The sequence below is a fragment of the Pseudomonas sp. CDFA 610 genome (assembly GCF_021147865.1).
GTDB lineage: Bacteria > Pseudomonadota > Gammaproteobacteria > Pseudomonadales > Pseudomonadaceae > Aquipseudomonas > Aquipseudomonas alliivorans.
Map to the genome: position 1 here is coordinate 113,967 of NZ_JAGTPM010000011.1, position 113,573 is coordinate 227,539.

A 113,573-nucleotide genomic window follows, 5' to 3' on the forward strand; every position below is an offset into this window, starting at 1 on the left:
TGCAGAAAAGGTCATCGAAGTGTTCTGGCTTTTGTCTGAGGGCGGTCGCAAAACTGTTACCGGCCGATACCTCTTGTTTCAGGGAGTCTACAAGAGAGCGCATGTTCGGATTCTCCGAGCCTTCGCTGATGATGTCGAACGACTGCAGCAGCGGAACGCCAGCCTTCATCATCGTCGCCATTTGCCGAGAGAAAAAAGCGATGTCCAGCGGTTTGATTTTTTTACCCTTGCCGAAGATCGAGACGGTCTTCTTCCGCACTTTGGTCGGGTTGATGCCCTGCTTGCGAAGTTGAGCCTTGATCAGCGCCGGATTGTGGCCACTTAATTCACCGCTGATCTTGGTGCCTTTCTTGTCGACGCCTTCCCAAGTGAAAATGCTGACTTTGACTGCTTTACTGGCCATGCTTAATCCTTGGTCACGCGATTGACTTCTTCCAGGCTGGTAATGCCCTGCATGGCTTTCGACAAGCCGGATGTTCGCAGGTCATTGAAACCATCCTTGCGCATCTGCCTGGAAATCTCCAGCGAGTTGCCTTCTTCCATGATGATGCGTTCCAGTTCCGGCGTTTTTTTCACGACCTCGTAAATGCCGACTCGGCCTCGATAACCACCGTTGCAGTGTTCGCATCCGACCGGCCCGTAGAGCTTGAAGGTGCCGACTTTCGACTCCGGGAAGCCTTCCTTGATCAGCGTTTCATGGGGCACATCGACCTCTTTCTTGCAATGGCTGCACAGCTTGCGCGCCAGTCGTTGGGCAATAATCAGATTGATCGCTGTGGCGATGTTGAACGCCGCAACGCCCATGTGGTGCAAGCGGGTCAGGGTCTCCGCCGCGCTGTTGGTGTGCAGCGTCGACAACACCATGTGACCGGTTTGAGACGCCTTGATCGCGATCTCGGCTGTTTCCAGGTCGCGAATCTCACCAACCATGATCACATCCGGATCCTGACGCAGAAACGCGCGCAACGCCTGGGAGAAGTCCATGCCTTGGCGTGGGTTGACGTTAACCTGATTAACGCCTTCGAGATTGATCTCCACCGGGTCTTCGGCGGTTGAAATATTGATATCCACCGTGTTGAGAATATTAAGGCCCGTGTACAGCGAAACGGTTTTGCCCGAGCCCGTCGGACCGGTCACCAGGATCATGCCCTGCGGCTGCTTCAGCGCTTCCAGATACAGCTCTTTCTGATCCGGCTCGTAGCCCAGAGCATCAATGCCCATCTGGGCGCTGGTCGGGTCGAGGATCCGCATCACGATCTTCTCGCCCCACAGGGTTGGGAGCGTGTTCATACGGAAGTCGATGGACTTGGTCTTGGACACGCGCAACTTGACCCGGCCGTCCTGAGGCTTGCGACGCTCCGAAATATCCAGGCTGGCCATGACCTTCAGGCGTGCTGCAATACGGTTGGCCAGATTGATCGGCGGCCGGGCAGCTTCGTGCAAAATTCCGTCAGTACGGAAACGTACGCGGAACACCTTTTCGTAAGGTTCGAAGTGCAGGTCGGATGAACCCAGTCGGATTGCGTCCAGCAGCATTTTATTGACGAATCGTACGACTGGAGCATCATCAGCGTCGTCGCGGCTGGTAATGGACGTTTCTTTGGCGTTTTCACCCGGATCTATATCCAGTTCCAGGTCGATGTCTGCCAGTGAGCCCAAGCCACTGTCGCTGTCGAAGAATCTGTCGATGGCAACACTGAGTTTGTCGTCTTCGACCAGAATAGCTTCAGTGTTCAGGCCAGTGCTGAACTGAATATCGGTCACAGCCTGATGGTTGGTCGGGTCCGAGATGCCAATAAAGAGTCGATTGCCGCGACGCCATAACGGCAACGCGTGATGCTGGCGAGCGAGCTTTTCGCTTACCAAACCCTTAGGCTGGCTTTCTTTATCAAGGCTGGAGAGGTCCATGAAGGGCACACCGAACTGCTCGGAGGCCATTTCTGCGAGAGTCAGACTCTTGACCAGTTTGTTCTGTACCAGGTAGCTGACCAGCGAAATCTTGTCGCGTCGCGCCTGTTGGAATGCCTGTTGGGCGGCTTTTTCGGAAAGAAGCTCGGCGACGACCAATTGCTTGGCCAGGCCGGTTAGGACAACGACATCACTCATAAAACCACCAGACGCAGACAGTGTGAGGTTTATAGCGCAGTCAGAGAGTGCTGCCAAATGGGATGATGGCATGTGACAAAAATTGTCAGTTTCTGCTGATTTCTGGGGTGCACATGTCGCTTATAGAAGCGTTTCGAGTCGGAAAAACAATACGGCGATGTTGGCACGACCTGTGCTGTCATGGTCTTAAGGCACCACATAATTGACGCCTCGGAGAAGTAGTAATGAAAGCACAAAAAGGTTTTACGCTGATCGAATTGATGATCGTCGTTGCGATTATTGGCATTTTGGCCGCTGTGGCACTGCCCGCCTATCAGGACTATGCCATCAGAAGTAAGGTGACTGAAGGTTTGGCACAAGCTGGATCTGCAAAGCTTGCAGTTGCTGAAACGGCAGCCAGCGTTGGTGGCGTGGCTAACGTGACCGCCGTTAACACTGGTTATGTCTTCAACGCAGTCGCTGGAACCAACGCTTATGTCGCAGCAGTAGCAATTGGCGCAGGTGGTGTCATCACTGTCACGACCAAAGAAACCGGTGCCGCAGTACAACCTGCATTTACTCTGACGCCAGCGCAGGCATCAGTAAACGATCAAATCACTTGGACTTGCGCAAGAACTGCAGGTCTCGCCAAGCATCTACCGTCCAGCTGCCGATAAACGTTAATAGTGTGAAGTCCCGATTACGGCTCGAGTCTGTTTCTGCTGAAAAGTTAGGGCTGCTTGAAAGTAATCACCGTTTTGCCCTGGTTGACATGAAATAACAAAACTCGGTCAGAAATGATCGGGTTTTTTGTTTCAGACAAGCGCGGAGCTGCTGCCGCACTGGTCAAGCGTCTTAGTCGGTTGCTGCCCGATGCTAGTCTACTAACCTTCCCCTAAGCCGAAATAGCTCAGCCCGGTAGAGCAGCGCACTCGTAACGCGAAGGTCGCAGGTTCGATTCCTGTTTTCGGCACCAGAAACTAAAAATCCCGATCATCACTGATCGGGATTTTTTTGTTTCAGGGCAAGCCTCTGCTTTACCTCACCACTTGATCCACCCGCGGCTGCGGCGGTCTGCGGAAGCGGCGGCGGATTACGACGACGATCATCACCAGCAGCACAATCAGCACGCCAAAGAAGATCGCGTTGAACACCGGGAACGGTTCGTCACGGGTGCTGACCGCTTCGACCTGGGTCACGTTGGGAAACATCGAGAGGATCTGGATGCGCCAGCCGTAATAGCGGATGAGCGCCAGTTGCTGGGCGTCACGCGAATAGCCCTGGGCCTTGGCCTGGATGTCGGCGGAGTCGAACTTGAAGTACCACGGGAAGCTCCAGCCGGTGTCTTCGTTGCGGTAGACCACAACGTTTTTGTTATCCGGGTGCTCGGTGTTGATGAAGTACACGTCGCGGGTCGGGCCGTCGGCCGGGTTTTCGGCGTTGATGACGCCGTCGGCGTCCATTCTTTTGACTTCTACGCCGGTGATCATCACGACATCATGGCGCGGCAGGACATAATAGAGGCTTAATGCACCGATCCCGAATGCTACGAATACCACAAGCCAAATCGACCTTTTAAGCCACTTCATACCAGCGTCCTCTGTTTAAAATTGCGTGACTTTGCCTTAATCCGAACATTTCGAAGCAAAACAGTTATTACAAAATTCGACAAGGCCGTTTGAGGCGGACCTGTCTTCCGGAGATTTACATGATTTGGTTCCTTGAAGGGCAGTCCAGCCAGCGTGAAGTGATCATGGGCGCTCGCGATGCCTTGCCCGCCTCGGTGCAGATTGTCGCATCCCATCGCCAGTTGCGGTCGGAGATTACCGGGCAGGCCGATGTGGCTCTGCAGGAACCGGCCGATAACGATGAGCGCATCGATTGGGTCATCGAGACGGCCCGGACGCTCGGCGTCAAGGTGATCGTGGCCGGACGCGTCGGCAGCCGTTACGAAGAGCAGCGTGGGCGCTTTGTCGCTGAAGGCTTGGACCTCGTCACCGGCGGAACGTCACTGAAGACCTTTCAGGATGTGGACGACAAGAACCGTTTCACGGCTGCGGCCGAATCGGCCGGTCTGGCCTGCATTCCAGGCATCCTGGCAAGCAATGCTCGGGAATTACAGGATGCCTATGACGCGTTGTCCGGTTCGGGCGAGGTCTGTATCAAGCCTACGGTCGGGATTTATGGTCAGGGCTTCTGGCGTTTCAAGGAGGGTGTCGACGACTTTCGCTGCTTCGCCAATCCCGATTCGCGCGAGACGACCTTCAGCGCGTACCTGAACGCTTATCGCCAGTCCGAAGACCGTCCACCAATGTTGCTGATGCCGTACATGCCCGGCAGCGAGTGTTCGGTGGACATGGTCTGCGAGCAGGGCAAGGCAGTGGCGTTTGTCGGGCGGCGCAAGCTGGGCCTGAACCAGACCTTCGAGCGCGACAGCGAGGCGGTCCGTCTGGCGGTCCGCGCCGCAGAGTATTTTGCCTGTGATGGACTGATCAACGTCCAGACCCGCGACGATGCGGACGGCAAGCCGCGTTTGCTGGAGATCAATCCGCGCTACTCGGGCGGTATTGGCTATACACGCGAAACCGGCATCAATCTGCCGGGCATTTTCGCCACACGGCGTCTGGGCTTGAAAGAACCGGAAACACATTGGCTCGACGATATTCGGGTCAAGGCCATCACCGTTGCTGTGCGGGCCACTGTATGATCCGCACAATAGATTTTTGCTATTACTAATCGCTCTTATCAGGGAGGATCGGGCATGAAGGTTCTGGCACCCGGTGCAAATACCGCTTTGGCAAACCCCCTTTGCACCTGGAATCTGGAGAGTGGCCGATCTTCGATTTTTGGCGAATACGCAGCAGTCGCTCTGCTCGCTGTCGATGAAAAGCGTCAGCCCATGGGTGATCCGGCGCTGCTGCATCAGGAACAGAGCTGGATGGAATGGAGCGGCGGCCCGCAGAATGTGGGCTGTACGCTGAAGCTGGATCGCCTCCCGGCTGGCAGTGACCGGGTGCTGCTGATGGTGTATGTGTTCTCGGCCACGGGGCCGATTCGCGAGATCGGCAGCCTGCATCTGCAGGTGGATAACGATATCGAGCATCGGGTTGACCTGCGGGACAACGGCGAAGCGGCGATCATCATCGGCGAGTTTTACAAGCGCAACGAACAATGGAAATTCCGGGCGTTGATCGAAGGCTCGGCGTACGGCCTGTCTGCTTTCGGGCGCAAGATAGGTCTGGAAGTCGATGATCGTCATCCACGGCGTCCGGCGGGCGCTCCGAACGGCGGCGGCTCGCACCATCAGTCGGCGACCGGAACGGCGTTCGTTGTAGGGCCTGCGCACGTGATGACCTGTGCACACGTTATCGAAGACATGAACGTCTTCCATATCAACTCGCTGGAAGGCCGTTACAAGGCCGAGCCTGTGGTGATTGATCGTCGTAATGACATCGCGCTGCTGCGCGTGCAGGGAGCCTCACCGTTATCTGCGGTTACGTTTCGCGACGGCCCTGGCTGCGAGCCAGGTGATAACGTCGTGGTGCTGGGTTATCCACTGGCCTCTATTTCCGGCGGCGGTTTGCAGGTGACGCAGGGCGGTATATCCGGGCTTTTTGGCCTGCACAGCGACGCCAGCCTGTTCCAGTTCACGGCGCCCATTCAACCGGGCTCCAGCGGCAGTCCTTTGTTTGACAGCGGCGGGGCGGTCATCGGGATGGTGACGTCCACGGTGCCGGACGGGCAAAACATGAACTTCGCGGTGAAGTCCGCTCTGCTTCTGTCCTTTTTGCAGGCGTGCCGCATCGATGCGCCGCATGCCAGATCGGAAAGGACTTACACCACTACAGAAATCACGCGTGCTGCCCAGTCGTCGCTGTGGCTCGTCGAAGCCTCACGCGACTGACGTTGGAATGTCTCTTGAGGAGACGTTTCGATCTGCAGGCGCCAGGGGTTGCGACCCCGTTAATCAGGAATTATCGATGGACAGCAGCGCAGCTTCTTCCACACCCGTCAGGCTTCGTGCTGATCTGCTTCGGGGCTCCCTTAATGTGAGCGTCAATGCGTCCACGATTGCCCCGGATTCACTGTTCGGCTTCGCTGAACGGCGTAACCCCAAGCGTGCGTTTCTGTTCGTTTCGCGCGTGCTGGGGCGGCACATACCAGTTCGTCCGAGTCTGATGCTCAAAAGCTTTCAGGATCTCGCGCACAAGATTCCTGCCGATCTTCCCGGCCCGGTGCTGGTCATCGGCATGGCGGAGACTGCTGTCGGTCTGGGGGCCGGCGTGCATCGTGCTTACAGCGCCACGCGTCCGGATGCGTTGTATCTGGTCAGTACGCGTCACCCGACAGGCACTGACCTGTTTGCGCGCTTCGAAGAAGAACACAGCCACGCCAGTGCTCACCTGATCCATCTGCCGACCGACCCTGCGCTGCGCGACATGATGCTCAATGCCCGTTCGCTGGTGCTGGTCGATGACGAGGCATCCACCGGCAAGACGTTTATCAACCTTCACCGCGCGCTGGTCGATGCCGGGCTCGACAAGCTCGAACGCGTCGTGACCTGCGTGCTGACCGATTGGTCGGCAGGTGCGGTCAGCACGTCGATGGGCGCATTGGCCGAGCAGGTCTCGCTGTTGCAGGGGTCCTACTCGTTCGATGAAGACCTGAGCGCCCCCATGCCTGACATGCCTGAAGTCGGCACCGTCGCCATGGGTGACTGGCCGCTGGTGACGGCCAATGACTGGGGGCGATTGGGCGTGCTGTCGGTGAACGACACGCTGGCCCCGGACATTCAGGTTGCCAAAGGCGAGCGGGTTCTGGTGGTGGGCACCAGCGAGTTCGTCTGGCGTCCGTTCCTGTTGGCCGAGCGCCTGGAAAAAGCCGGTGCCGATGTGCATTTCAGTTCGACCAGCCGTTCGCCGATTGCGCTGGGGCATGCCATCGATCACGCGCTGTCGTTCTCCGACAACTACGGGCTGGGCATTCCCAACTTTCTTTACAACGTGCGCCCCGGGCAGTTCGACCGGGTGCTGATCTGTACCGAAACGCCGAGCCAGGCCGTGCCTGCCGAACTGATTCAAGCGTTGAATGCCGAGGTGATCTGCGATGAATGATGTCCGCCCGTTGATCTTCGTCGATCTGGACGACACCTTGTTTCAGACCGCTCGCAAAACCCCCGCCGATATTGAAAAACATGTCGCCACGCTCGACATCAGCGGTCATGCCAACGGCTATATGACCAACGTGCAGAAGTCGTTCTCTCACTGGTTGCTGGCGCACTCCGATGTCGTGCCGGTCACCGCCCGCAGTGTCGAGGCCTTCAGTCGGGTCAAGCTGCCGTTCACTGCGGGCGCCATCTGCTCGCACGGCGGCGTCATGCTCGACGTGGTGGGGCGCGTCGATAAGGACTGGAACGAGCAGATGAAGCAGACGCTCGCGGCTTATCAATCGCGTCTCCATGAATTGTCGGCCGCTACGCTGGCCATTGGTCAGGACATGGGTGTGTCACTGCGCGGCTGGGTCGTCGAGGAAGCCCGACTGTTTCATTACGTGGTCACCAAGCACAATGAAAACGACGACAGCATCCTTACCCGAGTGCTGGCTGAGGTGCAGGCGCGCGGCTTGCTTGACGACATGCATGTCCATGGCAATGGCAACAATCTTGCGTTTCTGCCCAACGGTCTGGCCAAGCGCTATGCCGTTCAGGAATGGCTGCGTCGCGACAAGGCAATAAATGGCGAACGTCCGGTGCTCGGTTTTGGCGACAGCATTACCGACCTGGGTTTCATGGACGAGTGCCACTGGTGGGCGACGCCCGCGCGCAGTCAGTTGGCCAGAATGTTTGTCGGGGCTGCGCATGAGTAATCCGGTTCACGGGCTGGATACCGTGGGGAGCGGCAGTTATCTGGAAGGCGATGTGCATTTCCTGCTGCGTTGTGTCGAGATGCAGACCACGGATGTGCAGGAAAAGGAGCGTCTGATCCAGACGCAGCAAAAGCATTACTCGGAAATGATCAGCGAGGAAGCGGCCCCGAGCGCAGCGCATCAGGCCTTGTTCCAGCGCACGCTTTCGCAGAATGGCGCCCGTATGGCCGCAGACGTTCAATCTCTGGCGCAGGCGCTGGACCTCGAATGCCCGGAACCGGAGATCGTTCTGGTGTCGTTCGTGCGAGCAGGCCTGCCGCTCGGCGTGCTGCTGCGTCGTGCCTTGATTGATCTGGGGCGTGAAGCGCATCACTACGGCATCAGTATCATTCGCGACCGTGGAATCGACGAAGTGGCACTCGAGGCCATCATCAAGGCTCATGGTGCTCAGAACATCGTCTTCGTCGATGGCTGGACCGGCAAGGGCGCGATCTCGGGCGAAATCAAGCGCAGTCTGGCGGGGGATGCCCGGTTTCCCGACCAGCCGCGGCTTGTCGTGCTGGCCGATCCTTGCGGCAGCGCCTGGCTGGCGGCGTCCTGTGAAGACTGGGTGATCCCGTCCGGCATTCTGGGCGCTACCGTTTCCGGACTGGTGTCGCGCTCGATCTGGCCTGCCGAGGGTGGGCTGCATGGCTGCGTGGTCTACGATCACTTGCAGGCTCATGACGTCACCCGGTCGTTCATCGAAGAGATCGAGAACCATCGGCGGAACCTGAGTGCTACTGTCTCGGTGACACCATGGACGCCCGAGCAGCAGTTCGAACTCAAGGCGGCAGCGTCCGAGGTGGTCCAGCGTCTGGCCGAACGTTTTGAAGTCAGCAATCTGAATCGCGTGAAACCGGGCATTGCCGAAGCGACGCGTGCGGTCATGCGCCGTGTGCCGGACCACGTGCTGGTTCGCAACACCTCCGACAGCGACGTGCAATTGCTCATGCACCTGACCGAGAAAGCGGGCATTCCTGTCGAGCAGGTCGGCAGTGCCCTTGGGCCCTACAGGGCGGTAACCATCATCCGGAGTCTGAGCTAATGGCCTTATTCTCGCCTTATGCACTGGGGGCAACGTTGTACATGCCCGCTACCCGCGACGACATTCTGGATGTGGTGTTCGCTGAAAAGCTGCCCGAGCTTCGCTCGCTGGTCGTTTGTCTGGAGGACGCCGTTGCGCTGATTGACATCGAGACTGCGCTGGTCAACCTCCGGCAGGTACTGACCCGCATTCAGGATCGCGGCGGCCGTCCGGCCAATGGTCCCTTGCTGTTCGTTCGTCCCCGCGATGCAGCGATGGCGCGCATTCTCAATGACTGGCCATTAATGGTTCATGTCGACGGCTTTGTCGTACCCAAGCTCTCGTTGAAAACCTTGAGTAGCTGGGAGCAGGCTGTGACCAACCCGGCGCTGGCCCTGATGCCGACCCTGGAGACGCCGGAGGTGTTCAACCCGACGGCGATGGTCGAACTGGGTCAGGCGCTGAAAGCCAATCTGGACGAGCGGATCATTGCCTTGCGCATTGGCGGCAACGACCTGATGGGCTGCCTGGGGCTGCGCCGCAACCCGGCAATGACGTTGTACGGAACACCGATGGGGTATGTCATTCCGATGCTGGCCGGTGTGATGGGCTCGCAAGGGTTTGCGCTCACGGCTCCCGTGTTTGAGCAACTGGCCACGCCGGATATCCTGCAGCAGGAATTGACCCTGGATATTGCCAATGGTCTGGTCGGCAAGACCGCAATCCACCCATCGCAGGTCAATATCATTCAGAATGCACTTCGCGTCAGCCTGGAAGACATGAATTCGGCCCGGATGATTTTGAACTCTGTTGCGCCGGCCGTGTTCAAGTACAACGACGCGATGTGTGAACCGGCGACCCATTACAAATGGGCAACCCACATCATGGAGCGCGCCAAATGGCATGGAGTGTTACCCGCACCCGCTTCGATCATGGATGCCAGCATTCGACTCGCTGAGGCAGTTAGCTAGATGATAGAACCTGACCTTGAAGTCGAAGTGGAACAGCGCCTGCTGGCGGTGTTCGACTTCGACGGGACCATTACCCGACACGACAGCTTCGTTCCTTTTCTCAAATTCGCTTTTGGGCAGCGCGCCTTTTCCGTGCGCATGGCCAGACTGGTATTGCCCAGCATCGGTTACCTGACCAAACGCGTGACGCGCGACGAGCTCAAGGGCCGTCTGATCAAGGCTTTTCTGACCGGCGTCGACGCGCAATGGCTTCAGCAGAAAGCCGAGGCCTTCTGCGAACTCTACTGGAAACGCCTGATGCGTCCTGCGGCTCTGGAGTCGATTGCGGCCGAACTGGAGAAGGGTGCCATTGTCACGCTTTGTTCAGCTTCGCCTGCTATGGTCCTGCAACCGTTCGCCGATCGGCTGAAAGTAGAGCTGATCGGAACCAATCTTGAAGTGATCGACGGCAAACTCACCGGCTTGATCGAAGGCAGCAATTGCCGCTGCGACTCCAAGGTTGCGCGACTGGAAAGTGTTTACGGACCGCTCAACAAATTCCGCCTGCGCGCCTGGGGCGATACGCGAGGTGATCACGAATTGCTCGCTGCAGCGCAGGATGCACACTGGCGTCACTTCCATCCGACGTGGCGAAAAGGGCGTTACAAAGGTCCCATTAACGCCAAGTTACACAATCCAGATGGCAAAGATGGGCCAACACGGTAAGGCTGTAACACTTTTATCCGATTTCCGTAGTCCACATGGAGCGAAAAATGGCACTCACTTTGGCGAAAAACCAGACGATCTCGCTTGAGAAAACCGCTGGTACAGGCCTCAAGAAAGTCAGCATGGGCCTGGGATGGGACCCGGAAAAGGCAAGTGGATTCTTCGGCAAACTGTTGGGCGGCGGCGGTGGCGACATCGATCTGGACGCTTCCTGCATCATGCTCGACGCTGACAGGAAGCCACTGGACCTGGTGTGGTTCCGTCAACTGCAATCGCGTGATGGTGCCATTCAGCACTCTGGCGACAACCGTACCGGCGAAGGCGCGGGCGATGACGAAACCATCAGTGTCGACCTTGAGAAACTGCCTGCCACCGTGAAATATCTGGTCTTCACGGTCAACTCCTTCACTGGACAGAACTTCGAGAAAGTTGCGAACGCTTATTGCCGCATCGTCGATCTGGGCTCGCGTAATGAACTGGGCCGCTTCGACCTGTCCGAAAAAGGTCAGCACACCGGTGTCGTGATGTCCTATCTGTCGCGTACACCGAGCGGCTGGGACTTTACTGCCGTGGGGCAGGTGACCAATGGCCGTACCGCCGATGACCTGGTCGATCTGGCCATCGGAGCCGTACGCGCATGACCCAACTTGTCCCAGGCGCCAATGCGCCAGTAGCTGCCGGGCCTTTGACGGTTGACGTCAGCTACTCCCCTCTGGCGGGCGCGGACATCGACGTGTCCGCCTTTCTGCTGACCGGCTCAGGCAAGGTCCGTGGTGATCAGGACATGTGCTTTTACGGCCAGAAAAGCGTGAACGGTGGTGCGGTCCAATTGACGGAAACGTCGGCTGGCCGTGCCGTGTTCACCCTTGACCCCAGCCGTCTGGACGCGGTCATCGAGAAAGTCGCCCTGACCGCGACCATTTATGAGAACAAGGCCCGCTTCGACAGCGTCTCGCGTCTGGCATTGACCATCACTGGCGGTATCGAAGCCGACATTCCCACCAGCGGCATGAAAGAAACTGCGCTGATTCTTGGCGAGTTCTACCTGCGGCAGGGTGCCTGGAAATTTCGTTGCGTGGCGCAGGGTTTTGCAGGCGGTCTTGAGCCGCTGGCAAAGAACTTTGGCGTTGACGTCGCAGCCCCTCAGGATCAGCCTGCACCTGCACCTGCACCTGCACCTGCACCTGCACCTGCACCTGCACCTGCACCTGCACCGCCGCCTCCAGTCAAATCCACTGTGAGCCTGAGCAAGATCACGCTGGACAAGACGCGCGCCTCGGTGAGTCTGGAAAAGACCAGTGCAGGGTTTGGCGAGATCCGCGTCAACCTGAACTGGAACCGTCGTAGCGAAGCCAAGAGCAGCGGCTTCTTCTCGATGAAGAAGAGCAATGCCATCGACCTTGATGTAGGCTGCCTGTTCGAATTGCAGGACGGGCTCAAAGGTGCCGTTCAGGCGCTGGGCAATTCGTTCGGCTCGCTCAACACCGAGCCGTTCATCAAATTGATGGGCGACGACCGCACCGGCTCTGTCAGCGATGGCGAGTGGTTGCACATCAACGGTGCCCACTGGAGCAGGATTCGGCGGATTCTGGTTTACGCATTCATCTATGAAGGCGCGCCAAACTGGAAAGAGACCGACGGAGTTGTCACTATCCATGCCCCGGGCCAGCCGCCCATCGAGGTTCGCCTCAATGAAGAAGGTGGTCGTCAGGGCATGTGTGCAATTGCCTTGCTGGAAAATGACAACGGTGCCGTCAAGGTGACGCGTCGTGTGGATTTCCACAACGGGCACAGCAACATGGACAAAGCCTACGGCTGGGGCATGCGCTGGGCTGCCGGTTCCAAGTAAACAACATTTTGATATTTCTGAAGCTGGCCGTGCCGCTTCACAGGAGATGGACATGCTGGACTGGTTGAAAACTAACGCAACAGCGGCTCGTGAAAAACTGGCTACCGAAGTCTCGAAATTCAAGAACCGTGAATTCATGGATGCCGTGGTTTCCGGTTGCGCTCTGGTATCTGCCGCCGATGGCGATATCAGTTCCAGCGAAAAGCAGAAGATGGCGGGCTTCATCCAGAACTCTCAGGAACTGAAAGTTTTCGACATGAAGGACGTCATCCAGGGCTTCCAGGAAGCGTGCTCCAAGTTCGAATTCGACTTTGAGATTGGTCGCGCCGAAGCGTTGAAAACCATCGGCAAGATCAAAAAGAAAGAAGATGCCTCCCGTTTGCTGGTGCGTGTCTGCTGTGCCATTGGTGGTGCAGATGGCAGCTTCGACGAGAAAGAGCGGGAAGTCTGCCGCACGATCTGTCGTGAGCTTGGCCTGACCCCGTCCGATTTCGACCTGTAATTTTTTACCCTAAGGAACGCAGTTAAATGGAAAGCACCTCTCTAGGCTTCCCTCCACTCACGATGGCCGTATTCATTGGCCTGGCCATTACGGCCATGGCCATCGACATGTTTTCCCACCGCGGGAACAAGCCGATCACGCTCGCTCAGGCCTCCGCCTGGTCGATCTTCTGGGTCGCCATTTCGCTGGCGTTTGCCGGTTTTCTGTATGTTCAGCACGGCTCTGAAGTTGCCACGCTGTTCGTTACCGGCTATGCGCTGGAAAAAGTACTGAGCGTCGACAACCTGTTCGTGTTCATGGCCTTGTTCACCTGGTTCAAGATCCCGGACGGCCTGCGCCACCGCGTTCTGTACTGGGGCATCATCGGTGCCATCGTCTTCCGCGGCATTTTCGTCGCCATTGGTACCGGCCTGCTGGCTCTGGGCCCGTGGGTCGAAGTGGTGTTCGCAATCATCGTTGCCTGGACGGCCATCATGATGCTGCGTGCCGGTGATGACGACGACGAAGAAATCGACTACTCCCAGCACATGGCTTATCGCTTCGCCAAGAAGCTGTTCCCGGTATGGCCAAAGCTGCACGGCAGCAATTTCTTCGTCCGCCGCTCGGTGTTGGAAGAGGAGGTCAAGAAGCCTGAGAACGCCGGTATTACCCTGGCTGCCAAGGGTGCTCTGTTCGCAACGCCGTTGTTCCTGTGTCTGGTCGTGGCTGAAATCTCCGACGTACTGTTCGCGTTCGACTCCGTGCCGGCCATCATCGCCGTCAGCCGTGAGCCTCTGATCGTGTTCTCGGCGATGCTGTTCGCGATTCTTGGTCTGCGTACCCTGTACTTCGTACTGGAAGCCCTCAAGCGTTACCTGGTGCATCTGGAAAAGGCAGTCATCGCACTGCTGTTCTTTATCGCCATCAAGTTGGGCCTGAACGCGACAAACCACATTTTCCATCACGGTTACGAGATCAGCGCCAATACCAGTCTGCTGGTGGTAGTGGTTGTTCTGGTAATCGGTATCGTCGCCAGCCTGCTTTTCCCGGGTAAAGAAGAGCCGGCTGAAGAAAAAGCGTAAAAACACTGGATATAGGAGATAACCAAATCATGGCTTTGACTCTGCAAAAAGGTGGCAACCTTTCGCTGTCGAAAACCGACCCTACCCTGACCAACGTTCTCATTGGTCTGGGCTGGGATCCGCGTGCCACTGATGGCCAGGACTTTGACCTGGACGCCAGCGCATTCCTGTTGGGCGCCAATGGCAAGGTCCGCAGTGAAGCTGACTTCATTTTCTACAACCAGCTCAAAAGCGCCGACGGTTCAGTCGAGCACACCGGTGACAACCGCACTGGCGCCGGCGACGGCGATGACGAAGTGGTCAAGGTCGATCTGGCACGTGTACCTGCCGATGTCGATAAAATCGTGTTTGTCGTGACCATTCATGAAGCCGATGCCCGCAAGCAGAACTTCGGTCAGGTAGGCGGTTCGTTCATCCGCGTGGTGAATGAAAAGAGCTCTGCCGAAGTCGTTCGCTACGACCTGGCAGAAGATGCTTCGACCGAGACGGCAATGGTCTTCGCCGAGCTCTACCGCAACGCTGGCGAGTGGAAATTCCGTGCGATTGGCCAAGGCTACGCAGGTGGCCTCAAGGCCGTCGCCAATTCGTATGGCATGAACTTCTGATTCGTCCCCCATTCTTTTAGAAAAGGATCAAGCACATGGCTGTAAGTCTGAGTAAAGGCGGTAACGTTTCCCTGTCCAAGGAAGCGCCTGGTCTGACGGAAGTGACCGTGGGTCTGGGCTGGGATCCGCGCGTTACCGACGGTACCGAGTTCGACCTGGACGCTTCCATTTTCATCGTCGGTGAAAACGGTAAGGTTCTGGACGAAACCGGCTTCATTTTCTACAACAACAAGAAGTCTGCCGACGGTTCTGTCGAGCACTTGGGCGATAACCGCTCCGGCGCTGGCGAAGGCGACGACGAGTCTGCTGTGGTCAAGCTGGGTGGCCTGGCGGCCACCGTCAAGAAGCTGGTGTTCGCAGTGACGATTCACTCGGCCGACGAGCGCAAGCAGAACTTCGGTCAGGTCCAGAACGCTTACATCCGCGTTCTGAACAAGGCTGATGGCAAGGAAATCGCTCGCTACGACCTGTCGGAAGACGCGTCGACCGAAACGGCGATGATCTTCGGCGAACTGTATCGCAACGGTGAAGAGTTCAAGTTCAAGGCCATCGGCCAAGGCTTCGCAGGCGGTCTCAAGTCGCTGGCAGAAGCACACGGCGTGTCGATCGGCTAATCCCGAACATCGCCCAATAAAAAAAACCCGCCAGCGATGGCGGGGGTTTTTTATTGGCGTTCTATCAGGTGTTACAGAATCCCCGCGCCCTTGGCTGCCTTGAGCCAGTCCGGGAATTCTTCCATCAGCAAGTCATACAGCTTTTCTTCCGGCACTTCGTCCAGTCGGTCCAAGGCGAAGAAGTTGCAGTTGTCGACCACTCGACCGTCCATGTCGTCCAGCTTTTCCAGAATCCCGTAACCGCGTCCACCAAGGCCCACGAACTGCCAGAAGATCGGCAGTCTGGCGGCTTCGACCATCAGTTTGCTGATCTCGCGATCCTGATGCACGCCACCGTCACTGATGAATAGAATATAAATCGGTGTCCTGTCACCTGACTGCTTGTAGTAGTCGATGACCTTGCGCATCGCCTTGGGCTCGTCGTTGACGCGAGCGCCCAACTCCCAGTTCTTCCAACCGCCGTGATCGTTCTTGATGAAGTCCTTGAAGTTGGCCAGCGTGACGGCCGACAGTTGCTGGGGTTTGGCACCGAACGCCCAGCAGTCCAGCGCGCCGTCGTCATCGAAGTGCACGGCAAGAGGAATCAGCCGATCCACCACTTCCTGTACGTGTCCACGGGTGTATTGAGGGTTCATGGAGCCCGATGCATCCAGCACCAGGCCGACCCGCGCCCTGGTGTCGGTCAGGTTGGCTTTTTCCAGGCTGACCTGCGCTTTCTTGGCAAGGCTCACCAGTTGAGGTGCTGCAGCGGCGATCTTCTTTTCCAGGGAGATTTTCGCGGGTGCAACGGGTGCAGGCGCGGGAGCCTCAGCGACCTCACCACCGAAATGCACCACCAGCGCGTCGAGCCCGGCGTTGTAGCCCTGCAGGTTCGAAGCGATGCGCCACTCCCCGTTCTTGCGATAGATGTCCGCGACCATGATCGCCTTCTCGGCGGCGAAGGTCGCGCCGGAGAATTCGCAACGTGCGACCTCAATGCCGTTTTTCCTGATGCTGAACTGACTGGCCTGAATGTCGCTCATGGCGCCAGCGCCATCAATCGATGCGGTAAACACCAGGCGGTCGATGGAGGCGGGCAGGTCGGACAGTGCGAGCTGGAAGTCGCCGCCATTTACTTGCTTGACGCTGTTGCAGGGGCTGGCCGGCTGATTGAAGAAGATCATGTAGCGGTCATCCGACAGCTTGCCGTTGGCATCGACGCCGAAACAGACATAGTCGATGACATGTGCCGACTTGATGTCGATGGACAGCGTAAGGTCAGTGTCTTGAATCAGTGTCGAAAGAGGGATGCGTTGACCTTGAGAGATAAGCATGTTTCTTCCTTGGCGATGAGGGCGCCCATGCGCCCTGGGTGACATGTTCGAGGTTAGCGTTCGCTTCTGCCCACGCCCGCAGGTCCGGCTGCCAGCATGCGCCCGGCCAGGCGCGAGAAAGGCAGGCTTTGCAGCCACACGGTGCCGGGGCCGGTGAGTCTGGCGAAGAACATGCCTTCGCCGCCGAACAGCATCGATTTGATGCCGCCGCCCACCATGCGGATGTCGTAATCGACCGTTTGAGTCATGGCCGCCAGACAGCCAGTGTCTACATCCAGTCCTTCGCCGGCAGCCAGTTCGATCTTGCGCACGGTGCCGCCCATGTGCACGAATACCCAGCCGTCGCCTTCAAGCTTTTGCAGCACGAAGCCTTCGCCGCCAAACAGGCCGGTGAGGATTTTCTTCTGGAACTGGATGCCAATGGAGACGCCTTTGGCACCGGCCAGAAAGCTGTCTTTCTGGCAGATCAGCTTGCCGCCGAAGTCGCTCAGATTCAGCGGCAGAATGGTGCCGGGGTAGGGGGCCGCGAATGCGACGCGACCTTTGCCGGAGCCCTGTTGCGAGAAGACGGTAGTGAACAGACTTTCGCCGGTCAGCATGCGTTTGCCTGCGCCGAACAGCGAGCCCAGCAGCCCCGATGACTGATTGCTGCCGTCGCCGAAGATGGTTTCCATCTGCACATCACAGGTTTTGTACATCAATGCCCCGGCCTCGGCGACTGCGCTTTCACCGCGATCTAGTTCCAGTTCGACGAACTGGGTTTCCGTGCCGAACAGCTTGAAGTCTACGCCATCGGTCGTGCTGCCCGAGCCGTAACCACCCGAGGCATTCGGATCGGGTGTGAAGGACGGACGCTTCAGCGGCGCTCCGCTCTGTGGTGGTGCCGAAACGGTGGAGGGCGTTGCCTGTGCAGGCAGCGCCGAAGGCTTTGGCTGAATCATGTCCGGCGTCGGGTCGGGGAACGGCGTGACGCCATCCTTCTTCAGGGCGCGCACTTCTGCGACTTGATAAATGGGCTTCCAGTCCGCCATGCCTGGTTTCCAGCACCAGGCGCCTGGCGATTCGCGAGCGATGAGCCGCGCGGCCGCTGAATCCAGCGGGCCGAGTTGCCTGCCCGCGTTCATGACATACCAGTCTTCCAAGGCGTTTGCTCCTTCCAGCCTGATGAGTGATGAAAAATCGTAGTCGCGGGCGGGCTGTCAGATGCTCAAGCGCATCGACAGATCCACGGCTTTGACGTCTTTGGTCATCGCGCCGATGGAAATGTAATCCACGCCGGTCTCGGCGATGACCTGCAGGGTGTCTTCGTTGATCCCCCCGCTGGCTTCGAGCTTGGCGCGGCCTGCGTTCAGTCGGACCGCTTCACGCATGTCATCCAGGCTCAGTTCGTCGAGCATGATGATGTCCGCTCCGGCATCCAGCGCCTGCTTGAGTTCGGCCAGGCTTTCCACCTCGACCTCCACCGGCTTGCCGGGCGCAATCCTGTGAGCGGCTTCGACGGACTGTGCAATACCACCGCAGGCTGCGATGTGGTTTTCCTTGATCAGGAACGCATCGTACAGGCCGATGCGGTGGTTATGGCAGCCGCCACAGGTGACCGCATATTTCTGCGCCAGACGCAGACCGGGCAGGGTCTTGCGCGTATCGAGCAGTTTGACCTGAGTGCCTGAAACCCTGTCTGCAAAGTACTGCGCCCGCGTGGCCACGCCTGACAACAGTTGCAGAAAGTTGAGCGCACTGCGCTCGCCGGTCAGCAGCGAGCGGGCCGGGCCTTCCAGGTGAAACAGTGCCTGATCGGGGCTGACACGATCGCCGTCGCTGACCTGCCAATGCACGGCGACGCGAGGGTCCAATTGACGGAAGACGGCATCAACCCAGGCGGTCCCTGCAATCACGGCAGCATCGCGCGAGATGATCGTGGCCTTGGCCAGTCGCTCTGCCGGGATCAGTTGGGCAGTAATGTCGCCGCTGCCGACGTCCTCAAGCAATGCGCGACGCACATTGGCTTCGATTTCGGCGGTCAGGGCGGCAAGGCGTAAATTCGGCATAGCGGGCTCCACTCACAAAGTCGAACGAGTATAAGGCACGGCTCTCGTGTAACCCACCCGTGCCAGGTGCGATGTCTGCCTGTCGAGACATGCTGTTGGTCGGTTTTGTAAAAAGCTTTGCGATGTAACGCAAAACACGCGGTCTACCCACGCATAGCGGTTCAGGTGCTCCGCCCTTTCGGGTGCGAAAGAGACTGCTGGCGTTGAATACATGTTTTGAAAGATAATCCGACCAGTATTTGACGTCAGAGCTTTGACGTGGCGCCTGATCATTGGAATCTTTTTCCAGATCAAGGTCTGTGCGAGGTTCAGGTAGTTTCCTGTAGAGGGTGTAATGCCGAACGACGAAAAAGTAGTGCCGTTGAGCAAGGTGTCATCTGCGCTGGGGGCCAATGCACCTCTTGCCCGGCTGCCTGTTGTGTTGCTGCAAGTGCGTGACAAGGCCGCACAGCAACTCAAGGAAGCGCTGCAGGCGCTGTTCGACAATGCTGACGACACACTTTTCGAGATGGCCGACCGTGCCAGGAGCAACACCGAACAGGGCATCTTTTTCGAAGCGATGCGCGACCTTCGTCTCAAGCGTAAAAGCATAGAACGCGGCTTTCTCGACAAATTCTACGAGTCCTTCCTCTCTCTTGGTCAGTACCGGATCACCGAGCCTGTCCTTCCTGCTGCGGTTTCGTTCGACAAGCTGGCACTGGTTCAGAACGACGATCTGGAAAAGACCGTTGCGGTCGATGCCATGGTCGCCAAGGTCATGAGCCGCGACAGTCTCGCGCTCGGTCAGCTTACGGCACGTCTCAATGCATTGTTGACTCAGCCGGTCACCGACGAAACCAATCCGGTCGGCCCGGCGGTCCTGTGTCGGCTTTTTCTTGAGGCCGCGCGCAATCTGGGTGTCGAGATCAAGGTCAAGCTGATCATTCTCAAGCTGTTCGAGCGTTACGTGCTCAGCAACACTGATCACCTCTACGCCGAGGCCAACCAGCTGCTGATTGCCACGGGTATCCTGCCCGACATGAAAGCGCTGCCGGCACGCCGCTCCTCTGATCGCCCGGCATCAAGGCCGATGGCCTCGGAACTTTCCGATCCTGCTCTGGCGCAGGCCGCTGACAAGCTCGACAAGGGCGTGCAGGAAGTATTTTCGGCGCTCCAGGAGCTGCTGCTGCAGGTGCGGGGCAGCCTCGCGCCACGCCACAAGCTCGATGATGACGTAAGACCGATCTCCAGCAAGGACCTGTTGCGCCTGCTTTCCCATTTGCAGCAGTACGTGCCTTCACAGGAAACCACCGATGAGTTCGATCTGCGTAACCAGTTGGAGCAGTTGCTGACGCGGGTCAGTGTCAGGAGCGGAAAATCCCGCAGCGTGGGCTCGGGCGACGAGGATGTCATCAACCTGATTGCGATGCTGTTCGAGTTCATCCTCGATGATCGCAACCTGCCGCCCTCACTGCGTGCCTTGATTGGGCGCCTGCAGATTCCAATGCTCAAGGTCGCGGTGCTCGACAAGAGCTTCTTCAGCCGTGGCAGCCATCCTGCCCGTCGTCTGCTCAACGAGATTGCCACCGCGGCGCTTGGCTGGGGTGGACGTGATGATTACCAGCGCGATTCGCTCTACCTGCGCGTCGAACATATCGTCCAGCGCCTGCTCAACGATTTTGTCGACGATCCGGCGATCTTCTCCGAGTTGCTGGCGGATTTTCTCGCGTTTACCAGCGACGAGCGTCGTCGTAGCGAACTGCTTGAGCAGCGTACCCGCGATGCCGAGGAGGGGCGGGCGCGAGCTGAACTGGCGCGTCAGCGTGTCCAGCAGGAGCTGAATCAGCGTCTGCTGGGCAAGACCCTGCCGGAGGCGGTAGTGCGCCTGCTTCAGGAAGCCTGGAGCAAGGTGCTGTTGCTGACCTGCCTCAAGCACGGTGACGGCTCGGCTGAATGGCAGGCCGGACTGGCGACCATGGATGAGTTGGTCTGGAGCGTCGAGCTGCACAACGATCCTGAGGCGCGTCAGCAATTGCTGGATCTGGTGCCCGGCTTGCTCAAGGCACTGCGCGACGGTCTGAGCAGTGCTGCATTCGATCCGTTCGCCACCAGCGAATTCTTCAGCCAGCTGGAATCGCTGCACGTGCAGGCATTCCAGCATTTTTCCCGCTTGCAGGACGCCGACGTCCAGACCGACCCGCCTTCCATGTTGGTCGCCGAACGGCCGACCATGATGGAAGTCATGGAAGAAATCGTTCTGATCGCGCCAGAGGAGGCAGGCCTGGCCGAGCCCGCCGTCCAGTTGCCCGCCGATGATGACGGTCTGCGCATGGTGGAGACGTTGCGCGTGGGGTGCTGGGTCGAGATCCAGGAAGACGAAGAGCACAAGCTGCGCTGCAAGCTGACCGCAATCGTCGAGCCGAGCGGGCGTTATGTCTTCGTCAACCGTACTGGCATGAAGGTACTGGAAAAGACTCGCATGGGCCTTGCTGTCGAGTTTCGTCGCGGCGCTGTGCGCGTTCTGGACGATGCGCTGCTGTTCGACCGGGCGCTGGAGTCCGTGATCAGCAACCTGCGCAAGCTCAAGGGCGCCTGATTCCTGCGACCCAGCCCGTTGCGGGCGGGCTTACCGTCGTCCTGTAGGGTTCGAGCTTCACGCCAAACAGCCATTTCTTATGGCATACAGGGCTGTTCAATTCCCACATCCTTTTTTATCGCGGGCATACTGAGCGCCATTCATGTGTCTGCTCAAGGAGCTTCCATGCAGCTCGATTTCGCCAGTGGCTGGTGCCAGGGTGTTGAGCACTGCCCTTCGCCCAACTTCAATTCGCGTCCCGAAGGCGAAATCTCGTTGCTGGTGATCCACAATATCAGCCTGCCGCCTGCTCAATTCAAGACCGGTAAGGTCCAGGCGTTTTTCCAGAATCAGCTGGACACCACCGAGCATCCTTACTTCGAAGGCATTGCCCATCTGACGGTTTCGGCTCATTTTCTGATTGAACGTGATGGCGACGTCATTCAGTTCGTCTCTTGCCTTGATCGGGCGTGGCACGCAGGTGTTTCCAGTTTTCAGGGCCGTGAAGGCTGCAATGATTTCTCCATCGGCATCGAACTTGAAGGGACGGATGACCAGCCTTTCACCGATGCGCAGTACGCCGCGTTGATCGAATTGACACGCCAGTTGCAGCGGGCCTTTACCGCCATCACCCTTGAGCGTATTTGTGGCCACAGTGACATAGCGCCGGGACGCAAGACCGATCCGGGGCCCTGTTTTGACTGGGGCAGATTTCAAGCGGCTTTGCAGGATTGAAGTGAGGGACGAGCAATGAGTTTTCTGGTGTTACTGCTGGCTGTTCTGGTGGAGAAGTTTTCTGCGCTGCGTCAGCGTGTGCAGCGTGATGGTCCTTTTCTGAAGCAGATGGCGCGACTTGAAGCCGGGCCGCGAACCGCGTCGCGACCCTGGCTGATCCTGGCCCTGTTGGTGCTGTTGCCGGTTGTCGTGCTGCAACTGGTGCTGACTGTCGTGGGTTCGGTGGCCTACGGCTGGCTGGCCCTGCCGATTCATCTGCTGGTGCTGATCTACAGCCTGGGGCGTGGCGATCTTATTGCTGCCCTGGGTCCGTTTCGTGATGCCTGCCGGCGCGGCGATGCTCAGGCGGCCGTGCATGTTGCCGAGCGGGACATGGGCGTGCAGGCCGATGACAGTCAGCAACTGCTGCAGGGCGTGCAGAGCTACATGCTCTGGCAGGCTCATCAGAGTTTCTTCGCGGTCATCTTCTGGTATTTCCTGTTGGGCCCGGTGGCGGCGCTGGCTTATCGCCTGCTGGCACTTGCCGCCGAACACGGTACCACTCCGGCACTGGTCGAGCGGGCCGCGCAATTGCGTCACGCTTTCGACTGGGTGCCGGTCAGGTTGCTGGCGGCCAGCTTCGCTCTGGTGGGTAATTTCGTGGCGGTCAGCCGCCTGATGCTTCACGAACTGCTCAACTGGAATATCAGCGCGGCGCAACTGATCACGCGTATCGGATGCGCGGCCAGTGAGGTTCCGTCGCCGGTATTGGGTGCCGAAGGTGTCAGCAGTCTCGATATGCTCTGGGAGTTGCTGATCCGTGCCGCCATCGTGTGGTATGCAGGTTTTGCACTGTGGACGCTGCTGGTCTGATGAGGCCTTAACGTGGCCAGCCGAACAGGTCGTGCGCGTTTCGCGTACTGGCCTGAGCCAGGTGCTCCGGGCTGACGTTCATCAACGCGGCCAGCGCGGTGCAGATGTTGGGCAAATGCTCGGGGCTGTTGCGCTGATTGGGAAACATGGCGGGCGCCATGTCCGGCGAGTCCGTTTCAAGCACTACGCTGTCCAGCGGCAGTTCGGCAATGACCCGGTGCATGCGTAATGCCTGAGGCCAGGTCGCTGCGCCGCCCAGACCCAGCTTGAAACCCAGTTTGATGTATTCCCGTGCCTCTTCCCGGCTGCCTGCGAAGGCATGAATGACGCCGCTGCGCTTGAGCTTGTGACGCTTGAGTGTTGCGATCACATCGGCGTGGCTGCGCCTCACATGCAGCAGGACGGGCAGGTCGAATTCAGCCGCCAGTTGTAACTGCGCCTCGAAGACCTGCTGCTGACGCGCCTTGTCCAGACCTTCAATGTAATAATCCAGCCCGATCTCGCCTACTGCGCAAAGCTGAGGATGGCCCTTGTAGCGCGTCAGCCAGTCACCCAGTTCCGTCAGGTGCTCGGGTCGGTGTTCGTCGATGTAGACCGGGTGCAGCCCGAATGCCGCGTGCAGTGCGGGATTTTCGAGGGTCAGGTCCCACAGTCGCTGCCAGTTACGTTGATAGACACCGAGCACCACCATGCGCTGCACACCCAGCGACCGACAGCGATCCAGAACCTGCGCACGATCTGCGTCGAAGTCCGGAAAGTCCAGGTGGGTATGGGTGTCGATCAGCGCCATGCTCATTCCTTGTGAATGCGTTGCTTGAAGGTGCGCACGATGGCATGTACGCCGGGCTGATATTCATTTTTCTGAATGGCTGTCAGTGCCAGTTGCAGAGCAGTTTCGGCAATTTTCTGATGCTGCTGTGCCATGGCGTTGACCGGAAGCGGCAGGAAATCCAGCAACTGGGTGTCACCGAAAGTCCCCAGGTGAAGCGAGGTGGAGTTCAGCGTCTGGCTTTGCAGAACGTCGAACACACCTTGCAGCAACACATACGAGGTGGTGATGAGTGCATCAGGGAAATGTCCGAGACGCTGCAGCATTTCCGTCATCAGGCGCTGGCCGCACTGTCTGCTGAACGCTTCGCCATGCTCCACGATGGTGGTTCCGGCAAAACCGTTGAGAGCATGTTCGAAGCCGGCCGCACGGGCACGACTGATGCTCAGCTCCGGCCGGGCGCCGAGCAGGGCGATGTGCCGAGGGTTGGTTTCCAGCAGACTGTGGGTCAGTTGCAGGCTGGCATCGTGGTCGTCGCTGACCACCGAGCAGAAAAATTCCGGGTTCATTTCCCGGTCGATGGCGATGATCGGGAGGCCCTTGAGCTGCAGTTCGCGATAGCTGTCATCACTGGGCGGCAGGCAGCTGGCGACCAGTAACGCATCGCAGCGGCGTGCGCGAAATACCTGCAGCAATTGCAACTCGCTGACGGGGTCGTCATCGGAACTGGCGATCAGCAACTGATAACCCAGTGCCCGCGCGCCTTGTTCCAGCAACTTGGCAATGCGTGCATAACTGGGGTTTTCCAGATCCGGCAGGATAAAGCCCAGCGTCTTGCTGTGCCGACTGCGCAAGCCTGCTGCCTGTGGGTTGGGTCGAAAGTCATGTTCCTCCACCACGGCCCGCACTCGCTCGACCGTGGCGGGGCTGATGCGCTGTTGCTCAGCCTTGCCGTTGATCACGTAACTGGCCGTGGTGACGGAAACACCTGCCAGACGCGCAATATCGCTCAGTTTCACCGCAAATTTCCTTTTGTTATTGGCATGGCTTACGACAGTCGAAAACGTTTTGTATGACGGTCATCTTTACACGAGACCGTGGCACAACCCCAACTACTGCAAGTATTTTGGGACTTCTCCTACAGGATCGGACCGACTGGGCTTCAATGAATCCACAGAATCGAGTAACGTGCCGACCAATTGTAGATTAAACGTTTCAGCAGTCGCATTGTCTGCTGCAATCGAGATGAAAGCGATGTCCGATGGATAGCACTTCATCCCCCAAGCTGTCGATCAAGTCGATCGTCATTAAAACAAGAATCAGGTGGCGCCTTGGCGCTGCACAGGAGTCAAGGCAATGCTCGAACTCACTCTGGAGCAAATATCCATGGCCCAGTCGGCTGTGGATAAAAATGCCGCACTTGAATTGATTGCCGACCACCTGGTCGCTGATGGTCTGGTTGCAGAAGGCTATCTCACCGGGTTGATGAATCGCGAACAACAGGGTTCCACGTTTCTCGGTCAGGGCATCGCCATCCCTCACGGGACCCCTGAAACCCGCGACCTTGTATCCACCACTGGCGTACGCCTGATGCAGTTCCCCGAAGGGGTGGACTGGGGCGACGGTCAGATGGTCTATCTGGCTATCGGCATTGCAGCCAAGTCCGACGAGCACCTGCGCCTGCTGCAACTGCTTACCCGCGCGCTGGGCGAAGAAGACCTCGGTCAGGCCCTGCGTGAGGCGCAGACGCCTGAAGACCTGCTCAAGCTCCTGCAAGGTGCACCTCAGGAGCTGGCGCTCGATGCACAAATGATCAGCCTGGGCGTGTCGGCGGACGATTTCGAAGAGCTGGTCTGGCGCGGCGCCCGCCTGCTGCGCAAGGCTGATTGTGTGAGTAACGGTTTTGCCGCCGTGCTGCAGCAAGTCGAAGCCCTGTCGCTGGGCGATGGCCTGTGGTGGCTGCACAGCGAGCAGACCGTCAAGCGTCCTGGTCTTGCATTCGTTACACCCGACAAACCTATTCGCTATCTGGGCCAGCCGCTGACAGGCCTGTTCTGCCTGGCCAGTCTCGGTGAGGCTCATCAGGCCTTGCTTGAGCGCTTGTGCCTTTTGTTGATCGAAGGCCGTGGCCACGAACTGGGTCATGCCACCAACAGCCGGGTGGTGTTGCAGGCCCTGGGCGGCGAATTGCCCGCCGAGTGGCCGACCCGGCAAATCAAGCTGGCCAACGCCCATGGCCTGCACGCCCGTCCGGCGAAGATCCTTGCGCAACTGGCCAAGGAGTTCGACGGCGAGATTCGTGTGCGTATCGTGGAAACCGGCGATACCGCTGTCTCGGCCAAGAGCCTGAGCAAACTGCTCAGCCTGGGTGCTCGTCGTGGTCAGACGCTGGAATTCGTCGCTGAACCGAGCATTGCTTCCGACGCGCTGCCTGCGCTGCTTGCAGCTGTGGAGCAGGGGTTGGGCGAAGAAGTCGAGCCGCTTCCGGTCGTGTCCGAAACCCAAGTTGCACCAGCTCCCGCCGCCGTTACCAAGCCCGCCAATGCACCGGCCGCAGGCAGCGTGCTGCAGGCTGTTCCTGCCTCGCCCGGCATCGCCATGGGCCCCGCGCACGTTCAAGTTTTGCAGGCGTTTGAATACCCACAGCAAGGCGAGTCTGTCGCCGCTGAGCGCGAGCGCCTGCAACAGGCGCTGGCCGAAGTACGTCGCGACATCGAAAACCTGATCCAGCGCAGCAAATCCAAGGCCATCCGCGAAATCTTCATTACCCACCAGGAGATGCTTGATGACCCGGAGCTTACCAGCGAAGTGGAGCTGCGCCTGAACAAGGACGAAAGCGCTGCCGCTGCCTGGGCAAGCGTGATCGAAGCGGCTGCCGTTCAGCAGGAACAATTGCAGGATGCCTTGCTGGCCGAACGTGCAGCGGACCTGCGCGACGTTGGTCGCCGCGTGCTGGCGCAGATCTGTGGCGTCGAAACCATCGCCGCCCCGGACGAACCCTACATTCTGGTGATGGACGAAGTCGGTCCGTCCGACGTGGCGCGTCTGGACCCGGCGCAAGTCGCGGGCATTCTGACCGCACGCGGTGGCGCGACCGCGCACAGCGCCATTGTTGCCCGAGCGCTGGGTATTCCCGCGCTGGTCGGTGCCGGTGAAGAAGTGCTGCTGCTCAAGCCGGGTACCGTATTGCTGCTGGACAGCCAGCGCGGCCGTCTGACGGTTGCGCCGGACGAAATCACCTTGCAGCGCGCGGTTCAAGACCGGGATGCCCGCGAGCAGCGCCTCAAGGAAGCCGCTGCGTTGCGCATGGAGCCAGCAGTGACTCGCGACGGTCACGCGGTTGAAGTGTTCGCCAACATCGGCGACAGCACCGGCACGCCGGCAGCAGTGGAGCAGGGCGCGGAAGGCGTCGGCCTGCTGCGCACCGAATTGCTGTTCATGGCGCACTCGCAGGCACCGGACGAAGCTACGCAGGAAGCCGAATACCGCCGCGTACTCGAAGACCTGGGCGGACGTCCGCTGGTGGTACGTACGCTGGATGTCGGTGGTGACAAGCCGCTGCCGTACTGGCCCATCGATAAGGAAGAGAACCCTTTCCTCGGCGTGCGTGGCATCCGTCTGACCTTGCAGCGTCCCGATGTAATGGAAAGCCAGCTTCGTGCATTGCTGCGAGCGGCCAACAGCGGGCCGCTGCGGATCATGTTCCCGATGGTCGGGACCGTTGAGGAGTGGCGTCAGGCGCGAGACATGACACAGCGTCTGCGCGAAGAAATTCCGGTCAGCGACCTGCAACTGGGGATCATGATCGAAGTGCCGTCCGCCGCGCTGATCGCGCCCGTGCTGGCCAGAGAGGTCGACTTCTTCAGCATCGGCACCAACGATCTCACTCAGTACACCATGGCCATTGACCGCGGTCACCCAACCCTGTCGGCTCAGGCCGATGGTTTGCACCCCTCGGTGCTGCAATTGATCGACATGACCGTGCGCGCCGCGCATGCCAATGGCAAGTGGGTGGGCGTTTGCGGCGAGCTGGCGGCAGATCCGCTGGCAGTGCCGGTTCTGGTCGGCCTTGGTGTTGACGAGTTGAGCGTTTCAGCACGCAGTATTGGCGAGGTCAAAGCCTGTGTTCGTGAACTGACGCTGAGCACCGCTCGGCAACTGGCGCAAAATGCGCTCACAGTGGGCAGCGCCGCTGAAGTACGTGCGCTCGTGGAGGCCTTGTAATGGCAAAGATTCTTACTCTGACCATGAACCCGGCGCTCGATTTGACAGTGCAGTTGGGGCAGATCGAACTGGGCCAGGTCAATCGCAGCAATGCGATGTTGACTCATGCGGCAGGCAAGGGCCTGAACGTGGCGCAGGTACTGGCTGACCTTGGGCATGACCTGACCGTCGCCGGTTTTCTGGGCATCGACAATCAGCAGGCGTTCGAAGCGTTGTTCGAGCGTCGCGGTTTTGTCGACGAGTTCGTGCGCGTGCCCGGCGAAACCCGCAGTAATATCAAACTGGCCGAAGGTAACGGTCGTATCACCGACCTGAACGGCCCGGGCCCGCAGGTCAGCGACGAAGCGCAGCAGGCACTGTTCGTCCGCGTGCAGCAGATTGCATCGGACTTTGATGTAGTGGTCGTTGCGGGCAGTCTGCCACGTGGCGTGACGCCTGAATGGCTGCAAAAACTGTTGGTGATGCTCAAGGACCTGGGCCTGAAAGTCGCGCTGGACAGCAGCGGTCTTGCCCTGCGTGCCGGTCTGGCAGCAGGCCCGTGGCTGATCAAACCCAATACTGAAGAGCTGGCTGATGCGCTGGACGCGCCAATCATCTCCATCGCCGCTCAGGCCGAAGTGGCGGCGCGTCTGCACACTCAAGGCATAGAGCATGTAGTGATTTCACAGGGTTCGGAAGGTGTGCACTGGTTCAGCCCGAATCTGGCGCTGCACTCGCTGCCACCCAAGGTCACTGTGGCCAGCACCGTGGGTGCGGGCGACTCACTGCTGGCGGGCATGGTTCACGGCCTGATCAGCGGCGATGGACCGCACACGACACTGCGCACCGCCACGGCGATCGCTGCCATGGCCGTTACCCAGATCGGTTTCGGCATCACCGATACCGCGCAACTCAAACGGCTCGAAGGCGGCGTCTCCGTGCGCAACCTGACAGAACAATAAGAGAGGATCGTCATGAAGTTAGCCATAGTAACGGCCTGCCCGAACGGCAAGGTCAGTAGCGTACTCAGTGCACGATTGCTCGAAGCGGCGGCGATGCGTCAGGGCTGGGAAACCAGCGTCGAGATCATCGACCCCAACAAGCCGGATCGACAACTGTCGGCCCAGGATATCGAGGCCGCCGATCTGGTGCTGGTCGTCAACACCGGGCCTGTGGACCTGAGCCGTTTTGTCGGCAAGCGCCTGTTTCAGGATTCTCCCTCTCACGCCTTGCAGGATGTCGATGGCTTCCTGCAACGCGCCGATAAGGACGCGCAGGTTTACGTTGCACAAGAGGCTGCCGCGCCCGAAGCGGTAGGCAGTGCCGGTGGTCAGCCGCGTATCGTCGCGATCACCGCGTGTCCGACGGGTGTGGCGCATACGTTCATGGCCGCCGAAGCCATCCAGCAGGCCGCAAAGCGTCTGAACTATGACCTGCAGGTCGAGACTCAGGGCTCGGTCGGCGCTCGCAATCCGCTGAGTCCGCAGGCCATTGCGGACGCTGACGTGGTGTTGCTGGCAGCGGATATCGAGGTCAACACCGATCGTTTTGTAGGCAAGAAAATCTATCGTTGCGGCACAGGCATCGCGCTCAAGCAGTCCGACGCCACGCTGAAGAAAGCGCTGGCAGAAGGTCAGGTCGAATCCGACGCAGCGGCGGCCAAGTCGCCTGCAAGGCAGGAGAAGACTGGTGTTTACAAGCACCTGCTGACCGGCGTGTCGTTCATGCTGCCGATGGTCGTAGCCGGCGGTCTGCTGATTGCGCTGTCGTTCGTGTTCGGCATCACGGCGTTCAAGGAGCAGGGCACGCTGGCGGCTGCGTTGATGCAGATCGGGGGTGAAGCAGCGTTCAAACTGATGGTGCCGTTGCTGGCCGGTTACATTGCATACTCCATCGCTGACCGTCCGGGCCTTGCGCCGGGCATGATCGGCGGCTTGCTGGCGAGCACGCTGGGTGCCGGTTTCATCGGCGGCATCGTGGCAGGCTTTCTGGCGGGCTACAGCGCCGCAGCGATCAATCGCTACGCACGCCTGCCCGCCAGTGTCGAAGCGCTCAAGCCGATCCTGATCATCCCGTTGCTGTCTAGCCTGTTCACCGGTCTGGTGATGATCTATGTGGTCGGCAAGCCGGTTGCAGGTATGCTCGAAGCCCTGACCCAGTTCCTCGACAGCATGGGGACCACCAACGCCATTCTGTTGGGTGTGGTGCTGGGCGCGATGATGTGTGTCGACCTGGGTGGGCCGATCAACAAGGCGTCTTATGCATTCTCGGTTGGCCTGCTGGCCTCGCAGAGCTACGCGCCAATGGCCACTGCGATGGCCGCGGGCATGGTTCCACCCATCGGCATGGGCATTGCCACGATTCTGGCGCGTCGCAAGTTCGCCCAGAGCGAGCGAGAGGCAGGCAAGGCCGCGTTTGTACTGGGGTTGTGCTTCATCTCCGAGGGTGCGATTCCGTTCGCGGCCAAGGACCCGTTGCGCGTGATCCCGGCGAGCGTCCTTGGCGGTGCGCTGACCGGTGCGCTGTCGATGTACTTCGGCTGCAAACTCATGGCCCCGCACGGCGGCCTGTTTGTCATGCTGATCCCCAACGCCATCAACCATGCGCTGCTGTATCTGTTGGCAATCGCAGTAGGCAGCGTGGTGACGGGCGTGGTGTATGCGGTGCTCAAGCGGCCGGAAGCCGTCGAACTGGACGTCGCCCCGGCCAGCGCTTGAAGCCCTGAAGATGATGGCTGCCACGCTCCGGCGTGGTAGCCCCGCTCTTGCCGCTCTGCGTCCGCTGATCGGCATCACTGTCACACTCCCCCAACATTCCCCTGCTAGGTTGCTCTTTTGCCTGTCTGCGAGGGGGTTACCGTGAGCCAGTTCGATCTCAAGCGTCGTCGTGTCATTCAGGCCGTCGGGGCCGGGTTGTTGTTGCCGGGGCTTGCGCCGGCGGTCATTGCATCGGTGCAGGATCGTCCGAAGATGACTGAAGGTGTGCAGTCGGGCGATGTGCTGGGCGACCGCGCAATGGTCTGGAGTCGAAGCGACCGCCCTTCGCGCATGATTGTCGAGTGGGACACGCGCAGCATGTTCACTCAGCCCCGGCGTGTGGTGTCGGCGCTGGCCGATCAACGTACCGATTTCACCGCCCGCGTCGAGCTCACCGGTTTGCCGGTGGATCAAACGATTTTCTATCGCGTGTCGTTCGAAGATGCGCAGAGCGGTGTTGCCAGCGAACCCTGGTTCGGCCATTTGCGCAGCATGCCGCAACAGCGTCGCAATATTCGCTTTGTGTGGAGCGGTGACACGGTCGGGCAGGGTTTTGGTATCAACCCGGACGTGGGTGGCATGCGCATCTACGAGGCCATGCGCCTGCGCCTGCCGGACTTTTTTATCCACAGCGGCGACACCATTTACGCCGACGGCCCGGTCCCGGCACAGATGACGGTCGAGGATGGGCGCATTTGGCGCAACCTCACCACCGAGGCGAAAAGCAAAGTCGCCGAAACGCTGGACGAATACCGCGGCAATTATCGCTACAACCTGATGGATGAAAACCTGCGCCGGTTCAACGCCGAGGTGCCGCAGATCTGGCAATGGGACGACCACGAAGTGACCAATAACTGGTCGCCAAGCAAACAACTGGATGACCGTTACAAGGTCAAGGACATTCAACTGCTGTCCTCTCGCGCCCGTCAGGCCTATCTGGAATACGCGCCGCTGCGTCTGCAGGAGGCCGACAACGGCGGGCGGATCTATCGCAAGATTCCCTACGGTCCGATGCTGGATGTGTTCGTTCTGGACATGCGCAGCTATCGCGATGGCAACGATGCCAATCTGGCCGACAAGCCGGGTCCAACCACGGCCTTCCTCGGGCGCGAACAGCTGGATTGGCTCAAGCGCGAACTCAAGGGGTCGAGGGCGCAATGGAAAATCATCGCCGCCGACATGCCGGTCGGCCTCGGCGTGCCGGACGGCGAGGTGAGCCCCGGCGTTGCGCGCTGGGAAGCGATTGCCAATGGCAACGACGGCCCTGCGCTGGGACGTGAGCTGGAGGTCGCTGAGTTGTTGGCGTATCTGCACGCGCATAAGATTCGCGACTGCGTGTGGCTGACGGCCGACGTGCATTACTGCGCCGCGCATCACTACCAGCCGGATCGTGCGGTGTTTCAGGACTTCGACCCGTTCTGGGAGTTTGTTGCAGGGCCATTGAACGCAGGCAGTTTCGGGCCAAACGTACTGGACAAGACCTTCGGTCCCGAGCTGGTGTTTCAGAAAGCCCCGCCCGCGCAGAACACCTCACCGTTCGCCGGTTTCCAGTTTTTCGGCGAGGTGAATATCGATGGCCAAAGCGGCGAAATGACCGTAAACCTGCGCGACCTGGATGGGGTGTCGGTGTTCGAGCGTAAATTGCAGCCGGTGGTGGAGGTCAGTCGTCTCGTCTGACGCCTCGCACCGGTGGTTTTCCGAAAATCCTTGCAACACACCCGTTGTGGGTGGCTTATCATTAGCCACCTATCGACGGGACCGGGTGCGTTGCATGCTGGCTATTTTTCTTGAAACACTGAACATCACCGCCCCGGTGTTCGCCATGCTGTTTCTTGGCGTGTTCCTCAAGCGTATTCGTGCAATCAATGATGCGTTCATCGTTGCCGCATCGGGGCTGGTGTTTAACGTCACGATGCCTGCGCTGCTGTTTCTGGGCATCATTCATGCCGATCTGCGCGCAGCGCTGCAACCCAGACTGCTGATCTTTTTTGGTGTCGCCACGCTTCTGAGTTTCGCGGTCACTTGGGGCTGGGCCATCTGGCGCTGCCCGCATGAAGATCGCGGGGTCTATGTCCAGGGCGCATTTCGTGGCAACAATGGGGTAATCGGTCTGGCGCTGGCCGCCAGCATGTATGGCTCTTACGGCATTTCCCTGGGCGCGATTCTCGCGGCGCTGGTCATCGTCTTTTACAACACGCTGTCCACTGTGGTGCTCGCGGTCTACAGCCCGGTGATCAAATCCGACCCGTGGAGTGTGTTCAAGAGCGTGCTGGCCAACCCGCTGATCATCAGCGTGCTCGTCGCCTCGCCGTTCGCCTACTTCAGCATCGGCCTGCCCAAGTGGCTGGAGACTTCCGGCTCTCTTCTGGCGCAGATGACTTTGCCGCTGGCGCTGATCTGTATCGGTGGCACGCTGTCGCTGGCCTCGCTGCGCAAGAGCGGAAAACTGGCGGTCAGCGCCAGTCTGGTGAAGATGGTCTGGCTGCCGGTGCTGTGCACCTTCGCGGCGTGGCTGGTGGGCTTTCGCGGTGCGGAACTGGGGATTCTGTTTTTATACTTCGGCAGCCCGACGGCCGCTGCCAGCTACATCATGGCGCGCACCGCCAATGGCAACTATGAGCTGGCTGCGGCAATCATTGTGCTCACGACGCTGGCCGCCGCCGTGACGACCAATATCGGGATTTTTATTCTGCAGTGGGGCGGCTGGATCTAGCCGCTTTACGGCGTCATTCAGGCTTCACGTAGCTGTCGATCACTTCCTGCGCGGCGCGGAATGCGTCGATGGCAGCCGGTACGCCTGCGTACACGGCGCAATGCAGCAGCGCTTCGCGAATCTCTTCCACCGTGCAGCCATTATTCAGCGCGCCCCGTACATGGCCCTTCAGTTCCTGCGAGCATTTGAGTGCTGTCAGGGTCGCCAGGGTGATCAGGCTGCGGGTTTTCAGTGGCAGGCCTTCACGGCTCCAGACGCTGCCCCACGCGTGCTCGTTGACGAAGTCCTGCAACGGCTGGCTGAAATCGGTGGCGTTGCCCAGTGCGCGGTCGACGTAGGCATCGCCCATCACCTGGCGACGAATCTGCTCGCCATCGCTGATCGTTTTGTCTGTCATGGCATTTCTCCTGTGGCGTTTGTGGACGGACGTCTGTGAGTCAGTGCTGCCGTCGCCATGCGCGGACCACGCCAAAGGCAACGATAACCCCGAGCAGCGGCACAACGAACCTGAGCATCATGCCTTCAAGCCGTTCGGCCAGCAGCATGCCGGTGCTGATCGATACGATATGCAGGCCGTAGGTCAGATACAGCGACAGCAGAAAAACGCCTTCGATGCGGTCTATCCGGTAGCCGGAATAGAACAGCGGCACGCACAGCACTGCGACGCCCAGCATGATCGGCAGGTCGAAAACCAGTGCGTTGGGCGAAATGGTCAGCGGCACTGGCGCGATCAGCGCGGTCAGCCCCAGCACACCGAGCAGATTGAACAGGTTGCTGCCGATCACGTTACCCACGGCAATGTCACGCTCGCCACGTATCGCTGCGATCAGCGAGGTCATGAGGGCGGGTAGCGAGGTGCCGATGGCGATCACCGTCAGGCCGATGATGCGCTCGGACAGCCCCAGGTTGATGGCGATCACGACTGATGCGTCAACCAGCAGGTGCCCGCCTGACGTCAACAGCAGCAAGCCGCCCGCAAGCATGGCGATATGCGTCAGGGTGCGTGGCTTTTCTATCGTTTCTGCGTGGCCGTGGCGAGGTACATGGCCGCCCTGACGGACCACGACGAACAGGCAGACCAGCAGACCCGCGATCAGCAGGACGCCGTCGAGCTTACTGAACTCACCGGTCAATGACAGGGCGATCACCAGCAGGCAGGCGCCGATCATGAGTGGAATGTCGACACGCAGTACCTGGCGCGCCACCCGCAGCGGGGTCACCAGCGCACACAGGCCCAGAATGACCAGCACGTTGAAGATGTTGCCGCCGATCACACTGCCCACGGCGATATCGGTGTTGTCCGAAAACGCGGCCTGCAGGCTGACCGCCATTTGCGGTGCGCTGGTGCCCATCGCCACGACGGTCAGGCCGATGATCAGAGGTCTGATCTTGAACAGGGCTGCAAGGTGGGCGGCTGATCGAACCGACAGCTCAGCGCCAATCAGCAGCAAAAGAAGGCCGAAGACCAACTGGATCAGGGCAGGGGCGGGCAGTGTCGATAGCTGGAGAATTGCGGGCGTCCTTAGTCGAGGGCCTGAATGCGTACGGGGGCGGTGCCGCTGCGCAGCATACCCAGTTGTTCGGCTGCCTTGCGAGACACATCGATCAATCGGCCTCGGGTATGCGGGCCGCGATCGTTGATGCGCACAACGACGGATTCATCATTGTCGAGATTGGTCACTTTGACACGCGTGCCGAAGGGCAGTCGACGGTGAGCGGCGGTCAAGGCGTTCTGGTTGAAAGGTTCGCCGCTGGCAGTACGGTTGCCGTGATGCTGCGAGCCGTAATACGAGGCGCGTCCGGTTTCGTCGTAACCGTGGGGGTCGATGAGGCTGTTGCTGGAGCAACCGGCCAGTAAGGTCAGCAGACTGCAGGCGGAGAGAAGTCGGCGCATGGGTCGGGTCCTGAGTGCCTGTGGGTGAGCGCGGTTTTAACGCAATTCCATGTGGCCCGGCTATTTGTCGGAGGCGGCTTGTCGGCGAAGGCGTCAGGCCAGTCACCAGGTTGTCGCCTGAAAGATGCATCGCCAGCAAGCCGCCTCCCACAGTCTGTGCGAGGCGGCTGCGCATCTCTCGCGGGTATCAACCTTCCAGCTTGGCCTTGAGCAGTTCGTTCACCTGCTGCGGGTTGGCTTTGCCTTTGGAGGCTTTCATCGCCTGGCCGACGAAGAAGCCGAACATCTTGCCGCGTTTCGCTTCGTCTGCGGCGCGGTACTGTTCGACCTGTTCGGCGTTGGCAGCGAGCATCTCGTCCAGCATCGACTCGATGGCGCCGCTATCAGTCACCTGCTTCAGGCCGCGTTTCTCGATGACTTCATCGGCACTGCCTTCGCCATTGGCCATCGCTTCGAACACCATCTTGGCAATCTTGCCCGAGATGGTGTTGTCAGTGATGCGCTTGAGCATGCCGCCCAGTTGTTCGGCGCTGACCGGCGACTGCTCGATCTCGACACCTTGCTTGTTCAGCAGGCTGCCCAGTTCGACCATGACCCAGTTGGCGGCCAGCTTGGCGTCGCCGCTGATGCTGACCACCTGTTCGAAATAGTCCGCCTGCTCGCGACTGGAAGCCAGCACGCTGGCGTCGTAGGTCGATAGGCCGAACTGGCTTTGGAAACGTTCGCGTTTCTGCGGCGGCAATTCCGGCAGAGTGGCGCGGGTTTCTTCCAGAAACGAGTCTTCGATGATCACCGGCAGCAGGTCAGGGTCGGGGAAGTAACGGTAGTCGTTGGCTTCTTCCTTGCTGCGCATGGCGCGGGTTTCGTTGGTGTTCGGGTCATACAGACGGGTTTGCTGGATAACCTTGCCACCGTCTTCTATCAGGTCGATCTGGCGCTGGATCTCGCTGTTGATCGCCTTCTCGATGAAGCGGAACGAGTTGACGTTCTTGATCTCGCAGCGGGTACCGAACTCGACCTGACCTTTCGGGCGGATCGACACGTTGCAGTCGCAGCGCAGCGAGCCTTCGGCCATGTTGCCGTCACAGATGCCCAGGTAACGAACCATCGCATGGATCGCCTTGACGTAAGCCACGGCTTCCTTGGCGCTGCGCATGTCCGGCTCGGAAACGATTTCCAGCAGCGGCGTACCGGCGCGGTTAAGGTCGATCCCGGTCATGCCCTGAAAATCTTCGTGCAGGCTTTTGCCCGCGTCTTCTTCAAGATGCGCGCGCGTGATGCCGATGCGCTTGACCGTGCCGTCTTCCAGGGTGATGTCCAAGTGGCCCTTGCCGACGATAGGCAATTCCATCTGGCTGATCTGATAGCCCTTGGGCAGGTCAGGGTAGAAGTAATTTTTGCGGGCGAACACGTTGTGCTGGCCGATTTCAGCATCCACCGCCAGGCCGAACTTGACGGCCATGCGCACGGCTTCCTTGTTCAGGACCGGCAATACGCCCGGCATGCCCAGATCGACGAGGCTGGCCTGGGTATTAGGCTCGGAACCGAACGTCGTGGAGCTGCCGGAAAAAATCTTCGATTGGGTCGAAAGCTGGGTATGAATCTCCAGCCCGATGACGACTTCCCATTGCATGTGTTTCTCCTCAGAAGCCTTCAGGTGCGCGAGTGTGCCAGTCGGTGACCTGCTGATACTGGTGCGCGACGTTGAGCAGACGGCCTTCCTGGAAATACGGTGCGAGCAGTTGCACGCCCACCGGCAGACCTTCGACGAAGCCCGCTGGCATCGACAGGCCCGGCAGGCCCGCGAGGTTGGCGGTGATGGTGTAGAAGTCTTCCAGGTATTCGGCAATCGGATCGTTGGTCTTGGCGCCGATTTTCCAGGCCGGGTTGGGCGTGGTCGGGCCGAGGATTACGTCCACTTCGGCGAAAGCGTTCATGAAATCGTTCTTGATCAGGCGACGGATCTTCTGCGCCTGCAGGTAGTAGGCGTCGTAATAGCCTGCCGACAGGGCGTAGGCACCGACCATGATGCGACGTTGCACTTCCGGACCGAAGCCTTCGGCGCGCGAACGCTTGTACAGGTCGGTCAGGTCTTTCGGGTTTTCGCAGCGATAGCCGAAACGCACGCCGTCGAAGCGCGACAGGTTGGACGATGCCTCTGCCGGTGCAATGACGTAATAGGCCGGGATGCCGTGCTGCAGGTTGGGCAGGCTGATTTCCTTGACGATGGCACCGAGCTTTTCAAGCTCCTTGACGCTTTCGTGGACCAGCTGCGCAATCCGCGGGTCCAGACCTGCACTGAAATACTCCTTGGGCAAACCGATACGCAGGCCTTTTAGCGACGCGTTGAGGGTTGCCGAGTAATCCGGAACAGGCTCGTCGATGCTGGTGGAATCCTGTGCGTCGAAACCGGCCATGCCTTGCAGCAGCAGGGCGCAGTCTTCAGCGGTACGGGCCATCGGGCCGGCCTGATCAAGGCTGGACGCGTAGGCGATCATGCCCCAGCGCGACACGCGGCCGTAGGTCGGCTTCAGACCCGTCAGGTTCGTCAGTGCGGCAGGCTGGCGAATCGAGCCGCCGGTGTCAGTGCCGGTCGCGGCAGGCAACAGGCGCGCAGCTACGGCCGCAGCGGAACCGCCGGACGAGCCGCCAGGCACGCATTCAAGGTTCCAGGGGTTCTTCACGGCGCCATAGTGGCTCGACTCGTTGGCAGAACCCATGGCGAATTCGTCCATGTTGGTCTTGCCCAGCGTCACCGTACCGGCCGAAGCCAGTCGGGAAACCACGGTGGCGTCGTACGGTGCCTTGAAATTGTCGAGCATCAGCGAGCCGCAGCTGGTGCGGATGCCCTGCGTGCAGAACAGGTCCTTGTGGGCCAGCGGGGCACCGAGCAGGGCGCCATGCTCACCGGCGGCACGGCGCGCGTCCGCGGCCTGGGCCTGAGTAATGGCCAGGTCTTCGGTGAGGCTGATGAAACTGTTGAGCTGAGGGTCGAGTTGCGCGATGCGCGACAGCAGGACACGGGTCAGTTCTTCAGAGGAAAACTTCTTTTCGGCGAGTCCGCGGGCGATCTCGGCCAGAGTCATTTGATGCATGCAGGCTCTTTCCCTTACTCGATGACTTTCGGAACCAGATAAAGCCCGTCCTGGACGGCTGGTGCGATGGCTTGGTAAGTGTCGCGACGATTTCGTTCGGTAACGGCGTCATCACGCAGGCGCTGAGAGGCTTCCAGCGGGTGGGCCAGAGGTTCGATGCCGGTGGTATCGACCGCCTGCATCTGATCGACCAGCCCGAGAATACTGTTGAGGGCTTCGGTGGTACGTGGGATATCGGCGTCATTGAGGCCCAGTCGGGCCAGATGAGCGATCTTTTCCACGTCGGAGCGTTCAAGCGCCATGGGGGGATCTCCAGTGGAATACGAGCGAATTTGCTTTGTGACCAGATGCGGAACACTATCGTGTTTCTGCGGTCTCAAGCCGCTAACGTCGAGGGTCGTGTTTATAAAAGCGCCAATTTAACATATTGGCTCCTTGCCCAAAATCCCTGTCGTTGTTAGAGTTTGCCGCACTTTTTTACCCACGCGTTCCCTAGGGTCCCTTTCCCATGTTCAAGAAACTGCGTGGCATGTTTTCCAGTGATCTATCCATCGACCTGGGCACTGCCAACACCCTTATTTACGTGCGTGAGCGCGGTATCGTTCTGAATGAGCCCTCTGTCGTTGCCATTCGTACTCACGGCAACCAGAAGAGTGTCGTGGCCGTCGGTACAGAAGCCAAGCGCATGCTGGGCCGTACTCCAGGCAACATCGCGGCCATCCGCCCCATGAAGGACGGCGTCATCGCCGACTTCAGCGTCTGCGAGAAGATGCTTCAGTACTTCATCAACAAGGTCCACGAAAACAGCTTTCTGCAGCCCAGCCCTCGTGTGCTGATCTGCGTTCCGTGCAAATCCACTCAGGTTGAGCGCCGCGCCATTCGCGAGTCGGCCCTGGGTGCAGGTGCCCGTGAAGTATTCCTGATCGAAGAGCCCATGGCTGCTGCCATCGGTGCCGGTCTGCCAGTGGAAGAGGCGCGCGGTTCGATGGTTGTCGACATCGGTGGCGGTACCACTGAAATCGCGCTGATCTCCCTGAACGGTGTGGTTTATGCCGAATCGGTACGTGTAGGCGGTGACCGTTTCGATGAAGCGATCATCACTTATGTGCGTCGCAACTACGGCAGCCTGATCGGCGAATCCACTGCCGAGCGCATCAAGCAGGAAATCGGTACGGCCTATCCAGGTGGTGAAGTGCGTGAAGTCGACGTGCGCGGCCGTAACCTCGCTGAAGGCGTTCCGCGTGCCTTCACGCTGAACTCCAATGAAGTACTTGAAGCCTTGCAGGAATCGCTGGCGACCATCGTTCAGGCCGTGAAAAGCGCCCTGGAACAGTCGCCGCCGGAACTGGCTTCGGACATCGCCGAGCGCGGTCTGGTGCTGACCGGTGGTGGTGCGTTGCTGCGCGATCTGGACAAGCTGCTGGCTCAGGAAACCGGTCTGCCGGTCATTGTTGCCGAAGACCCGCTGACCTGTGTGGCACGTGGCGGTGGCCGTGCGCTGGAAATGATGGATAAGCACACCATGGATCTGCTCTCCAGCGAGTAATTCGCCGGGGTGCCGCTCATTGGCTTTTTTGTATACAGGTAGCACTTGTGCTACCTGTATGCGTGAGGCTGACTAACATGGTGCCTATTTCTTTCATCTGTCCAGGCCGGTTCCATACCGCATGAATAACAGCCAATTGAAGCTTGATCCGTCGATTGCATGCCCGGGAGGAGCGGCCTATTAAACCGCTTTTCGCAAAAGGCCCATCGCTGGGCGTACGTCTGTTGGTGCTGGCTGTGTTGTCTGTGGCGTTGATGGTGGTTGACGCTCGCTTCACGGTCCTCAAGCCCGTGCGCAGTCAGATGTCGCTGGTGTTGATGCAGTCCTACTGGATCGTCGATCTGCCACAGCGTCTCTATCAGGGTGTTGCCAGCCAGTTCGGCAGCCGCACCGAACTGATCGCCGAAAACGAAAAACTCAAGACCGAAGCCCTGCTCCTGCAAGGTCGCCTGCAAAAGCTGGCGGCGTTGACCGAGCAGAACGTGCGTCTGCGCGAGTTGCTGAATTCTTCTGCGCTGGTCAACGAGAAAGTCGAGGTCGCCGAGCTGATCGGCATGGACCCGAATCCGTTCACCCACCGCATCATCATCAACAAGGGGGAGCGTGACGGTGTCGTGCTGGGTCAACCGGTGCTCGATGCGCGTGGCCTGATGGGGCAGGTGGTCGAGCTGATGCCTTACACCTCGCGTGTCCTGCTGCTCACCGACACCACCCACAGCATTCCCGTTCAGGTCAATCGCAACGGTTTGCGCGCCATTGCCAGCGGCACCGGCAACCCGGAGCGTCTGGAGTTGCGACACGTTGCCGACACCGCAGACATCAAAGAAGGCGACCTGCTGGTCAGTTCGGGTCTGGGGCAGCGTTTCCCGGCCGGTTATCCGGTGGCGACGGTCAAGGAGGTCATTCATGACTCTGGTCAGCCGTTCGCGATCGTGCGTGCTGTGCCGACCGCTGCCTTGAATCGCAGTCGCAACCTGCTGCTGGTGTTCTCCGACAGCCGTACGCCGGAAGAGCGTGCCGCCGATGCCGCACAGGCTCAGGAGTCGTTCGACAAGGGCCTCGAGCCTGCTGCGATCCCGACCCTGCCGCCACCGACGCCGGCGTTTCCAATGTGGCCGCAACCCGTTGCTCCGGTATTCCCGGTCGGCACGACAGCGCACAAACCGGCAGCTCAAAGCACCGCACCGGCACCTGCCGCCACACCGGCAACGCCTGCTGCACGGCCTGCCTCGCGTCCTGCTGCTTCGCAGCCCCCGGCTTCTTCACCTTCCAGCACTCGGGAGCGTATCGATGGTTAGTCATGTTTCCGGACGCAATGGCTGGGTCGTCTGGCTGACCTTCGCCATCGGTCTGCTGTTGAGCATTTCACCGTTGCCGCAGTTCATGGAAATCTTTCGTCCGCTCTGGCTGGCCTTGCTGCTAACGTTCTGGGTGCTGGCGCTGCCTCATAAATACGGCATGGCCACCGCCTGGATTCTGGGTCTCATGGAAGACGTGCTGTATGGCACGCTGCTGGGCCAGAACGCGCTGATCCTGACCCTCATTACGTTCCTGGTCATGTCGTTGCAGCAGCGTTTGCGAATGTTCCCCATGTGGCAGCAATGCCTGGTGTTGCTGGTGGTCTTCGGTCTGGCGCAGCTTGCACAGCTGTGGCTCAGCGCCTTGACCGGCAACCGTCAGCCCACACTGGCGCTGGTTCTGCCGGCTCTGGTCAGTGCCTTGCTATGGCCTTGGGTCAGTTACGGCCTGCGTGGATTGCGCATACGTTTGAAAATCAATTAAGCGCAACGCGAGCGCGGCGCCTGAAGCGTACGCGTTCGCCGTCACCGACACGGAGATGTCCTTATGCCCTCGCTCTATCTGGCTTCTGGCTCACCGCGCCGCCGAGAATTGCTCACTCAGATCGGTGTTCCCTTCACGGTGCTGAGTGCGCAGATCGACGAAACCCCCCTCGATTCCGAATCTCCTGCCGCCTACGTTGAACGCCTCGCGCTGGGCAAGGCGCAGGCCGGGCTCGCGCTGCTGGCGCCCGATCAGCCGGTGTGCGTGATGGGAGCCGATACGGCGGTGGTGCTGGGCGGCCGGATTCTCGGCAAGCCGTTGGACGAAGCCGACGCGCTGGGCATGCTGGCGGCGTTGTCGGACACCGAACATGAAGTATTGACCGCCGTCGCGCTGGTCGATCATCAGCGCAGCGAAACCCGCATCGTCACCAGTCGCGTACGTTTTCGCCCCGTTCAGTCACACGAAGCCCAAGCCTACTGGGCCAGCGGCGAGCCGCAGGACAAGGCTGGCGGCTACGCCATTCAGGGCCTGGCGGCCATCTTCGTGGCCGATCTGCAAGGCAGCTATTCTGGAGTGGTTGGTCTGCCTCTGTGCGAAACCGCAGAATTGCTCGCTGGTTTCGGCATACCCTGTTGGCAATACCTGGAAGGTAACGAGCCATGAGTGAAGAGATTCTGATCAACATCACCCCGATGGAATCACGGGTGGCGGTAGTGGAGAACGGTGTGCTGCAGGAGGTCCACGTCGAGCGGACCCAACGCCGAGGCATCGTGGGCAATATCTACAAAGGCAAGGTCGTGCGCGTATTGCCCGGCATGCAGGCCGCGTTCATCGATATCGGCCTCGACCGCGCAGCGTTCATTCATGCTTCGGAAATATCCATGCGTGAAGGGCCTGCCGTCGAAAGCATCGCTTCGCTGGTGCACGACGGTCAAAGTCTGGTGGTGCAAGTCACCAAGGACCCGATCGGCAGCAAGGGCGCGCGGCTGACCACTCAGTTGTCGATCCCGTCCCGTTATCTGGTCTACATGCCGCGCACGGCGCATGTGGGCATTTCCCTGAAGATCGAAGACGAGGCCGAGCGCGAGCGTCTGAAAAAGGTCGTCAGCGATTGCGTAGCGCTGGAAGGCATCAAGGAAGCAGGCGGTTTCATTCTGCGTACCGCTGCAGAAGGCGCGGGTGCTGACGAAATCCTCATGGATATCCGTTACCTGCGCAGGCTGTGGGATCAGATCGGCGAGCAGATCAAGACGGTCAGTCCGCCTACGGTCATCTACGAAGACCTGGGGCTGGCCCTGCGTACCTTGCGCGATCTGGTCAGCCCGCGCATCGAGAAGATCCGTATCGACTCGCGGGAGACCTTCCAGAAAACCACGCAGTTCGTTGCCGAACTGATGCCGGAAATAGCCGACCGGCTTGAGCATTATCCCGGCGAGCGACCGATCTTCGACCTCTATGGCGTCGAAGACGAAATCCAGAAAGCGCTGGAGCGCAAGGTGCCGCTCAAGTCGGGCGGTTATCTGGTGGTCGACCCTGCGGAAGCGATGAGCACCATCGACGTCAATACGGGCGCGTTCGTCGGTCATCGCAATCTGGAAGAGACCATTTTCAAGACCAACCTGGAGGCGGCAACAGCCATCGCCAGGCAGCTACGCCTGCGTAATCTGGGCGGCATCATCATCATCGATTTCATCGACATGGAAGACGCCGAGCATCAGCGGCAGGTGCTGCGTACGCTGGAGAAACAGCTGGAGCGCGACCACGCCAAGACCAACATCATTGGCATCACCGAGTTGGGGCTGGTACAGATGACGCGCAAGCGCACCCGCGAAAGCCTGGAGCAAGTGCTGTGCGAGCCATGCCACTGCTGTCAGGGTCGCGGCAAGCTGAAAACGCCTGAAACCGTGTGCTACGAGATATTCCGTGAGATTCTGCGCGAAGCCCGCGCCTATCAGGCGGTAGGTTATCGAGTGCTGGCCAACCAGCGTGTGGTCGACCGTCTGCTTGATGAAGAATCCGGCAATGTGGCGGAACTCGAGAGTTTTATCGGTCGCACCATCCGTTTTCAGGTAGAAACCATGTACTCGCAGGAACAATACGACGTCGTATTGCTCTGAGATTGTCACCGTTCGACCGTTTGCAACAAGCGCCCGGCGGGGTTCTGGCAGGTCTACCCTTATATCGAGAATGATGCGTGGCGAATGAGCAAAACCTGTACCTGATCCTGCCAGGCTGTTTGAGTCGGGTTCTTGCCGTGCATAGTCATGGTCCGTGTGTGCTGCGGAGGACATGCTGATATGCAGCGTCTTCCACGTGTCGTTGCCGGCATCACCCGCTGGAGCCTGGGCCTCTGCGCGCTGTTGCTGGTGCTGGCCGCGCTTTATGTGAGCCTGGGCCGCCAGTTGACCCCGATGGTTGCGGAATACCGTGTCGATGTCGAAACCCGCGTCAGCGCGGCGTTGGACATGCCTGTCAGCATTGGCAGCCTGGAGGGCAACTGGAGCGGTTTTGCGCCAGTGGTGCAGGCTCACGACGTCATGGTCGGTGAAGGCAGCAGTGCGTTGCGTCTGGACAGCGTCAGGGTGATCCCCGACCTGTGGGAGAGCCTGCTGGCGCGCGATGTGCGGCTTGCCCACCTTGAAGTCGATGGCTTGCAGGTCATCATTCGGCAGGCTCAGGACGGCAAGTGGTCGGTGCAGGGTTTGCCGGTCAAGGATGACAGCCCGGTCGATCCGCAGCAGATCCTCACGCAATTGCAGAGGGTCTCGCGCCTGTCGTTGCTCAACAGTCAGGTCACCCTTCACCCGCTTGATGAATCTCCGCTGACCCTGACGTACGTCAATCTGAGTCTGGCCACAGGCAGTTACCACCAGCGCCTGGACGCGCGCCTGACGCTGCCTGATGGTCAGCCGCTGGCGTTGAACCTGAATACGCGTATCGAGGCCAGTCGCTGGAAAGAAGGCGAAGCCGATCTCTATGCGAGCCTGCCCCAGAGCGATTGGGCCAAGTGGCTGCCCAAGAGCCTGACCCGGGAATGGACCGTTTCCACGTTGAAAGCGGGTGGCGAGTTCTGGCTGAGCTGGAGCCGGGGCGGCGTGAAGAGCGCGGTCGCCCGGCTGCATGCGCCACAACTCAAGGGGGTGTATGCAGGACGCAAGCCGTCGACCATCGATGATCTTGCTCTGAATGCCTGGTTCGAGCGCACCGACAAGGGCATGGACCTGAAACTGGATTCGCTGGCCATGAGCCTTGGCAGCAATCGCTGGGAAAGCCGTCTGCAGGCCACGCAGACAGCCGCAACGCCCGACAATGAAGAGCTGTGGCACGTGCAGGCCGACCGTCTGGACCTGACGCCATTGACCCCGCTGATCGACTCGCTGGCACCCCTGCCGGACAAGGTGATGGCCGTTGTCGACGGTTTGAAGGTGAAGGGCGGGTTGCGTAACGTTCTACTCGATTACCGCCCCCAGGCCGAAGGCGACAAGCGTCTGGGCTTTGCCGCCAACCTCGACAAAGTGAGCTTCAATGCCTATCACGACGCACCTGCTGCGGCGAACGTCAGTGGCGCGATCAGCGGCGACCTGGGGCAAGGCGAACTGCGTCTGGATACCAGCGATTTCATGCTGCACCTGGACCCGATCTTCGCCAAACCCTGGCGCTATCAGAAAGCCAACGCGCGTCTGACCTGGAAGCTGGACGATCAGGCATTCACCCTGATCGCCCCGTACATCAAGGTGCAGGGCGATGAAGGCAGGATCGCGGCGGACTTTCTCATCCGTATCCACCTCAAGCACGACCAGGAAGATTACATGGACCTGCGGGTCGGCATGGTCGACGGGGATGGCCGCTACACCAGCAAGTACCTGCCTGCAGTCCTGAGCCCGGAACTGGACCACTGGCTGCGCACGGCGATTGTCAGCGGCGCGGTCAATCAGGGCTTCTTCCAGTATCAGGGTTCGTTGAACAAAAGCTCTCCGGATACAGCGCGAGTCATCAGCCTGTTTTTCGACGTGAGCAACGCAACGCTTGCCTTTCAGCCTGGCTGGCCTTCGCTGACCGGTGTCGATGGCAAGGTGTATGTCGAGAACAGCGGCGTGCGGGTCAAGGCCAGCAAAGGGCAGATTCTGAATACAAAGGTCAGCAACGTGCTGGTCAATATTCCTCATGTCGAGTCCGGCAAGGACAGCCATCTGCTGGTGGATGGCAACGTGTCCGGCACCGTGGCCGATGGCCTGAAGATTCTTCAGGAAGCGCCGATCGGCACCGGCAGCACCTTTGCCGGTTGGCAGGGCGAGGGGCCGCTGGAGGGCAAGCTTAAACTGGATATTCCGCTGGCCAAAGGTGTGGAGCCAAAGGTCGTGGTGGACTTCAGCACCCGTGATGCGCGTCTGAAACTGGTCGATCCGGTGCTGGAGCTGACAAAGCTCAAAGGCGACTTCCGGTTCGACAACGACAAGGGCCTCAGCGGCAAAGACATTCGCGCCCAGGCATTCGACCGGCCTGTCACGGCGCAGATTGCTGCCGAAGGCAAGCCGGGAGCCAATGTGACCCGCATCGTGGCCAACGGGCAGATCACGATCAAGAAGCTGACCGATTGGCTGGATGTCAAACAGGCATTGCCTGTCTCTGGCGACCTTCCGTTCCAACTGCAACTGACGCTGGACGGCAAGGACAGTCCGCTGTTGATCACGTCCGCTCTGAAAGGTGTTGCGATCGATCTGCCAGCCCCGTTCGGCAAGACTGCCGAGCAGGAGCGCGACAGTGAGTTCCGCATGACCCTGCAGGGCGCGGAACGCCGCTTTGGCGCTGCTTACAGTGAAATCGCCAACCTCGCATTCACTGCACCGGCGGGAAAATTTGCCGACGGACGTGGTGAACTGTTTCTGGGGCAGGGTGGTGCAATCGTGCCGGACGCCAAAGGGTTACGGGTCAGCGGCAGCCTGAACGAGCTGGACGTGGCGCCCTGGCAGGCGATTGCCGATCGTTATTCCGGCGGCGATCCGGGCGGTAACGCTCGACAGTTGCTCAGCAGCGTGGATCTGCAGATCGGCAAGCTCACAGCCATGGGGACCACGCTGGACGATGTGCGCGTTCAACTGCAACGCAGTGCCGCTGCATGGCTGCTGTCGCTGGACAGTTCGCTGGTCAAGGGCAGCGCCTCATTACCTGACGCCAAGTCCGCACCGATCGGCATCAACCTGCTTTACGTGAAGCTGCCCGCGACCGACCCGAAAGCCGTCGTGGTCGAGAATGCGCCAGATCCGCTGGCGGACATAGATCCCAGCAAGATTCCTGCGCTGGACGTAAAGATTTCCCAACTGTTCCAGGGTGATCAACTGTTGGGTGCATGGGCCCTGAAAATTCGGCCTACCGCAACCGGCATTCGCATGACCGATATGAGCCTGGGGCTCAAAGGCATCCTGCTGGAAGGCGAGGGTGTCTGGGAGGGCGCTCCCGGATCAAGCAGCAGCTGGTTCAAAGGGCGGCTGGGAGGCAAGAATCTCGCCGATGTGCTGAAAGCATGGAATTTTGCGCCTACCGTCACCAGTGAGACGTTCGAGATGAATTTCGACGGTCGCTGGCCCGGCTCTCCGGCGTGGGTGGGACTCAAGCGCTACTCCGGCAGCCTCGATGCGACCTTGCGCAACGGTCAGTTCGTCGAGGTCGAAGGCGGCGCGCAGGCTCTGCGGGTGTTCGGATTGTTGAACTTCAACTCCATCGGCCGCCGTCTGCGTCTGGATTTCTCTGACCTGCTGGGCAAAGGGCTCAGCTACGACCGGGTCAAGGGGCTGCTGGTGGCGAGTGAGGGTGTGTATGTCACCCGCAACCCGATCACGTTGACGGGGCCGTCCAGTAACCTCGAACTCAACGGTACGCTGGACATGGTCAAGGACCGGGTCGATGCCAAGTTGCTGGTGACACTGCCGGTCACCAACAACCTGCCGATTGCTGCGCTGATCGTTGGCGCCCCAGCCATCGGAGGTGCGCTGTTTCTGGTGGACAAGCTGCTGGGTGACAAGGTGGCTCGGTTCGCCAGCGTGCAATACAAAGTCGAGGGTCCGTGGAAAGAGCCGAAGATTACCTTCGACAAGCCTTTTGAAAAGCCTCAATAGCGCGTCATGGAGTACAGTGGTGCCCATGCCATTCAAAAAAGGGTCGCCATGTCTTTTGCAGTGATTCAGATGGTCAGCCAGAGCGACGTCGCGGGTAACCTGACCCGTGCACGCGCCTTGTTGGAACAGGCCGCCGAGGGCGGCGCCCGGCTTGCGGTGCTGCCCGAGAACTTTGCCGCCATGGGCCGTCGGGACGCTGCCGACATCGGTCGCGCCGAAGCCGCAGGTCAGGGATTGATCCTTCCGTGGTTGAAACAGGCCGCGCGCGACCTCAAGTTATGGATAGTTGCCGGAACGATTCCCCTCCCGCCCGATGATCAGCCCCATGGCAAGGTCACGGCCTGCTCGTTGCTGATCGATGAGCATGGCCAGCAGGTTGCGCGTTACGACAAGCTTCACCTGTTCGATGTGGACGTCGCAGACAATCGAGGTCGCTACCGTGAATCGGATGACTATGATCATGGAAACAACGTGGTGGTGGCCGACACTCCGGTGGGACGGCTCGGACTGAGCGTCTGTTATGACCTGCGCTTTCCGGAGCTTTACACCGCACTGCGTGAAGCCGGCGCTGAGCTGATCACTGCGCCATCAGCCTTCACGGCGGTGACGGGTGCCGCGCACTGGGACATTCTGATCCGGGCGCGTGCCATTGAAACCCAGTGCTATCTGCTGGCAGCTGCACAAGGCGGGGTGCATCCAGGGCCCCGGGAAACATACGGAAACGCGGCCATCATCGATCCATGGGGGCGGGTCCTGGCTCAGCAGACGCAGGGTGAAGCCGTGCTGCTGGCCACGCGTGACAGTGAAGAACAGGCGTCCATACGGGCGCGGATGCCGGTGTCCAGTCACCGGCGCTTTTTTTCGCAGGACGCTTTGCGGCCTGCTTCGGAGTGAATATGAGTGACGTGTCCTCAGTCAGTGAACACCTTCTGGCCCCCGGCGGCCTGAGTCTGGACAGCCTGCAATCGGTGCTGGGCGAGCTGGCCGGACCGGGTATCGATGCCGCTGATCTGTATTTTCAGGGGATGATCTCCGAGTCCTGGGCGCTCGAAGACGGCATCGTCAAGGAAGGCAGCTTCAACCTCGATCAGGGTGTGGGCGTGCGTGCCCAGTCCGGTGAGAAAACCGGTTTTGCCTACAGCAATGCAATCACCGAGGAGGCGTTGCTCACCGCCGCGCGCGCGGCACGCTCTATCTCTCGTGCCGGTCAGAACGGCAGCGTGCAGGCCTTCACGTCGCAGGACGTGGCTCAGCTTTATGCGCCAGATAACCCGCTTGAAGTACTGACTCGCGCCGAGAAGGTCGAGTTGCTCAAGCGTATCGATGTAGCGACCCGCGCGCTGGACCCACGCATTCAGCAGGTTTCGGTCAACATGGCCGGCGTGTGGGAGCGGATTCTGGTGGCTGCGGCTGACGGCAGCCTGGCCGCCGATGTACGACCGTTGGTGCGTTTCAACGTCAGCGTCATCGTCGAACAGAACGGTCGTCGCGAGCGCGGCGGCCATGGTGGTGGCGGTCGTACCGACTACCGTTATTTCCTGACCGATGACCGCGCCATGGGGTATGCCCGCGAAGCGTTGCGTCAGGCGCTGGTCAATCTTGAAGCCATTCCTGCACCTGCAGGCACTTTGCCGGTCGTGCTGGGTTCCGGCTGGTCGGGCGTTCTGCTGCATGAAGCCGTGGGACATGGCCTGGAAGGTGACTTCAATCGTAAAGGCAGTTCGGCCTACAGTGGCCGGATGGGCGAGATGGTGGCGTCCAAACTGTGCACGATCGTCGATGACGGCACGCTGGCTGGCCGTCGCGGCTCGTTGAGTGTCGATGACGAGGGCACTCCGACCGAATGCACGACCCTGATCGAAAACGGCGTGCTCAAGGGCTATATGCAGGACAAGTTGAACGCCCGCCTGATGGGTGTGGCGCGGACCGGCAACGGTCGTCGCGAATCCTATGCGCATCTTCCGATGCCACGCATGACCAACACTTACATGCTGGGCGGTCAGAGCGATCCCCAGGAAATCATTGCGTCGGTCAAGCGCGGCATCTACTGCGCGAATCTGGGCGGCGGTCAGGTGGACATCACCAGCGGCAAGTTCGTGTTCTCGACCAGTGAGGCCTATCTGATCGAAGACGGCAAGATCACCGCGCCTGTCAAAGGTGCGACTTTGATCGGCAATGGGCCGGAAGCCATGAGCAGGGTTTCGATGGTGGGTAACGACCTGTCGCTGGACAGCGGTGTCGGGACCTGCGGCAAGGACGGGCAATCGGTGCCGGTTGGCGTGGGTCAGCCTACGCTGAAAATCGATGCGATCACGGTTGGCGGTACGGGTAACTGAACATGAGCCGGGACTGGCCGATGCTGGCCAGCCCCGAGGTCGAGATCAACGCAGACCGCGTTGAATTTCGTCCAGCTCACGAATGTATTTGAAGATCTTGCGGCTGGTAGCCGGCGGTTTGTTGCGTGCAACTTCGTGTTGAGCCTGACGGATCAAGGAACGCAGTTGCTGGCGGTCGGCATCCGGGTATTCGACCACGAATTTTTCGAGGTCGCTGTCATCGCCCGCGATCAGGCGATCTCGCCAGCGCTCCAGGCCGTGAAAACGTTCGTTGTACTGGCGAGTGGAGGCATCGAGTTGGTCCAGCAAAACCAGAATGGCTTCCTGATCCTGATCGCGCATCAGCTTGCCGATGAACAGGATGTGCCGCTTTCGCGCAATGTTGGCCGTGTGCTTGGGCGCTTCGGCCAAAGCCTTGCGCAAGGCATCGGTCAACGGCAGCTTGGCCAGCACATCGGCTTTGAGTGTCGTCAGTCGCTCGCCGAGATCAACCAGAGCGTGCAGCTCTCGTTTGACCTGGGTTTTGCTTTTCTCCCCGTCGAGGGAGTCGTCGTAAGAATCAACCATGGGGGCAGTCCGCAAAGAAACGCCGCCATGATAACCAGTCGAGGGCCGCTTGTCCGGCCCGGTCGGTATTCGGCCTGTGCCGAAAGCAGAATTTGATGGAGAAAATCATGAGTGCAACCCAAAGCGTCGGCCCACAGGCCTTGCCTGAACTGCAGGAGCAGGTCGAACAGATCATTGCCGAAGCCAGACGTCAGGGCGCCAGCGCCTGTGAAGTCGCGGTGTCGCTGGAGCAGGGACTGTCGACCTCGGTGCGTCAGCGCGAAGTTGAAACGGTCGAGTTCAACCGCGATCAGGGGTTCGGCATCACCTTGTACGTCGGTCAGCGCAAAGGTTCGGCCAGTACCTCGGCCACCGGCGCTGACGCGATTCGCGAAACGGTCGCTGCAGCCTTGGCGATTGCCGAGCATACGTCGGAAGATGAAAGCTCGGGTCTTGCTGACGCTGCGTTGATGGCCAGAGACATTCAGGATTTCGATCTTTACCACGCCTGGGATATAACGCCCGAGCAATCCATCGAGAAAGCGCTGCTCTGTGAGGCGGCCGCCTTTGACGCTGACCCTCGCATCAAGAATGCCGACGGCACCACGCTCAATACCCACCAGGGTTGCCGCGTCTACGGCAACAGCAACGGCTTCATCGGCGGCTACGCGTCGACCCGGCACAGCCTCAGTTGCGTGATGATTGCCGAAGGCGAAGGCCAGATGCAGCGCGATTACTGGTACGACGTGAACCGTCAGGGCCAATTGCTCGCGGACGCCGAGAGCATCGGTCGCAAGGCTGCGCAGCGGGCCGCTAGCCGTCTGGGCGCACGCCCCGTGCCGACCTGTGAAGTGCCGGTGCTGTTCTCAGCAGAACTGGCTGGCGGTCTGTTTGGCAGCCTGCTGGGCGCGATTTCCGGCGGCACGCTGTATCGCAAATCCTCATTCCTGCAGGACTCGTTAGGCCAGCGACTGTTCCCGGAGTGGATGACCATTGACGAGCGTCCCCACCTGATGCGCGCCATGGGCAGTTCGGCGTTCGACAGCGATGGCCTGGCGACCTACGCCAAGCCATTCGTGGAGAACGGCGATCTGGTCTCCTACATCCTCAGTACGTACTCGGGACGCAAGCTGGGCCTTCCGAGCACCGCCAACGCAGGCGGCGTGCACAATCTGTTCGTGACCCATGGCACGGAAGATCAGGACGCGCTGATTCGGCGCATGGGCCGTGGCCTGCTGGTGACCGAGTTGATGGGCAGCGGCCTGAACATGGTGACAGGCGATTACTCGCGCGGCGCTGCGGGCTTCTGGGTCGAGAACGGCGAGATTCAATTCCCCGTCCAAGAGGTGACCATTGCCGGCAATATGCGTGACATGTTCAAGCAGATCGTCGCCGTTGGCAGCGATGTCGAGTTGCGCAGCAACATCCGCACCGGCTCGGTGCTGATCGAGCGCATGACGGTTGCGGGGAGCTGATCCGATCATTTAACGTGCCGAGGCTCCATGCCCATCGCTCCACGTGGGCATGCATTGCGTGACGCTCCGCGTCACAACTGCCATGGATGGCGCACTCAGCCAGTCCAGCGCATCGCGCACATCACCTTTTCGTCCCTCGGCGACTCACGTTGACAGAACAAGGTCAGCAAACGTCCTCGCTCCGGTTCCAGCCCCGGCTTCGCTGGGGTTCCTTCGTCCTGGCACTGATTCATCCGTCGCCCAGTCGCAATCGGTGGTGTTCGCACTATCGCGCCAAAAGCGTTGCTGTCTTACCTGAGCGCCAAATGACTTGTGTATCGCGATAAGGGCTTGGTCACGTCCCCTCAGATCAGCGTTTGATAGGGATATCCCTCCCCCTCTGGTCAATCCGATTCAACTCTTCTCTTGTTTTGATTCTCGATCTCATTCAATAATGAATCTCATTTCACGATGGGTCGCGGTCATGGGATCTGTTCTGCACGAGTTGCCTTATCTGGAAAACTGGCGCGGTCTGAGTCTACGGATTCGCTGCGCCCTTGAGCCTGACGAGCCGCGTCTGATCGAGCATTACCTGGCCGAAGGGCGGTATCTGGCGCGTTTCACCGCCACGCCTCACGCGCTGATCGCAGAAACCTCCTTCCGTCTGCTGATGGACACTGCCCGCGACACGATGCTGCCCTGGCACTGGCGCTGCCTGTGTCTGGACCAGGCCTGGCGCCCGCTGCGCGATGTCGAGGCGCTTGCCTCCACGCCTGCCCGTCGTCAGCGCTGGGAAGCCTGTGTTCATCAACTGGCGTCCTGCGTGCTGCAACCCTCAATTTCTCCCTCTGAACTGGTGCAAGGACATTGCGATGAGTAATACCCGTATCGAACGCGACAGCATGGGCCCTTTGCAGGTGCCGGCCGACGCCCTGTATGGCGCACAGACTCAGCGTGCGGTGGATAACTTTCCGATCAGCCATCAGCGCATGCCCCGGCAATTCGTTCGTGCACTGCTGCTGGCCAAGGCAGCAGCGGCTCACGCGAATCTTGAACTGGAGCAGATCAGCGAAGGGCAGAGCAGGGCGATTGTCGGCGCGGTCGAGCAATTGTTGAGTGGCGACTTCATGACCCATTTCCCGGTGGACATCTTTCAGACCGGATCCGGCACCAGCACCAACATGAATGCCAACGAGGTGATCGCCACGCTTGCCTCCCGCATTCTGGGCGAGCCGGTCAATCCCAACGATCACGTCAATTGCGGACAAAGCAGCAACGACATCATTCCGACCACGATTCATGTCAGCGCTGCGCTGGCGCTGCATGAGCAGTTGCTACCCGCCCTGAATCACCTGGTCCAGGTTACCGAGCACAAGGCTGTGCAGGTTCACGCCTTCGTCAAGACTGGCCGCACGCACCTGATGGATGCCATGCCGGTGCGCATGAGTCAGGTGCTCAACGGCTGGTCGCAGCAGATTCGGGCCAACATCGAACATCTCGAAGGCCTGCAACCCAGCCTGCAGTCCCTGGCGCAGGGCGGTACGGCAGTCGGCACCGGGATCAACGCGCATCCCGAGTTCGCTGCCCGATTCAGCGCGCACCTCGGCACACTGAGTGGCGTCACGTTTACGCAGGGCAAGGACTTGTTCGCGCTGATCGGCTCGCAGGACACCGCCGTTGCTGTCTCGGGTCAGCTCAAGGCAACCGCCGTTTCGCTCATGAAGATCGCCAACGATTTGCGCTGGATGAATTCCGGTCCTTTGGCCGGTCTCGGTGAAATCGAGCTGGAGGCGCTGCAACCGGGTTCTTCGATCATGCCGGGCAAGGTCAATCCCGTGATTCCGGAAGCCACCGCCATGGTGGCCGCGCAGGTCATCGGCAACGACGCCACCATCACCGTGGCAGGTCAGTCCGGCAACTTCGAGCTGAATGTGATGCTGCCGATCATCGCCCAGAACCTGCTCAGCAGCCTTGAGTTGCTTGCCAACTCCAGTCGGCTGCTGGCTGACAAGGCGATCGCCAGCTTCAAGGTCAACGAGGCCAAACTCAAGGAGGCGCTGTCGCGCAATCCGATTCTGGTCACGGCGCTCAACCCGATCATTGGCTACCAGAAAGCAGCCGAAATCGCCAAGAAAGCCTATCAGGAAGGCCGCCCGGTGATTGACGTCGCGCTGGAGCACACCGATCTGCAGCGCAGTCAGCTGGAAGTGTTGCTCAACCCCGAGAAACTCACCGCCGGCGGCATTTGATTCGGTCCGGCCAACGCATCTGGAGGTATGTCATGCAGCATTGGAAACGCACCATTGAACAGGCCAATCGCTGTTTCAGTCTCGGCGAATGGGTCGAGGCCCGTGAGCTGTACCTCCAGGCGCTGGCGCTGGCACAGGTTCTGTTCGAGCGCTGGCCGGATGCCGACGAAGCCGTCGCGGCCTGTGTAATTTCCCATCACAACCTCGCCGACCTGCATTTGAGTCTGGGGCAGCCGGAGGAGAGTGCCGAATACCTGTGCGCCATTCACCAGCATTTGCTGCAGACCATGCAGGACCAGCGTCTGCAGCCCGCATTGCGCCATGCTGCATTGCGGCACAGCAGCAAAACCTACGTCGAGCTGTTGGGCTTCATCAGTGAACACGGCGAATACCCGCGCACGCATCGACTCCTGAACAGCAGCAGCGAACACACACGCTATTCATTGCAGCGCGATTCTGCGGCCAACCCTGGCCTTTTCTACGGAGCACATTGAAATGCCTTACACCTTGCCCGAACTGCCTTACGCCTACGATGCCCTGGAGCCGCATATTGATGCGCAGACCATGGAGATCCATTACACCAAGCACCACCAGACCTATATCAACAACCTCAACGCGGCCGTCGACGGTACCGAATACGCCGAGTGGCCCATCGAAAAGCTGGTCGCCAGCGTCAGGCAATTACCCGAGAACCTTCGCCCCGCAGTGATCAATCAGGGCGGCGGTCATGCCAACCATTCGCTGTTCTGGGAAGTCATGGTGCCCGGCGGTGGCGGTCTGCCGAAAGGTGAGGTCGCTAAAGCCATCGACGCCCAGTTGGGCGGCTTCGACAGTTTCAAGGAAGCCTTCACCAAGGCGGCGCTGACTCGCTTTGGCAGCGGCTGGGCCTGGCTGAGCGTTACGCCGGACAAGAAGCTTGTGGTGGAAAGCAGCGGTAATCAGGACAGCCCGTTGATGAGCGGCAACACGCCGATTCTGGGTCTCGACGTATGGGAGCACGCCTACTACCTGCGCTACCAGAACCGTCGTCCTGAATACATCAATGCGTTCTACAACGTCGTCAACTGGGACGAGGTGTCCCGGCGTTATCAGGCCGCTGTGGCCTGATATTCCTCAACACGAACCAAGGCCGTCTATGCGTTCTGAAATACTCGCTGTCAGCAGTGTCCGGTTGTTTCGTCTTGCAGTAGGCACCGTGCTGCTCTTGGCGGGTATGGCTTTACTGGCGGCTCAAGGGTTGGCCTGGCTGAACCTTGAGCCGCGCCTGCTGCGTGCCTTGGAAGGTGGCGCGATCTGCGCTCTGGGAACTGCGCTGGGTGCGGTGCCGGTGTTGGTGATCCGCAAGATGCCAATCATGGTGTCGGACGGTCTGCTGGGTTTTGGCGCCGGGGTGATGCTGGCCGCGACGGCATTCTCACTGATCGTGCCGGGCCTCGCAGCTGCCGAGGGCCTGGGGTTAACGCCGTGGGGCGCTGGCGGCCTGATCGGACTTGGAATCGTTCTGGGTGCCCTTGGCCTGTTCGCAGTGGATTACAGCGTTTCTCAGGGCGCGCAGTCCGGAAGCATTCAGGATCACCCGGCAATTGCGCCGCGTATCTGGCTGTTCGTGATCGCCATCGTGGCGCATAACATTCCAGAGGGCATGGCAATTGGTGTATCGGCAGGCGGAGGCTTGTCGGAAGCTGACAGTCTGGCCATCGGTATTGCCTTGCAGGATGTGCCTGAAGGACTGGTGATCGCGATGGTACTGGCGGGGGCGGGGATGTCGCGGGTCAGGGCGTTTCTGATCGGCGCCGCGTCCGGGTTGGTGGAGCCTCTGTTCGCATTACTGGGGGCCTGGCTCGTCGCAATCGCCGAGCCTTTGCTGCCATTCGGTCTGGCTCTTGCCGCAGGCGCCATGCTGCTGGTGGTGACCCACGAAATCATCCCCGAATCACGTCTCAATGGACACAACAGGATCGCCAGTCTGGGGCTGATTGCAGGGTTCTGTCTGATGATGGTGATGGATACAGCGCTGGTCTGACAATTGAGTGGGGCGTGTAAGAAGTGTCTTACTCGCCTTCGTCAAACTTGTTGTTGATCAGCTCGACCAGGCCATCCAGTGCTTCCTGCTCATCTTCACCTTCAGTCGAAAGATGAATTTCGGTGCCTTTGCCAGCGGCCAGCATCATCACGGCCATGATGCTTTTGCCGTCGACCATGCTCTCCGGCGAGCGGCCAACTCTTATCTGGCAAGCGTGTTTGCCTGCGACCCCTACGAACTTGGCGGCTGCGCGGGCATGCAGGCCCAGTTTGTTGATGATGGTGATTTGACGAGCGGGCATCGCAGAGGTGTTCCTTTCAGCTGAGGTCGCGGTGGCGAACCTGAACGTTCTTGAGTGATGGTTGCAGAACCTGCCCCAGCCGCTCTGTCAGATAGACAGACCGGTGATGCCCGCCTGTGCAGCCAATGGCAATGGTCACATAGGACCGATTGCTTGCAGCGAAACGAGGCAGCCATTTAGTGAGGTAGGAAGAGATGTCCTGGAACATTTCTTCAACGTCGGGCTGTGCCGCCAGATAATCGATGACAGGTTGTTCGAGTCCCGAATGATCGCGCAGCTCAGGCTTCCAGTACGGATTGGGCAGGCAGCGCACATCAAAGACCAGGTCTGCATCGACCGGCATGCCGCGCTTGAAACCGAACGACTCGATCAGAAACGCAGTGCCTGGTTCCGGCTTGTTCAACAGACGCAGCTTGAGCGTGTCGCGCAGTTGGTAAAGATTGAGGTGAGTGGTGTTGATCTTGAGGTCGGCCAGATCGATGATCGGCCCCAGCAGCGCGCTCTCGTCACGTATGGCCTCGGCCAGCGAGCGGTCCGATGTACTCAGCGGATGGCGCCGGCGGGTCTCGGAAAAGCGCTTCAGCAGGGTGGCTTCGTCGGCATCCAGATACAACACATCGCACTGGATATTGCGCGCACGTACCTCGTCGAGCATGGCCGGGAAGCGGGTCAGGTGACTGGGCAGGTTGCGGGCATCGATGGAAACCGCCAGCAGCGGTTCGGCCAGTTCGGTGTTGATCAAGGCTCGTTCGGCAAGCTCCGGAAGCAATCCGGCAGGCAGGTTGTCGACACAGTAGAAGCCGCTGTCTTCCAGTACATCGAGCGCCGTGCTCTTGCCCGAGCCGGAGCGGCCACTCACGATGATCATGCGCATGGTCAGTTGCCGTTCTGCACGTCTAGCACCACTTGATAGAGCGCTTCATTGGTCTTGGCGCTGCGCAGGCGTGTCCGGACATCCTTGGAATCAAGCATGCTGGCGATCTGGCGCAGCAGTTCCAGATGCTTGTCTGTGGCAGCCTCCGGGACCAGCAGCACGAACAGCAGATCGACAGGCGCGCCGTCGATGGCATCGAAGTCTACGGAATCGTTGAGATGAATGACGGCACTGACAGGTTCGCCACAGGTGGCAAGACGGCAGTGAGGGATGGCAATACCGTTGCCGAAACCGGTGGAGCCAAGTTTTTCACGGGCGACGAGCGCCTTGAATACTGTTTCCCAATCAAGCCCCGGTACTTCGCGGCCAATCAGTCGGGCAATATGTTCGAGTACGCTTTTCTTGCTGCCGCCCGGCACGTTCACTTCGGAACGGCCGGGGGTCAGGATTTCTTCAAGTCGGATCATGTGTGGTGAGCGTCAGCGAGCGTTTGCACCCTTGAGGATGCTTTGCTGCTTTTCCTTATGCTTGAGCAATTGTCTGTCGAGCTTGTCAGTGAGCAGGTCGATGGCCGCGTACATGTCGTCATGTTCAGCATTGGCAACTACCTCTCCACCGTGGATATGCAGCGTGGCTTCGATCTTCTGTTTCAGTTTCTCGACCGCCATCGTGACCTGCACGTTTGTAATCTTGTCAAAATGCCCTTCGAGTTTCTTGAGCTTTAGCTCAACGTATTCACGGAGTGGCTTGGTCACTTCCAGTTGGTGTCCACTGATGTTGACTTGCATACAGCTTCTCCTTTGCCAGTGCATAAAGAGGCAGGCGTAATGCCTGCCACTGGAACGCTGTGGCTCGGCCTGCATCACATCAGTCGCTTGCGCTCGCTGGACGGTGCAATCCCAAGAGATTCGCGGTATTTGGCAACTGTGCGACGGGCTACTTGAATGCCTTGTGCCTCCAGTAAACCAGCGATCTTGCTATCACTCAACGGCTTTTTCTGATTTTCCGCCGCAACCAGTTTTTTGATGATTGCGCGAATTGCCGTGGATGAGCACTCGCCGCCTTCTGAGGTGCTGACGTGACTGGAGAAGAAGTATTTCAGCTCGTAAATACCGCGTGGCGTGTGCATGAACTTCTGCGTGGTAACGCGGGAAATCGTTGATTCATGCATGCCCACCGCCTCGGCGATATCGTGCAATACCAGCGGCTTCATGGCCTCATCGCCATACTCCAGAAAGCCGCGCTGATGCTCGACGATCTGAGTGGCGACCTTCATCAGCGTTTCGTTGCGGCTTTGCAGGCTCTTGATGAACCAGCGGGCTTCCTGCAACTGATTGCGCATGAAGGTGTTGTCGGCGCTGGTGTCTGCACGGCGTACGAAGCCTGCATACTGCGGATTGACTCGCAGGCGCGGTACCGATTCCTGGTTCAGCTCGACCAGCCAGCGTTCGTTGTCCTTGCGCACGATGACATCTGGAATGACGTACTCGGCTTCGGTGGATTCGATCTGCGAGCCTGGGCGCGGATTCAGGCTCTGCACCAGTTCGATAACCTGACGAAGTTCGTCTTCCTTGATTTTCATGCGACGCATGAGCTGGCCGTAGTCACGGCTGCCCAGCAGGTCGATGTAATCGGTAACCAGGCGCTGCGCTTCGCTCAGCCAGGGCGTCTTTGCCGGTAGCTGGCGCAGTTGCAGCAGCAGGCATTCGCTCAGAGTGCGCGCACCGATGCCGGCCGGTTCGAATTGCTGGATGCGGTGCAGGACGGCTTCGATCTCATCAAGCTCGATATCCAGCTCGGGATCGAAGGACTCGAGAATCTCTTCAAGAGTCTCGTCGAGATAGCCTTGATTGTTGATGCAGTCGATCAGCGTGACGGCGACTAGGCGATCCTTGTCGGACATCGGAGCAACATTGAGCTGCCAGAGCAGGTGGCTTTGCAGGCTTTCTCCGACGGATGTACGGGTGGTGAAGTCCCACTCATCATCGTCATTGCTGGGCAGGCTGCTGGCGCTGGTCTGGTAGATGTCTTCCCAGGCCGTATCGACAGGCAGCTCATTGGGAATGCGCTCGTTCCATTCGCCTTCCTCGAGGTTATCTACGGTAGGCGCAGATTCCTGATAGGTCGGTTCCTGAACATCGGGATTGGGCTTTTGTTCGATGTTGTCCGCCATCGGGTCGGAGTTATCGAAGTCGTCGCCTTCCTCCTGGCGTTCCAGCATGGGGTTCGATTCCAGCGCCTCCTGGATCTCCTGCTGGAGGTCCAGTGTGGATAGCTGGAGTAAGCGGATTGCCTGTTGCAGCTGCGGTGTCATCGTCAGCTGCTGGCCCATTCTCAAGACTAGCGATGGTTTCATGGCAGGGGCTAAACACCTTATTCGCCGGCGCTCACGCGCCATCCACTACAGGCGCCGAAACGCCAACTTAAGCAAATTATATGCCTGAAAGCACGGCGTTTGCCTAGAGCGTTACGAGAAATAATGTCTTGTCAATAAGCCGCATCGATATTGGCGGCCTTGAAGGGCCGGATGCGGCTTTTTCAAAGGCGGCTTTTACAGGCGGAATTCGTGACCCAGATAGACTTCTTTAACCAACTGGTTTGCCAGAATGGTTTGCGAGTCGCCTTCTGCGATCAGTTGTCCGTCATTGACGATATAAGCTGTTTCACAGATATCCAGCGTTTCGCGAACGTTGTGGTCGGTGATCAGCACGCCAATGCCCTTGGCCTTGAGGTGATGAATGATCTGCTTGATGTCGCCTACCGAAATAGGGTCCACGCCTGCGAAGGGTTCGTCCAGAAGGATGAACTTGGGTGCTGTCGCCAGGGCGCGTGCAATCTCCACACGGCGACGTTCGCCGCCCGAAAGGCTCATGCCGAGGTTGTCGCGGATATGCGTGATGTGGAATTCCTGGAGGAGGCCTTCCAGTTCCTTGCGTCGGGCAGCGGTGTCGAGTTCCTTGCGGGTCTCGAGGATAGCCATGATGTTGTCGGCCACCGACAGCTTGCGGAAGATCGAGGCTTCCTGCGGCAGATAACCGATGCCTGCACGAGCACGACCATGCATGGGTTGATGGCTGACGTCCAGGTCGTCGATCAGTACACGGCCCTGATCAGCCTGTACCAGTCCGACAATCATGTAGAAGCAGGTGGTCTTGCCGGCACCGTTGGGGCCCAGCAGGCCGACAATCTGGCCGCTTTCGATGGAAATGCTCACATCGCGCACGACCTGACGGCTTTTGTAGCTTTTAGCCAGATGCTGGGCTTTAAGCGTCGCCATTACTGGGCCTTCTGCGGTTGATCGGTTTTCTTTTTCGGCTGGATAACCATGTCGATTCGTGGGCGTGGCGTGGTCACTTTAGCGCCACCGTTGGCACGGCCTGCACTGACGACCTGCCTGACCGTGTCGTAGACGATCTTCTCGCCTTCGGACGTGTTGCCGTCGTTGACAACCTTGGCCTTGTCGATCAGGACGATACGGTCCTGAGCGGCGTAATACTGAATGGTGACGGCGTACGCCTGCACGATCGGTTTGTCGACCGCCGGCTTTTGCTCGTAGTAGGCCAGGTTGCCGACAGACGTGAAGATATCCACTTCGCCCTGAGCGTTGCGCGTGATGGTCACCGTATTGCCGGTGATCTTCATCGAACCTTGCGTGATGATGACGTTGCCCTTGTAGGTGGCAACGCCCTTCTTGTCATCAAGCTGCGCATCATCGGACTGAATGTGGATCGGCTGATCGCGGTCAGTTGGCAGGGACCAGGCGCTCGCGCTTCCCAGTGCTGCGCCCAGGCCGAGCAAAAAAGGAAGAGTTTTAACGAGCCTCATACTGTCCTCTGACGTTGGACAGCAGGTCCATCCTGCTGTCTTTCAAATATGCTTTCATTCCCTTGGCCGTAGTGACACCGCCAGCAGCGTCGATTCTAACGTCTTGGTCGGTCTGCGCATATTGCTTCTGTGGGAATACGGTCATGCGACTACTGGTGATGATAGTCGTACGTTGTTTTTCGTCGGTGCGCGCAACGCGAACCGAATCGATCAATTCCACCTGCTCGCCTCCAGGGGAGACCTCGCCCTGCTTGCTCTGCACATGCCAGGGGAACTCGGTGCCGCGGTACATCTGCAGATCAGGTGTGGTCAGCAGGGTCACGTCAGTGGCCTTGACATGCTCTACCTTGTCAGCCGTCATTTCGTATTGGAGGCCACCGTCCGGCAAGTACTGATGGGTGTGCGTATTGACCGCATAGTAATCAATGGCGGTCTCGTCGACCGGGCTCACTGGCTGGTCCATGAAGCTTTCCGGGTTGATGTTCCAGTAGCCTACGGCACCGAACAACAATACCAGCACTCCGAAAAACATCAGTTTTCGAATTTTCTTGCTGAACATAAATGGCTTCTATAGATAGGCGGAGTTGGCCGCTTCAAGGTTGCCTTGCGCGCTCAGGATCAGTTCGCAAAATTCGCGTGCAGCCCCTTCGCCGCCGCACGCTTGTGTAATGCCGTGAGCGTGTTGGCGGACAAAACCGGCCGCATTGGCAACCGCCATGCCCAGACCGACGCGTCGTATGACCGGCAAGTCTGGCAGATCATCGCCCAGATAGGCGACCTGTTCGTAACTCAGGTTCAATTCGGCCAGCAGTTGGTCCAGTACCACCAATTTGTCTTCGCGCCCCTGATAAAGGTGCTCGATGCCCAGATTCTTTGCCCGGCGCTCAACCACGGGTGTTTTTCTGCCACTGATAATGGCCGTGGTCACACCGGAGGCTATCAGCATTTTGATGCCTTGGCCGTCGAGTGTGTTGAATGTCTTGAATTCACTGCCGTCTTCAAGAAAGTACAGTCGACCGTCCGTCAGTACGCCGTCGACGTCGAAGACCGCCAGTTTGATGGCTTTGCCGCGTTGCATCAGTTCGCTGTTCGCTGCCTGGGTCTGCATTTACATCACTCCTGCGCGCAGGAGATCCTGCAGGTTGAATGCCCCGACCGGGTGATCGTTTTCGTCAACAACGACCAGGGCGCTGATCTTGTTATCTTCCATTATTTTCAGCGCTTCTGCAGCGAGCATGTCCGCATTCACCGTTTTGCCGTGAATCGTCATGACTTCGTCTATGGTGGTTTCACGTATGTCGAATGGACGATCCAGTGTGCGTCGCAGATCTCCATCAGTGAAGATGCCTGCCAGTGTACCGTCGGTTTCCAGCACAGCCGTCATGCCAAGACCCTTGCGGGTCATTTCCAGAAGCGCATCGCGCAACGGGATGCCACGCTTGACTGTAGGCAGTGCATCTCCCGAGTGCATCACATGCTCGACCTTGAGCAGCAAGCGTCGACCCAATGCGCCGCCCGGATGAGAAAAGGCGAAATCTTCGGCGGTAAAACCCCGGGCTTCAAGCAGTGCAACGGCCAGCGCATCACCCATCACAAGGGCGGCGGTGGTGGATGAGGTGGGTGCCAGATTCAGAGGGCATGCCTCATGCAGTACGCTGACATTCAGATTTACGTCAGCGGCCTTGGCAAGCGTCGAGTCAGGGTTACCGGTCAAGCTGATCATTCGGATACCCAAACGCTTGATCAAGGGCAGCAGGGTGACGATCTCGCTGGTCGTCCCTGAGTTGGAGAGGCTCAGGATTATGTCGTCCCGGGTAATCATGCCCATGTCGCCGTGGCTGGCTTCAGCCGGGTGAACAAAGAACGAAGTCGTCCCGGTGCTCGCCAGTGTGGCGGCAATCTTATTGCCAATGTGCCCTGATTTACCCATTCCAACGACGACAACGCGGCCTTTGCTGGAGAGAATCATTTCACAGGCATGCACAAAATCTGCATCAAGGCGTGCAAGCAGGCTTTCAATTGCTTCCATTTCTAGGCGAATGGTGCGTTGCGCGGATTGAATCAGGTCACTGGATTGGTTCATATCTTGAAAGGATCGCACTGCTGAAAGGCGGCGATTATAGCGGTATTGTACGATTCCCTCACGTCTGATCGTCGTTGTGTCGTTTATAAACGAATTTCCTGCGCGTTGGAGGGTCTGTAGCTGGGCGGTGCAGGTTGCACTGCGAATGGCGCTGCTGATGGAGCGCTCAATGGTTATCCGGTGAATATCTGAACCTACTGGTTCTCTTCTTGGGTGGCGTGTCGCTGCGATGGTATAGTCCGCCGCTCGTTCGGCCCGCCTGGACGGCTTGTCTCCCTTTGGGGGTTGGCGGCTGAGGAGGGAGGCTGTATCGCAAGGAGTTTAGATGAGTCCTGATAACGCTTACGCGGTCGAGTTGAAAGGGGTTTCCTTCAAACGCGGCACGCGCAGCATTTTCAATAATGTCGATATTCGTATTCCCCGGGGCAAGGTCACGGGAATCATGGGGCCGTCCGGCTGCGGCAAGACTACGCTGCTGCGTCTGATGGGCGCACAGCTGCGCCCGAGCGAAGGGCAGGTGTGGGTCAACGGCCAGAATCTGCCAGAGCTGTCGCGCAGTGATCTGTTTGACGCTCGTAAGCAGATGGGCGTGCTGTTTCAGAGCGGCGCCCTGTTTACGGATCTGGACGTGTTCGAAAACGTGGCATTCCCGCTGCGTGTTCACACCGAACTGCCCGAAGAGATGATCCGCGATATCGTTCTGCTCAAGCTGCAGGCCGTTGGGCTGCGCGGAGCGGTTGAATTGATGCCTGACGAACTGTCAGGTGGCATGAAGCGCCGTGTTGCGCTGGCACGTGCGATAGCCCTTGATCCTCAGATTCTGATGTATGACGAACCCTTTGTCGGGCAGGACCCGATCGCCATGGGGGTTCTGGTGCGTCTGATCCGGCTGCTCAACGATGCACTGGGAATTACCAGTATCGTTGTGTCTCATGACCTGAGCGAAACCGCGAGCATTGCCGATTATCTGTACGTCGTCGGTGACGGACAGGTGTTGGGGCAGGGCACGCCTCAGGAACTGATGTCCTCGGACAATCCGCGCATTCGTCAATTCATGACCGGTGAGCCAGACGGCCCTGTGCCATTCCATTATCCGGCGCCGGATTTTCGCGAAGACCTGTTGGGGAAGCGCTGATGCGCAATAAGTCACTGATGGACCGTATCCGCCTGCTTGGGCGTTCGGCCATAGATATCATTACCGTTCTGGGGCGTTCAGGCATATTTCTCGGCCATGCCCTGCTGGGTCGAGGCGGCACGGGCAGCAGTTTTCAATTGCTGGTCAAGCAACTGTATTCGGTCGGCGTCATGTCGCTGGTCATCATTGTCGTCTCCGGTGCCTTCATCGGCATGGTACTGGCGCTGCAGGGTTTCAGTATTCTGACCAAGTACGGTTCCGAGCAGGCGGTCGGGCAGATGGTTGCGCTGACTCTGTTGCGTGAACTGGGTCCGGTCGTAACCGCTCTACTGTTCGCCGGTCGCGCGGGCTCTGCACTCACTGCAGAGATCGGCAACATGAAATCCACGGAGCAGTTGTCGAGCCTCGAAATGATCGGTGTCGATCCGCTCAAGTACATCGTTGCGCCGCGCCTTTGGGCAGGTTTCATTTCTTTGCCGATTCTGGCGATGATTTTCAGCGTGGTCGGTATCTGGGGTGGATCCTGGGTGGCGATCGACTGGCTGGGCGTCTATCAGGGCTCCTTCTGGTCGAACATGCAGAACAGCGTTTCTTTCACGAACGATGTGCTCAATGGCGTCATCAAAAGCGTCGTATTTGCTTTTGTGGTGACATGGATTGCCGTTTTCCAGGGTTATGACTGCGATCCCACTTCCGAGGGGATCAGTCGTGCTACGACCAAGACCGTGGTGTATGCCTCGCTTGCAGTGCTGGGCCTGGACTTTATTTTGACCGCCTTGATGTTTGGAGATTTCTGATGCAAAACCGCGCCATCGAAACCGGTGTCGGCCTGTTCCTGCTGGCCGGGATACTGGCTCTGCTCTTGCTGGCCCTGCGAGTCAGTGGCCTGAGCACCAGTGCAACCAACGACAGTTATAAACTTTATGCCTACTTCGACAATATTGCCGGTTTGACTGTCAGAGCCAAGGTAAGCATGGCCGGTGTCACGATCGGCAGGGTCACCGCGATCGATCTGGACCGCGATACCTACACCGGTCGTGTCACGCTGGAGATCCAGAAGAAGGTAGACAATCTTCCGGCAGACTCCACGGCGTCGATCCTGACGGCGGGCCTGCTGGGTGAGAAATACATAGGTTTGAGCGTAGGTGGCGATCAAGCGCTGCTCAAGGACGGGTCGACCATCCATGACACGCAGTCATCCCTCGTTCTTGAGGATCTGATCGGGAAGTTCCTGCTCAATACTGTAAGCAAAGACGCCAAATGAGGAGCTATAAATGATCTCGATTCTGCGCCGTGGCCTTCTGGTATTACTGGCCGCCCTGCCTATGCTGGCCAATGCCGCGTCGGCAACGTCAGCCCATGATCTGGTAGATCGCACCACCAAGGAATTGCTGAGTGACCTTTCGGCCAACAGAGAGCAGTACAAAGCCAATCCGGGTGCGTTCTACGATGCCCTGAACCGCATCGTCGGTCCTGTGGTGGATGCCGATGGCATTTCCCGCAGCATCATGACAGTCAAGTATTCGCGCAAGGCTACGCCTGAGCAGATGCAGCGCTTTCAGGAAAACTTCAAACGCAGCCTCATGCAGTTTTATGGCAACGCCTTGCTTGAGTACAACAACCAGGGCATTACCGTTTCGCCTGCCAAGGAAGAGGGTGCCGAACGCACCAGCGTAGATATGCAGGTCAAGGGTAATAATGGTGCTGTGTACCCGGTTTCCTACACCCTTGAAAAGGTCAGTGGTGAGTGGAAGGTGCGTAACGTCATCATCAACGGTATCAACATTGGCAAATTGTTCCGCGATCAGTTCGCCGACGCCATGCAGCGTAACGGCAACGACCTGGACAAGACGATCGATGGCTGGGCTGGCGTAGTCGCCAAGGCCAAGGAAACCACCGACCAAGCTGCGCAGAAGTCTGCACAATGAGTGAGACGGCTGTCCGTCTGGTCGGGCCTGGTGAGCTGAAACTGGTCGGGGTTCTGGATTACCGCACCGGGCCGCAACTGCGCAAGCAGGGCGCGGCGCTGATCAGGTCCGGTGATCTCGAGACCCTGACGCTGGACTGTTCAGGCGTCGAGAAATCCAGCAGCGTGGGCCTGGCCCTGTTGCTGGCGTTCATGCGTGACGCGAGCGAAGCCGGCAAGTCGCTCAAGGTGCAGTGTCTGCCCGAAGACATGCGTGAAATCGCTCAGGTTTCAGGACTGAACGAGCTTCTGGACATCCATTAACAGGTCAATCGGAAAAGCCCTCTGTCCGGCACCCCATCATCGGGGTTCGCATAGCATGGGCTTTTTTGTATCATGGCCGACCCGCGCGCGTTCAGCGCCGATCGAGGTTAAGCATGCAGGCCCTAGAAGTGAAAGCCTTCCTTGAAGGAAAGCTGCCCGAAATCAATGTGGAAGTCGAAGGCGAAGGCTGCAACTTCCAGCTGAACGTGATCAGTGACGAGATGGCCAGTCTGAGCCCCGTCAAGCGTCAGCAACAGATTTATGCCCATCTGAACCCTTGGATTGCCGACGGCAGTATCCACGCGGTGACTATGAAATTTTTCAGCCGCGCTGCCTGGGCCGAGCGCACCTGAGCCAATTGGTGTCGAGATTCTAATGGATAAATTGATTATTACCGGTGGTGCTCGTCTTGATGGCGAAATCCGCATTTCCGGGGCAAAGAACGCTGCGCTGCCGATCCTGGCTGCGACCTTGCTGGCCGATGGGCCGGTTACCGTTCAGAACCTGCCGCACCTGCACGATATCACCACCATGATCGAGCTGTTCGGCCGCATGGGCATCGAGCCTGTGATCGACGAAAAGCTGAGCGTGGAAATCGACCCTCGCACCATCAAGACCTTGATCGCACCGTATGAACTGGTCAAGACCATGCGCGCGTCGATTCTGGTACTCGGCCCGATGGTTGCGCGCTTCGGCGAAGCAGAAGTCGCGCTGCCTGGTGGTTGCGCCATTGGTTCTCGTCCGGTTGACCTGCACATCCGTGGTCTTGAAGCCATGGGCGCGATCATCGACGTCGAAGGCGGCTACATCAAGGCCAAGGCGCCTGAGGGCGGCCTGCGCGGTGCCAATTTCTTCTTCGATACCGTAAGCGTGACCGGTACAGAGAACATCATGATGGCCGCCAGCCTGGCGAACGGTCGCAGTGTGCTGCAGAACGCTGCGCGTGAGCCTGAAGTGGTCGATCTGGCGAACTTTTTGATCGCCATGGGTGCGAAAATCCACGGCGCAGGCACCGACACCATCACCATCGATGGTGTAAAGCGTCTGGGTTCGGCGACCTACAAGGTCATGCCTGACCGTATCGAAACCGGTACCTATCTGGTTGCGGCGGCCGTTACCGGCGGTCGCGTCAAGGTCAAGGACACCGATCCGACCATTCTGGAAGCCGTTCTGCTCAAGCTTCAGGAAGCCGGCGCCGAGATCACCACCGGCAACGACTGGATCGAATTGAACATGCATGGCAAGCGGCCCAAGGCCGTCAATGTGCGGACCGCCCCTTACCCGGCGTTCCCGACCGATATGCAGGCGCAGTTCATTTCGCTCAACGCCATTGCTGAAGGCACTGGCGCAGTGATCGAAACCATCTTCGAAAACCGTTTCATGCACGTGTACGAAATGCACCGCATGGGCGCGCATATCCAGGTGGAAGGCAATACGGCCATCGTGACCGGCATGCCAAGCCTAAAGGGCGCGCCAGTCATGGCGACCGACCTGCGTGCTTCGGCCAGTCTGGTGATTTCGGCTCTGGTCGCCGAAGGCGATACCCTGATCGACCGCATTTACCACATAGACCGTGGTTACGAGTGCATCGAAGAGAAGCTGCAGATGCTGGGCGCCAAGATCCGTCGCGTTCCGGGCTAGTGGTCAACGACCCTGGCGCCTCAAGTGCGCCGGGGTTGTCGTTCGATAGCAGGTGTGATTTCCGATTCGTTTCACCTCCGGCACTCTGTGCCTGAGGATTGTCATGCGCCGCTTGCGTCATGCCAAAAGTTTCCTGATAAGGACTTACGTTTCCCATGTTGACCATCGCACTGTCCAAGGGCCGCATTCTTGACGACACCCTGCCGCTTCTTGCTGAGGCAGGCATCGTGCCGACCGAGAATCCGGACAAGAGCCGCAAGCTCATCATTCCCACGACCCAGCCTGATGTGCGTCTGCTGATCGTGCGTGCCACGGACGTACCGACGTATGTCGAGCATGGCGCCGCTGACCTGGGTGTGGCGGGCAAGGATGTGTTGATGGAATACACCGGACAGGGGCTTTACGAGCCGCTGGATCTGCAGATTGCCAAGTGCAAGCTGATGACTGCCGGTGCCATCGGCGCTGTAGAGCCCAAGGGCCGCCTGCGCGTCGCTACCAAGTTCGTCAACGTCGCCAAGCGTTATTACGCCGAGCAGGGTCGTCAGGTCGACATCATCAAGCTGTACGGCTCGATGGAGCTGGCCCCGCTGATCGGTCTGGCCGACAAGATCATCGACGTGGTCGACACCGGCAACACACTGCGTGCCAATGGTCTTGAGCCACAGGAACTGATCGCGACCATCAGTTCGCGTCTGGTGGTCAACAAGGCTTCCATGAAAATGCAGCACGCGCGTATTCAGGCGCTCATCGACACCCTGCGCAAGGCAGTGGAGTCGCGACACCGCGGCTGACCCGATCACGCAACGTTGAGTTGCGTCCAGCTATCCGTGTCATAGCCAAATTTCTCAGGTGCCTGCGCGGATAGCTTGGTAGCTTTAGGCTCCTGAGCATCCGCCAATTATTGAGGCCCTCGCCATGACCACTTCCACCGCTATTCGCCGACTCGATGCTGCCGACCCGGATTTCGCCCGACATCTGGATCATCTGCTGAGCTGGGAAAGTGTGTCTGACGACTCGGTCAATCAGCGCGTGCTCGACATCATCAAGGCTGTGCGTGAACGTGGCGACGCCGCACTGGTCGAGTTCACCCAGCGCTTCGATGGCCTGCAGGTCGCGTCGATGGCCGATCTGATTCTGCCCCGCGAACGTCTGGAACTTGCGCTGACGCGTATCACGCCAGTCCAGCGACAGGCGCTTGAGAAGGCTGCCGAGCGTGTTCGCAGTTATCACGAAAAGCAGAAGCAGGACTCCTGGAGCTACACCGAAGCCGACGGCACGGTGCTTGGCCAGAAGGTTACGCCGCTGGATCGTGCAGGCCTTTATGTGCCGGGCGGCAAGGCATCCTACCCGTCATCGGTGTTGATGAACGCTATTCCTGCCAAAGTAGCGGGCGTGACCGAAGTGGTCATGGTCGTGCCGACGCCGCGTGGCGAGATCAACGAACTGGTGCTGGCTGCGGCCTGCATCGCCGGCGTCGACCGCGTATTCACCATCGGTGGCGCACAGGCCGTTGCGGCCTTGGCCTATGGCACTGAAAGCGTGCCGAAGGTCGACAAGGTCGTGGGTCCCGGCAACATTTATGTCGCCACGGCCAAGCGCCACGTGTTTGGCCAGGTGGGTATCGACATGATCGCCGGTCCGTCCGAGATTCTGGTGGTATGTGACGGTCAGACCGATCCTGACTGGATCGCCATGGACCTGTTCTCCCAGGCCGAGCATGACGAAGATGCGCAAGCGATTCTGGTCAGTCCGGACGCTGAGTTCCTGGACCGCGTCGCCGCCAGCATTACTCGTCTGCTGCCAACGATGGAGCGTGCAGCGATTGTCGAGACGTCCATCAATGGCCGCGGCGCGCTGATCAAGGTGGCTGATATGGCGCAGGCCATCGAAGTGGCCAACCGCATTGCACCCGAGCACCTGGAGTTGTCGGTGGCCGACCCTGAAGCATGGCTGCCGCAGATTCGCCATGCCGGCGCCATCTTCATGGGCCGTCACACCTCCGAGGCGCTGGGCGATTACTGCGCCGGTCCCAATCATGTGTTGCCGACCTCCGGCACGGCGCGTTTCTCGTCGCCACTGGGGGTCTACGATTTTCAGAAGCGCTCTTCGATTATCTATTGCTCGCCAGAGGGCGCGTCGGAACTGGGCAAGACGGCTTCCGTGCTGGCTCGTGGCGAATCGCTGAGTGGCCATGCCCGCAGCGCCGAATATCGAATTACCGACCCGAGCTGGAAAGCCGGTCGCACAGAGGAAGGCAACTGATGAGCAAATTCTGGAGTCCCTTCGTTCGCGATCTGGTGCCTTACGTGCCGGGCGAGCAGCCCAAACTGAGCAAGCTGGTCAAACTCAACACCAACGAAAACCCGTATGGCCCGTCTCCCAAGGCGCTCGAAGCCATGCGCGGTGCGCTCACCGACGACCTGCGCCTTTACCCTGATCCCAATAGCGACCTGCTCAAGCAGGCGGTGGCCCGTTATTACAGCGTCGAGCCCAACCAGGTCTTCCTGGGCAACGGCTCCGACGAGGTGCTGGCGCATATCTTCTACGGGTTGTTCAAGCACGATGCACCGCTGCTGTTTCCGGACATCAGCTACAGCTTCTACCCGGTCTATTGCGGCCTGTATGGCATCGATTATGAAGCGGTAGCGCTGGACGAGCAGTTTCAGATCCGTGTCCAGGATTATGCGCGTCCGAACGCCGGTATCATCTTTCCCAACCCCAACGCGCCCACCGGCTGTCTGTTGGCGCTGGAGGCGGTCGAGCGGATCATCAAGTCCAGTCCGGATTCGGTAGTGGTTGTGGACGAGGCGTACATCGACTTTGGTGGCGAGACCGCGATTGCGCTGGTCAATCGTTATCCGAATCTGCTGGTGACCCAGACCCTGTCCAAGTCGCGTTCACTGGCGGGGCTGCGCGTCGGTCTTGCGGTCGGCCATCCTGATCTCATCGAAGCGCTGGAACGGGTCAAGAACAGCTTCAACTCCTACCCGCTGGACCGCATGGCGAATGTGGGCGGAGCGGCAGCATTCGACGATCACGAGCACTTCGAGGTGACGCGCAACAACGTCATCCAAAGCCGTGAAGCGCTGGTTGAACAGTTGCAGGCCAAAGGTTTCGAGGTGCTGCCTTCAGCCGCCAACTTCATCTTCGCTCGCCACCCACAGCACGATGCCGCCGAACTGGCTGCGAAACTGCGTGAGCAAGGCGTGATCGTGCGTCACTTCAAGCAGCAACGCATCGCGCAGTTCCTGCGCATCAGTATTGGTACGCCGGAACAGCATCAGGCATTGCTGGAAGGGTTGAGCGACATCTGAGAGCTGTGACACGCGTAGCGCCGCGGGACGCCTCACAGTCTGATCTGACCCCAGGAAGTCAGATGGGCGTCCAGCTTCTGGGGTGCAGATCGGTCCGTTGGTTGCAGCAAGACAGGTGTCTAACGGTGAGCGCGCAGCGAGGGCCCGATCTTGTTCGAGGGTTGTCGGTTCTGTCTACGCGCCACAATCCGTTACCCCGCCCGTTTCGAATCACTCGGGATTCGCAGCAGGCGTCGGCGCAGGAGGCGGTCGCAGGCCTACTTCGGCGCTGAGTCGCAACTCCTTGCCATTGCGCATCACGTCTATGGCGATCTTGTCCTTGGGCTTGGTGCGCGCCACCTGGTTCATCGAGCGGCGGCCATCGCCGGCCGGTTCGCCATTGATGCTCAGAATCACGTCACCCAACTGCAGCCCGGCTTTCTGCGCCGGTCCATCGCGGAAGATGCCGGCGACCACGATGCCCGGACGATCTTTCAAGCCAAACGACTCTGCCAGTTCCTGAGTCAGCGGTTGAACTTCGATACCCAGCCAGCCACGAATGACCTGACCGTGTTCGATGATTGACTTCATGACGTCCATCGCCAGCTTGGTCGGAATGGCGAAACCGATGCCCTGCGAGCCACCGGATTTGGAAAAGATCGCCGTATTGATGCCGGTCAGGTTGCCGCTGGCATCCACCAGCGCGCCGCCCGAGTTGCCCGGGTTGATCGCCGCGTCGGTCTGAATGAAGTCTTCATAGGTGTTAAGGCCCAGCTGATTGCGACCCGTGGCGCTGATGATGCCCATGGTCACTGTCTGACCGACGCCGAACGGGTTGCCGATGGCCAACGCCACGTCACCGATGCGGATACCGTCCGAGCGGGCGATGGTGATCGACGGCAGGTTTTTCAGGTCGATCTTGAGAACGGCCAGATCGGTTTCCGGGTCATTGCCGATCACGCGCGCGATGGTTTCGCGGCCGTCCTTGAGCGCCACCACGATCTGGTCAGCGCCAATGGTCACGTGGTTGTTAGTCAGCAGGTAGCCTTCCGGGCTCATGATCACGCCGGAGCCCAGGCTGGATTCCATGCGCTTCTGTTTCGGCGTGTTATCGCCGAAGAACCGCCGGAACTGCGGGTCTTCGAACAGCGGATTGTTGCCCTTGTTGACCATCTTGGTGGTATAGAGGTTGACCACCGCTGGCGCGGCGGCACTGACTGCATCCGCGTAGGACGACGGGCCCTGCATGATATTGGTGGTCTGCGGCGCCTGTTGCAGATTGACATCCAGGCTGGGCAGTCCGACCCACTGTGGATAACGCTGGATGATCAGCATGGCGATAAGCACACCGGCCAGCAGCGGCCAGCCAAAAAAGCGCAGTGCCTTGAGCATTGAACACGTCCTGATGGTTTCGGCGCAGAGATTTTTGCCGCGGGTGCGCCATAATGGCGGGCATTATACGAGTACAAAGCAGCTCTGAACTGCATATTTAGGAGTCTTTTATGGCTGTTGCCCTGAGCACCCTGGTTGAAGAAGCCGATCGCTATCTGAACAGCGCCCGTATTCAGGATTACTGCCCCAACGGCCTGCAGGTCGAAGGCCGTCCGCAAGTGATGCGCATCGTCAGTGGCGTCACTGCTAGCCAGGCGTTGCTGGACGCCGCGGTCGAAGCCCAGGCCGACCTGATCCTGGTGCACCATGGCTATTTCTGGAAAGGCGAAAACCCCTGTGTCGTCGGCATGAAACAGCGCCGCCTGAAAACGTTGCTCAAGCATGACATCAGCCTGTTGGCCTATCACCTGCCGCTGGATGTTCATCCGGACGTGGGCAATAACGTGCAACTGGCTCGGCAGCTGGACATCACCGTTGAGGGCCCTCTTGATCCGGAAAACCCCAAGGTGGTCGGTCTGGTCGGTTCACTGTCCGAAGCCGTGACTGCGCGTGATTTCGCCCGTCGAGTGCAGGACGCGCTGGGGCGCGAGCCGTTGCTGATCGAAGGCAGTCAGATGATTCGTCGGGTCGGCTGGTGCACGGGGGGCGGGCAGGGTTACATCGACCAGGCGGTGCTTGAAGGCGTCGATCTGTTCCTGAGCGGCGAAGCGTCAGAACAGACCTTTCACAGTGCCCGTGAAAACGACATCAGTTTCATTGCCGCCGGACACCATGCCACCGAACGTTACGGTGTTCAGGCACTGGGGGATTATCTGGCGCGGCGCTTTGCGGTCGAGCACATCTTTATCGACTGCCCCAACCCGATCTGACCGATCAAACGGCGGAGCATATGCATAGATCGTTTCGATCTAGCCGCTGCGCTGATTAGCGATATCACGCATGATAAAGTGCGCGGCTCGAATACGGCCCGCAGGCCGCCCCGGGTTTTCCCGGTCCAACGAACGCAATCCGTGAGTAACCATGGTTGATAAACTGACGCATCTGAAACAGCTGGAGGCGGAAAGCATCCACATCATCCGCGAGGTCGCCGCCGAGTTCGATAACCCGGTGATGCTGTACTCGATCGGCAAGGATTCGGCCGTGATGCTGCACTTGGCGCGCAAGGCTTTCTTTCCGGGCAAGCTGCCGTTTCCGGTCATGCATGTCGACACCCGCTGGAAATTCCAGGAAATGTATCGCTTCCGCGACCAGATGGTCGAGGAAATGGGCCTGGACCTGATCACCCACATCAACCCCGATGGTGTGGCGCAAGGCATCAACCCGTTCACGCACGGCAGTGCCAAGCACACCGATATCATGAAAACCGAGGGCCTCAAGCAGGCGCTGGACAAGCATGGTTTTGATGCAGCGTTCGGTGGCGCACGCCGTGACGAAGAAAAGTCACGTGCCAAAGAGCGCGTCTACTCCTTCCGTGACAGCAAGCACCGCTGGGACCCGAAGAACCAGCGTCCCGAGCTGTGGAACGTGTACAACGGCAACGTCAACAAGGGCGAGTCGATCCGTGTGTTCCCGCTGTCGAACTGGACCGAGCTGGACATCTGGCAGTACATCTACCTGGAAGGTATCCCGATTGTGCCGCTGTACTTCGCGGCCGAGCGTGACGTGATCGAGAAGAACGGCACGCTGATCATGATCGACGACGATCGTATCCTCGAGCATCTGACCGACGAGGAAAAGGCGCGCATCGTCAAGAAGAAGGTGCGTTTCCGTACACTTGGCTGCTACCCGTTGACCGGTGCTGTCGAGTCCGAAGCCACCAGCCTGACTGACATCATTCAGGAAATGCTGCTGACGCGAACTTCCGAACGTCAGGGCCGTGTCATCGACCACGATGGTGCCGGCTCAATGGAAGAAAAGAAACGTCAGGGTTATTTCTAAGGGGGTGTCATATGTCGCATCAATCTGATTTGATCAGCGAGGACATCCTCGCTTATCTGGGCCAGCACGAACGCAAGGAAATGCTGCGCTTCCTCACTTGTGGCAACGTCGACGACGGCAAGAGCACGCTGATCGGCCGTCTGTTGCACGACTCCAAGATGATCTACGAAGACCATCTGGAAGCCATCACGCGCGATTCCAAGAAGTCCGGTACCACAGGCGACGACGTCGACCTGGCATTGCTGGTGGATGGCCTGCAGGCCGAGCGGGAGCAGGGCATCACTATCGATGTCGCCTACCGTTATTTCTCCACGGCCAAGCGCAAGTTCATCATTGCCGACACTCCTGGTCACGAGCAGTACACCCGCAACATGGCCACCGGTGCATCGACCTGCGACCTGGCGATCATTCTGGTTGACGCGCGTTATGGCGTGCAGACCCAGACCCGTCGCCACAGCTACATCGCGTCCCTGCTGGGCATCAAGCACATCGTGGTCGCCATCAACAAGATGGACCTCAACGGCTTCGATGAGAGCGTGTTCGAGTCGATCAAGGCCGATTACCTTAAGTTTGCCGAAGGCATTGCCTTCAAACCGACCACAATGGCGTTCGTGCCAATGTCGGCGCTCAAGGGTGACAACGTGGTCAACCGCAGCGAGCGTTCGCCGTGGTACACCGGTCAGTCGCTGATGGAGATTCTGGAAACGGTCGAGATCGCCAGTGACCGCAACTACACCGACTTGCGTTTTCCGGTGCAGTACGTCAATCGTCCCAACCTCAATTTCCGTGGCTTTGCCGGTACGCTGGCGAGCGGCATCGTGCACAAGGGCGATGAGATCGTCGTGTTGCCGTCGGGCAAGAGCAGCCGCGTGAAGTCCATCGTCACCTTCGAAGGCGAGCTGGAGCAGGCGGGCCCTGGTCAGGCCGTAACCTTGACCATGGAAGACGAGATCGACATCTCCCGTGGCGACCTGTTGGTGCATGCCGACAACGTTCCGCAGGTCAGCGACGCGTTTGACGCCATGCTGGTCTGGATGGCAGAAGAGCCGATGCTGCCGGGCAAGAAATACGACATCAAGCGCGCTACCAGCTACGTGCCGGGTTCGATCGCCAGCATCACCCATCGGGTTGACGTAAATACGCTGGTCGAAGGCCCTGCCAGTTCGTTGCAGTTGAACGAGATCGGCCGCGTCAAGATCAGCCTCGATGCGCCTATCGCGCTGGACGGTTACGACAGCAACCGCACCACTGGTGCGTTCATTGTCATTGACCGTTTGACCAACGGCACTGTGGCGGCGGGCATGATCATCGCCAAGCCGGTCAATGCCGGTGGTTCGACGCATCATGGCGAGTCGGCGCACGTGACCACTCAGGAGCGCGCCCAGCGCTTCGGTCAGCAGCCCGCCACCGTGCTGTTCAGCGGCCTGTCGGGCGCGGGCAAGAGCACGCTGGCCTACGCGGTCGAGCGCAAGCTGTTCGACATGGGCCGCGCCGTATACGTGCTGGATGGGCAGAACCTGCGCCACGACCTGAACAAAGGCCTGCCGCAGAACCGTGCCGGTCGTACCGAGAACTGGAGCCGTGCCGCTCATGTGGCGCGTCAGTTCAACGAAGCCGGTCTGTTGACCCTGGCTGCCTTCGTGGCACCGGATGCCGAAGGCCGTGAGCGCGTGAAAGCGCTGATCGGCAAGGATCGCCTCGTGACGGTCTATGTCCAGGCATCGCCTGCCATTTGCCGCGAGCGTGACCCTCAGGGCCTGTACGCTGCCGATGGCGATAACATCCCGGGCGAGTCCTTCCCGTACGACGTGCCGCTGGACGCCGATCTGGTGATCGATACCCAGACGCTGACAGTGGACGAAGGCGTGAAGCTGGTGCTGGACGTGTTGCGCAGCCGCGGCGCGATCTGATTCTCAGCCTGTTACAGAAAACCCGCCGATGATGGCGGGTTTTTTGTTTGTGTTGTCCGGATTTGGGCCATGTGCAGTTTTTTCTCGACGAGTGTGCAGGGTAGTTGCTTGGGCGCTGTGTTACTTGTTTATTGTATTTATTCCGCCGTGAAGGTGCTTATATAAACCCTCTATTAATCTGTATGAGGGTGAAAAAATAAGTATTAACTACGGTTCCTTTGCCGGTAGCGGGGGCGCTGTTTTGCCTCCCGATCAAATAATGAGGTCTGGTCAGTTTCTGCAGTCGCTCAATGGGCGTTTTAAGTTGGATTTGCAAGCTGGCGGTAGTCTGGTTATTAAAGATAACGGCGCTGTTTTCTGGGTGGCAGATGGTAATCAGCCCTACAGCAATACGCTCTCGCGCAGACTTATGGGGGCGCCATGGGTCGTAGTCAGCAACAGTTGCTTTCTCTACGATCCGGCGCGGGCAACGCTATGGATTGCTGAAAGCACTCACGCCAAGGACACGTCCTACTGGTACCGCAGCCACATGTCTGTTCAGGACGATGGGGATGTGGTCATTTATGATGATCGAGCAGGTGATCTTTTGTGGGCTCGTTTTGGGTTTGTACCTGGAAGGTTGAAAAAGCTGAAACTTATAAATGTTAATGGACTGCACCCTGAGCACGAGGTTTATGTATGGAGGTTTGGCTGATTTTGCTAGCGTCTTACCGGGCAGTCGTATCTATAGGGGTCTATTTCACACTTGTAACTAAGTTCAAGATCGATGTTTCTTAAAATGTAACAGTCCTTCGTGCAGTCGCCCGGAACGCAGCCTGCCAGCAATAGGCATGTCGCCAGTATTTTGATGGTTTTCATACGCTCTCCCTTTTTCTGGAGATCGTATGGGACGTGCACGGAAATAATACAGTTGCCAGCTTCTTTGAAAGTTGTAGGACTTTTCCTTAGCGGCGATTGCCATAATCAAAAAAGCCCGCCATTTGCGATAAATGGCGGGCTGTTGGTAGTGCCGTCCGAAGACTTACTTCTTCAAACCGTAATGCTCGTCCAGCATGCCCGGGGTGTTAGGCGATTTTGGCGCGTAATCCTTCGGGGCTTCGGTGTCGCGTGGCGGTGTCAGGCGGTCGCGGGGAGCGTGGTTGGCCTCCGGGTGCAGAGCGGCCAGCAGCCGTTGGCGGGTCAGTTCGTCAAGGGCCAGACGATTGGCGCCCTCGGCGAGATGCTCCTGTACGTCGTGATAGCTTTGCGAAAGCTTCTGGACCAGGTTAGCCGTACTGTTGAAGTGAGTGACCACCTCGTTCTGATAGGTATCGAAACGCTCCTGAATGTCATCCAGCTGGCGCTGGGTGCTGTTCGGAACGGTGTTGGGCAGCAGACGTGCGACCAGGAAACCAATGACGACACCGGCAACCAGGGCGAGAGTCGGCAGCAACCAGACTAAGAGCGAGTGTTCCACGAGTCCTTCCTCTATAAACGGCTTTGCTTTACGTTAACGGCTCGAACCTGCGCTGTATACCCGCGACGTGTCGTTGATATGCAAGCCACAGACAATCAGCTAGACGAGTCGACCCATTTCGAGGTCACGGAGTTCTTTTTTGCTCATGCGCGAAACCCCCCTATTCATCGATGGCCCCGAGGGCCAGATCGAAGCACTGTATCAGGACGTACCCGATGCCAGAGGCGTCGCACTGATCTGCCATCCTAACCCGATCCAGAGTGGAACGATGCTCAATAAAGTCGTCTCCACGTTGCAGCGTACTGCGCGGGACGAAGGTCTGATCACGCTGCGTTTCAATTATCGCGGCGTCGGTGCCAGCGCCGGAACGTCGGTCGCAGGGCCTGGCGAGATAGACGACGCACAGGCTGCCGCCAGATGGCTGCGTGAAAAACACCCTGACCTGCCCATGACCCTCTTCGGGTTTTCCTTTGGCGGATACGTAGCAGCGAATCTGGGCGGCCGGCTCGAAGCCCAGGGTGAAACGCTCAAGCATGTGTTTCTGGTCGCTGCCGCCGCTTCGCGCCTGCAGGATCAAAGCGTGCTGCCGCAAAACTGCCCGTTGACAGTGATTCAACCCGAAACCGACGAAGTCATCGACCCGGAAACGGTCTATGCCTGGTCGGCTGCGCTGCAGCGTCCCCATGAGCTGCTGAAAGTGGCAGAATGCGGACACTTTTTTCACGGCAAGCTGACCGATCTCAAAGAATTGATCCTGCCGCGTCTCTCCAATTGATTGCAGCCCATAGATAAGCGACCTGCCATGACCACTCGTATCCTGACCGGTATCACGACCACCGGCACCCCCCATCTGGGCAACTACGCGGGCGCAATTCGCCCGGCCATCGTCGCCAGCCGTCAGAGCGGCTTCGATTCGTTCTATTTTCTGGCCGATTACCACGCGCTGATCAAGTGCGATGACCCGCTGCGCATTCAGCGCTCGCGTCTGGAAATCGCAGCGACCTGGCTGGCTGCGGGTCTGGATGTCGACCGAGTGACTTTCTACCGCCAGTCCGACATTCCGGAAATTCCTGAGCTGACCTGGCTGCTGACCTGTGTGGCCGCCAAGGGGTTGCTCAACCGTGCGCATGCCTACAAGGCGTCGGTGGACAAGAACGTCGAAAGTGGTGAAGACCCGGATTCCGGCATCACCATGGGCTTGTACAGCTATCCGGTGCTGATGGCCGCGGACATTCTGATGTTCAACGCGCATCAGGTTCCGGTGGGTCGCGATCAGATTCAGCACGTCGAGATGGCACGTGATATTGGCCAGCGCTTCAATCACCTGTTCGGCAAGGGCAAGGAGTTCTTTGTCATGCCCGAAGCGCTGATCGAAGAGAGCGTGGCGACCCTGCCGGGTCTGGACGGTCGCAAGATGTCCAAGAGCTACGACAACACCATCCCGCTGTTCAGCAGCGCCAAAGAGATGAAAGATGCGATTTCGCGCATCGTTACCGACTCGCGCGCGCCGGGCGAAGCGAAAGATCCGGACAATTCCCATCTGTTCACGCTGTATCAGGCCTTCTCCACGCCCGAACAATGCGCGGCGTTCCGTGTCGAGTTGCTGGACGGTCTTGGCTGGGGAGAGGCGAAGAATCGTCTATTTACCTTGCTGGACGCTGAGCTGGCAGAGAAGCGTGAGAAGTATCTGGGCCTGATCGAGCGTCCTGCTGATCTGGAAGACATTCTGCTGACAGGGGCCGAGAAGGCTCGTCGCGTTGCTACGCCGTTCCTGGGTGAGCTGCGTGAAGCCGTCGGCCTGCGCTCGTTCCGTACTGTGGTGCAGGGTGCCGATACCGGCAAGAAGAAAGCTGCCAAGGGCGCGCGATTCGTCAGTTTCCGTGAAGACGATGGCAGCTTCCGTTTCCGTCTGCTGGCGGCCGATGGTGAGCAGTTGCTGTTGTCGCGCAATTTTGCCGATGGCAAGGCGGCGGGTGCGGTGAGCAAGCAGTTGCAGCAGGGCGCTGCGCTCGATCTGCGCACCGAAGCTGATCGTTTCACGCTCTGGCTGGATGGCGCCTGCGTGGCAGACAGTCCGGTATTTGCCGATGCTGCTGCTCGCGACAACGCGATCCAGACACTCAAGTCGGCACTTGCTCCTCAACAGGACTGATTGCCATTCCTCGGGGTCGTCGTTACAGTGACGGCCCGTTTTTGTTGCCTTGCTAACGAATATGACGCCCCTAGAACGATATCAAGCTGATCTGAAGCGCCCGGACTTTTTCCACGATGCCGCGCAGGAGAATGCTGTGCGTCATTTGCAGCGCCTGTACGACGATCTGGTCGCCTCTCATGACAGCAAGCCCGGCCTGTTCGGCAAGCTGTTTGGCAAGAAAGAGCCTGCCTTGGTCAAAGGCCTTTATTTCTGGGGCGGAGTAGGGCGCGGCAAGACCTATCTGGTCGATACCTTCTTCGACGCACTGCCGTTCAAGGACAAGGTCCGTACTCACTTCCACCGCTTCATGAAGCGCGTGCACGAAGAGATGAAGACCCTCAAGGGCGAGAAAAACCCGCTGACGATTATCGCCAAGCGTTTTTCCGATGAAGCGCGAGTGATCTGCTTCGACGAATTTTTCGTGTCCGACATCACTGATGCGATGATCCTTGGCACCTTGATGGAAGAGTTGTTCAAAAACGGCGTGACGCTGGTCGCCACATCCAACATCGTTCCTGATGGGTTGTACAAGGATGGCCTGCAACGCGCACGCTTCCTGCCGGCCATCGCGCTGATCAAGCAGAATACCGACATCGTCAACGTCGACAGTGGCGTCGATTATCGTCTGCGTCACCTGGAGCAGGCCGAGCTGTTCCACTTCCCGCTCAATGAAGCGGCGCAGGACAGCATGCGTAAAAGCTTCAAGGCGCTGACGCCGGAATGCGCAGAAACCATCGAGAACGACGTTCTGGTGATCGAGAATCGTGAGATTCGCGCCTTGCGCACCTGTGACGACGTGGCCTGGTTCGATTTTCGCGAGCTGTGCGACGGCCCGCGCAGCCAGAACGACTACATCGAGCTGGGCAAGATTTTCCACGCCGTGCTGCTCAGTGGTGTCGAGCAGATGGACGTCTCGAAGGACGACATCGCCCGTCGCTTCATAAACATGGTCGATGAATTCTACGATCGCAACGTCAAGCTGATCATCTCTGCCGAAGTGGAGCTGAAGGATTTGTACACCGGCGGTCGACTGATGTTCGAATTCCAGCGCACGCTGAGCCGTTTGCTGGAAATGCAGTCCCACGAGTTTCTGTCACGTGCGCACAAGCCTTGACGGTTTGCGTTCGGATACGGAAAGGCCTGCATTGCAGGCCTTTTTCGTTTTTGCATGATGGAGTGTTGAGCCGTCAGGCTGCCTGCTGAAACTGCTGGCGATACTGATTCGGTGACAGTTCGGTGTGCTGGCGAAACAAGCGCGCGAAGAAGCTGGCGTCGTCGTAACCGACCTCGTAACTGATGGTCTTGATGCTTTTGCGTGAGCCGGACAACAGGCCTTTGGCCGTTTCGATGCGCAGGCGTTGCAGGTAATGCAAAGGCTTGTCACCGGTCGCAGTCTGGAAGCGGCGCATGAAGTTGCGAATGCTCATGCCGTGTTCCCTTGCCACATCTTCAAAGCGGAATTTGTCAGCAAAATGTTCCTCCAGCCAATGCTGGATCTGCAGGATGATGACGTCCTGATGCAGCTTCTGACCGCCGAAACCTATTCTTCCTGGCGAATAGGTACGCCGTACTTCATAAAGAATGTCGCGAGCGACGGCTTGCGCGACGTTCGCGCCGCAGAAGCGCTCGATCAGATAGATGTACAGATCGCAGGCGGAGGTGGTGCCGCCTGCGCAATACAGGTTGTCGGCGTCGGTCAGGTGTTTTTCCTGATTGAGCAGCACGTTCGGGTAGCGTTCGGCGAACTGATTGAAGAAGCGCCAGTAGGTGGTCGCTTCCTTGCCGTCGAGCAGTCCGGCCTCGGCGAGCCAGAACACGCCGGTGGCCTCTGCACACAATACCGCGCCCTGGGCATGCTGCTCGCGCAGCCAGGGCAGGATTTGAGGGTAGCGCTGGCAGAGCGTATCGAAATCGTCCCAGAAGGCCGGGATCACGATGATGTCGCTCTGGCAAAGATTGCCGTCCACCGGGAGCGTGACATCGCTGAAGCTGTCGACGGGTTGTCCGTCAGGGCTGACCAGACGTATTTCGAAGGCCGGGACCAGGCCGTGTCCCAGTTGTCTGCTGTACCTGAGGCTTGCCAGGTGGAAGAAGTCCTTGGCCTGCATCAGGGTCGAGGCAAACACCTTGTCGGTGGCCAGAATGCTGACACGCCGCAGGGGCGTGGAGTATTGGGTTGGCATAGTCTTTATTCTTATATGGGTAAATGGTCAATCAACGGCTGGATCGTCTTATTTTTTCTCGGGCGTGTCCAGTCAGGTCGCAGAACGCCCAGGGTCTGCGTACCTTCCGAAGGCTGGATTACAGGTGCCAAATATCCTTCATCGCAGCGGTCCGGAGCAATAAACAGAACGTGAACGAAAAAGCGGTTGAGGTTATTTTTTCAGCCTGTATAATCCGCCAGCTCTTTGCAGTGGAAGTGATGCGCCGTCTGCCGAAGAATCTTGCCGTATAACGGACGCGCTGACCCGAGCCCCCGATAGCGTCTGTTTCCGGCTGCCTTTGACTTGTCAAAGTACGCACTATTCAGTAAGATCCGCCGTCTCATTTTCAGGGCGGCCCCTGAGGCTATAAAGAATGAAAACTTTTACTGCTAAACCGGAAACAGTTAAGCGCGACTGGTTCGTCGTCGACGCTGCTGGTCAGACCCTGGGTCGTCTGGCCACCGAAATCGCGAGCCGTCTGCGTGGCAAGCACAAGCCGGAATATACTCCGCACGTTGATACCGGCGACTACATCGTCGTGATCAATGCCGAGCAGATCCGCGTTACCGGTGCCAAGACTACCGACAAGATCTACTACTCACACTCCGGTTTTCCGGGCGGGATCAAGTCGATCAACTTCGAAAAGCTGATCGACAAAGCTCCTGAGCGCGTGATCGAGACCGCGGTCAAAGGCATGCTGCCTAAGAACCCGCTGGGTCGCGACATGTATCGTAAGCTGAAAGTCTATGCGGGCGCTGTACACCCTCATACTGCTCAGCAGCCCCAAGAACTGAAGTTTTAACGGAATAGTTCATTATGTCGGCGACTCAAAATTACGGCACTGGCCGTCGCAAGACCGCAACCGCACGCGTTTTCCTGCGTCCGGGTACTGGTAACATCTCGATCAACAACCGCACTCTGGAATCGTTCTTCGGTCGCGAAACTGCCCGCATGGTAGTTCGTCAGCCGCTGGAACTGACCGAGACCGTTGAAAAGTTCGACATCTACGTCACCGTTATCGGTGGCGGTGTAAGTGGTCAGGCTGGCGCAATCCGCCACGGTATCACTCGCGCTCTGATGCAGTACGACGAAACCCTGCGTGGCGCGCTGCGTAAAGCAGGCTTCGTGACTCGCGATGCTCGTGAAGTTGAACGTAAGAAAGTCGGTCTGCGTAAAGCGCGTAAGCGTCCGCAGTACTCGAAGCGTTAATTCGTTCTTCGTTCAAAAAGAACGCCCACCTCGTTTACGAGTTGGGCGTTTTTTTATGGCCCGGTTTTTATCTGTTGGATGTTTTGCGGGGAATGTCTCGGGCTGTAACGTCTGATTTACAGCGTGCCGTGCTTTTGAGGCGGTCGTCTGCCGAAGGGTGTTTTTGCCCTCCGGCAGCGTTTATAACAGCTAAATTGTTATCAGACAGACGCCTGCGTTCGACAGGCCGGATCGCTGATGGGAGAAGGTTGAATGAGCAATGACGGCGTGAATGCGGGCCGGCGTCGCTTTCTCGTGGCTGCCACGTCCGTGGTGGGCGCGGCCGGGGCCGTGGGGGCTGCGATTCCGTTTGTGGGCTCATGGTCTCCGAGCGCCAGGGCTCGTGCAGCAGGCGCGCCGGTCAAGGTCAACATCAGCAAGATAGAGCCGGGTCAGCAGATGGTCGCCGAATGGCGGGGCCAGCCCGTGTTCATTCTCCGGCGCGGTCCTGAAATGCTGGACAATCTGGGCAAGTTGACCGGGCTGTTATCGGACCCCGAGTCCAGGGCGTCAGTCCAGCCACGCTATGTCGATCCGGCGCTGCGCTCGATAAGGCCGGATATCGTCTTGCTGGTGGGCATCTGCACTCATCTGGGGTGCTCACCGACATTCCGTCCTGAAGTGGCCCCTGCCGACCTTGGCAAGGACTGGGTGGGCGGCTATTTCTGTCCGTGCCATGGCTCTCACTACGACCTGGCCGGTCGGGTATACAAGTCTCAACCGGCGCCCCTGAATCTGCCTGTCCCCCCGTATTCTTATGAGTCGGACACGGTCATCGTCATTGGCGTCGATCAGGAGGGTGTGTAATGGGCAGGCTGGTGGACTGGATCGATGCGCGCTTCCCCGCCACACGAATGTGGGAAGACCATCTCAGCAAATATTACGTACCACGCAACTTCAATTTTCTGTATTTCTTCGGCTCGCTGGCGCTGCTCGTGCTGGTCAATCAGATACTGACCGGTATCTGGCTGACCATGAGCTACACGCCTACGGCAGAAGGCGCGTTTGCCTCGATCGAATACATCATGCGCGACGTCGAGTACGGAGCCATCTTGCGGCTGCTGCACTCGACAGGTGCTTCGGCCTTCTTCATCGTCGTGTACATGCATATGTTTCGCGGCCTGCTTTACGGGTCTTATCAGAAGCCGCGAGAGCTGGTCTGGATCTTCGGCATGCTGATCTACCTGAGTCTGATGGCTGAAGCGTTCATGGGCTATCTGCTGCCTTGGGGGCAGATGTCCTATTGGGGGGCTCAGGTGATCATTTCATTGTTCGGTGCGATTCCTGTGATAGGCGAAGACCTGACGCAGTGGATCCGTGGCGACTATCTGGTGTCTGGCATTACCCTCAACCGCTTCTTCGCGCTGCATGTCGTGGCGCTGCCCCTCGTGATTCTGGGGCTGGTCGTGCTGCACATCCTTGCGCTGCATGAAGTGGGCTCCAACAACCCGGATGGCATCGACATCAAGCAACACAAGGATGAAAACGGCAAGCCTCTGGACGGTATCGCCTTTCATCCGTATTTCACGCTGAAAGATCTGGTCGGCGTGGTGGTGTTTCTGTTCGTCTTTTGTACGGTGGTGTTCTTTTTTCCGGAAATGGGCGGCTACTTTCTGGAGAAACCCAATTTCGAGGCGGCAAACGCGTTCAAGACTCCGGAGCACATTGCGCCTGTATGGTACTTCACGCCGTTCTACGCCATTCTGCGCGCCGTGCCTGACAAGCTGATGGGCGTCATGGCGATGGGTTCAGCCATTGCGGTGCTGTTCGTGCTGCCGTGGCTCGATCGCAGTCCGGTCAGGTCCATGCGCTACAAGGGCTGGATCAGCCGGTTGGCGCTGATCCTGTTTTGCGTGTCGTTCGTCACGCTCGGTTATCTGGGGGTTCAGCCGCCTACGCCGGGCGGGACAGTGGTGGCGCGGATATGTGCCTGTCTGTACTTCGCCTACTTCCTGTTGATGCCGTTCTACACCCGGCTGGAGCGCGCACGGCCGGTTCCGGAGAGAGTGACGGGGTCATGAGAAAACTTCTGGCTGTGTTGATCTTCACGGCGCTGCCGGTACTGGTGTTCGCGGCGCAGGGTGGCGCGCCGCTTGAGCATGTCGATATCGATGTATCCGATCGGGCTGCCTTGCAGGATGGGGCGCGTACCTTCGTCAATTACTGCATGGGCTGTCATGGCGCCAAGTATCAGCGGTATGAGCGTGTCGCCGACGATTTGGGTATTCCTCATGAGGTGATGCTGGAAAAGCTGGTATTCACTGGTGCCAAAATCGGCGATCACATGCAGGCCGGTATGCAGCCGGCAGATGCGAAGGACTGGTTTGGCACTGCACCGCCCGATCTGACACTGGTGGCGCGTGTTCGGGGTACCGACTGGCTCTATGGTTACCTGCGTTCGTTCTATGAGGATCCGGCGCGGCCCTGGGGTGTCAACAACAAGGTTTTCCCTGATGTCGGCATGCCGAATGTGCTGGTGGGGCTGCAGGGACGTCAGGTGATCGGCTGCAAGCAGGTACAGACCGAGGAGGGTGGCAAAAAACAATATGATCCGTTGAGCGGCGCGCCTTTGACTCATGAGGCTTGTGATCAGCTGACGATCATTCCGGGTTCCGGAAGTCTGACGCCTGCTCAGTTCGATGAAAAAATCAGGAATCTGGTGACCTTTCTCGACTATTCAGCCAACCCCGTCAAGCTTCGGCATCAGCGTATCGGCACTTATGTGCTGCTGTATCTGGCCTTCCTGCTGGTCTTCGTTTACCTGCTCAAACGTGAATACTGGAAAGATGTTCATTGAGCGAGTGTTATGCCAGCTTTGCCTGAATGCGTCATCGCGGTCGCAATGTGAATCAAATACGCGGTGGAACAGTGTAGCTGAGCAAGATTACAGAATTTAACGTGCGTAAATGAGCTATCGTGTCGCCCGCAGTGAGCACCTGCCCTGTTGCGCTCTTATCGAAGGCTTTCTGTGGGCAGGTTTTGCAACCTGTCCGATAAATTTCAACAAGCGAGGAGGATCACCATGGGCGTGACCAACCGGTTGGCCTGTTACTCCGACCCCGCCGACCACTATTCACATCGTGTGCGCATTGTGCTCGCCGAGAAAAGTGTCAGCGCTGAAATCATTGATGTTGTGGCCGGGCGTCATCCGCCACAGCTGATTGAAGTGAACCCCTATGGCAGCGTGCCAACCCTGGTCGATCGCGATCTGGCGTTGTACGAGTCCACAGTGGTGATGGAATACCTGGACGAGCGCTATCCTCATCCGCCGCTGTTGCCGGTCTATCCGGTGGCGCGTGCCAACAGCCGTCTGCTGATCCATCGGATCCAGCGTGACTGGTGCGGGCTGGTGGATCTGATCCTTGATCCGCGTAGCAAGGAGCCGGCACGTGTGCAGGCGCGTAAGGAATTGCGCGAGAGCCTGACAGGGGTTTCTCCATTGTTTGCGGATAAGGCTTTTTTCCTGAGTGACGAGCAAAGTCTTGTCGATTGCTGTCTACTGCCCATACTCTGGCGTCTGCCGATTCTGGGTATTGAATTGCCGCGGCCTGCCAAGCCGCTGCTTGATTACATGGAGCGCCAATTTGCGCGTGAGGCTTTTCAGGCAAGTCTGTCTGCCGCCGAACGTGAAATGCGCTAAGGCTTAAGGAGCCGTTGATGAACTCCAGTCGCCCTTATCTGGTTCGTGCTCTTTATGAGTGGATCGTTGATAACGATTGCACCCCGCATATGCTGGTCAATGCGGAGTACCCGTCCGTGCAGGTCCCTCAAGGGTTTGCCAATGACGGACAGATTGTCCTGAATGTTTCGCCAAGTGCAGTGCGTCATCTGCACATGGATAACGAAGCCGTCAGTTTTGAAGGCCGCTTCGGCGGTGTGCCCCATACCCTTTATGTCCCTGTCGGTGCGATTCTGGGCATCTATGCCCGCGAGAACGGTCAGGGGATGGTTTTCGATCTGGAGCCTTCCCTCGAGGAAGATGAAGAGATCGAGCTGGATGACGGCGACGATACGCCGCCAGACAGCGAGCCGCCTCGCCCAACGGGCAGGCCGAGCCTTAAAGTGGTGAAATAAAAAAAGGCGATCCGCAAGGATCGCCTTTTTCATGTCTGCCGTCTGGCTGTCAGTCGATGTACTCGAACAGTTTGACGATTTTCTGCACGCCGGACACGCCCTGCACCAGATTGGTGGCGCGGTTGGCTTCATCCTGCGTTACCAAGCCCAGCAGAAACACGATGCCGTTCTCGGTCACGACCTTGATGCGTGAGCCGGGAATGGACGCATCAGCGATCATCTGGCTTTTGACTTTCGTGGTCAGCCAGGCGTCGTTGTTGCGGGCCAGCAGTGAGGAGGGCGCCATGACCTGCAGCTCGTTGTTGACCTTCTTGACGCGTTGTACGGAGCTTGCAGCCTGTTCGGCGATGGCCTTGAGATCTGCACGTGGAACCTGGCCGGCCAGCAGCACGATGCCGTTGAAACTGGTGACGACGATGTGCGAGCCTTCGGCCAGGTCAGGGTTGGCCTTGGAGATATTTACCGCCGCCTTGGTTTCGATCAGTGAGTCGTCGATCTTGCTGCCAAAAGTGCGTGTGCCTCGATCATCCTCGATCGGCTTGTCGCGACTTGCGGTAATGACCGAGCTGCATCCGGTCACGCTCAGGCACAGTGTCAGAACCAGTAGGCTAAGACGATTAGGGGTCATTCTTCACTCCCGAACAGTTGGCTGTCGATCAGATCGCATAAGCAATGAATCGCCAGCAGATGGACTTCTTGTATGCGCGCCGTAACGGTCGCCGGCACGCGAATTTCCACATCTTCCGGCAGCAGCAGCGAAGCCATTCCGCCACCGTCGCGTCCCGTCAAAGCTACGACAATCATTTCGCGATCATGTGCGGCCTGGATGGCCTGAATAATATTTGCAGAGTTGCCGCTGGTGGAGATCGCCAGCAGTACATCGCCTGGCTGACCCAGTGCGCGGATCTGCTTGGAGAAGATCTCGTTGTAGCTGTAATCGTTGGCAATCGAGGTGATGGTCGAACTGTCGGTCGTCAGTGCGATGGCTGGCAGGCTGGGGCGTTCACGTTCGAACCGGTTGAGCAGTTCGGAAGAAAAATGCTGCGCATCGCCTGCCGAACCACCATTGCCACACGAAAGCATTTTGCCTTCGTTGAGCAAGGCATTGACCATGACCTGGCTGGCTTGCTCGATAAAGGGTGCAAGGACTTCCATCGCCTGTTGTTTGGTATCAATGCTGGCTTGAAACAGCCGGCGAATTCGGGATTGCATGTCCATCAATGTGACCTTAATTAGAGCGTACGGCGGCTGCCCGGTTTGCCGGTGTGCAGCCCGCAAAGCAATAGCGAAATCGGTAATGGTAATGGCTTCTTGCCGGTCATGACTGCGCTGCGTGTCTGTCAGCTGTCGAAGGCGCTCTTGATCCAGTTCAAGGGAGTCGAGTCGCCTGGTGCTCCTTCAACCGCGATTACGTCGAAACGACAAGGATAGCGTGCCCAGCCTGACTCTTGTTGCAGGAAGAACTGTGCAGCGGTGACGAGCTTCGACTGTTTGCGAAGATCGACACTTTCCACCGCGCCACCCCAGCCGGAATGGCGGCGGTAGCGAACTTCGACGAATACTACTGTATCGCCGTCGAGCATGACTAGATCAAGCTCGCCCCGTTTGCATAACCAGTTTTGGGCAATGAGGCGTAAACCCTGCTCTTGCAAATGCTGCAGGGCGTAGGCTTCGGCCTCGCGCCCTGCCTGTTGACGGGTGTTGCCTGCAATCAAGGTGCAGTGTCCGGCAGGCGCTGGATCTTGCCGTCCACGAACTCTGCCCAAGGCAGTTGGCGCTCGACCCGGCGGCCAGGGCTCATGCTCAGGCTGCCGGACAGACCGTCAATGCGGCTGTCAGGCATGGTCTTGAGCTGACCCAGGCGTGGAGCCAGGCGATAGGCGTCGATGCCCATCGCGTACAGGCGACCCAGGCTGCCGGATGCCTGTGGCCACTGAGCGGTCACCTGCTGGCGCAAAGGGTCGTTGGCGTCGAGCAACCACGGTGTTTCGCAAAAGCGGACGCCGTTCAGGTCCATGTACTGGGCGTGATCATTGCTGTTGGTAAACAGGTGCGAGGTGGCATAGACCGGAACGTCGCCTGCGTACTGGAACACCATGGTCGGCTTGATCTGTTGGGCCTGTTGCGGTGTGGCGGCCAGGAACATGAAGTCGATGTCCTGGCGGCGGCTCGGTTGCGCTGCGACGTCAGTGCCTACCGTGCTTTGCAGGCGCTGGGCACGACCTTCGCTCTTGCGCAGCTGGAACAGGTCAGCAACCTGCTGGGCCAGTTCGACCGGCTGGTCAACGTGTTCAGCGGCGATCAGGGTGCCGCCCTTGGCTTGCCAGCTCTTGCGGAAAGCATCCAGAACGCGGTCGCCCCATTCGCCTTTAGGCACCATGGCAACTGCGCTGCGCTTGCCGTCCGCCCAGGCGCGACGTGCAACTTCGCGTGCTTCGTCCTCTGCCGCCAGGCCGAACTGGAACAGCTGGGGAGGGCCTTCGTTACCTGCATCGCTGTAATTGAGCGCCAGCGTGGTGATAGGCAGTTGCTCACGGCTGTTCAATTGCTTGACCAGATTCTTTTCCAGCGGACCGACCACCAACTGAACGCCCGCCGCCTGAGCCTGACGATAGAACTCATCCATCGACGTCAGGCGCGAGCTGTCGAAGACCTGGATGGCCGGAGGATTCTGGCCTGCCTGCTGAGCCTGATAGTGCGCGGCCATGAAGCCTTCACGCAGTGCTTTTGCAACGGAAGCCAGTTGACCATCCTGCGGCAGCAGCAATGCGATTTTGGTCAGCGGTTCGCTGGTCAGGGCGCGCAGTTGGGCGAGTGTCGTTGGCAATTGCAGAGCGGCAGGATGTTGTGGGTTCTGTGCTTTCCAGGTGTCGATGGCGGCCTGCTGCTGTTCCAGTGTGCCAGCACCTTTAACCGAGCGCGCAAGGCTCAGCCAGCCACCCATGTCGCCGGTCGCGTTGGCTTGCAGTTGTTCGGCAGGCAGTGAGGAAACCAGTTTCCAGATCGCATCATTGTTGGCGGCGGCTTCGGCATCTTTCAGCAACGGACTTGCAAAGACACGCTCATTGGCAGCGGGCAGGACCTGACCGTCAGCTTCCAGGGCGCGGGCCTTGACCATATGGGTGCGCACCTGCTGCTCGACCGAGAGCTCACCCAGGCGTTGCATGCTCGGGTGGTTCAGGGCGGTCAGAGCGGCCTTGGGCTGGTTGCGGCCCATCGCCAGTTCGGCGGACAGCGTGCTGGCGAATACCTGCAGGCCTGGTTTGAGTTGATCCATCTGCACTTGGGCAAGAATCTGCGCGGCGCGCCCCGCATCATTCTGGCGGTTGGCCAGGTCGGCAGCGCTCAGGCGCAGTGTTGCGGCCTGTTCAGGTGTTTTGGCAGCCGCAGCCTGATCGAGCAGTTGCTCGATGCTGGCATCAGGAGTACGAGGAAGCTCGCCAAGGCTGGACGAGGGCGAGCTGGCACAGGCTGCAAGAAGGGCAGCGAGGCAGAGGGCAGAGAACAGCCGCAGGCAGGCGATCATTGATGTGTTCCTGATACTCAAGCGAATTAACGGCGAATTGTACCCAAGCACTGGCCAGGGCGCGACTTCGAAGGCGTGATATTGATTGTGACAGAGTGTTCTATCCAGCAATCCCTGTTACCGGGGTATGCGTATTCATGCGGCTTTGAACAAAGATCATGTGTCCTTACTCCTTTTTTATAGGCTTCGCTGATGCGTAAAACGCTGATCAGGGTCGTTGCCTGTACAATGCGTCGTTTATGACGCCCTGCTTGATAAACATGAGGTCTGCGCTTTGACTGTCCCGGTTGCTTCGAATTCCACCCTTGGCTCGCTTTATGTGGTGGCTACACCTATCGGCAATCTGGATGACATGAGCGTGCGTGCGCTAAAGGTTCTGCGTGAGGTTGCGCTTATAGCGGCAGAGGATACCCGTCACTCGTCGCGTTTGATGCAACACTTCGGCATATCCACCCCGCTGGCCGCCTGCCATGAGCATAACGAGCGGGATGAGGGTAGCCGGTTTATCACTCGATTGCTGGCCGGGGATGATGTCGCGCTGATTTCCGATGCGGGCACGCCTTTGATTTCCGACCCTGGCTACCACCTTGTGCGTCAGGCGCGTGCTGCGGGTGTTCCTGTCGTGCCAGTGCCGGGGGCTTGCGCCTTGATCGCTGCGCTGTCCGCAGCGGGGTTGCCGTCGGATCGCTTTATCTTCGAGGGGTTTCTGCCGGCCAAGGCGGTCGGACGCAAGGCCAGGCTTGAACAGGTAAAGGAAGAACCGCGTACGCTGATCTTTTATGAGGCGCCGCATCGCATTCTGGAATGCCTGCAGGACATGGAGCGGGTGTTCGGCGCCGGTCGATCAGCCTTGCTGGCGCGTGAAATAACCAAAACGTTTGAAACCCTGAAGGGGCTGCCACTGGGTGAATTGCGCGCCTTCGTCGAGGCGGACAGCAATCAGCAGCGCGGTGAGTGTGTTGTGCTGGTCGCAGGCTGGACGCCGCCTGAAGACGAGGATGTGATCGGCGCAGAGGCGCGCAGGATTCTGGATCTGCTGCTCGAGGAAATGCCGCTCAAGCGCGCCGCTGCGCTGGCTGCGGAGATCACCGGGGTACGCAAGAATCTGCTTTATCAGGTTGCGCTGGACAAACAGAAAAAGTGAGAAATGCCGGCTTTTCAATAGCTCACACAAACTACTCAAGCTTTTAAAGCTTGTTCTGGATGGCATGTGCCGCTAACCTTGTCAGCGGAGAGTCGATTGGACAGTCGCTGCCTCTTGTTGTTCCGCAACAAGGGGGGGAGGAAAGTCCGGGCTCCATAGGGCGGAGTGCCAGGTAACGCCTGGGAGGCGCGAGCCTACGGAAAGTGCCACAGAAAATAACCGCCTAAGCACTTCGGTGCCGGTAAGGGTGAAAAGGTGCGGTAAGAGCGCACCGCACGTCTGGCAACAGTTCGTGGCAAGGTAAACCCCACTCGGAGCAAGACCAAATAGGGTTCCTAGGCGTGGCCCGCGCTGGAACCGGGTAGGTTGCTAAAGACGTCCAGTGATGGCCGTCGTAGAGGAATGACTGTCCTCGACAGAACCCGGCTTACAGATCGACTCTCCACCTTTTTATCCCCTCTGCTTTTCATCAGCAAAAGCCACTCTTAATACCAAAAAAATCTTAAACCTCACAAATCACTTTAACTTCAAGCCCTAGCGGATTGAGTTGAGTGGGATTCGTCTGTCAGAACCCTCCGTAAATTAGCTCAAACCCTCCAATACCACTCCTAAATCTGCGAAATGTAAGGCTTTTCCTTGAGAGCGTGCCTTGACGGTGTGGCAGGCGCATTCCTATAGTGTGCGCAAGTGGCAGAAAGTGGCACGAAGTGGGTTTTTTGAGCGCAAAAAGCTAATATTTGGAGAATGCGCCTGTGTTCCGTGGTGCCAACGCGATCAATCTCGATGCCAAAGGCCGTCTCGCTATGCCGAGCCGGTATCGCGACGAGTTGGATTCGCGTAGTGCCGGCCAGTTGATCGTGACCATAGACGCTGTTGACCCCTGCTTGTGTCTTTATCCGCTTTCCGAGTGGGAACTGATTGAAGCCAAACTTCGTGAGCTGGCAACGTTTCGTGAAGAAAACCGCCGTTTGCAGCGGCTTTTGATTGGTAATGCAGTCGATCTGGAGCTGGATGGCAGCGGACGTTTTCTGGTCCCGCCGCGTCTTCGCGAATATGCCAAGTTGGATAAGCGCGTAATGCTCGTGGGGCAACTCAACAAGTTTCAACTGTGGGACGAGGACGCCTGGAACGCACTTGCTGATGCGGACCTTGCTGCCATTCAACAACCTGGCGCGATGCCTGATGAATTACGTGACCTGATCCTGTGACTATGAATAGCGGCTTTACCCACATCACCGTACTGCTCGAAGAAGCCGTGGAGGCTCTCGCGTTGCGCGCGGATGGCTGCTATATGGACGGAACGTTCGGTCGTGGCGGGCACAGTCGACTGATACTCAGCCATCTCGGACCGGACGGCAGGCTGCTCGGGTTCGACAAGGATCCTCAAGCGATTGCCACAGGGCAAACGCTAGCGGCCGAAGACGGCCGCTTTGTCATTGTGCAGCGCAGCTTTGCCGAATTGGGATCCGAAGCTCAAGAACGGGGCCTTGCGGGCAAAGTGAGCGGCATCCTGCTGGACCTGGGTGTGTCCTCTCCGCAGCTTGATGACCCTGAGCGCGGCTTCAGTTTCATGAATGACGGTCCGCTGGACATGCGTATGGATCCGACGCGTGGTATCAGTGCGGCCGAATTCATCGCCACGGCACCTGCCGAGGAAATCGCCCGGGTCTTCAAGGAATACGGTGAAGAACGCTTCGCCAAGCGTATGGCCAACGCCGTCGTGCAGCGCCGTGAAGTCCAGCCTTTCGAGCGCACTGCTGACCTCGCGGAAGTCCTCAAGGTTGCCAACCCGGCCTGGGAAAAAGGCAAGAATCCTGCGACGCGTGCCTTTCAGGGGCTGCGTATCCACGTCAACAACGAACTGGGCGATCTTGAGGCGGGTCTCGAGGCTGCGCTGGACGCACTGGAAATCGGCGGCCGTCTGGTGGTCATCAGCTTTCACTCCCTGGAAGACCGCATCGTCAAACTGTTCATGCGCAAGCTCGCCAAGGGCGAAGCCGACAATATGCCGCGCAACCTGCCGATCCAGTACAAGGCGTTCGAGCCAAAGATCCGGATTCACGGCAAGGCCCAATTTGCGTCGGACACCGAAACCAAAGCCAATCCACGCTCGCGCAGCGCTGTCATGCGCGTAGCGGAGAAGCTCAGGTGAGCCGTCTTTTCCTGAAACCCCTGCCCGGCGGCAGCTTTATTATGCTGCTGCTGTTCATCGCCGTCCTCGTTTCGGCGATTGGCGTTTCCTATAGCGCGCATTTGAATCGTCAATTGCTCAACTCGCTGTATTCGGAGATGAGCGTGCGTGACAAGGCGCAGGCCGAGTGGGGCCGTCTGATTCTTGAGCAGAGCACCTGGACCGCTCACAGTCGTATCGAGACGCTGGCGACCGAGCAGCTGAAAATGCGCATCCCCAATGCGGCAGAAGTACGGATGGTGGCGCCATGATGAAGCTGGATGGCGCTCTCTACCCGTGGCGTTTCAGAGTTGTCGTAGGATTGCTCGTCAGTCTGGTGCTCGCCATCTGCTGGCGCATCGTCGATCTGCAGGTCATCGACCATACGTTCCTGAAGGAACAGGGCGATGCGCGCAGCCTTCGTCACATCCCCATTCCGGCTCACCGTGGTCTGATCACGGACCGTAACGGCGAGCCTCTGGCTGTCAGTACGCCTGTCACTACGCTGTGGGCCAACCCGCGCGAAATGCAGCAGGACAAGTCCAAGTGGCCAATGCTCGCCGCTGCGATGGGGCAAGACCTCAAGGCACTGACCGAGCGCCTCGATGCCCAGGCCACCAAGGAATTCATCTATCTGGTCCGCGGCCTGACACCTGAGCAAGGTCAGTCGGTACTCGATCTCAAAGTCCCCGGTGTCTATGGCATCGAGGAATTTCGTCGTTTCTATCCTGCTGGCGATGTGACCGCCCATATGGTCGGCTTCACCGACCTCGACGATCATGGTCGCGAAGGGGTCGAGCTGGCTTATGACGACTGGCTTGCGGGGGTGCCCGGCAAGCGGCAGGTCATCAAGGACCGGCGAGGCCGACTGATCAAGGACGTACAGGTCACCAAGAACGCCAAGGCCGGCAAGACCTTGGCTTTGTCTATTGATCTGCGTCTGCAATATCTGGCTACCCGTGAACTGCGTAATGCCATCGTCGAAAACGAGGCCAAGGCAGGCAGTCTGGTGATCATGGACGTCAAGACCGGCGAAGTGCTGGCGATGGTCAACCAGCCAACCTACAACCCGAACAACCGTCGCACCATGGTGCCAGCCGCCATGCGTAACCGGGCGATCATCGACGTGTTCGAGCCGGGTTCGACCATGAAGCCGATTTCGATGACGGCCGCACTGGACAGTGGCCGCTGGAAACCGACCGACAAGGTCGAGGTATATCCGGGCACGCTGCAGATCGGTAAATACACCATCCGTGACGTTACCAAGACGGAAGGCCCGGTGCTTGACCTCACTGGCATCCTGATCAACTCCAGTAACGTCGGCATGAGCAAGGTCGCGTTCGATGTGGGCGGCGAGTCGATTTTCCGTGCGATGCAGCGCGTCGGCTTCGGTCAGTACACCGGCCTGGGTTTCCCGGGTGAGCGTGTGGGCAACCTGCCGAACTATCGCGAATGGCGCAAGGCTGAAACGGCCACGCTGTCCTACGGCTATGGCCTGTCGGTCACCGCGTTGCAATTGGTTCACGCGTATGGCGCGCTGGCCAACAACGGCCGCATCGTGCCGCTGACCATTCTGAAAAGTGACGCTGCGCCAACGGCGGTTCAGGCAATTCCGGAAGCGACCGCGAAGACACTGCAAGGCATGTTGCAACAGGTGATCGAAGACCCGCGCGGCGTGTACCGCGCTCGTGTGCCGTCCTATCACGTCGGCGGCAAGAGCGGTACGGCGCGCAAGACGTCCATCGGCACCAAGGGTTACGCCGAGAATTCCTACCGTTCGCTGTTCGCCGGATTCGGCCCGATGAGCAACCCTCGCTACGCCATCGTTGTGGTGATCGACGAGCCGAGCAAGGGCGGTTACTACGGCGGTCTGGTTTCAGCCCCGGTATTCAGCAAGGTCATGTCCGGTACGTTGCGGTTGATGAACGTCTCTCCCGACAACCTCGCACCCGAACAGGTCAACACTGCCCCGGCAGTCGTCAAAGGAGGGCGTGGTTGATGGCCTTTAATCTGAGCAAGCTTTTCGCTCACACCGACCGCGATGCATTGATTCGCGAGTTGACGCTGGACAGCCGTAACGTGCGTCCGGGCGATCTTTTTCTGGCCATCCCCGGCCTCAAGGTCGATGGTCGCGCGCACATTGCCGACGCGCTCAAGCGTGGCGCAGCCGCTGTCGCTTATGAAGCCGAAGGCTCGACTGTGTTGCCTATTACCGATGTGCCATTGATTCCGGTCAAGGGCCTGGCCGCGCAACTGTCTGCCATCGCCGGCCGTTTCTATGGCGATTCGAGCCGCAGTCTGAATCTGGTCGGCGTAACGGGCACGAACGGCAAGACCAGCGTGACCCAACTGGTTGCCCAGGCGCTCGATCTGCTGGGTCAGCATTGCGGCATTGTCGGCACGCTGGGCACCGGCTTCTATGGCGCGCTGCAAAGCGGACGTCACACCACGCCTGACCCGATTGCCGTTCAGGCCACGCTCACCGATCTAAGAAAGGCCGGTGCCCGTGCTGTTGCGATGGAAGTGTCGTCCCACGGTCTGGATCAGGGCCGTGCGACTGCGCTGGCCTTCGATGTAGCGGTGCTGACCAATCTGTCCCGTGACCATCTGGATTATCACGGCACCATGCAAGCCTATGGTGCGGCCAAGGCGAAGCTGTTTGCCTGGCCTGATCTGCGCTGCCGGGTCATCAATCTGGATGACGAATTCGGTCGCGAGCTGGCGGCAGAAAAGCAGGAGTCACGCCTGATTACCTACAGCCTGCTGGACAGCTCGGCCTATCTTTACTGCCGCGACGCCAAATTCGATGACGATGGCGTACGCGCCACACTGGTTACCCCGCAAGGTGAGCATTTCCTGCGCAGCAGCCTGTTAGGCCGCTTCAACCTGAGCAATGTTCTGGCTGCGGTTGGCGCCTTGCTCGGCCTGGATTACGCGCTGGACGAGATCCTCAAGGTACTGCCAAAACTCGAAGGCCCTGTCGGACGCATGCAGCGTCTGGGTGGTGCCGACAAGCCGCTGGTGGTGGTCGATTACGCTCATACGCCGGATGCGCTGGAAAAAGTCCTCGAAGCCTTGCGCCCGCACGCCAAGGGCCAATTGCTCTGCCTGTTCGGCTGTGGCGGCGATCGTGATCGCGGCAAGCGCCCGCTGATGGCCGAGGTGGTCGAGCGTCTGGCGGATGGTGTTCTGGTGACTGACGATAACCCTCGTACCGAAGCGCCATTGCAGATTTTCGATGACATCCGTGCCGGTTTCAGCGCAGTGGATAACGTGAAGTTCGTTAACGGCCGTGGCCAAGCCATTGCGCAACTCATTGCCAGTGCCAGAGCCGACGACGTCGTCGTGCTGGCCGGCAAGGGGCACGAGGACTATCAGGAAATCGACGGCCAGCGTCATTCGTTCTCCGATCTGGAAGAGGCTGCCAAAGCTCTGGCCGCATGGGAGCCTGCACATGTTTAAGCCACTGACCTTCAGCGAACTGGTTGCTCCGCTCAACGCCCGTCTGGCGGGCCGCGACTGCAGCTTCGACGGTGTGAGCACCGACAGCCGCGCCATCGTGCCGGGGCAGTTGTTCATCGCGCTGACCGGGCCGCGCTTCGACGGTCATGAATACCTCGATCAGGTCGATGCCAAGGGTGCTGTTGGTGCTCTGGTCGAGAGCGAAGTGCCAGGTTCGAACCTGCCGCAACTGGTCGTGCTGGACACCCGCAAGGCACTTGCGCAACTGGGCGCAATGAACCGTAATGCGTTTGTTGATCGCCCGGTGGCTGCCGTCACCGGCTCCAGTGGCAAGACCACGGTCAAGGAAATGCTCGCCAGCATTCTGCGTACACGCGGCTCCGTTCTCGCGACGCGCGGCAATCTGAACAATGAGTTGGGCGTGCCGTTGACCCTGCTGGAACTGGGCGCCGAGCACGCTGCTGCAGTTATCGAGCTGGGCGCGTCGCGTGTTGGAGAAATCGCTTTCACCGTCAGTCTGACCAAGCCGCACGTCGTCATTCTTACCAATGCGGGCACGGCCCATGTCGGCGAGTTCGGCGGCCCCGATCGTATTGTCGAAGCCAAAGGCGAGATCATTGAAGGCCTCGATGCCAAAGGCACTGCGGTTCTGAATCTCGATGACAAGGCATTCCCGATCTGGCGCTTACGTGCCGGTGATCGCAAGGTCCTGACGTTTGCACTGAGCAACGTCGACGCGGATCTGCATGCCAGCGAGCTGCATCGCGACGAGCGCGGCTGCCCGGGCTTCATGCTGCACAGCCCGTCAGGCTCCGCACAGATACAACTGAATCTTCTGGGCACGCACAACGTGACCAATGCATTGGCCGCGGCGGCCGCTGCCTGCGCGCTGGGCGTCAGCCTGGACGGCATTGTCGAAGGATTGAATAACGTACAGCCGGTCAAGGGCCGTGCTGTACCGCACATCGCCAGCAATGGCATGCGCGTGATCGACGACACCTATAACGCCAATCCTTCTTCGGTGAACGCCGCCGTTGATCTGCTGACCAGTTTTCCGGGTCGGACCGTCCTGGTGCTGGGTGACATTGGCGAATTGGGCGAATGGGCCGAGCAGGGCCACCACGATGTGGGTGCTTACGCCAAAGACAAGGTTTCGGCGCTGTATGCCGTCGGGCCGCTGATGACGCACGCAGTCAGCGCCTTCGGGCCGCACGCGCATCATTTCATCACTCAGGCCGAGCTGATCGAAGCGCTGGGCGCCGAGCAAGATAAAAACACCACTTTATTGATCAAGGGCTCGCGTAGCGCTGCGATGGAAAACGTCGTGGCTGCTTTGTGCGGTTCTAGCCTGGAGAAACATTGATGCTGCTGCTGTTGGCCGAGTTCTTACAACAGTTCTACAAAGGCTTCGCAGTCTTTCAGTACCTGTCGCTGCGCGGGATCCTTGGCGTGCTGACTGCGCTGACGCTGTCGCTGTGCCTGGGGCCGTGGATGATTCGCACCTTGCAGATGCGTCAGATCGGCCAGTCCGTGCGCAACGACGGTCCGCAGTCGCACCTGTCCAAATCGGGCACCCCCACCATGGGCGGCGCGTTGATTCTTTCTTCCATCGGTATCAGCACTCTGCTGTGGGCTGACTTGAGCAACCGCTATGTCTGGGTTGTGCTGCTCGTCACCTTCCTGTTCGGTGCCATTGGCTGGGTCGACGATTACCGCAAGGTGATCGAGAAGAACTCCCGCGGCTTGCCGAGTCGCTGGAAGTACTTCTGGCAATCAGTGTTTGGTCTCTGCGCCGCGATCTTCCTTTATACGACCGCACCGTCCGCCACCGAAACCACCTTGATCGTACCGATGCTCAAGGATGTCCGTATCCCGTTGGGTATCGGTTTCGTGGTGCTGACCTATTTCGTGATCGTCGGGTCCAGCAACGCGGTGAATCTGACCGACGGCCTGGATGGTCTGGCGATCATGCCGACCGTGATGGTCGGCGGCGCGCTGGGCATCTTCTGCTACCTGTCCGGTAACGTGAAATTTGCCGAATATCTGCTGATCCCTTACGTACCGGGGGCGGGCGAGCTGATTGTGTTCTCCGGGGCGCTGATCGGAGCGGGACTGGGGTTCCTCTGGTTCAACACGTATCCGGCCCAGGTTTTCATGGGCGACGTCGGCGCGCTGGCGCTGGGCGCTGCGCTGGGCACAATGGCCGTGATCGTTCGTCAGGAAATCGTGCTGTTCATCATGGGCGGCATCTTCGTGATGGAAACCCTTTCAGTGGTCATTCAGGTTGCGTCTTTCAAACTGACCGGTCGCCGGGTTTTCCGCATGGCGCCCATACACCACCACTTTGAACTCAAAGGCTGGCCCGAGCCACGCGTGATTGTCCGTTTCTGGATTATCACCGTGATTCTCGTGCTGATCGGCCTTGCCACGCTGAAACTGAGGTAGAGCGAGTGTCCCTGATCGTTTCCGACCGCTTCCGCATTGTCGTGGGTCTAGGCAAAAGCGGCATGTCTCTGGTTCGCTTCCTGGCGAACCGGGGCGTGTCCTTTGCCGTGGCCGACACGCGGGAGAATCCGCCGGAACTGGCGACCTTGCGCCGGGATTACCCGCAGGTGGAAGTGCGTTGTGGCGAGCTGGACGTGGAATTCCTCTGCCGTGCCGACGAAGTCTATGTGAGCCCGGGTCTTGCCCTCGCGACGCCTGCCTTGCAGCAGGCTCAGGCGCGTGGCGTGAAGATGGCGGGCGATATCGAGCTGTTCGCGCGTTACGCGAAAGCGCCGATTGTTGCCATCACCGGTTCCAATGCCAAAAGCACCGTGACGACGCTGGTGGGCGAGATGGCTGCAGCGGCAGGCAAGCGCGTTGCCGTCGGTGGCAACCTGGGTACTCCGGCGCTCGATCTGCTCAGCGATGACGTTGATCTGTACGTGATGGAGCTCTCCAGCTTTCAACTGGAAACCACCGATCAGCTCAATGCTGAAGTGGCGACCGTGTTGAACATCAGTGAAGACCACATGGACCGTTACAGCGGTCTGCCGGCCTACCACCTGGCCAAGCACCGGATCTTCCGGGGCGCGCGGCAGGTGGTGGTCAATCGTCAGGACGCATTGTCCCGCCCGTTGATTGGCGAAGGTCTGCCGTGCTGGACGTTCGGTTTGAACAAACCGGACTTCCACGGCTTTGGTCTGCGCGAAGAAAACGGCGAAAAGTATCTGGCCTTCCAGTTCGAAAACCTGATGCCTGTTCGCGAGCTGAAAATGCGCGGTGCGCACAACCACGCAAACGCACTGGCAGCTCTGGCGCTGGGCCATGCGGTTGGTCTGCCGTTTGATGCCATGTTGTCGGCGCTGCGTGAGTTCTCGGGTCTCGAGCATCGCTGTCAGTGGGTCCGTGAGCTGAACGGTGTTCATTATTACAACGACTCCAAAGCCACCAACGTTGGTGCTGCACTGGCGGCCATCGAAGGTCTGGGCGCAGACATTCCGGGCAAGCTGGTGCTGATCGCCGGTGGCGACGGCAAGGGCGCCGATTTCAGCGGCCTGCGTGCTGCGGTTGCTGCGCATTGTCGCAGCGTCGTGCTGCTGGGGCGTGATGCCGAAAGGCTCGCTCAGGCATTGGGCGACGCGGCACCGCTTGTGCGTGTCGACACGCTACAGGCAGCAGTTGAAAGCAGTGCTGAACTGGCTCAGGGCGGCGACGCCGTTTTGCTGTCCCCGGCCTGCGCCAGTCTGGACATGTTCAAGAATTATGAAGAGCGCGGACGAGTGTTCGCGCAGGCAGTGGAGTGCTTGTCATGATCTTCGGTGTGATCAAGCCGTATCCATCGCCTTTGATCAGCGGACGGGGCATCGACCTCGACTTCCCGATGCTGGTCGGTTGTCTTGCCTTGCTGGGCCTCGGTCTGGTGATGATTACCTCTGCGTCGTCGGAAGTCGCCGCCGTGCAGTCGGGCAACACGCTGTACATGATGACGCGTCACCTGGTGTATCTGTTGATCGGTCTGGGCGCGTGCGGTGTGACCATGATGATTCCGGTCGCCACCTGGCAGCGCCTGGGCTGGCTGATGCTGCTCGGTGCGTTCGGCTTGCTGCTGCTGGTGCTGGTACCGGGTATCGGACGCGAGGTGAACGGCTCGATGCGCTGGATCGGTTTTGGCGCGTTCAACGTGCAGCCGTCCGAAATCGCCAAGGTCTTCGTGGTGATTTTTCTGGCCGGTTACCTGATTCGTCGTCAGCAGGAAGTGCGTGAAAGCTGGATGGGCTTCTTCAAGCCGTTCATCGTGCTGCTGCCCATGGCCGGTCTGTTGCTGATGGAGCCTGACTTCGGTGCAACCGTCGTGATGATGGGGGCTGCGGCTGCGATGCTGTTCCTGGGCGGCGTCGGGCTGTTCCGCTTCTCGCTGATGGTCGTGCTGGCGGTTGCTTCGGTGGTCGTACTGGTTCAGGCCCAACCTTACCGGATGGCGCGTCTGACCAACTTTACCGATCCATGGGCCGATCAGTTCGGTTCCGGCTACCAACTGACACAGGCGCTGATCGCCTTCGGTCGAGGCGAATGGTTCGGTGTCGGTCTGGGCAACAGCGTCCAGAAACAATTCTATCTGCCGGAAGCGCATACGGACTTCGTGTTCTCCGTACTCGCCGAAGAGCTGGGTGTCGTGGGTTCGTTGCTCACGGTTGCGCTGTTCCTGTTCGTCAGTATTCGTGGCATGTACATCGGTATGTGGGCAGAAAGGGCCAAACAGTTCTTCGGTGCCTACGTTGCCTACGGTCTTTCTTTCCTGTGGATCGGTCAGTTCCTGATCAACATCGGTGTGAACGTCGGTCTGTTGCCGACCAAGGGGCTGACGTTGCCGTTCCTGAGCTACGGCGGCAGCTCGTTGGTGATCTGCTGTGCCAGCCTGGGGCTGCTGCTGCGCATCGAATGGGAATCGCGCAACAACATGGGCAGTGAAGAGGCCGAGTTCAAAGAGAGCGACTTCGCCGAGGAGGCGCCTCATGGACGCTAACGTACTGATCATGGCGGGCGGTACCGGCGGGCATGTATTCCCGGCGCTGGCCTGCGCGCGCGAATTCCAGTCGCGTGGCTACAAGGTTCACTGGCTGGGCACCCCGCGTGGCATCGAGAACGAACTGGTGCCTCAGGCCGGTCTGGCCCTGCACCTGATCAATGTCACTGGTTTGCGTGGCAAGGGGCGTCTGTCCCTGCTCAAGGCTCCGCTGATGTTGCTCAAGGCGCTGATGCAGGCCCGCAAGGTGGTGCGTGAGCTCAAGCCGGTGTGTGTGGTCGGCTTCGGTGGCTATGTCACAGGTCCCGGTGGCCTTGCGGCGAAGCTGGCAGGCGTACCGTTGATCATTCACGAGCAGAACGCTGTGGCCGGCACTGCCAATCGCAGCCTTGCGTCGTTCGCCAGCCGTGTATGCGAGGCGTTCCCCAATACCTTCGCGGCCTCGAAGAAACGCCGCACGACCGGCAATCCGGTGCGTGTCGAGCTGTTTCTTGAAACCCCGCGTCAGGCCCTGGCCGGTCGCAAGGCGCGTCTGTTGGTGCTGGGCGGCAGCCTGGGTGCGGAGCCGCTGAACAAACTGCTGCCCGAAGCGCTGGCGCAACTGCCCGAGGATATCCGGCCAGAGGTGTTTCATCAGGCGGGCAAGAATCACGACGAAATCACCGCCGAGCGCTATCGCAACGTGGGCGTCGAGGCGCAAGTGGCGCCATTCATCCAGAACATGGCTCAAGCGTACAGCTGGGCCGATCTGGTGGTCTGCCGCGCAGGCGCACTGACCATCAGCGAACTGGCGGCCGCAGGCCTGCCGTCGCTGCTGATCCCGCTGCCCCATGCGATCGATGACCATCAGTCCCGTAACGCTGACTATCTGGCTCGCGAAGGCGCAGCCTTTGTCATGCCGCAAGCGACAACTGGCGTAGCCGAGATGGCTGCACGCCTGAAAGAGGTTTTGATGCAACCCGAACAATTGAACAGCATGGCCCGCACGGCACGTCGCCTGGCCAAGCCCGATGCAACCAATACCGTGGTCGATGTCTGTGTGGAGGTGGTCAATGGTTGAGAGTCAGCGCGCCATGCCGCAACCTGAAATGCGCCGCATCCGTCGCATCCACTTCGTCGGTATCGGCGGTGTCGGCATGTGCGGCATTGCCGAGGTTCTGTTGAACCTGGGCTACGAAGTTTCGGGTTCCGACCTCAAAAGTTCTCCGGTGACCGAACGTCTCGAATCGTTCGGCGCGCAGATTTTCCTCGGCCATCGCGCCGAGAACACCGTGGGTGCCGATGTGCTGGTGGTGTCCAGTGCGGTCAACACGACCAACCCCGAAGTGGCCACCGCTCTGGAACGCCGTATTCCGGTCGTGCCCCGCGCCGAGATGCTGGCCGAGCTGATGCGCTATCGCCACGGCATCGCGGTTGCCGGTACCCACGGCAAGACCACCACCACCAGTCTGATCGCTTCGGTATTCGCGGCCGGTGGCCTGGACCCGACGTTCGTGATCGGTGGTCGTCTGAATGCTGCCGGCACCAATGCCCAGCTGGGCACCAGCCGTTATCTGATCGCCGAAGCCGACGAAAGCGATGCCAGCTTCCTGCATCTGCAGCCGCTGGTTGCAGTGGTCACCAACATCGACGCCGATCACATGGCGACCTACGAAGGTGACTTCAACAAATTGAAGAAAACCTTCGTCGAGTTCCTGCACAACCTGCCGTTCTATGGGCTGGCGGTCATGTGCATCGATGATCCTGTGGTCCGTGAAATCCTGCCGCAGGTCAAGCGTCCGATCCTCACTTACGGCTTCAGCGAAGAAGCCGATGTGCGCGCAATCAACGTGCGCCAGGACGGCATGCTGACGTTCTTTACCGTGCTGCGTCGCGACCGCGAGCCGCTGGATGTGTCCGTGAACATGCCGGGCAATCACAACGTGCTCAACTCGCTGGCGACCATCGCGATCGCGACCGACGAAGGCGTCAGTGATGAAGCCATCGTTCAGGGGCTGTCCGGCTTTCAGGGCGTGGGCCGTCGCTTCCAGGTTTATGGCGAACTGCCGGTTGAAGGCGGCAACGTGATGCTGGTCGACGACTACGGCCACCACCCGCGTGAAGTGGCGGCGGTGATCAATGCCGTTCGTGGTGGCTGGCCGGATCGTCGTCTGGTCATGGTTTACCAGCCGCACCGTTTCAGCCGCACCCGTGATCTGTACGACGATTTCGTGCAGGTGCTGGCCGATGCCAATGTTCTGTTGCTGATGGAAGTCTACCCGGCCGGTGAAGAACCGATCCCCGGTGCGGACAGCCGCAACCTGTGCCACAGCATTCGTCAGCGAGGCCAGCTTGATCCGATCTACATCGAGCGTGGCGTCGAGCTGGCACCGCTGGTCAAGCCGCTGCTGCGCGCGGGCGACATCCTGCTGTGCCAGGGCGCGGGCGACATCGGTGGTCTGGCTCCGCAATTGCTCAAGAGTCCGCTGTTCGTCGGCGCAAAAGTGGCTTCTACCGAAGGTAAGCTGAAATGACAGCCGTCGCCCCGTCTTCCCTGCGCTCGACACTCGAGCCGAAAAGTTTCGGCCGCGTTGCCGTGCTTTTTGGTGGCAAGAGTGCCGAGCGGGAAGTGTCCCTGAAATCCGGTCAGGCAGTGCTTGAGGCACTGCAGGCTGCCGGTGTGGATGCGTTCGGCATCGACGTGGGCGACGATTTCCTACAGCGACTGGTGAGTGAAAGGATCGACCGCGCGTTCATCGTGCTGCACGGCCGTGGCGGCGAAGACGGCACCATGCAGGGGCTGCTGGAGTGCCTGGAAATCCCCTATACCGGCAGCGGCGTGCTCGCTTCTGCTCTGGCCATGGACAAGCTGCGCACCAAGCAGGTCTGGCAGAGCCTGGGCCTTGCGACGCCTTTGCATGCGGTACTCGTCAGCGAACAGGATTGTATTTCTGCCGCGACGGAACTGGGCTTCCCTTTGATCGTCAAACCGGCCCATGAAGGCTCAAGTATCGGTATGGCTAAAGTGACCAGCGTCGACGAATTGATCGCCGCCTGGAAAGCTGCCAGTACCTACGATTCGCAAGTCCTGGTCGAGCAGTGGATTCAGGGGCCGGAGTTCACTGTGGCCTCTCTGCGTGATCAGGTGCTCCCGGTCATCGGTCTGGGCACTCCTCACAGCTTTTACGACTACGACGCCAAGTACCTTGCTTCCGATACCCAGTACCGGATTCCATGCGGGCTGAGCGACGAGCGTGAGCAGGAACTCAAGCAACTGACAGCACGCGCCTGCGAAGCCATTGGCATCGCAGGCTGGGCGCGCACGGATGTCATGCAGGACGCGCAAGGCAAGTTCTGGCTGCTGGAAGTCAACACAGTACCAGGCATGACCGATCACAGCCTGGTTCCGATGGCCGCACGTGCAGCAGGCCTTGATTTTCAGCAACTGGTGTTGGCGATTCTGGCCGACAGCGTTCAGGCGAGGGGTTAAGGCATGAACGCTTCGGCACGTCATCAGCCTCCAGCACCCAACCGCAAGCCGGTGCCTCGTGGCGCCAGCCGGATGGTGGCCAAGGAGCCGCTGTCTGCGCGCATGCCCAAGCCGAGCTTCGGTTTCCTGAAGCGTCTGTTCTGGCCTGTGATGCTGGTGGTGCTGGGCCTTGGTACGTACGAAGCGGCGCTGCGGATCATGCCGTACGCCGACCGCCCGATCACCCGCATCAATGTGCAGGGCGATCTGAGCTATATCAGTCAGCAGGCCGTGCAGCAGCGGATTGCACCGTTCGTGGCCTCGAGCTTTTTCAAGATCGATCTGGCCGCGATGCGCACCGAGCTTGAACAGATGCCATGGATTGCACATGCCGAAGTCAGGCGTGTGTGGCCGGACCAGGTGGTGATTCGCCTGGAAGAGCAGTTGCCCGTTGCCCGTTGGGGTGACGAATCACTGCTCAACAACCAGGGACAGGCTTTCACGCCGCGTGAACTGTCCAACTATGAACATCTTCCCCAGTTGTTCGGCCCGCAGCGGGCCCAGCAGCAGGTGATGCAGCAATACCAGGTGTTGAGTCAGATGTTGCGCCCCATGGGGTTCTCCATCGCGCGCCTGGAATTGCGCGAGCGTGGCAGCTGGTTCCTGACTACAGGCGCCGGTAGTGCCGGGCCGGGTATCGAGTTGTTGCTGGGACGCGACCATCTCGTCGAAAAAATGCGCCGCTTCATCGCGATTTACGACAAAACGCTTAAAGACCAAATCACGAATATTGCGCGCATCGACCTGCGTTACGCCAACGGCCTTGCGGTTGGCTGGCGTGAACAGGCAGCGCCGACGTCGGAAAAACCCGCCGTCGCGAAGAATTGATAAGAGGCAGGACCATGGCAAATGTGCAAAGCGGCAAAATGATCGTCGGGCTGGATATCGGTACCTCCAAGGTGGTGGCACTGGTAGGCGAAGTCGCGGCCGATGGCTCGCTGGAAATCGTGGGTATCGGTACCCATCCCTCCCGCGGCCTGAAAAAGGGCGTGGTGGTGAACATCGAGTCGACCGTGCAGTCGATCCAGCGCGCCGTCGAAGAGGCCCAGCTGATGGCTGGCTGCCGCATTCACTCGGCGTTCGTCGGCGTCGCGGGCAACCACATCCGCAGCCTGAACTCCCACGGCATCGTGGCGATCCGTGACCGTGAAGTGAGCTCTGCGGATCTTGAACGCGTACTCGACGCCGCCCAGGCCGTTGCCATCCCTGCCGATCAGCGCGTCCTTCATACGCTGCCTCAGGACTACGTGATCGACAACCAGGAAGGTGTTCGTGAGCCGCTGGGCATGTCGGGCGTTCGTCTGGAAGCCAAGGTGCACGTCGTGACCTGTGCAGTGAACGCTGCTCAGAACATCGAGAAGTGCGTGCGTCGCTGCGGTCTGGAAGTCGACGACATCATCCTGGAGCAACTGGCCTCTGCCTATTCGGTCCTGACCGATGATGAGAAAGAGCTGGGCGTCTGCCTGGTGGACATCGGCGGTGGCACCACCGACATCGCGATCTTCACCGAAGGCGCGATCCGGCACACCGCGGTGATTCCGATTGCGGGCGATCAGGTGACCAACGATATCGCCATGGCGCTGCGCACACCGACCCAGTACGCCGAAGAAATCAAGATTCGTTATGCCTGCGCCCTGGCCAAGCTGGCCGGTGCTGGTGAAACCATCAAGGTACCGAGCGTGGGCGACCGTCCACCTCGCGAACTGTCCCGCCAGGCGCTGGCCGAAGTGGTCGAGCCTCGTTACGACGAGCTGTTCACCCTGATCCAGGCTGAGTTGCGTCGCAGTGGTTATGAAGACCTGATCCCGGCCGGCATCGTGCTGACCGGTGGTACCTCGAAAATGGAAGGTGCGGTGGAACTTGCCGAGGAAATCTTCCACATGCCGGTGCGCCTGGGCGTTCCGCATAGCGTCAAAGGGCTCGCTGATGTCGTTCGCAACCCGATCTACTCCACAGGCGTAGGCCTGTTGCTGTACGGGCTGCAGAAACAATCCGATGGCATTTCGCTGTCGGGGATTGTCGGCAACAGCAGTTACGGCGACGAACCCAAGGCTCCGGTGCTTGAGCGTATCAAGCGCTGGGTCCAGGGCAATTTCTAAGCTTCAACGATTCAAGATTCAACGCTTCAAAACAATAGCGGCAGGCAGTAGGCAAACTAACTAGAGAGCGGAAGGAGAGAGAAAATGTTCGAACTCGTAGACAACGTCCCGCAAAGCCCGGTAATCAAGGTCATCGGTGTAGGTGGTGGTGGCGGTAACGCTGTCAATCACATGGTCAAGAGCAACATCGAGGGCGTGGAATTCATCTGCGCCAACACGGATGCTCAAGCGCTGAAAAACATCGGCGCGCGCACCATTCTGCAATTGGGCACAGGCGTGACCAAAGGTCTTGGCGCTGGCGCCAACCCTGAAGTCGGTCGTCAGGCCGCACTGGAAGACCGTGAGCGCATTGCAGAAGTCCTGCAAGGCACCAACATGGTGTTCATCACCACGGGCATGGGCGGCGGTACCGGTACCGGTGCAGCACCGATCATTGCCGAAGTGGCCAAGGAAATGGGCATTCTGACGGTCGCAGTCGTGACCCGTCCGTTCCCGTTCGAAGGCCGCAAGCGTATGCAGATCGCCGATGAAGGCATCCGCATGCTGTCCGAAAGCGTCGACTCGTTGATCACCATTCCCAACGAGAAGCTGCTGACCATCCTGGGTAAGGACGCCAGCCTGCTGTCGGCTTTCGCCAAGGCAGACGATGTTCTGGCCGGTGCCGTTCGCGGTATCTCCGACATCATCAAGCGTCCGGGCATGATCAACGTCGACTTTGCCGACGTACGTACCGTGATGAGCGAGATGGGCATGGCGATGATGGGCACTGGCTGCGCCAGCGGTCCTAACCGTGCACGTGAAGCGACCGAGGCCGCCATCCGCAACCCGCTGCTCGAAGACGTCAACCTGCAGGGCGCGCGCGGCATCCTGGTCAACATCACCGCCGGTCCTGACCTGTCTCTGGGTGAATACTCGGACGTGGGCAGCATCATCGAGGCGTTCGCTTCCGAGCACGCGATGGTCAAGGTCGGTACCGTTATCGATCCGGACATGCGTGACGAGTTGCACGTGACCGTGGTTGCGACCGGTCTGGGCGCGAAAATCGAGAAGCCTGTCAAGGTGATCGACAACACCCTGCAGACCACTCAGCAGCCTTCGGCTCAGCCAGCGGCCCGTCAGGAAGCCCCTTCGGTCAACTACCGCGATCTGGACCGTCCTACCGTGATGCGCAATCAGGCACACGCAGGCGCAACGGCAGCAGCGAAGATGAACCCTAACGATGATCTGGACTACCTGGACATCCCGGCTTTCCTGCGTCGTCAGGCCGATTGATGAAATGTATCAGGGGTATTAGGGTGATTGGTGTTCAGCAAAGGCATGGTCTGCTATCATCGCCAGCCTTTGTTGATACCAGTTCGCAACTTGCGCTGAAGCGGCCCATGCCATGATTAAACAACGCACCCTGAAAAATATTATCCGTGCCACAGGTGTAGGCCTGCACTCCGGGGAGAAGGTTTACCTGACCCTCAAGCCCGCACCTGTGAATACCGGCATTGTGTTTTGCCGAGCCGACCTTGATCCTGTCGTGCAGATCCCTGCGCGTGCGGAAAACGTCGGTGACACCACTCTGTCGACCACGCTGGTCAATGGTGATGTCAAAGTTGACACGGTAGAACACCTGCTTTCGGCCATGGCTGGCCTTGGCATCGATAACGCCTACGTCGAGCTCTCTGCCTCCGAAGTTCCTATCATGGACGGCAGCGCAGGCCCTTTCGTATTCCTGATTCAATCGGCTGGCCTGGAAGAGCAGGACGCGCCGAAGAAATTCATCCGGATCCTGCGTGAAGTCACAGTGGAAGAGGGCGGTAAACGCGCTACTTTCGTGCCTTTCGAAGGGTTCAAGGTCAGTTTCGAGATCGATTTCGATCACCCCGTCTTCCGTGACCGCACCCAGAGTGCAAGCGTGGACTTTTCCAGCACTTCCTTCGTGAAGGAAGTCAGCCGTGCCCGTACCTTCGGGTTCATGAGTGACATCGAGTACCTGCGCAAGCACAACCTCGCACTCGGCGGCAGTGTGGAAAACGCCATCGTGGTCGACAAGGAAGGCGTATTGAACGAAGACGGCCTGCGGTACGAGGACGAATTCGTCAAACATAAAATCCTGGACGCCATTGGTGACCTTTACCTGCTGGGCAATAGCCTGATCGGTGAGTTCAAGGGCTTCAAGTCGGGGCACGCACTGAACAATCGTCTTCTGCGTGCGCTTATCGCGCAGACAGATGCCTGGGAAGTGGTGACCTTCGAGGATGCCAGTACGGCACCTATTTCTTACATGCGTCCTGTCGCGGCCGTGTAAGCAAGCTTTACTCTCTTTCCTTTTGTTCTTTAAAGGCTGCCCTCGGGTGGCCTTTTTTTATGTGTTGAAGAATGTCGATCTGGCTGTCCATATCACTCATCAAATCCGCTGCGCCTTTTGGCGAGCAGAAAACCGTGAGTTTTTGTTTATCCGGTGAGAGGTGTCTGTAACGATCGGCAGCAGGTGTCAGGTATCGTGACAGCTCATACAGGCTTTTCCATTGAGAGAAGATGGCAGATGAGCGACCGGAAAAATGCCGAGCTGGATCAGGCGACCTTGCGTCTGATCGTGGCGACCTTTGCGATCACCTATGTCTCATTGATCGGCTTGCTGCCGGGGCTGAACGTCGCCCAATATGAACCGATCATCATGTATTACGCCGCCTTCCTTGTGGTTTCCCTGGTGTTGCGTCAGCACATCATCAGTTACCCCGGTGAGTTCGTCGTGCGACGTGTGTTTGGGATGGTGCATGACTACACCGGAATATCGGTCGGGCTGGTGGTAGGGGGCGAGGCGACACTGCCCATTTTCAGCGTCATGGTCTGGGTTACGCTCGGCAATGGCATGCGTTACGGTTCTCGCTATCTGGCGATCGCTGCGTCTCTGGCGATGTTGGCGATCCTTATCATCTATCAGTTGACGCCTTATTGGCAGGCGCAGCCGTTCATGGTTCTGATGCTGGTGGCGATCACTATTCTGGTGCCTGGCTACGCCCACATTCTGTTGGTAAGGACCCGTCAGGCTTCAGAGCAGGCCACCATGGCCAATCAGGAGAAAGAGCGGTTTCTGGCCCAGGCCAGTCACGACCTGCGTCAACCCATTCACTCGATCGGCATGTTCACCGCCTGTCTGCGCTCAAGCCCTTTGGGCGAGTACGAGCGCCAACTGGTCGACAACATTGATCGCTCCCTGCACAACGTCTCGCAACTGTTTCGCTCCATTCTGGATATTTATACGCTGGACAGCGGCAAGGTCTCGGCCAAGTCCGATATCGTTCATCTGGGCGAGATGCTTCGCGATGTGGTTCAGCAGAACGCTGCGGCGGCACGCTGGGCTGGCGTCGAGTTGAGACTCAGACCATGTCGGCACTGGGCCAGGGTCGATGGCACGCTGCTTTCTACCATGGTCCAGAATATTCTCTCCAATGCGCTCAAATATGCGCCTGATCGTCCGGTTTTGATTGGCGTGCGTCGATCCTCAGGCGGGCTTTCAATCAGTGTTCATGATCAGGGGCGCGGTATTGCCTCGGAGCACCTGCCCCGCGTGTGTGATGAGTTTTATCGCGTCCGTCACCTGCGCGACAAGGACGTCGAGGGCGTCGGGCTGGGGTTGTCTATCGTGAAGCGGCTCAGCCAGATCCTCGGCGTAAGGATCAGAATCGACTCAAAGGTGGACCGTGGTACTACGGTCACCATCGATGGGCTCGAAGAGGTGGGCGCGCCGGTTCAGCCTGTGCGCAGGAAAGTACTGGGGGACAGCCTGCTCAAGGGGGTGAAGATTTGTCTGGTGGAGGACGACGAAAACGTCCTGATGGCCACCGCTGCGTTGCTCGAGCGCTGGGGGTGTCTGGTTCAGCCCGCGCGTTCCGCCGAGGGGCTGACCACCGACTGCGACATTATCGTTGCCGATTACGATCTGGGCACGACCGCCAATGGGCTCGACTGCATTGATCAGGTACGTGCTGCACGTGGCTGGGATGTGCCGGCGCTGATCGTCACAGGGCGTGAAGTGGAGAAGGTGCAGGAGGCGCTGCAGGGGCGGGAGGTTTCGATATTGTCCAAGCCGCTCAGGCCGTCGGAGCTGCGACTCAATCTGCTGTCCATGCGTGAGAGGCTCACAGCGAGTCCGTGATCGGCCTGTGAGCCTTTCAGCGCTTGTCTCTGGCGTGACTGGCCAACCGCTCCAGTGCGGCGCGCAGCTTGGGGTCGGTAATGCCTTCGGCGGTGGCCTGAATATTTTCGGCGGCGACCGTGGACAAGTCGATTGTGTGCGTTGCCGCACCGCGTGGCGCTGCCGGTGGCTGAACCTTGAATACGATGCGGGTCAGGTTGATGAATTCATCGAACGCGACCAATTGTCGGTGCAGCCGCTTCTGCTGATAACGCAGACGGGTGGCCCAGTGACCGTCCGTCACGATCAGCAGCAGGCTGCCTTCGCGCCACGAAGCTACATGACAATGTTCGCGGGCAGCCGGCTGCAACTGGCTTTCGACCAGGCGTTGCAGGTGACTCAGGCGCTCAGCGTGCCTGAAGATA

The 113,573-nt window shown here is 59.1% G+C and carries 111 protein-coding genes, 1 tRNA gene and 1 other RNA gene (2 of these 113 cut by a window edge); 80 read left to right on the top strand and 33 right to left on the bottom strand.

The window, feature by feature from the left end; genetic code table 11:
• Positions 1-403, bottom strand: partial view of a type II secretion system F family protein gene (locus KDX39_RS20735; protein WP_231661649.1) — the 5' end (the start) only. Its footprint begins 815 nt before the window's first position; only the first 403 of its 1,218 coding nucleotides appear in the window; it begins with the start codon at positions 401-403; the stop codon falls past the left edge of the window.
• A gap of 2 nt (positions 404-405) precedes the next feature.
• Positions 406-2,106: a type IV-A pilus assembly ATPase PilB gene (gene pilB, locus KDX39_RS20740; protein ID WP_231661650.1), complete on the bottom strand. Its 1,701-nt coding sequence runs from the start codon at positions 2,104-2,106 to the stop codon at positions 406-408.
• Between the two features lie 224 nt (positions 2,107-2,330).
• On the opposite strand from pilB, the gene KDX39_RS20745 reads away from it, so the two are divergent.
• Together KDX39_RS20745 and KDX39_RS20750 are read left to right on the top strand one after the other, a co-directional pair.
• On the top strand, positions 2,331-2,762 hold the full coding sequence (locus KDX39_RS20745) for a pilin (protein ID WP_231661651.1): 432 nt from the start codon (positions 2,331-2,333) through the stop codon (positions 2,760-2,762).
• A 222-nt stretch (positions 2,763-2,984) separates the two neighbouring features.
• Positions 2,985-3,061, top strand: a tRNA-Thr gene (locus KDX39_RS20750).
• A 61-nt stretch (positions 3,062-3,122) separates the two neighbouring features.
• Here KDX39_RS20750 and KDX39_RS20755 read toward each other — a convergent pair.
• Positions 3,123-3,674, bottom strand: coding sequence for a DUF1523 family protein (locus tag KDX39_RS20755; protein WP_231661652.1), 552 nt, complete (start codon positions 3,672-3,674; stop codon positions 3,123-3,125).
• A 119-nt stretch (positions 3,675-3,793) separates the two neighbouring features.
• On the opposite strand from KDX39_RS20755, the gene KDX39_RS20760 reads away from it, so the two are divergent.
• The 13 genes from KDX39_RS20760 (at position 3,794) to KDX39_RS20820 (ending at position 15,323) form a co-directional block, all read left to right on the top strand.
• On the top strand, positions 3,794-4,792 hold the full coding sequence (locus KDX39_RS20760) for an ATP-grasp domain-containing protein (protein WP_231661653.1): 999 nt from the start codon (positions 3,794-3,796) through the stop codon (positions 4,790-4,792).
• A gap of 54 nt (positions 4,793-4,846) precedes the next feature.
• On the top strand, positions 4,847-5,989 hold the full coding sequence (locus KDX39_RS20765) for a trypsin-like peptidase domain-containing protein (RefSeq protein ID WP_231661654.1): 1,143 nt from the start codon (positions 4,847-4,849) through the stop codon (positions 5,987-5,989).
• A gap of 76 nt (positions 5,990-6,065) precedes the next feature.
• Entirely contained in the window at positions 6,066-7,199 is a 1,134-nt protein-coding gene (locus tag KDX39_RS20770) for a phosphoribosyltransferase domain-containing protein (RefSeq protein WP_210042295.1), read from the top strand.
• Positions 7,192-7,950 (top strand): trehalose phosphatase, encoded by a 759-nt coding sequence (locus KDX39_RS20775; protein ID WP_099226373.1) that lies wholly within the window; start codon positions 7,192-7,194, stop codon positions 7,948-7,950. Before KDX39_RS20770 ends, KDX39_RS20775 begins: the two co-directional genes overlap by 8 nt.
• On the top strand, positions 7,943-9,037 hold the full coding sequence (locus tag KDX39_RS20780; RefSeq protein ID WP_231661655.1) for a cysteine protease StiP domain-containing protein: 1,095 nt from the start codon (positions 7,943-7,945) through the stop codon (positions 9,035-9,037). The genes KDX39_RS20775 and KDX39_RS20780 overlap by 8 nt, the downstream gene beginning before the upstream one ends.
• The gene (locus tag KDX39_RS20785) at positions 9,037-9,987 is read left to right on the top strand and encodes an HpcH/HpaI aldolase/citrate lyase family protein (protein ID WP_231661656.1); all 951 of its coding nucleotides are present in this window, start codon (positions 9,037-9,039) and stop codon (positions 9,985-9,987) included. The genes KDX39_RS20780 and KDX39_RS20785 overlap by 1 nt, the downstream gene beginning before the upstream one ends.
• Positions 9,988-10,692: an HAD family hydrolase gene (locus tag KDX39_RS20790; protein WP_231661657.1), complete on the top strand. Its 705-nt coding sequence runs from the start codon at positions 9,988-9,990 to the stop codon at positions 10,690-10,692.
• 47 nt (positions 10,693-10,739) lie between these two features.
• Positions 10,740-11,333 (top strand): TerD family protein, encoded by a 594-nt coding sequence (locus KDX39_RS20795; RefSeq protein ID WP_231661658.1) that lies wholly within the window; start codon positions 10,740-10,742, stop codon positions 11,331-11,333.
• Positions 11,330-12,541, top strand: a complete 1,212-nt coding sequence (locus tag KDX39_RS20800; RefSeq protein ID WP_231661659.1) for a TerD family protein — start codon at positions 11,330-11,332, stop codon at positions 12,539-12,541. Before KDX39_RS20795 ends, KDX39_RS20800 begins: the two co-directional genes overlap by 4 nt.
• A gap of 52 nt (positions 12,542-12,593) precedes the next feature.
• Positions 12,594-13,043 carry a tellurite resistance TerB family protein gene (locus tag KDX39_RS20805; protein ID WP_099226368.1) on the top strand — a complete coding sequence of 150 codons (450 nt, stop codon included), beginning with the start codon at positions 12,594-12,596 and terminating at the stop codon, positions 13,041-13,043.
• A 26-nt stretch (positions 13,044-13,069) separates the two neighbouring features.
• A complete protein-coding gene (locus KDX39_RS20810; RefSeq protein WP_099226367.1) occupies positions 13,070-14,104 on the top strand; it encodes a TerC/Alx family metal homeostasis membrane protein in 1,035 nt (344 codons plus the stop codon).
• 29 nt (positions 14,105-14,133) lie between these two features.
• Positions 14,134-14,709, top strand: a complete 576-nt coding sequence (locus KDX39_RS20815; protein WP_004887480.1) for a TerD family protein — start codon at positions 14,134-14,136, stop codon at positions 14,707-14,709.
• A 35-nt stretch (positions 14,710-14,744) separates the two neighbouring features.
• Positions 14,745-15,323 (top strand): TerD family protein, encoded by a 579-nt coding sequence (locus tag KDX39_RS20820; RefSeq protein ID WP_099226365.1) that lies wholly within the window; start codon positions 14,745-14,747, stop codon positions 15,321-15,323.
• Between the two features lie 71 nt (positions 15,324-15,394).
• Here KDX39_RS20820 and KDX39_RS20825 read toward each other — a convergent pair whose 3' ends face one another.
• Genes KDX39_RS20825 through nadC form a run of 3 tightly spaced genes read right to left on the bottom strand, consistent with a single transcriptional unit; the run spans position 15,395 to position 18,684 of the window.
• On the bottom strand, positions 15,395-16,636 hold the full coding sequence (locus KDX39_RS20825; RefSeq protein ID WP_231661660.1) for a VWA domain-containing protein: 1,242 nt from the start codon (positions 16,634-16,636) through the stop codon (positions 15,395-15,397).
• A gap of 53 nt (positions 16,637-16,689) precedes the next feature.
• A complete protein-coding gene (locus tag KDX39_RS20830) occupies positions 16,690-17,778 on the bottom strand; it encodes an AIM24 family protein (RefSeq protein ID WP_231661661.1) in 1,089 nt (362 codons plus the stop codon).
• 57 nt (positions 17,779-17,835) lie between these two features.
• Positions 17,836-18,684 carry a carboxylating nicotinate-nucleotide diphosphorylase gene (gene nadC / locus KDX39_RS20835; RefSeq protein WP_231661662.1) on the bottom strand — a complete coding sequence of 283 codons (849 nt, stop codon included), beginning with the start codon at positions 18,682-18,684 and terminating at the stop codon, positions 17,836-17,838.
• 334 nt (positions 18,685-19,018) lie between these two features.
• On the opposite strand from nadC, the gene KDX39_RS20840 reads away from it, so the two are divergent.
• The 3 genes from KDX39_RS20840 (at position 19,019) to ampE (ending at position 22,825) form a co-directional block, all read left to right on the top strand.
• Positions 19,019-21,259: a DUF1631 domain-containing protein gene (locus KDX39_RS20840; RefSeq protein ID WP_231661663.1), complete on the top strand. Its 2,241-nt coding sequence runs from the start codon at positions 19,019-19,021 to the stop codon at positions 21,257-21,259.
• Between the two features lie 165 nt (positions 21,260-21,424).
• Positions 21,425-21,973, top strand: a complete 549-nt coding sequence (ampD, locus tag KDX39_RS20845; RefSeq protein WP_231661664.1) for a 1,6-anhydro-N-acetylmuramyl-L-alanine amidase AmpD — start codon at positions 21,425-21,427, stop codon at positions 21,971-21,973.
• 15 nt (positions 21,974-21,988) lie between these two features.
• The gene (gene ampE, locus KDX39_RS20850) at positions 21,989-22,825 is read left to right on the top strand and encodes a regulatory signaling modulator protein AmpE (RefSeq protein ID WP_231661665.1); all 837 of its coding nucleotides are present in this window, start codon (positions 21,989-21,991) and stop codon (positions 22,823-22,825) included.
• A 7-nt stretch (positions 22,826-22,832) separates the two neighbouring features.
• On the opposite strand, the gene KDX39_RS20855 is transcribed toward ampE, so the two are convergent.
• Positions 22,833-23,621, bottom strand: coding sequence for a TatD family hydrolase (locus KDX39_RS20855; RefSeq protein WP_231661666.1), 789 nt, complete (start codon positions 23,619-23,621; stop codon positions 22,833-22,835).
• The gene (cra, locus tag KDX39_RS20860; RefSeq protein ID WP_231661667.1) at positions 23,618-24,613 is read right to left on the bottom strand and encodes a catabolite repressor/activator; all 996 of its coding nucleotides are present in this window, start codon (positions 24,611-24,613) and stop codon (positions 23,618-23,620) included. The genes KDX39_RS20855 and cra overlap by 4 nt, the downstream gene beginning before the upstream one ends.
• A gap of 337 nt (positions 24,614-24,950) precedes the next feature.
• Between cra and ptsP the strand changes: the two genes are divergently transcribed.
• The 5 genes from ptsP (at position 24,951) to KDX39_RS20885 (ending at position 33,266) form a co-directional block, all read left to right on the top strand.
• A complete protein-coding gene (ptsP, locus tag KDX39_RS20865; protein ID WP_231661668.1) occupies positions 24,951-27,818 on the top strand; it encodes a phosphoenolpyruvate--protein phosphotransferase in 2,868 nt (955 codons plus the stop codon).
• A complete protein-coding gene (gene pfkB / locus KDX39_RS20870; RefSeq protein ID WP_210042312.1) occupies positions 27,818-28,759 on the top strand; it encodes a 1-phosphofructokinase in 942 nt (313 codons plus the stop codon). Before ptsP ends, pfkB begins: the two co-directional genes overlap by 1 nt.
• Positions 28,760-28,771: 12 nt before the next feature.
• Positions 28,772-30,514: a PTS fructose-like transporter subunit IIB gene (locus KDX39_RS20875; protein ID WP_231661669.1), complete on the top strand. Its 1,743-nt coding sequence runs from the start codon at positions 28,772-28,774 to the stop codon at positions 30,512-30,514.
• Between the two features lie 141 nt (positions 30,515-30,655).
• Positions 30,656-32,230: an alkaline phosphatase D family protein gene (locus KDX39_RS20880; RefSeq protein WP_231661670.1), complete on the top strand. Its 1,575-nt coding sequence runs from the start codon at positions 30,656-30,658 to the stop codon at positions 32,228-32,230.
• 94 nt (positions 32,231-32,324) lie between these two features.
• The gene (locus tag KDX39_RS20885) at positions 32,325-33,266 is read left to right on the top strand and encodes an AEC family transporter (protein WP_231661671.1); all 942 of its coding nucleotides are present in this window, start codon (positions 32,325-32,327) and stop codon (positions 33,264-33,266) included.
• 13 nt (positions 33,267-33,279) lie between these two features.
• Here the strand turns inward: KDX39_RS20885 and KDX39_RS20890 are convergent, their stop codons facing one another.
• The 6 genes from KDX39_RS20890 to gatC form a co-directional block, all read right to left on the bottom strand.
• Complete coding sequence (locus tag KDX39_RS20890; RefSeq protein WP_099226352.1) at positions 33,280-33,663, bottom strand: carboxymuconolactone decarboxylase family protein; 384 nt, start codon at positions 33,661-33,663, stop codon at positions 33,280-33,282.
• Between the two features lie 40 nt (positions 33,664-33,703).
• On the bottom strand, positions 33,704-34,735 hold the full coding sequence (locus KDX39_RS20895; RefSeq protein WP_231661672.1) for a calcium/sodium antiporter: 1,032 nt from the start codon (positions 34,733-34,735) through the stop codon (positions 33,704-33,706).
• Between the two features lie 53 nt (positions 34,736-34,788).
• Entirely contained in the window at positions 34,789-35,160 is a 372-nt protein-coding gene (locus tag KDX39_RS20900; protein ID WP_184321237.1) for a septal ring lytic transglycosylase RlpA family protein, read from the bottom strand.
• A 187-nt stretch (positions 35,161-35,347) separates the two neighbouring features.
• A complete protein-coding gene (gene gatB / locus KDX39_RS20905; protein WP_004881571.1) occupies positions 35,348-36,793 on the bottom strand; it encodes an Asp-tRNA(Asn)/Glu-tRNA(Gln) amidotransferase subunit GatB in 1,446 nt (481 codons plus the stop codon).
• 10 nt (positions 36,794-36,803) lie between these two features.
• A complete protein-coding gene (gene gatA / locus KDX39_RS20910; protein ID WP_231661673.1) occupies positions 36,804-38,255 on the bottom strand; it encodes an Asp-tRNA(Asn)/Glu-tRNA(Gln) amidotransferase subunit GatA in 1,452 nt (483 codons plus the stop codon).
• A 14-nt stretch (positions 38,256-38,269) separates the two neighbouring features.
• The gene (gene gatC / locus KDX39_RS20915) at positions 38,270-38,557 is read right to left on the bottom strand and encodes an Asp-tRNA(Asn)/Glu-tRNA(Gln) amidotransferase subunit GatC (protein WP_004881569.1); all 288 of its coding nucleotides are present in this window, start codon (positions 38,555-38,557) and stop codon (positions 38,270-38,272) included.
• Positions 38,558-38,763: 206 nt separating this feature from the next.
• Between gatC and mreB the strand changes: the two genes are divergently transcribed.
• The 8 genes from mreB (at position 38,764) to tldD (ending at position 50,035) form a co-directional block, all read left to right on the top strand.
• Positions 38,764-39,801 (top strand): rod shape-determining protein MreB, encoded by a 1,038-nt coding sequence (mreB, locus tag KDX39_RS20920; protein WP_002555108.1) that lies wholly within the window; start codon positions 38,764-38,766, stop codon positions 39,799-39,801.
• A 179-nt stretch (positions 39,802-39,980) separates the two neighbouring features.
• A complete protein-coding gene (gene mreC / locus KDX39_RS20925; RefSeq protein ID WP_210075186.1) occupies positions 39,981-41,099 on the top strand; it encodes a rod shape-determining protein MreC in 1,119 nt (372 codons plus the stop codon).
• Entirely contained in the window at positions 41,092-41,583 is a 492-nt protein-coding gene (mreD, locus tag KDX39_RS20930) for a rod shape-determining protein MreD (protein ID WP_004881567.1), read from the top strand. The genes mreC and mreD overlap by 8 nt, the downstream gene beginning before the upstream one ends.
• A 63-nt stretch (positions 41,584-41,646) precedes the next feature.
• Positions 41,647-42,249: a Maf family protein gene (locus tag KDX39_RS20935; protein WP_231661674.1), complete on the top strand. Its 603-nt coding sequence runs from the start codon at positions 41,647-41,649 to the stop codon at positions 42,247-42,249.
• Entirely contained in the window at positions 42,246-43,703 is a 1,458-nt protein-coding gene (gene rng / locus KDX39_RS20940) for a ribonuclease G (RefSeq protein WP_004881565.1), read from the top strand. The genes KDX39_RS20935 and rng overlap by 4 nt, the downstream gene beginning before the upstream one ends.
• A gap of 180 nt (positions 43,704-43,883) precedes the next feature.
• Positions 43,884-47,699 carry a YhdP family protein gene (locus KDX39_RS20945; RefSeq protein WP_231661675.1) on the top strand — a complete coding sequence of 1,272 codons (3,816 nt, stop codon included), beginning with the start codon at positions 43,884-43,886 and terminating at the stop codon, positions 47,697-47,699.
• Positions 47,700-47,747: 48 nt separating this feature from the next.
• Complete coding sequence (locus tag KDX39_RS20950) at positions 47,748-48,593, top strand: carbon-nitrogen hydrolase family protein (RefSeq protein ID WP_231661676.1); 846 nt, start codon at positions 47,748-47,750, stop codon at positions 48,591-48,593.
• 2 nt (positions 48,594-48,595) lie between these two features.
• Positions 48,596-50,035 carry a metalloprotease TldD gene (tldD, locus tag KDX39_RS20955; RefSeq protein ID WP_231661677.1) on the top strand — a complete coding sequence of 480 codons (1,440 nt, stop codon included), beginning with the start codon at positions 48,596-48,598 and terminating at the stop codon, positions 50,033-50,035.
• A gap of 45 nt (positions 50,036-50,080) precedes the next feature.
• On the opposite strand, the gene yjgA is transcribed toward tldD, so the two are convergent.
• Entirely contained in the window at positions 50,081-50,602 is a 522-nt protein-coding gene (yjgA, locus tag KDX39_RS20960; RefSeq protein WP_024687484.1) for a ribosome biogenesis factor YjgA, read from the bottom strand.
• Positions 50,603-50,709: 107 nt separating this feature from the next.
• Between yjgA and pmbA the strand changes: the two genes are divergently transcribed.
• The 6 genes from pmbA (at position 50,710) to KDX39_RS20990 (ending at position 56,307) form a co-directional block, all read left to right on the top strand.
• On the top strand, positions 50,710-52,056 hold the full coding sequence (gene pmbA, locus KDX39_RS20965) for a metalloprotease PmbA (protein ID WP_231661678.1): 1,347 nt from the start codon (positions 50,710-50,712) through the stop codon (positions 52,054-52,056).
• Between the two features lie 463 nt (positions 52,057-52,519).
• The gene (locus KDX39_RS20970) at positions 52,520-52,915 is read left to right on the top strand and encodes a hypothetical protein (protein WP_025995378.1); all 396 of its coding nucleotides are present in this window, start codon (positions 52,520-52,522) and stop codon (positions 52,913-52,915) included.
• Positions 52,908-54,284, top strand: a complete 1,377-nt coding sequence (locus KDX39_RS20975) for a class II fumarate hydratase (RefSeq protein WP_231661679.1) — start codon at positions 52,908-52,910, stop codon at positions 54,282-54,284. The genes KDX39_RS20970 and KDX39_RS20975 overlap by 8 nt, the downstream gene beginning before the upstream one ends.
• Before the next feature lie 32 nt (positions 54,285-54,316).
• On the top strand, positions 54,317-54,778 hold the full coding sequence (locus KDX39_RS20980; RefSeq protein ID WP_231661680.1) for a DUF2753 domain-containing protein: 462 nt from the start codon (positions 54,317-54,319) through the stop codon (positions 54,776-54,778).
• Position 54,779: 1 nt separating this feature from the next.
• On the top strand, positions 54,780-55,391 hold the full coding sequence (locus KDX39_RS20985; RefSeq protein ID WP_231661681.1) for a superoxide dismutase: 612 nt from the start codon (positions 54,780-54,782) through the stop codon (positions 55,389-55,391).
• 28 nt (positions 55,392-55,419) lie between these two features.
• The gene (locus KDX39_RS20990; RefSeq protein WP_231661682.1) at positions 55,420-56,307 is read left to right on the top strand and encodes a ZIP family metal transporter; all 888 of its coding nucleotides are present in this window, start codon (positions 55,420-55,422) and stop codon (positions 56,305-56,307) included.
• A gap of 28 nt (positions 56,308-56,335) precedes the next feature.
• On the opposite strand, the gene KDX39_RS20995 is transcribed toward KDX39_RS20990, so the two are convergent.
• The 10 genes from KDX39_RS20995 to KDX39_RS21040 all read right to left on the bottom strand — a co-directional run bounded on the left by KDX39_RS20995 (position 56,336) and on the right by KDX39_RS21040 (position 63,390).
• On the bottom strand, positions 56,336-56,608 hold the full coding sequence (locus tag KDX39_RS20995) for an HPr family phosphocarrier protein (RefSeq protein WP_099226336.1): 273 nt from the start codon (positions 56,606-56,608) through the stop codon (positions 56,336-56,338).
• Positions 56,609-56,624: 16 nt separating this feature from the next.
• On the bottom strand, positions 56,625-57,482 hold the full coding sequence (gene rapZ, locus KDX39_RS21000; RefSeq protein WP_231661683.1) for an RNase adapter RapZ: 858 nt from the start codon (positions 57,480-57,482) through the stop codon (positions 56,625-56,627).
• 2 nt (positions 57,483-57,484) lie between these two features.
• Positions 57,485-57,949, bottom strand: a complete 465-nt coding sequence (gene ptsN, locus KDX39_RS21005) for a PTS IIA-like nitrogen regulatory protein PtsN (protein ID WP_004881552.1) — start codon at positions 57,947-57,949, stop codon at positions 57,485-57,487.
• Between the two features lie 12 nt (positions 57,950-57,961).
• Positions 57,962-58,270 carry a ribosome hibernation-promoting factor, HPF/YfiA family gene (hpf, locus tag KDX39_RS21010; RefSeq protein WP_004881551.1) on the bottom strand — a complete coding sequence of 103 codons (309 nt, stop codon included), beginning with the start codon at positions 58,268-58,270 and terminating at the stop codon, positions 57,962-57,964.
• Between the two features lie 74 nt (positions 58,271-58,344).
• Positions 58,345-59,838: an RNA polymerase factor sigma-54 gene (locus KDX39_RS21015; protein ID WP_025996319.1), complete on the bottom strand. Its 1,494-nt coding sequence runs from the start codon at positions 59,836-59,838 to the stop codon at positions 58,345-58,347.
• Positions 59,839-60,033: 195 nt separating this feature from the next.
• On the bottom strand, positions 60,034-60,759 hold the full coding sequence (lptB, locus tag KDX39_RS21020) for an LPS export ABC transporter ATP-binding protein (protein ID WP_099226334.1): 726 nt from the start codon (positions 60,757-60,759) through the stop codon (positions 60,034-60,036).
• A complete protein-coding gene (gene lptA, locus KDX39_RS21025; RefSeq protein WP_099226333.1) occupies positions 60,759-61,307 on the bottom strand; it encodes a lipopolysaccharide transport periplasmic protein LptA in 549 nt (182 codons plus the stop codon). The genes lptB and lptA overlap by 1 nt, the downstream gene beginning before the upstream one ends.
• Positions 61,294-61,866, bottom strand: coding sequence for an LPS export ABC transporter periplasmic protein LptC (lptC, locus tag KDX39_RS21030; RefSeq protein WP_231661684.1), 573 nt, complete (start codon positions 61,864-61,866; stop codon positions 61,294-61,296). Before lptC ends, lptA begins: the two co-directional genes overlap by 14 nt.
• A 9-nt stretch (positions 61,867-61,875) precedes the next feature.
• A complete protein-coding gene (locus KDX39_RS21035; RefSeq protein ID WP_231661685.1) occupies positions 61,876-62,415 on the bottom strand; it encodes a KdsC family phosphatase in 540 nt (179 codons plus the stop codon).
• Positions 62,416-63,390: a KpsF/GutQ family sugar-phosphate isomerase gene (locus KDX39_RS21040; protein WP_231661686.1), complete on the bottom strand. Its 975-nt coding sequence runs from the start codon at positions 63,388-63,390 to the stop codon at positions 62,416-62,418.
• A gap of 325 nt (positions 63,391-63,715) precedes the next feature.
• On the opposite strand from KDX39_RS21040, the gene KDX39_RS21045 reads away from it, so the two are divergent.
• The 10 genes from KDX39_RS21045 to hisC all read left to right on the top strand — a co-directional run bounded on the left by KDX39_RS21045 (position 63,716) and on the right by hisC (position 71,710).
• Complete coding sequence (locus KDX39_RS21045) at positions 63,716-64,525, top strand: ATP-binding cassette domain-containing protein (protein ID WP_099226330.1); 810 nt, start codon at positions 63,716-63,718, stop codon at positions 64,523-64,525.
• Entirely contained in the window at positions 64,525-65,322 is a 798-nt protein-coding gene (mlaE, locus tag KDX39_RS21050; RefSeq protein WP_099226329.1) for a lipid asymmetry maintenance ABC transporter permease subunit MlaE, read from the top strand. Before KDX39_RS21045 ends, mlaE begins: the two co-directional genes overlap by 1 nt.
• Positions 65,322-65,789: an outer membrane lipid asymmetry maintenance protein MlaD gene (gene mlaD / locus KDX39_RS21055; protein WP_004881542.1), complete on the top strand. Its 468-nt coding sequence runs from the start codon at positions 65,322-65,324 to the stop codon at positions 65,787-65,789. The genes mlaE and mlaD overlap by 1 nt, the downstream gene beginning before the upstream one ends.
• A gap of 10 nt (positions 65,790-65,799) precedes the next feature.
• Entirely contained in the window at positions 65,800-66,453 is a 654-nt protein-coding gene (locus KDX39_RS21060) for an MlaC/ttg2D family ABC transporter substrate-binding protein (RefSeq protein ID WP_231661687.1), read from the top strand.
• Positions 66,450-66,755 carry an STAS domain-containing protein gene (locus tag KDX39_RS21065; RefSeq protein ID WP_099226327.1) on the top strand — a complete coding sequence of 102 codons (306 nt, stop codon included), beginning with the start codon at positions 66,450-66,452 and terminating at the stop codon, positions 66,753-66,755. The genes KDX39_RS21060 and KDX39_RS21065 overlap by 4 nt, the downstream gene beginning before the upstream one ends.
• A gap of 113 nt (positions 66,756-66,868) precedes the next feature.
• Positions 66,869-67,108 (top strand): BolA family protein, encoded by a 240-nt coding sequence (locus KDX39_RS21070; protein WP_099226326.1) that lies wholly within the window; start codon positions 66,869-66,871, stop codon positions 67,106-67,108.
• A gap of 22 nt (positions 67,109-67,130) precedes the next feature.
• Positions 67,131-68,396, top strand: coding sequence for a UDP-N-acetylglucosamine 1-carboxyvinyltransferase (gene murA, locus KDX39_RS21075; protein ID WP_004881538.1), 1,266 nt, complete (start codon positions 67,131-67,133; stop codon positions 68,394-68,396).
• Positions 68,397-68,551: 155 nt separating this feature from the next.
• Positions 68,552-69,187, top strand: a complete 636-nt coding sequence (gene hisG, locus KDX39_RS21080; RefSeq protein ID WP_004881537.1) for an ATP phosphoribosyltransferase — start codon at positions 68,552-68,554, stop codon at positions 69,185-69,187.
• A 124-nt stretch (positions 69,188-69,311) separates the two neighbouring features.
• Positions 69,312-70,658 carry a histidinol dehydrogenase gene (gene hisD / locus KDX39_RS21085; protein WP_231661688.1) on the top strand — a complete coding sequence of 449 codons (1,347 nt, stop codon included), beginning with the start codon at positions 69,312-69,314 and terminating at the stop codon, positions 70,656-70,658.
• Positions 70,658-71,710 (top strand): histidinol-phosphate transaminase, encoded by a 1,053-nt coding sequence (gene hisC, locus KDX39_RS21090; RefSeq protein WP_231661689.1) that lies wholly within the window; start codon positions 70,658-70,660, stop codon positions 71,708-71,710. Before hisD ends, hisC begins: the two co-directional genes overlap by 1 nt.
• A 210-nt stretch (positions 71,711-71,920) precedes the next feature.
• Here hisC and algW read toward each other — a convergent pair whose 3' ends face one another.
• Positions 71,921-73,081 carry a Do family serine endopeptidase AlgW gene (algW, locus tag KDX39_RS21095; protein ID WP_099226322.1) on the bottom strand — a complete coding sequence of 387 codons (1,161 nt, stop codon included), beginning with the start codon at positions 73,079-73,081 and terminating at the stop codon, positions 71,921-71,923.
• Positions 73,082-73,191: 110 nt separating this feature from the next.
• Between algW and KDX39_RS21100 the strand changes: the two genes are divergently transcribed.
• From KDX39_RS21100 to KDX39_RS21115, 4 genes are all read left to right on the top strand, one after another.
• Positions 73,192-73,950: a Nif3-like dinuclear metal center hexameric protein gene (locus KDX39_RS21100; RefSeq protein WP_099226321.1), complete on the top strand. Its 759-nt coding sequence runs from the start codon at positions 73,192-73,194 to the stop codon at positions 73,948-73,950.
• A 151-nt stretch (positions 73,951-74,101) separates the two neighbouring features.
• Positions 74,102-75,019 (top strand): sulfate adenylyltransferase subunit CysD, encoded by a 918-nt coding sequence (cysD, locus tag KDX39_RS21105; RefSeq protein WP_024687156.1) that lies wholly within the window; start codon positions 74,102-74,104, stop codon positions 75,017-75,019.
• A gap of 11 nt (positions 75,020-75,030) precedes the next feature.
• Positions 75,031-76,929: a sulfate adenylyltransferase subunit CysN gene (gene cysN, locus KDX39_RS21110; protein WP_210071012.1), complete on the top strand. Its 1,899-nt coding sequence runs from the start codon at positions 75,031-75,033 to the stop codon at positions 76,927-76,929.
• A 259-nt stretch (positions 76,930-77,188) separates the two neighbouring features.
• Positions 77,189-77,623 carry a hypothetical protein gene (locus KDX39_RS21115; protein ID WP_231661690.1) on the top strand — a complete coding sequence of 145 codons (435 nt, stop codon included), beginning with the start codon at positions 77,189-77,191 and terminating at the stop codon, positions 77,621-77,623.
• Positions 77,624-77,950: 327 nt separating this feature from the next.
• On the opposite strand, the gene KDX39_RS21120 is transcribed toward KDX39_RS21115, so the two are convergent.
• Positions 77,951-78,385, bottom strand: coding sequence for a YhcB family protein (locus KDX39_RS21120; protein WP_231661691.1), 435 nt, complete (start codon positions 78,383-78,385; stop codon positions 77,951-77,953).
• Positions 78,386-78,530: 145 nt separating this feature from the next.
• Between KDX39_RS21120 and KDX39_RS21125 the strand changes: the two genes are divergently transcribed.
• The 3 genes from KDX39_RS21125 (at position 78,531) to zapE (ending at position 81,693) form a co-directional block, all read left to right on the top strand.
• Entirely contained in the window at positions 78,531-79,160 is a 630-nt protein-coding gene (locus KDX39_RS21125) for an alpha/beta hydrolase (protein WP_231661692.1), read from the top strand.
• 27 nt (positions 79,161-79,187) lie between these two features.
• Positions 79,188-80,537 (top strand): tryptophan--tRNA ligase, encoded by a 1,350-nt coding sequence (locus KDX39_RS21130; RefSeq protein ID WP_231661693.1) that lies wholly within the window; start codon positions 79,188-79,190, stop codon positions 80,535-80,537.
• A 61-nt stretch (positions 80,538-80,598) separates the two neighbouring features.
• Positions 80,599-81,693 carry a cell division protein ZapE gene (zapE, locus tag KDX39_RS21135; protein WP_099226316.1) on the top strand — a complete coding sequence of 365 codons (1,095 nt, stop codon included), beginning with the start codon at positions 80,599-80,601 and terminating at the stop codon, positions 81,691-81,693.
• Positions 81,694-81,766: 73 nt separating this feature from the next.
• On the opposite strand, the gene KDX39_RS21140 is transcribed toward zapE, so the two are convergent.
• Positions 81,767-82,663: a GlxA family transcriptional regulator gene (locus KDX39_RS21140; protein WP_231661727.1), complete on the bottom strand. Its 897-nt coding sequence runs from the start codon at positions 82,661-82,663 to the stop codon at positions 81,767-81,769.
• A 493-nt stretch (positions 82,664-83,156) separates the two neighbouring features.
• On the opposite strand from KDX39_RS21140, the gene rplM reads away from it, so the two are divergent.
• The 7 genes from rplM (at position 83,157) to KDX39_RS21175 (ending at position 88,105) form a co-directional block, all read left to right on the top strand.
• Positions 83,157-83,585, top strand: a complete 429-nt coding sequence (gene rplM, locus KDX39_RS21145; protein ID WP_004881525.1) for a 50S ribosomal protein L13 — start codon at positions 83,157-83,159, stop codon at positions 83,583-83,585.
• A gap of 14 nt (positions 83,586-83,599) precedes the next feature.
• On the top strand, positions 83,600-83,992 hold the full coding sequence (gene rpsI / locus KDX39_RS21150) for a 30S ribosomal protein S9 (protein WP_004881524.1): 393 nt from the start codon (positions 83,600-83,602) through the stop codon (positions 83,990-83,992).
• 252 nt (positions 83,993-84,244) lie between these two features.
• Positions 84,245-84,838 (top strand): ubiquinol-cytochrome c reductase iron-sulfur subunit, encoded by a 594-nt coding sequence (gene petA, locus KDX39_RS21155; RefSeq protein WP_184321194.1) that lies wholly within the window; start codon positions 84,245-84,247, stop codon positions 84,836-84,838.
• Positions 84,838-86,052, top strand: coding sequence for a cytochrome b (locus tag KDX39_RS21160; RefSeq protein ID WP_231661694.1), 1,215 nt, complete (start codon positions 84,838-84,840; stop codon positions 86,050-86,052). Before petA ends, KDX39_RS21160 begins: the two co-directional genes overlap by 1 nt.
• Positions 86,049-86,828, top strand: coding sequence for a cytochrome c1 (locus KDX39_RS21165; protein ID WP_231661695.1), 780 nt, complete (start codon positions 86,049-86,051; stop codon positions 86,826-86,828). The genes KDX39_RS21160 and KDX39_RS21165 overlap by 4 nt, the downstream gene beginning before the upstream one ends.
• Before the next feature lie 225 nt (positions 86,829-87,053).
• Entirely contained in the window at positions 87,054-87,671 is a 618-nt protein-coding gene (locus tag KDX39_RS21170) for a glutathione S-transferase N-terminal domain-containing protein (RefSeq protein ID WP_099226311.1), read from the top strand.
• Positions 87,672-87,688: 17 nt separating this feature from the next.
• Complete coding sequence (locus KDX39_RS21175; RefSeq protein WP_025996305.1) at positions 87,689-88,105, top strand: ClpXP protease specificity-enhancing factor; 417 nt, start codon at positions 87,689-87,691, stop codon at positions 88,103-88,105.
• A 49-nt stretch (positions 88,106-88,154) separates the two neighbouring features.
• Here KDX39_RS21175 and KDX39_RS21180 read toward each other — a convergent pair whose 3' ends face one another.
• The 4 genes from KDX39_RS21180 to KDX39_RS21195 all read right to left on the bottom strand — a co-directional run bounded on the left by KDX39_RS21180 (position 88,155) and on the right by KDX39_RS21195 (position 91,631).
• The gene (locus tag KDX39_RS21180; RefSeq protein ID WP_004881518.1) at positions 88,155-88,733 is read right to left on the bottom strand and encodes a BON domain-containing protein; all 579 of its coding nucleotides are present in this window, start codon (positions 88,731-88,733) and stop codon (positions 88,155-88,157) included.
• Positions 88,730-89,323, bottom strand: a complete 594-nt coding sequence (locus KDX39_RS21185; protein WP_025996304.1) for a phosphoheptose isomerase — start codon at positions 89,321-89,323, stop codon at positions 88,730-88,732. The genes KDX39_RS21180 and KDX39_RS21185 overlap by 4 nt, the downstream gene beginning before the upstream one ends.
• Before the next feature lie 122 nt (positions 89,324-89,445).
• Positions 89,446-89,817 carry a YraN family protein gene (locus KDX39_RS21190; protein ID WP_442964575.1) on the bottom strand — a complete coding sequence of 124 codons (372 nt, stop codon included), beginning with the start codon at positions 89,815-89,817 and terminating at the stop codon, positions 89,446-89,448.
• On the bottom strand, positions 89,817-91,631 hold the full coding sequence (locus tag KDX39_RS21195; RefSeq protein WP_231661698.1) for a penicillin-binding protein activator: 1,815 nt from the start codon (positions 91,629-91,631) through the stop codon (positions 89,817-89,819). Before KDX39_RS21195 ends, KDX39_RS21190 begins: the two co-directional genes overlap by 1 nt.
• 274 nt (positions 91,632-91,905) lie before the next feature.
• On the opposite strand from KDX39_RS21195, the gene rsmI reads away from it, so the two are divergent.
• From rsmI to KDX39_RS21290, 19 genes are all read left to right on the top strand, one after another.
• Positions 91,906-92,775, top strand: coding sequence for a 16S rRNA (cytidine(1402)-2'-O)-methyltransferase (gene rsmI / locus KDX39_RS21200; RefSeq protein WP_269439954.1), 870 nt, complete (start codon positions 91,906-91,908; stop codon positions 92,773-92,775).
• Between the two features lie 88 nt (positions 92,776-92,863).
• An RNA gene (gene rnpB, locus KDX39_RS21205) (RNase P RNA component class A) lies at positions 92,864-93,221 on the top strand.
• Between the two features lie 306 nt (positions 93,222-93,527).
• A complete protein-coding gene (gene mraZ / locus KDX39_RS21210) occupies positions 93,528-93,983 on the top strand; it encodes a division/cell wall cluster transcriptional repressor MraZ (protein ID WP_004881513.1) in 456 nt (151 codons plus the stop codon).
• A gap of 2 nt (positions 93,984-93,985) precedes the next feature.
• A complete protein-coding gene (gene rsmH / locus KDX39_RS21215) occupies positions 93,986-94,927 on the top strand; it encodes a 16S rRNA (cytosine(1402)-N(4))-methyltransferase RsmH (protein WP_231661729.1) in 942 nt (313 codons plus the stop codon).
• Positions 94,924-95,217 (top strand): cell division protein FtsL, encoded by a 294-nt coding sequence (gene ftsL, locus KDX39_RS21220; RefSeq protein WP_083182598.1) that lies wholly within the window; start codon positions 94,924-94,926, stop codon positions 95,215-95,217. The genes rsmH and ftsL overlap by 4 nt, the downstream gene beginning before the upstream one ends.
• Complete coding sequence (locus KDX39_RS21225) at positions 95,217-96,944, top strand: peptidoglycan D,D-transpeptidase FtsI family protein (protein WP_162864191.1); 1,728 nt, start codon at positions 95,217-95,219, stop codon at positions 96,942-96,944. Before ftsL ends, KDX39_RS21225 begins: the two co-directional genes overlap by 1 nt.
• A complete protein-coding gene (locus KDX39_RS21230; protein WP_231661699.1) occupies positions 96,944-98,407 on the top strand; it encodes a UDP-N-acetylmuramoyl-L-alanyl-D-glutamate--2,6-diaminopimelate ligase in 1,464 nt (487 codons plus the stop codon). The genes KDX39_RS21225 and KDX39_RS21230 overlap by 1 nt, the downstream gene beginning before the upstream one ends.
• Positions 98,400-99,770 carry a UDP-N-acetylmuramoyl-tripeptide--D-alanyl-D-alanine ligase gene (locus KDX39_RS21235; protein ID WP_231661700.1) on the top strand — a complete coding sequence of 457 codons (1,371 nt, stop codon included), beginning with the start codon at positions 98,400-98,402 and terminating at the stop codon, positions 99,768-99,770. Before KDX39_RS21230 ends, KDX39_RS21235 begins: the two co-directional genes overlap by 8 nt.
• On the top strand, positions 99,770-100,852 hold the full coding sequence (mraY, locus tag KDX39_RS21240) for a phospho-N-acetylmuramoyl-pentapeptide-transferase (RefSeq protein WP_025996294.1): 1,083 nt from the start codon (positions 99,770-99,772) through the stop codon (positions 100,850-100,852). The genes KDX39_RS21235 and mraY overlap by 1 nt, the downstream gene beginning before the upstream one ends.
• 5 nt (positions 100,853-100,857) lie before the next feature.
• Positions 100,858-102,204 (top strand): UDP-N-acetylmuramoyl-L-alanine--D-glutamate ligase, encoded by a 1,347-nt coding sequence (gene murD / locus KDX39_RS21245; protein WP_210042337.1) that lies wholly within the window; start codon positions 100,858-100,860, stop codon positions 102,202-102,204.
• Positions 102,201-103,415 (top strand): putative lipid II flippase FtsW, encoded by a 1,215-nt coding sequence (gene ftsW, locus KDX39_RS21250; RefSeq protein WP_269439955.1) that lies wholly within the window; start codon positions 102,201-102,203, stop codon positions 103,413-103,415. Before murD ends, ftsW begins: the two co-directional genes overlap by 4 nt.
• The gene (gene murG, locus KDX39_RS21255) at positions 103,405-104,475 is read left to right on the top strand and encodes an undecaprenyldiphospho-muramoylpentapeptide beta-N-acetylglucosaminyltransferase (RefSeq protein ID WP_231661701.1); all 1,071 of its coding nucleotides are present in this window, start codon (positions 103,405-103,407) and stop codon (positions 104,473-104,475) included. Before ftsW ends, murG begins: the two co-directional genes overlap by 11 nt.
• A complete protein-coding gene (gene murC / locus KDX39_RS21260; protein WP_099226300.1) occupies positions 104,468-105,928 on the top strand; it encodes a UDP-N-acetylmuramate--L-alanine ligase in 1,461 nt (486 codons plus the stop codon). Before murG ends, murC begins: the two co-directional genes overlap by 8 nt.
• Entirely contained in the window at positions 105,925-106,884 is a 960-nt protein-coding gene (locus KDX39_RS21265; protein ID WP_231661702.1) for a D-alanine--D-alanine ligase, read from the top strand. Before murC ends, KDX39_RS21265 begins: the two co-directional genes overlap by 4 nt.
• 3 nt (positions 106,885-106,887) lie before the next feature.
• A complete protein-coding gene (locus KDX39_RS21270) occupies positions 106,888-107,751 on the top strand; it encodes a cell division protein FtsQ/DivIB (protein ID WP_231661703.1) in 864 nt (287 codons plus the stop codon).
• Positions 107,752-107,765: 14 nt separating this feature from the next.
• Positions 107,766-109,022: a cell division protein FtsA gene (gene ftsA / locus KDX39_RS21275; protein WP_004881500.1), complete on the top strand. Its 1,257-nt coding sequence runs from the start codon at positions 107,766-107,768 to the stop codon at positions 109,020-109,022.
• Between the two features lie 84 nt (positions 109,023-109,106).
• On the top strand, positions 109,107-110,294 hold the full coding sequence (gene ftsZ, locus KDX39_RS21280) for a cell division protein FtsZ (protein ID WP_099226297.1): 1,188 nt from the start codon (positions 109,107-109,109) through the stop codon (positions 110,292-110,294).
• A gap of 112 nt (positions 110,295-110,406) precedes the next feature.
• Positions 110,407-111,318, top strand: a complete 912-nt coding sequence (lpxC, locus tag KDX39_RS21285) for a UDP-3-O-acyl-N-acetylglucosamine deacetylase (RefSeq protein WP_099226296.1) — start codon at positions 110,407-110,409, stop codon at positions 111,316-111,318.
• 237 nt (positions 111,319-111,555) lie between these two features.
• Positions 111,556-113,169 (top strand): hybrid sensor histidine kinase/response regulator, encoded by a 1,614-nt coding sequence (locus KDX39_RS21290; RefSeq protein ID WP_231661704.1) that lies wholly within the window; start codon positions 111,556-111,558, stop codon positions 113,167-113,169.
• A 16-nt stretch (positions 113,170-113,185) separates the two neighbouring features.
• Here KDX39_RS21290 and KDX39_RS21295 read toward each other — a convergent pair whose 3' ends face one another.
• A protein-coding gene (locus tag KDX39_RS21295; RefSeq protein ID WP_231661705.1) for a DUF721 domain-containing protein crosses the window boundary here: on the bottom strand, positions 113,186-113,573 show its 3' portion. The gene runs 68 nt beyond the window's last position; the window shows 388 of its 456 coding nt (coding positions 69-456); its start codon lies off the right edge, out of view — the gene reads right to left on this strand; its stop codon occupies positions 113,186-113,188.

Coding starts and splice junctions, on each gene's coding strand:
- hisD (WP_231661688.1), top strand. CDS start 69,312: ATGACCACTTCCACCGCTATTCGCCGACTCGATGCTGCCGACCCGGAT.
- KDX39_RS21225 (WP_162864191.1), top strand. CDS start 95,217: ATGAAGCTGGATGGCGCTCTCTACCCGTGGCGTTTCAGAGTTGTCGTA.
- KDX39_RS20820 (WP_099226365.1), top strand. CDS start 14,745: ATGGCTGTAAGTCTGAGTAAAGGCGGTAACGTTTCCCTGTCCAAGGAA.
- KDX39_RS21035 (WP_231661685.1), bottom strand. CDS start 62,415: ATGCAGACCCAGGCAGCGAACAGCGAACTGATGCAACGCGGCAAAGCC.
- pmbA (WP_231661678.1), top strand. CDS start 50,710: ATGAGTGCAACCCAAAGCGTCGGCCCACAGGCCTTGCCTGAACTGCAG.
- lptC (WP_231661684.1), bottom strand. CDS start 61,866: ATGTTCAGCAAGAAAATTCGAAAACTGATGTTTTTCGGAGTGCTGGTA.
- KDX39_RS20970 (WP_025995378.1), top strand. CDS start 52,520: ATGGGATCTGTTCTGCACGAGTTGCCTTATCTGGAAAACTGGCGCGGT.
- murG (WP_231661701.1), top strand. CDS start 103,405: ATGGACGCTAACGTACTGATCATGGCGGGCGGTACCGGCGGGCATGTA.
- hisC (WP_231661689.1), top strand. CDS start 70,658: ATGAGCAAATTCTGGAGTCCCTTCGTTCGCGATCTGGTGCCTTACGTG.
- ftsW (WP_269439955.1), top strand. CDS start 102,201: ATGATCTTCGGTGTGATCAAGCCGTATCCATCGCCTTTGATCAGCGGA.
- KDX39_RS20745 (WP_231661651.1), top strand. CDS start 2,331: ATGAAAGCACAAAAAGGTTTTACGCTGATCGAATTGATGATCGTCGTT.
- nadC (WP_231661662.1), bottom strand. CDS start 18,684: ATGCCGAATTTACGCCTTGCCGCCCTGACCGCCGAAATCGAAGCCAAT.
- rplM (WP_004881525.1), top strand. CDS start 83,157: ATGAAAACTTTTACTGCTAAACCGGAAACAGTTAAGCGCGACTGGTTC.
- lptA (WP_099226333.1), bottom strand. CDS start 61,307: ATGAGGCTCGTTAAAACTCTTCCTTTTTTGCTCGGCCTGGGCGCAGCA.
- ptsN (WP_004881552.1), bottom strand. CDS start 57,949: ATGATCCGACTTGAAGAAATCCTGACCCCCGGCCGTTCCGAAGTGAAC.
- KDX39_RS21065 (WP_099226327.1), top strand. CDS start 66,450: ATGAGTGAGACGGCTGTCCGTCTGGTCGGGCCTGGTGAGCTGAAACTG.
- KDX39_RS21130 (WP_231661693.1), top strand. CDS start 79,188: ATGACCACTCGTATCCTGACCGGTATCACGACCACCGGCACCCCCCAT.
- KDX39_RS21060 (WP_231661687.1), top strand. CDS start 65,800: ATGATCTCGATTCTGCGCCGTGGCCTTCTGGTATTACTGGCCGCCCTG.
- KDX39_RS21235 (WP_231661700.1), top strand. CDS start 98,400: ATGTTTAAGCCACTGACCTTCAGCGAACTGGTTGCTCCGCTCAACGCC.
- cysD (WP_024687156.1), top strand. CDS start 74,102: ATGGTTGATAAACTGACGCATCTGAAACAGCTGGAGGCGGAAAGCATC.
- KDX39_RS20890 (WP_099226352.1), bottom strand. CDS start 33,663: ATGACAGACAAAACGATCAGCGATGGCGAGCAGATTCGTCGCCAGGTG.
- KDX39_RS20805 (WP_099226368.1), top strand. CDS start 12,594: ATGCTGGACTGGTTGAAAACTAACGCAACAGCGGCTCGTGAAAAACTG.
- KDX39_RS20790 (WP_231661657.1), top strand. CDS start 9,988: ATGATAGAACCTGACCTTGAAGTCGAAGTGGAACAGCGCCTGCTGGCG.
- KDX39_RS20900 (WP_184321237.1), bottom strand. CDS start 35,160: ATGCGCCGACTTCTCTCCGCCTGCAGTCTGCTGACCTTACTGGCCGGT.
- KDX39_RS20765 (WP_231661654.1), top strand. CDS start 4,847: ATGAAGGTTCTGGCACCCGGTGCAAATACCGCTTTGGCAAACCCCCTT.
- rng (WP_004881565.1), top strand. CDS start 42,246: ATGAGTGAAGAGATTCTGATCAACATCACCCCGATGGAATCACGGGTG.
- KDX39_RS20810 (WP_099226367.1), top strand. CDS start 13,070: ATGGAAAGCACCTCTCTAGGCTTCCCTCCACTCACGATGGCCGTATTC.
- lpxC (WP_099226296.1), top strand. CDS start 110,407: ATGATTAAACAACGCACCCTGAAAAATATTATCCGTGCCACAGGTGTA.
- KDX39_RS20985 (WP_231661681.1), top strand. CDS start 54,780: ATGCCTTACACCTTGCCCGAACTGCCTTACGCCTACGATGCCCTGGAG.
- rsmH (WP_231661729.1), top strand. CDS start 93,986: ATGAATAGCGGCTTTACCCACATCACCGTACTGCTCGAAGAAGCCGTG.
- KDX39_RS21175 (WP_025996305.1), top strand. CDS start 87,689: ATGAACTCCAGTCGCCCTTATCTGGTTCGTGCTCTTTATGAGTGGATC.
- KDX39_RS20875 (WP_231661669.1), top strand. CDS start 28,772: ATGAAGTTAGCCATAGTAACGGCCTGCCCGAACGGCAAGGTCAGTAGC.
- KDX39_RS21040 (WP_231661686.1), bottom strand. CDS start 63,390: ATGAACCAATCCAGTGACCTGATTCAATCCGCGCAACGCACCATTCGC.
- lptB (WP_099226334.1), bottom strand. CDS start 60,759: ATGGCGACGCTTAAAGCCCAGCATCTGGCTAAAAGCTACAAAAGCCGT.
- KDX39_RS20950 (WP_231661676.1), top strand. CDS start 47,748: ATGTCTTTTGCAGTGATTCAGATGGTCAGCCAGAGCGACGTCGCGGGT.
- KDX39_RS20980 (WP_231661680.1), top strand. CDS start 54,317: ATGCAGCATTGGAAACGCACCATTGAACAGGCCAATCGCTGTTTCAGT.
- pilB (WP_231661650.1), bottom strand. CDS start 2,106: ATGAGTGATGTCGTTGTCCTAACCGGCCTGGCCAAGCAATTGGTCGTC.
- murC (WP_099226300.1), top strand. CDS start 104,468: ATGGTTGAGAGTCAGCGCGCCATGCCGCAACCTGAAATGCGCCGCATC.
- murA (WP_004881538.1), top strand. CDS start 67,131: ATGGATAAATTGATTATTACCGGTGGTGCTCGTCTTGATGGCGAAATC.
- KDX39_RS20785 (WP_231661656.1), top strand. CDS start 9,037: ATGGCCTTATTCTCGCCTTATGCACTGGGGGCAACGTTGTACATGCCC.
- KDX39_RS20800 (WP_231661659.1), top strand. CDS start 11,330: ATGACCCAACTTGTCCCAGGCGCCAATGCGCCAGTAGCTGCCGGGCCT.
- rapZ (WP_231661683.1), bottom strand. CDS start 57,482: ATGCGCATGATCATCGTGAGTGGCCGCTCCGGCTCGGGCAAGAGCACG.
- mlaE (WP_099226329.1), top strand. CDS start 64,525: ATGCGCAATAAGTCACTGATGGACCGTATCCGCCTGCTTGGGCGTTCG.
- KDX39_RS20825 (WP_231661660.1), bottom strand. CDS start 16,636: ATGCTTATCTCTCAAGGTCAACGCATCCCTCTTTCGACACTGATTCAA.
- KDX39_RS20975 (WP_231661679.1), top strand. CDS start 52,908: ATGAGTAATACCCGTATCGAACGCGACAGCATGGGCCCTTTGCAGGTG.
- KDX39_RS20855 (WP_231661666.1), bottom strand. CDS start 23,621: ATGAGCATGGCGCTGATCGACACCCATACCCACCTGGACTTTCCGGAC.
- hisG (WP_004881537.1), top strand. CDS start 68,552: ATGTTGACCATCGCACTGTCCAAGGGCCGCATTCTTGACGACACCCTG.
- ftsZ (WP_099226297.1), top strand. CDS start 109,107: ATGTTCGAACTCGTAGACAACGTCCCGCAAAGCCCGGTAATCAAGGTC.
- KDX39_RS21195 (WP_231661698.1), bottom strand. CDS start 91,631: ATGATCGCCTGCCTGCGGCTGTTCTCTGCCCTCTGCCTCGCTGCCCTT.
- KDX39_RS21160 (WP_231661694.1), top strand. CDS start 84,838: ATGGGCAGGCTGGTGGACTGGATCGATGCGCGCTTCCCCGCCACACGA.
- pfkB (WP_210042312.1), top strand. CDS start 27,818: ATGGCAAAGATTCTTACTCTGACCATGAACCCGGCGCTCGATTTGACA.
- KDX39_RS21230 (WP_231661699.1), top strand. CDS start 96,944: ATGGCCTTTAATCTGAGCAAGCTTTTCGCTCACACCGACCGCGATGCA.
- KDX39_RS20780 (WP_231661655.1), top strand. CDS start 7,943: ATGAGTAATCCGGTTCACGGGCTGGATACCGTGGGGAGCGGCAGTTAT.
- KDX39_RS20935 (WP_231661674.1), top strand. CDS start 41,647: ATGCCCTCGCTCTATCTGGCTTCTGGCTCACCGCGCCGCCGAGAATTG.
- gatA (WP_231661673.1), bottom strand. CDS start 38,255: ATGCATCAAATGACTCTGGCCGAGATCGCCCGCGGACTCGCCGAAAAG.
- zapE (WP_099226316.1), top strand. CDS start 80,599: ATGACGCCCCTAGAACGATATCAAGCTGATCTGAAGCGCCCGGACTTT.
- KDX39_RS20840 (WP_231661663.1), top strand. CDS start 19,019: ATGCCGAACGACGAAAAAGTAGTGCCGTTGAGCAAGGTGTCATCTGCG.
- KDX39_RS21180 (WP_004881518.1), bottom strand. CDS start 88,733: ATGACCCCTAATCGTCTTAGCCTACTGGTTCTGACACTGTGCCTGAGC.
- KDX39_RS20990 (WP_231661682.1), top strand. CDS start 55,420: ATGCGTTCTGAAATACTCGCTGTCAGCAGTGTCCGGTTGTTTCGTCTT.
- KDX39_RS20770 (WP_210042295.1), top strand. CDS start 6,066: ATGGACAGCAGCGCAGCTTCTTCCACACCCGTCAGGCTTCGTGCTGAT.
- KDX39_RS21265 (WP_231661702.1), top strand. CDS start 105,925: ATGACAGCCGTCGCCCCGTCTTCCCTGCGCTCGACACTCGAGCCGAAA.
- KDX39_RS21070 (WP_099226326.1), top strand. CDS start 66,869: ATGCAGGCCCTAGAAGTGAAAGCCTTCCTTGAAGGAAAGCTGCCCGAA.
- KDX39_RS21185 (WP_025996304.1), bottom strand. CDS start 89,323: ATGGACATGCAATCCCGAATTCGCCGGCTGTTTCAAGCCAGCATTGAT.
- tldD (WP_231661677.1), top strand. CDS start 48,596: ATGAGTGACGTGTCCTCAGTCAGTGAACACCTTCTGGCCCCCGGCGGC.
- KDX39_RS20755 (WP_231661652.1), bottom strand. CDS start 3,674: ATGAAGTGGCTTAAAAGGTCGATTTGGCTTGTGGTATTCGTAGCATTC.
- KDX39_RS20760 (WP_231661653.1), top strand. CDS start 3,794: ATGATTTGGTTCCTTGAAGGGCAGTCCAGCCAGCGTGAAGTGATCATG.
- ptsP (WP_231661668.1), top strand. CDS start 24,951: ATGCTCGAACTCACTCTGGAGCAAATATCCATGGCCCAGTCGGCTGTG.
- mreB (WP_002555108.1), top strand. CDS start 38,764: ATGTTCAAGAAACTGCGTGGCATGTTTTCCAGTGATCTATCCATCGAC.
- algW (WP_099226322.1), bottom strand. CDS start 73,081: ATGCTCAAGGCACTGCGCTTTTTTGGCTGGCCGCTGCTGGCCGGTGTG.
- KDX39_RS20885 (WP_231661671.1), top strand. CDS start 32,325: ATGCTGGCTATTTTTCTTGAAACACTGAACATCACCGCCCCGGTGTTC.
- KDX39_RS21290 (WP_231661704.1), top strand. CDS start 111,556: ATGAGCGACCGGAAAAATGCCGAGCTGGATCAGGCGACCTTGCGTCTG.
- yjgA (WP_024687484.1), bottom strand. CDS start 50,602: ATGGTTGATTCTTACGACGACTCCCTCGACGGGGAGAAAAGCAAAACC.
- KDX39_RS21045 (WP_099226330.1), top strand. CDS start 63,716: ATGAGTCCTGATAACGCTTACGCGGTCGAGTTGAAAGGGGTTTCCTTC.
- KDX39_RS20775 (WP_099226373.1), top strand. CDS start 7,192: ATGAATGATGTCCGCCCGTTGATCTTCGTCGATCTGGACGACACCTTG.
- ampE (WP_231661665.1), top strand. CDS start 21,989: ATGAGTTTTCTGGTGTTACTGCTGGCTGTTCTGGTGGAGAAGTTTTCT.
- rpsI (WP_004881524.1), top strand. CDS start 83,600: ATGTCGGCGACTCAAAATTACGGCACTGGCCGTCGCAAGACCGCAACC.
- KDX39_RS20995 (WP_099226336.1), bottom strand. CDS start 56,608: ATGCCCGCTCGTCAAATCACCATCATCAACAAACTGGGCCTGCATGCC.
- hpf (WP_004881551.1), bottom strand. CDS start 58,270: ATGCAAGTCAACATCAGTGGACACCAACTGGAAGTGACCAAGCCACTC.
- mlaD (WP_004881542.1), top strand. CDS start 65,322: ATGCAAAACCGCGCCATCGAAACCGGTGTCGGCCTGTTCCTGCTGGCC.
- KDX39_RS21115 (WP_231661690.1), top strand. CDS start 77,189: ATGAGGTCTGGTCAGTTTCTGCAGTCGCTCAATGGGCGTTTTAAGTTG.
- mreD (WP_004881567.1), top strand. CDS start 41,092: ATGGTTAGTCATGTTTCCGGACGCAATGGCTGGGTCGTCTGGCTGACC.
- KDX39_RS20815 (WP_004887480.1), top strand. CDS start 14,134: ATGGCTTTGACTCTGCAAAAAGGTGGCAACCTTTCGCTGTCGAAAACC.
- KDX39_RS21170 (WP_099226311.1), top strand. CDS start 87,054: ATGGGCGTGACCAACCGGTTGGCCTGTTACTCCGACCCCGCCGACCAC.
- gatB (WP_004881571.1), bottom strand. CDS start 36,793: ATGCAATGGGAAGTCGTCATCGGGCTGGAGATTCATACCCAGCTTTCG.
- petA (WP_184321194.1), top strand. CDS start 84,245: ATGAGCAATGACGGCGTGAATGCGGGCCGGCGTCGCTTTCTCGTGGCT.
- KDX39_RS21125 (WP_231661692.1), top strand. CDS start 78,531: ATGCGCGAAACCCCCCTATTCATCGATGGCCCCGAGGGCCAGATCGAA.
- KDX39_RS21165 (WP_231661695.1), top strand. CDS start 86,049: ATGAGAAAACTTCTGGCTGTGTTGATCTTCACGGCGCTGCCGGTACTG.
- cysN (WP_210071012.1), top strand. CDS start 75,031: ATGTCGCATCAATCTGATTTGATCAGCGAGGACATCCTCGCTTATCTG.
- mraY (WP_025996294.1), top strand. CDS start 99,770: ATGCTGCTGCTGTTGGCCGAGTTCTTACAACAGTTCTACAAAGGCTTC.
- KDX39_RS20795 (WP_231661658.1), top strand. CDS start 10,740: ATGGCACTCACTTTGGCGAAAAACCAGACGATCTCGCTTGAGAAAACC.
- KDX39_RS21015 (WP_025996319.1), bottom strand. CDS start 59,838: ATGAAACCATCGCTAGTCTTGAGAATGGGCCAGCAGCTGACGATGACA.
- KDX39_RS21270 (WP_231661703.1), top strand. CDS start 106,888: ATGAACGCTTCGGCACGTCATCAGCCTCCAGCACCCAACCGCAAGCCG.
- gatC (WP_004881569.1), bottom strand. CDS start 38,557: ATGGCGCTTGAACGCTCCGACGTGGAAAAGATCGCTCATCTGGCCCGA.
- ampD (WP_231661664.1), top strand. CDS start 21,425: ATGCAGCTCGATTTCGCCAGTGGCTGGTGCCAGGGTGTTGAGCACTGC.
- ftsA (WP_004881500.1), top strand. CDS start 107,766: ATGGCAAATGTGCAAAGCGGCAAAATGATCGTCGGGCTGGATATCGGT.
- KDX39_RS21100 (WP_099226321.1), top strand. CDS start 73,192: ATGGCTGTTGCCCTGAGCACCCTGGTTGAAGAAGCCGATCGCTATCTG.
- KDX39_RS20945 (WP_231661675.1), top strand. CDS start 43,884: ATGCAGCGTCTTCCACGTGTCGTTGCCGGCATCACCCGCTGGAGCCTG.